Here is a 115,343-nt window from a genome sequence, read left to right on the forward strand (position 1 = left end):
GAGAGTTATCAACAGCCCGCTCCGCATCACCAGACCAGCAAAACCAAAACCAGAATCATTGGCCAATCGGTCAAAAAGCGTTGCCAAGAGCCAGGGAAACGCCGTCGCTCACGCTTACCTCTCCTTAGGAGCTTCGCAAAAAGGCCGCCCACCCGGCGGAAAACGCCCATCTTCACGGCAAACCGTGCTCATCGAGACTGCCGTCGTTTCACCGAAACGTGACGGTCGCCACCATCGGCGCGCATTGACGCCACAGGCGCTTGGCTTACCTTCGCGCCGAAACACGAATGCGGGGGAGTGCAGCATGATCGGATGGGTAAGACGATGGGCAGCGGCGGTCGTCGCCACACTTAGCCTTGCCTGCCCGGCGGCCGCTTTCGACATCGACAACTGGGCTTCGGTCGTTTCCGAGGCCAAGGGCGAGACGGTTTATTTCAACGCCTGGGGCGGTTCAGCCAATATCAATGCCTATATCGCCTGGGCGGGCGAACAGATGAAGGCGCGCTACGGCGTCAACGTCGTGCATGTAAAACTCGATGACACCGCCAAAGCGGTCGCAACCGTGCTTGCGGAGAAATCGGCGGGCAAGGATGCTGCCGGCACCGTCGATCTCATCTGGATCAATGGCGAGAACTTTGCCGCGATGAAGCGGCAGGGCCTGCTCTTCAGCCCCAGCTGGGCAACCCGGCTTCCGAACTGGGCCTATGTCGACCACGAGACGAAGCCGACAATCCTCACCGACTTCACCGTACCGACGGAAGGGCTCGAAAGCCCTTGGGGCGGCGCCAAACTGGTCTTTTTCTATGACAAGGCCCGCACGCCAACCGCGCAGCTGCCCACATCGGCAAAAGACCTGCTTGGCTGGGCAAAGGCCCATCCGGGACGCTTCTCCTATCCGCAGCCGCCGGATTTCGCCGGCTCCTCGTTCTTGAAGCAGGCGCTGATCGAGCTCATCGATAACAGGAGCAAGTTGCTGAAGCCCGTGGACGAGGCAACGTTTCAACAGGATGTGGCGCCGCTCTTTGCCTATCTCGACCAGCTGACGCCGTTGTTATGGCGCAAGGGAAAGGCCTATCCGCAGAACTACCCCGATATGAAGCAGAAGCTGGCCGACGGGGAACTCGACATCATCTTCGCCTTCAATCCCGCCGAAGCTTCGGCGGCTATCGCCAATGGCGAGCTGCCGGACACCGTCCGCTCCTTCGTCTTTTCCGGCGGAACGCTTGGCAACACCCATTTCGTTGCCATTCCCTATAACGCCAATGCTGGTGCGGGCGCGCTGCTGCTTGCGGATTTCCTGCTCTCTCCCGAGGCGCAGTTGCGCAAACAGGACGCCCAATACTGGGGTGACCCGACGGTGCTGGCGATGGTGAAACTACCGGATGCCGACCGTGCCGCCTTTGCAGCCCTCGATCTCGGGGTGGCGACATTGCCGCCCGATCAGCTCGGCCCGGCGCTTGCCGAACCGCATCCCGACTGGATGACGCGGATCGAAACCGAATGGATCCGCCGATATGGCGCCGCCAATTAACGGCGAGTGCCGGCGCCATCGACGGACATCCCTGTGAGGGACGCCCTGCAGCGGGGCATCGGCACAGGTGTGGCGGTCATGCTGTGCCTGCCGGTTTTGGCTGGTCTCGCCGGCACCCTGCTTCCGGCCTTCGGCTACCTGCCCGCACTCGGCGGTACGCAGCTCACGCTCGGGCATTTCGAGGCGCTGGTCGCCCAGCCGCATATCCTGCGCTCGGCTCTGATCAGTCTGGCGGCAGGGTTGATCAGCACGTTTGTCACCCTGATGGTGGTCTGCACCTTTGTCGCGGGTTTCGCCGGAACGCGACCCTTCGCCTTCATCCAGCATCTGCTTTCACCGCTGCTGGCCGTTCCGCACGCCGCATCGGCATTTGCGATCGCCTTCCTGATCGCGCCGTCCGGTTTTCTCATTCGGCTCGCCTCTCCCGAACTCACCGGCTTCGACCGACCGCCGGACTGGCTCGTGCCGAACGATCCGCTCGGGTTGTCGATGATATCCGGTCTTATTGCCAAGGAGATGCCCTTTCTGCTGCTGGTAATGCTGGCGGCACTGCCGCAGCTGCCCGTGGCGAATGCGCGACGTTTGATGTCAGCTCTCGGCTATGGCCGGGTATCGGGCTTTATCATCGCGCTCTGGCCGCTGCTTTATCGGCAGATCCGCCTGCCTGTCTTCGCGGTGCTGGTCTACTCGACCTCGGTGATCGACGTCGCGATGATCCTTGGGCCCCGATTGCCGCCGACATTGCCGGTACGTATCGCCCAATGGCTGGCCGACGACGACATCGGCGCCCGGTTCCTCGCTTCGGCCGGCGCCGTGCTGCAGCTAGCGCTCGGCCTGTTCGCGATCGTGGTCTGGATCGGCGTCGAACGGCTCGGTCGTCTTTGTCACCGGCGCCTGAGCGCTTCGGGAAAACGCCTGAGTGACGACCGACTTCTTCGCCGGACCGCAGCCGTGATCACGACCTTGTCCGCGGCGTTGATCTTTACCGGGCTCGGCCTGCTGGCGCTCTGGTCGATTGCAGGGCTGTGGCCATTCCCTGATAGTCTGCCGACAAGCCTCACCTTCAGAACATGGCAACGCGCCCTTGGAGGGTTCGCCGGACCTCTGGCCAACACTATCATCATCGCCCTGCTGTCATCGCTCCTCGCACTTGCGATCGCCATCGGCCTGCTATCGCGCAGTGCTCACGGCACCGCCGAGCGCTGGTTTCCCGTCTTCCTGCCATTGCTGGTCCCGGAGATCGCCTTCGTGTTTGGATTGCAGATCCTGGCAGCAATGGCGGGGTTTTCGCCGTCGATCGCCACCGTTGCCGCCGTGCATCTGGTCTTCGTTCTGCCCTATGTGCTTCTGTCACTAGCGCCGCCCTGGCGGGCGCTCGACCGGCGCTACGAACAGGTCGCATCGGGACTGGGTAAATCGCCACTCAAGATCCTCATGACCATTCGACTGCCCATGCTGCTTCGCGCCTGCCTGACGGCATTTGCCGTCGGCTTTGCGGTCTCCGTCAGCCTCTACCTGCCGACCGTGCTGATCGGCGCCGGACGGGTGACGACGATCACCACCGAGGCGGTGGCGCTTTCGTCGGGAGGAGATCGGCGCATCATCGGCGTTTATGCGCTGCTTCAGGCACTGTTGCCGTTTCTCGGTTTTCTCATTGCATCGCTCGTGCCGCAGTTGCTATTCCGCCACCGACGGGCAATGAGGATCTGAATGCGAACGCCAGGCAAGACGATGCCTCTGACTTTGTCCGATGTGACGATCCGGCTGGCCGACCGGCTGCTGCTTTCCGTTTCGGCGACGGTCATGCCCGGCGACGTCCTGACGATCATGGGTCCGTCGGGCTCCGGCAAGTCGACGCTGCTCGCCTATATCGGCGGATTTCTCGACCCTGCCTTTACCGCCAGCGGTGCAGTTCTGCTCGGGCAGGACGATCTGATCGCGCTGCGGCCGCAACAGCGCCACACCGGCATTCTCTTCCAGGATCCGCTGCTGTTCCCGCATCTTTCGGTCGGCGGCAACATCGTCTTTGCCATACCCGAGGCGTTCAAGGACCGAGACGTCAGGCGTCGGATGGCAGAAAACGCGCTCGATGAAGGCGGGCTTGGCGGGTTCTTCGACCGCGACCCGGAGACGCTTTCGGGCGGGCAGAAGGCGCGTGTCGCGCTCCAACGCGTGCTTCTCTCCGAGCCGCGCCTGCTGCTGCTCGACGAGCCTTTTTCCAAACTCGACATGGCCTTGCGCCAGCAAACGCGCGAGCTGGTCTTTGCCAAGGCGCGGTCCGCAGGCCTGCCGACAATCCTCGTGACCCATGACCGCGCGGACGCGGACGCCGCCGGCGGTGCGCTCATCCATATCGGAGCGGAGAGACAATCGTGACGCTTACCCTGCCCGCCTTGCCGGTTCGCGAGGTCCTGCCCGAGATCGCCGAAGCTCTCGACAAGGCCCGCTCCGTCGTGCTTTCGGCGCCACCCGGCGCCGGCAAGACGACGCTCGTGCCGCTGTTCCTGCTCGAGCAACCGTGGCTCGACGGCGGCAAGATCGTCCTGCTCGAACCCCGGCGGCTCGCCGCCCGGGCAGCGGCCGGGCGCATGGCGGAGCTACTCGGCGAGAAAGTGGGCGAAACCGTCGGCTATCGCATGCGACTCGACAACCGGATATCGGCCAAGACCCGGATCGAAGTAGTGACCGAAGGCGTTTTTGCCCGCATGATCCTCGACGATCCGGAGCTGGCGGGCGTCTCCGCGGTTCTCTTCGACGAATTTCACGAACGTTCACTCGATGCCGATTTCGGCCTGGCACTGGCGCTCGACGTCCAGTCTGCGCTGCGCGACGATCTCCGGATCATCGTCATGTCGGCAACACTCGACGTCGAGCGCGTTTCAAAACTGCTCGGTGACGCGACCGTCGTCGAAAGCCAGGGGCGTAGTTTCCCCATCGACATCCGCAACCAGGACCGCGGCGGCGAGAGCGTCGAGGACGCAGTCGTGCGCGCCATCGTCGAGGCGCATCGCAGCGAAGAAGGATCGATCCTCGCCTTTCTGCCGGGACAGGCCGAAATCACCCGGACGGCGGCACGGCTTGCCGACCGGTTTACAGCCGATACGACGGTCGTTCCGCTTTACGGAAACCTGACGCAGAAGGAGCAGGATGCGGCGATCCGGCCGGCGCCGAAAGGCACGCGCAAGATCGTTCTTGCCACCTCGATCGCCGAAACCTCGATCACCATCGACGGCGTGCGGATCGTCATCGACAGCGGCTTGCAGAGACTGCCGGTCTTCGAAGCGTCGACCGGCATCACCCGGCTTGAAACCGTGCGCGTCTCGCGTGCGTCGGCCGATCAGCGCGCCGGCCGAGCCGGGCGAACGGAGCCGGGCATTGCCATCCGCCTCTGGCATGCCGGCCAGACTGCAGCGCTTGCGGCCTTCACGCCGCCGCAGATCCTGGCCAGCGATCTTTCCGGACTGCTGCTCGACATGGCGCACTGGGGCGTCACCGATCCCGCAGCGCTTGCCTTCATCGACCCACCGCCGGAAACGACCCTGATGGAAGCGCGAAAGCTGCTGAGCGAGCTTGGCGCGCTCGATGGTTTCGGCGCGCTGACCCCAAGGGGACGCAAGATCCGTGATCTGGCCCTGCCGCCGCGCCTTGCGGCCATGGCGGTTTCGGCGGCCGAGGAGGGCCAGGGCGAGGCGGCCTGTCTGCTCGCGGTCATGCTGACGGAGCAAGGCCTTGGCGGCAACGCCATCGACCTGGAGGACCGACTGCGCCGCTTTCGCCAGGAGCGCGGCGAGCGCGCCGAAGCCTCGCGCAATCTTGCCCGCCGCATGGCGGCGGAACTCAAAGGGGCGCGAAAGTCGAGCGAACCGGTCCAGCCCGGCGCCTTGCTGATGCACGCCTTCCCGGACCGCATCGCGCTTCAGCGCGGTGGCCGTGGGCGGTTCGTGATGGCAAACGGCCGTGGGGCCGAGATCGCCGAGACCGAGCGCCTCGCTGCGGCAAACATGCTTGTGATCGCCGACCTCACGGGCCGCGCCGGCGGCCAGCGCGTGCTGGCGGCGGCCGAGCTTTCGCGCGCCGACGTCGACGCGCATATGCCCGAAGCGATCGTGCGGGAAGAGCAAAGCGTCTTCGACCGGGCGAGCCGCCAGGTGCGCGCGCGCCGCGTCACCCGGCTGGGTGCGATCATCTTCGAGGAGGCGCCGCTTCCAAGACCGACTGGCGAAAGCGCAGCACGCGCGCTTGCCGATGGCGTTCGCCAGCTTGGACTGGCGGTCCTGCCGTTTTCCAAGGAGGCGATGCAACTGCGCGATCGCATCGGTTTCCTGCATCGCTCGCTCGGCGAACCCTGGCCGGACGTTTCCGACGCAGCCCTGCTTGCGACGCTCGAGGACTGGTTCGTTCCGTTTCAACACGGCGTCACCGCTATCGCCGACATCAAGGCCGGCGCGCTTTCCGAAGGATTGCTGTCGCTGGTCCCGCACGACCGGCAGCGGGAGCTGGCAAAACTGGCACCGACGCATTTCGAGGCGCCGACGGGACAACGGCATCCGATCCACTATGACGGCGACGAACCGCTTCTCTCCATCCGGGTGCAGGAACTCTTCGGGCTCAAAAAACACCCTGCTATCGGCGATGGCCGGCTGCCGCTGCTGCTCGAACTGATTTCGCCCGGCCGGCAGCCGATCCAGACCACGCGTGACCTGCCGGGTTTCTGGGCCGGGTCGTGGCGGGATGTCCGGGCCGACATGCGCGGGCGTTATCCCAAGCACCCCTGGCCGGAGAACCCGGCGGAGGCCGCGCCGACGACACGGGCAAAACCGCGTGGTACATGAGGCAATACCCTTGACGGGGGCCATAGGAACAAGAGCAGGCATGACGGCAGTGGCACTGGAACACAATGATCCGACTTCGAACAGAAGCCTGCGCCTGCAGACGCTCATCCGCCTGCGCTGGCTTGCGGTCGGCGGCCAATCGATCGCCGTCATCATCACAACGCTGTGGCTGCAGTTTCCGCTGCCCTTGCTCTTGTGCCTGGTGCTGATTGCCACATTGGCGCTGGTCAACACCTACCTCACCCTGCGCTTCCCCCCGACGCACCGGTTGCGACCGCCGGCCGCGTTTGCCTTGCTCGGGCTCGATCTCGCGCAGCTGACCGGCCTGCTCTTCATCACCGGCGGGCTTGCCAATCCGTTTGCGCCGCTGCTTTGCGTTCCGGTCATCATTTCCTCGGCCTCGCAGCCGAAGCCGCACAGCATCGTTCTTGCCGGCCTTGCGGTCATCGGTGTGACCGTCCTTGCCTTTTCGCCGTTCCCGCTGCCCTGGTATCCCGGCACGCTTCTCTTGATGCCGCGGGTGCTGACGGCCGGCATCTGGTTCGCGATCGTGTCGATGACGGCCTTTGCCGCGTTCTATACCTACCGCGTCTCGCTCGAAGCGAGCGAACTGTCGGAGGCGTTGACGGCGACCGAGCTCGTGCTCCAGCGTGAAAAACACCTTTCGCAGCTCGACGGCCTGGCGGCGGCCGCTGCCCACGAGCTCGGCACGCCGCTTGCCACGATCAGTGTCGTTGCCAAGGAAATGGAGCGTGAGCTCGGTGACGACCCACGCTTCGGCGAGGACGTGCATCTGCTGCGCAGCCAGAGCGAGCGATGCCGCGACATTCTCAAGCGGCTGACGACGCTGTCCTCCGAAAGCGAAGAGCATATGCGGCTCTTGCCGCTATCCTCGCTGGTCGAGGAAGTGATGGCGCCGCACCGCGAGTTCGGCATTCACATCAATCTTGTCGAAAAGGGTGACAAGGCATCGGAGCCGGTCGGCAACCGCAATGCGGGCATTCTCTACGGGCTCGGCAATCTACTGGAAAATGCGGTCGACTATGCCAAGCAGGAGGTGACCGTGACGGTCGAGCACACCGCCGACCACGTCAAGGTGACGATTGCCGATGACGGCGATGGATTTGCCCCCGATATTCTGATGCGCATCGGCGAACCCTATGTCACGCGCAGGCAGAAGGATGACAGCGCCGGCGGCCTGGGGCTCGGCCTATTCATTGCCAAGACCCTGCTCGAGCGGTCCGGCGCGCGCCTACGCTTCGAGAACGGCGGCGCCGATCGCCCCGGCGCCAAGGTCAGCGTCGAATGGCCGCGTGCGCTGATGGACACGAAACTGGCGAAATGACGTTTGGCAGTTTATTGAACGGGATGACAGGAAACCTATAATCTCGGTGAAAACGTCCCGTTTTTCGCCCAAGGATTGCGAGAATGACCGAAAAATCGACAGCTTCGCCCAGCACGCACGCCCAGGACGCCGAACTGATCGGACCGGACAGAACGCTGCTGCTCGTCGACGATGACGCGCCGTTCCTTCGACGCCTCGCCCGCGCCATGGAAGCGCGCGGCTTTACCGTCGATATCGCCGAGTCCGTTGCCGAAGGCATCGCCAAGGCGAAGGGCAACCCGCCGAAATACGCCGTCATCGATCTGAGGCTCGGCGACGGCAGCGGCCTCGACGTAATCGAGGCGATCCGCAGCCGCCGTGACGACACCCGCATGATCATGCTTACCGGCTACGGCAATATTGCAACGGCCGTGAATGCGGTGAAGCTCGGCGCGGTCGACTACCTCGCCAAGCCTGCCGACGCCGACGACATCTTCGCAGCACTGGTGCAGCGCCAGGGCGAACGGGTCGAACCACCGGAAAACCCGATGTCGGCCGACCGGGTGCGGTGGGAGCATATCCAGCGCGTCTATGAGATGTGCGAGCGCAACGTGTCGGAGACGGCGCGTCGGCTCAACATGCATCGCCGAACGCTGCAGCGGATCCTGGCAAAACGCGCGCCGAAGTAGTCAACCCTCGGCTGACCCGTCGCGGGAGCCGGAAACGATATCGCGAATGGAGTTGCCGAGTTCGCCATTGCGCTCGGCAGCCCACTCCGCCAGCATCAGCCGTTGTGCGGCGGTGCGGGCAAAGAGCTGCAGCACGGACTTGCGGGTTGCCGGTGCAAGCCGGTGTTCCGGTGCCTCGCGAATGATGTGTCCGTCGTAGCCATCCGACAGCAGCAATCCACAATCATCCGGAAAGATATCGAGCGGGACGTCACCATGGGTGGCGAAGAACAGCCGGTCGCAGTGCTGCCGATAATCAGGCCATTTGCGATCGACGCGGAAATCCTCGATCGACGTCTTGATCTCGACGATCCAGATTTCGCCCTTCGCCGACAGCGAGATGAGATCGGCACGCCGGCCGCTGGCGAGCGTCAATTCCGGCAGCACCGCGTGGCGCAATTCCGTGAAAAGCCGCTGAACCCCGCGGCGCACCATGAGCGCGCGATTCGATTGTCGACCGTCCACGAGAGGGTTGTCGTCATGGATAGAGAGAATTGTCATTCGTCTAGACTCTCGTCTGCCACCGCTTTTGTTGCAAAAAAGCCAGCGTCACGGAATTTACACTTTCCCGCCGCCTTGTTGCCACGCAATCCCTTGCATAGCAGCAACTAATCGAAAATAACCGTTGTCACTGATGGTCGGGCCGACCCAGTTTTTCTTCGCTTCTTATTTTAAGAGACTCCTATGCGCTTCCGCAATGCCTTCCTCCTGTGCAGCCTGGCGGCGACACTCGCCGTAGCCGGCTGCTCGACAACTTCGACCAAGTCCGAGACGGCAAGCGGTGAGCCTGCTCCCGTTGCGGAACAGGTCGCTTCGAATCAGATCTTTTCGGGCAATTATGGCGCAGTTGAGGATCACGGTTACGCGCTCCCTGCAGTTCCGATCAACAAGGTCGATGGCCGCTTCCATCGCCAGATCGTCGATTATTCGACGAGCGAGCGTCCCGGCACCATCGTCGTCAACACCCCGAACCGGTTCCTCTACTACGTGCTGCCCGGCGGCAAGGCCGTTCGCTACGGAATCGGCGTCGGCAAGGCCGGCTTTGCATGGGAAGGCGAAGCCTATATCGCCTGGAAGCAGGAATGGCCGATGTGGCACCCGCCGAAGGAAATGGCGGAACGGAAGCCGGAAGTGGCCAAGTATGTCGAGGCAGGCATGGGCCCGGGCCTGAAGAACCCGCTCGGCGCTCGTGCACTCTATCTCTTCAACGACCAGGGCAAGGACACGCTGTTCCGCCTGCATGGCACGCCGGAATGGTCGTCGATCGGCACGGCCGCTTCGTCGGGCTGCATCCGTCTGATGAACCAGGACATCATCGATCTCTACTCCCGCGTTCGTCCGGGCAAGAACGCACGCGTGGTCGTTCAGCAGTAAAACGCGACCAGGATCATGCAATCAGAAAGCCGCCGGATTCCTCGGCGGCTTTTTTGTTGGCCGAACGTCCACGACGATATTTCCTCGACGTCGCTACGCAGAGTTGCCCCGCTTCCGGTGCTTCAAACCAGGGTGGCTGGCTTCCGGTTCCGTTGCGATTATTTGTTCAAAAAACGCGCAAGAAGGCCTGAAATTCAGCGCCTTATTAAGTAAGGATTATCTAATTAATTAAAAAGTGTGGCCGAGAGATACCTAACCAAGGGACCGCCATGCTGATCAAGACCAAGCTCCTGAGTGCGATTGCACTGTTGTCACTCATCGCGATCGGCATTGCCGTCTACAGCCAGCATGCGCTTGCCGAAAACAGCGCGACGATGGATGCGGTCTATGCCGACCGTATCGTTCCCTTGAAAAATCTGAAGGCAACATCGGACGCTTTTGCCGTCTCGATCGTCGATGCGGCGCACAAGGTGCGCAACGGAAACGAGACGATGGAGGCCGGTCTTGCCTCGGTCAACGACGCCCGGCAGGTGATAACCGCCAATTGGGACGCCTATGTCGCGACCTCTATGACACCGGAGGAGCAGAAGCTTGTCGAGAACGCCAAGCAGCAGATGGTGGTCGCGATGGACTCGATCGCAACGCTGACGAAAATCCTGTCTGAGCGTGATTCTGCGGCGCTCGACAGCTTCGTTCGCACCTCGCTTTACGAAACCATCGATCCCTTGACCGAGACCATCTCGGAAATTTCCGACCTTCAGGTGCACTTGTCGGACAAGGTCTTTCAGGAACAGCATCGCGAATTCGAAACGGTGCGAGCTGTCAGCATCGGCATCATCCTGCTCGTTCTCGCGCTGGCTGCTGGAACCTACCTGGTGGTTTCACGTGGCGTCATCGGTCCGCTCGCCAGGCAGATCGGGGCGATGCGCAAGCTGATCGACGGCCATCTCGAAGACGACGGATCGAATGTGACCGGCAAGGACGAAATCGCCGAGATGGCCCGCGCCATCCAGTCGTTCCGGGAAGCGGCCCGATCCAACCTTCGTCTGCAGGCCGAGGCCGAGGAAAGCCGCCGCAATGGCGAAGCGGAACGCACGCGGATGCAGGACGAGGCCGAAGAGGCCGCGCAGCAGAAATTGATCCAGGCGACGTCAGGCCTTGCGACCGGCTTGCAGCGGCTGGCCGACGGCGATCTCGCCGTGCGGCTGGAGGAACCCTTCTCCGCAGAGTTCGAGCAGTTGCGTCACGACCTCAACAAGGCCGCCGCGCAGCTCAACGATGCCATGCTCGCCGTCGCTGACAGCGCCGGCAATATCGGCATGGGCACCCGCGAAATCAGCCAGAGCGCCGACGACCTGTCGAAACGCACGGAGCAACAGGCGGCATCCCTGGAGGAAACGGCAGCGGCCCTCGACCAGATCACCGCCAATGTCAGCAATTCCTCGCGCCGGACGGAGGAAGCCCGCGACGTGGCAGGCGAAGCAAAGACCAGCGCGACGCAGTCGGCCGTCGTCGTGGCCAATGCCGTCGAGGCGATGCGGCGGATCGAAGAATCATCCAGTCAGATTTCCAGCATCATCGGTGTGATCGATGAGATCGCCTTTCAGACCAACCTTTTGGCGCTGAACGCCGGCGTCGAGGCAGCGCGGGCGGGCGACGCCGGCAAGGGATTTGCGGTCGTGGCGCAGGAAGTGCGCGAACTGGCGCAGCGTTCGGCAAAGGCAGCCAAGGAAATCAAGGAACTGATTCGCAGCTCCAGCTCCGAAGTCGAGAGCGGGGTGCGGCTGGTGCGCGACACCGGCGAGGCGCTCAAGACCATCGAGGCGCACGTCATCACCATCAACGAGCATATGGCTGCCATCGCCACCTCGGCCCGGGAACAGTCGGTAGGGCTGGCCGAGGTCAATACCGCCGTCAACCAGATGGATCAGGTGACGCAGCGCAACGCCGCCATGGTCGAGGAGGCGAATGCCGCGTCGGCGACGCTTGCCCAGGAAGGCACGAACCTTCGCGCCCTGATCGGAAGGTTCCAACTTTCCGGGGAAACCCGTGCCGCGGCCAAGCCAGAGGCGCGGCGGACGCCGCCCCGCGCCGTCACGCCCCAACAGCACGCGAACATCGGAAACCGACCGCCTGCGGTACGATCGGCTGGGTATGCGGTGCAGGGCAACGCGGCCTTGTCCACCGAAGGCTGGGCCGAGTTCTGATCTACAGCGTTTCCGCCCCAAACGGAGGCACGGAAACGCCCTATGTCTTTGGTTTTTCGCGTTTCCGGACGGAAAACCGCTTCGCAGTTTTCCTGGAAAGTCTCCGGCGTTGATGAAGCCCGGCGCCGCCTTGATCAGGCGGCCAGCCGGGCCTTCAACTCGCGGCGACGGCGATGCAGGACCGGTTCGGTATAACCGTTCGGCTGCTCGCGGCCCTTGAGCACCAGCTCGAGCGCTGCCTGGAAGGCAATCGAGCCGTCAAAATTGCCGGCCATCGCTGCATACTGTGCATCATCGGCGTTCTGGCCGTCGACGACGGCGGCCATGCGCTCCATCGTCTCGACCACCTGCGCCTCGGTGACGACGCCGTGATGCAACCAGTTCGCCATGTGCTGCGCCGAGATGCGCAGAGTGGCACGATCCTCCATCAGGCCGACATTGTTGATGTCGGGCACCTTGGAGCAACCGACGCCCTGATCGACCCAGCGCACGACGTAGCCGAGAATGCCCTGCGCGTTGTTATCGAGCTCGCGCTGGATTTCCTCTGGCGTCCAGTTCGGACGGGTCGCGACCGGAACCGACAGTATATCGCTGAGCTTGGCCCGTGCCCGGCTCTTCAAGCCGGCCTGAACGTCGGCGACATTGACCCGGTGATAATGCGTAGCGTGCAGGGTCGCAGCCGTCGGCGACGGCACCCAGGCGGTATTGGCACCCGCCTTCGGGTGGGCGACCTTCTGCTCCAGCATCGCCGCCATCAGGTCCGGCATGGCCCACATGCCCTTGCCGATCTGCGCATGGCCGGAAAGCCCGCATTCGAGACCGATGTCGACGTTCCAGTTTTCGTAAGCGCCGATCCAGGCGGCCTGTTTCATGTCGCCCTTGCGGATCATCGGACCGGCTTCCATCGAAGTGTGGATCTCGTCGCCGGTGCGATCGAGGAAACCGGTGTTGATGAAGACGACGCGTTCGCGCGCGGCGCGGATGCACTCCTTGAGATTGACCGTCGTGCGGCGCTCCTCGTCCATGATGCCCATCTTCATGGTGTTGGCGGGCATGCCGAGTGCCGCCTCGACGCGCGAGAAGATCTCGCAGGCGAAAGCGACTTCTTCCGGCCCATGCATCTTCGGCTTGACGACATAGATTGAGCCGTCGCGGGAGTTCATGCGGCGGCCGCCCTGGCCGATATCGTGCAGAGCGATCAGCGCGGTTGCCATCGCGTCCATGATGCCTTCCGGCACCTCGTTTCCGTCGCGATCAAGGATAGCCGGATTCGTCATCAGGTGACCGACGTTGCGCACCAGCATCAACGAGCGGCCTGGCAAGGTCAGCGTGCCCCCACTTGGCGCCGTGTAGACGCGATCGGCGTTGAGGCGGCGCATGAAGCTGCGGCCGCCCTTGGCGACTTCCTCCTCGAGATCGCCCTTCATCAGGCCGAGCCAGTTGCGGTATACGACGACCTTGTCTTCGGCATCGACCGCCGCAACCGAATCTTCGCAGTCCATGATGGTGGTGATCGCGGATTCGAGAATGACGTCGGAAATATGAGCCGGGTCATCCTTGCCGATCGGAGTCGTCGCATCGAGAACGACGACGGCATGCAGATTGTTGTGCCGGAGAACGATCTGCGACGGCGCTTCGTGCGAACCCGCAAAGCCGGCAAACTGCTCGGAGTTGCGAAGCGTCGTCTTCGCTCCGCCCGCAAGCGCAACCGAAAGGCTGCCGGAAGCAATCTTCAGCGACGCAACATCCGCCCAGCTGCCGCTTTCCAGCGGCGCGCTTGCATTGAGGAAGTCGCGCGCCCAGGCAATGACCTTGGTGCCGCGCTTGGGATTGTAGCCGCGTCCCTTTTCCGCACCGCCTTCGTCGGAAATGGCATCGGTGCCGTAGAGGGCGTCATAGAGCGAACCCCAGCGTGCGTTGGCGGCGTTGAGGGCATAGCGTGCATTCATGACGGGAACGACGAGCTGCGGACCGGCGATCGTAGCGATTTCAGGATCGACATTATCAGTCGAAACAGAAAACTCGGGGCCCTCAGGCAGGAGATAACCTATCTCCTTCAGAAAGCCCTGGTAGGCTTCGAGGTCGCTCGGCGCGCCATTTTCGCGATACCAGGCATCGATCCTGGCCTGCAGATCGTCGCGCTTGGCAAGCAAGGCGCGGTTCTTCGGCGCGAGGTTATGGACGATCTCCGACAGCGCGGAAAAAAACCGCTCGGCGTCGACGCCGGTGCCCGGCATCGCCTCGTCGACCAGAAAGCCATGCAGACCTGCATCGATCTTCAATCCGTATTTCTCAATGCGGTCCATCTTTTTACTCCTTGAAACAGGCCACTCGCGCGCGTGAAAGGCCGGCAGTTTCTCACCAATTCATTCCCTGTCAATTCAGCAAGGATGCGAAGAATTATTTCCAAAATCGAAAAGATCAGCCATGGGCAATGCGCGGCCTGCCGCTCGCCGACGCGATGAAACGTGCCTCGACCAGCTTGCGGCTTCCTTCGACCTCGGGAGCGTCGATTTCTTCTCGCAGCATCGAAGCCGGCTCGTCGGCACCGTTGGTGCGTGCCGCCTCAAGCGCCATCGTCTCGGCGCGACGGCGGGCCGCTGAAAAGGCCTGGTCCTGATCGAGAAAACGCTCGCTCACCCCTGCTCCGTTGACGATGAAAATGCCCTCTTCCGGCGTGGTGACGAACACGGTGACGGTTGCCCGCACCTGGCCGACAACCGCACCGACGGCATTTGCGACATCGGCCTCATCAGGGATGGATGGCTCGGTGCCAAGCATGTCGGCAATGGCGGGATAATAGACCGGGGCCGAAGCCCCCAAACCGACGAGCGGGCGATCGAGACCGATCGAAAACCGCACGATACCAGGCGCGCGGGTCAGAGCACGATCGACTGCCTGCGAGACCGCCGGGTCGATGGCCCCTGCCCCGTCTTCGCCGAGACAGGCCTGCAGGATGACTTCGCACGATTGGCGCGTGACGCGATCGACGATCATCTCGGCCATCGCCTCGGCAGATGCAGCAATCGGCTGGCCGGAGCCGTCGCGGATGCGCGCTGCCAGTTCGATGCCGAGACGGGCAGCCTCGACGCTCCATTGCGACTGCCTGCCGAGCACATGCATTGCATCGGAGGGCGTCAGGCCGCAGATATGCACCAGGCCGCGTGCCACCAGCCGGTCCAGCGTTGCCCGCTGCGGCGTCGAGGTCAGCAGGTTTTCAAGCGAGATCGGCACTGTGCCGATGCGCTCGTAGAGCGCCTGCTCCTGTGGCTGCAGACCGCTCGCCAGATGGTCGGGTAGACCGGTGCGAACAGCCAGGCGGCCGTTGTTGCGGCCGGCATGTTGCGCCCGCAGTTGTTTTTCCAAAACGGACAGCACCGCATCGCCATGCAGCGCCGCCGCGAGGCTGAGCGGCATCAACCGCCTCGGCCCAAGGTCGATCTTCGCCTTCAGCCCACGATCATTGATGCGGACCTCCGAATCGCCGCCAAGGCCATAGGTGCGCATCGCCACCGCCTCGACCATGGTGCGGAAACCGCCGACCACCGCACCTTCGCCATCGAGCCGCGGACGACCGCGGTCAAGTACCGCGACATCCGTCGTCGTGCCGCCGATATCCGAGACCACGGCATTGTCGAGGCCGGTCAGGTGCCGCGCACCGACAAGGCTGGCGGCAGGGCCGGAAAGGATCGTCTCGATCGGCCGAAGTCTTGCCTCCTCGGCCGAGATCAAGGCGCCATCGCCGCGCACAACCATCATGGGCACATCGATGCCGCGGGACTTCAAAAAGCCCTCGCACGAGCCGATCAGGCGATCGATCATCGAGACGAGCCGGGCGTTCAGCAGTGTCGTCAGCGCCCGGCGCGGGCCGCCGAGCTTGGACGAAAGCTCATGGCTGCAGGTAACCGGCAGATGCGAGACTTCGCGGATGCGGTCGCGCACCCGCTTCTCGTGATCCGGATTGCGGACGGCAAAATAGCCGGCGATCGCAAAGGAGGAAACCTGATTGGCCAAGGTCGGCAGGGCCTCATCGAGCGCGGTCATGTCGAGCGGCGTCTCGCCGCCGTGAACGTTGTGACCGCCCGGCAGGAAGATCACCGGATCGGAGCCGAGCGCATCCTGCAGCCCGTCACGCTTGAGATCGTCTGGCCCGAAGCCGATCATCACCAGGCCGGCACGGCCGCCCTGGCCCTCGACGAGCGCGTTGGTCGCAAGCGTGGTCGACAGGGATACGAGGCCGATGGCGGAAGCCGGGACGCCGGCCTTCTCCAAGACGGATTCCACCGCGCCGGAAATCCCGACGGCCAGATCGTGGCGGGTCGTCAGCGCCTTTGCCTTGGCGACGACACCCGCCGTTTCGCTGAAGAGAACGGCGTCGGTGTAGGTTCCGCCGGTATCGATGCCGAGAAGAAAATGGGACGTCAATTCAAGCCAGTCCAGTGTTTCGGCCCGGGGTAGCGCCGGGTTCAATGGGGATCGATCCGGTGATATGACATATTGGAAGAGAAGGCCATCGTGTCGCGGACATTCGCAGTCAGCAGAGCGACACGATACGAACGGGGGTGCGGCATGACGTTTTCCAGAGCTTCGGCAGTCGCCGGCATTCTTGCGGCAGGTCTGCTCTTCGCCCAGCCGGGCGGCGCGCAGGACGCCGTGGAGGAGGAATACAAGCCGCAACTGCCCGACGTCTCGATCTACAAGGCGATGCTCGACGCCAACAAGCAGACCGGGTGGATCCAGTTTCGCAACTACGACGACCGGCAGCTGATCTATTTTACCGCGCTGCAGACGATGCATTGCCGGCTATCGGAAATCCGCTACTCGATCAACTCGGACGCTCTCGACAAGCGCTTCCCCTTGGCAAAATGCAATCCGCAGATCCCCTTCAACCTGCCCGCCGACGAAACGGCCGAGTATGTCTACATCTCGCTGCCCGCAAACGAGGCCAAGACATTGACGATCCAGGCGGTGTGGGACGACGGTGCCGGCAGCGAGATCGTCGTCTACAAGCCCTGCGACAATGTCGGGGATGCGACCTGCGCCGCGATCAAGACCATCAAGAAGCCATCGAAGCTGTTGCCGCAGCCGATGCCGGCGGATTCGCCGGTGCGTGGCGTGCAATCGGCTATTCCCGGCAAGACCTTCAGCGAGCCGAAACCCGCATCGGCAAGCCGCCCCGCGGTTGAGTAGTCAGCCTCTGCACCGGCCAGGGCCGGGTCTCGTCGGTGACGTCGAAACGGAACCGATGCATCAGGACGGCAAGCGCAATGACCGCCTCCTGCAGCGCGAAGGTCGCGCCGATGCAGATGCGCGGTCCGGCGCCGAAAGGCAGATACTGAAAACGATGCAGCTTCTCGCGGTTTTCCGGCAGGAAACGCTCGGGCATGAAGGCGCGCGGCCGGTCCCAGTAGAGCACGTGACGGTGCAACGTCCACGGCATCACCAGAACCGCGATGCCCTTGGGTATCCTGACGCGCTCGCCGGACGGTGACGTCCATTCGTCCTCCTCGATGGCGGCGCGATTGATCGACGGCGCCGGCGGGTAGAGACGCATCGCCTCCTCGAAGGCCGCCAGCACATGCGGCATCAGGTTCAGCCATTCGACCGGTTCGGCACCGCTCTTGAGCACGGTGTCGATCTCCGCCTCCATCGTCTCGCGGAAAGCCGGCGTGTTGGCGACGCAATAGAGCGTCCAGGCCAACGCCCGGGCAGTGGTCTCATGCCCGGCGCCGATGAAGGTGAGGATATTGTCCTCGATCTCTTGCGTCGAAAGGCCGTTTGCGCCCTCCGTCTGCAGCAGCAATGTGAGGAAATCGTTGGGCGTGCCTGCTGGGTCCGTCGCCATGCGCTGGCGCCTCATCGCCATCGTTTCCGAGACGATCGACCGGAACCGGTTCATGACCTTCTTGCCGCCGATGCGGGTCAATCGCGGCAGCCATTCCGGCGCCAGCAGGATATCCATCGGATCGACGCGCCCCATGCGGTGCAGAAGCTCTTCTACACTCTGGACGAAGCCCTCCCTTTCGACGGCGACCTCACCGGAAAACAGCGTTTCCGCCAGGATATCGAAGGTCAGTTCGGTCATGTCGCTGGCGACATTGGTGGTGAACGGCTTCACCTTCGCGTGCGCGTAGCGTTCGACGAACTCTTCCGACCGGCGCAGCATCTGCCCGGCGAATCCCTTGGCGTGGCGCGGGGTAAAAACCGGCGCAATGGCCTTGCGCGACCGTTTCCAGATCTCGCCTTCGGCCGTCAGAAGACCGTCACGCAGGATCGGGCGGAGGATCAGCCGCCGAACCTTCGACATCTCATAGTTGCTGACGTTTTCGACGAGGATATAGCGGATGAGGCCGGGATCGTTGACGATCAGGGTGCGCTGCGTGATGAACTTGGTCTCGATCCACGGCAGCGTGTAGGACGGCTCGCCCCAGAGTTCGAGCGGATTGCGCAGAACAGTCTTGATGATCTTCAGGTAGGACGGCACGCCGACCCGAGGAATGGGAGCCGGTGGTTCGAAGGGCTCCGGACGCATGTCCATGGTGATAGGCCTTTCTCGATTGCGCCAGGATTTCAGGTTTTTACGGCGCAATCAAGGAAAGTGCTTCACATGAATCACAACAGGCCTTCGAGCTCCACGAGCTTGTCGTTCACCAGCCAGCCGTAATAGTTTTCTTCGGGCCACTGGGTCTCGCCGCCCTGGTTCCTGGCGGCAAGGGCTGCTGCGCGTTGGTCCGGATTGCCGACATTGTAAAGCGTGGCGGTGACGCCGGGATTGCCTGAAATATCGACGCCGGCGATCGACTTGTAGACGTCGATCGAGTGGCGGATCGAGGCGGCCATATAGGCGAGCGAGACATCAGGATCCATGATCGCCTCGTAGACCCCGGCGGCGTTGTTCTCGTCGAGCCGTTCGTAGCCCGACGTCTTCGAGACGATATCGGTCAGCATCAGGGCGGTCAGCGGATTGATCTGCCCGAGGCCAAAGGTCTGGCCGGCAAAGAACGGCTGGAAGAAAACGGCGCTGAAACGGTTGTTCGGGAAGGACTTGCCGCCGACGGACTTGCCGCGGAATTCGCTGTCCCAGACCCGCTCGCGGCAGCTCCACAGCGAATAGGAGCTCTTCTTTCCGGTGCAGTCGGCAAATTGCGGGCGGGCGACGAACTCAGCCACCGTCTCGCCGTCATAGCCGAACTGGAAGCTGTTGCCGGCATAGGCTGCAGCCTTGACGTAGTAGGACTGCAGCCGATCGTAGGCATCGACATTGTAGGTATGTTCGCCGACGATGGCGCCGATCATGTGGATCGGTGCGATGCCATAGGCGCGCGACGTCGACTTGATCTTGCTGATCAGCTGCCGGTCATTGGCGAGCAGATCCCGCACCTTCTCGAATTTGGCATCGAAGGACGTGCGGCCGGCCTTGGTGCGGCGAACGGATGCGCCCGGGATGCCGGGTTGTTCGACGTTCCGGTTGCCCGGCGGAACAACATTGGCCGCCATCGTCTGGCCTGCGGTCAGGCAAAACGTGGCAATAGCGAGCATGCAGGCGGTAAAACGCACGATCTCTTCTTCCTATGAACGGTGGAGACGCCCTATCCGGCGGTGCGGCTCCTACGACAGGATCGTGTCGGAAAGATGCCTCCGGCCACGATCGATTGCGGTTTCCGTGTTAGAAAAAATGAAGGCGCCTGTCGAGAGACAGGCGCCTTGCATCTTCACGGTTGCCTGACGGCAAAGGATTGCCGCCACCTCCGCGTTACAGGATGCAACGCGTGCGTCACAGGATGTAACGCGACAGGTCGGTGTTGGCGGCGAGATCGCCGACGTGCTTGCGCACATATTCGGCATCGATCGTGATAGCCTGGCCAGCGCTATCCGGCGCATTGAACGAGATTTCATCCAGCACGCGCTCCATCACCGTCTGCAGCCGGCGGGCGCCGATGTTCTCGACGCTCGAGTTGAGCTGGACTGCCACGTCGGCAAGCGCATCGATGGCATCGTCGGTGAAGTCGAGTTTCACTTCTTCCGTCTCAAGCAGAGCCTTGTACTGACGGATGAGGCTCGCCTCGGTCTCCGTCAGGATGCGGCGGAAGTCTTCCTTGGTCAGGGCACGCAGCTCGACGCGGATCGGCAGGCGGCCCTGCAGTTCGGGCAGAAGATCGGAAGGCTTCGACACATGGAAGGCGCCCGAGGCGATGAAGAGAATGTGATCGGTCTTTACCGGTCCATACTTGGTCGCAACCGTCGTGCCTTCCACCAGCGGCAGCAGATCGCGCTGAACGCCTTCGCGCGATACGCCGGCACCCATGCCGCCTTCACGCGATGCGATCTTGTCGATCTCGTCGAGGAAGACGATGCCGTCGTCCTCGACCGCCCTCATCGCCTCGCGCTGGATCTGCTCGTTGTCGAGCAGCTTGTCGGACTCGTCGTTGACGAGCACCTCATAGGAAGCCTTGACCGTCGTCTTGACCTTCTTGGTGCGTGCGCCCATCGCCTTGCCGAACATTTCCGACAGGTTGAGTACACCGATATTGGCGCCCGGCATGCCCGGAATTTCGAAGCCGCCCGGCGCGCCGGTCTCGGCGATATCGACCTCGATCTCCTTGTCGTCCAGTTCGTTGGCGCGCAGCTTCTTGCGGAAGGAATCGCGCGTTGCCGGCGAGGCCGTGGCGCCGACCAGCGCGTCAAGCACCCGCTCCTCGGCATTCTGGTGCGCCCTTGCCTTGACCTCCGCCCGGCGCTTTTCGCGCACGAGACCGATGCCGACCTCGACGAGGTCGCGGATGATCTGTTCGACATCGCGGCCGACATAGCCGACTTCGGTGAACTTGGTCGCCTCGACCTTGACGAAGGGTGCACCGGCAAGCTTTGCCAGACGGCGGGAGATTTCCGTCTTGCCGACACCGGTCGGCCCGATCATCAGAATATTCTTCGGCATGACCTCGTCACGCAACTCGTCGCCGAGCTGCTGGCGCCGCCAGCGGTTGCGCAGCGCAATCGCCACCGCGCGCTTGGCGTCGTTCTGGCCGATGATGAACCGGTCGAGTTCCGACACGATTTCCCTAGGTGAAAAAGTACTCATGTATTCCTCTCAAACTCGGTCCGCGTCAGCTCCATCAGGAGTGTGCGGCCGGACGCATCTATCCATTCGCCAAAGGGCACGAAGCCAGCTTTCGCATAGGCCCTCACGGCCCTTCTGTTGCCCGCATCGGGGTCGATCACGATCCGTGGTGCGCCGGCGGCAAAAAGCGTCTGCGCAAAGGCCCTCAAGGCCAGCGACGCCACGCCTTTTCCGGTCATCTCCGGCGGGCCGATGAAGATATCGACGCCGGGGACATCGCCGGGCAGATCCTTCGCCCACGGCTCTTCGTCATATTCGGACGGTGTCCAGGACTGGATGTAGCCGGCGGGCTCGCCGGCTACATGGAAGATGAAGCCATCCACTTCGCCCGTGGCGCAGCCGTCGCGGATCAACACGACTTCCTTGTCCGGATCACCCCACCATTGCCGCACATGCGGCTCGCTCAACCAGGCATGCAGCATCGGCAGGTGGTCATCGGCCACCCGTTCGAAGCTGACATGAACCTGGTCAGTTGCCATCCAGCGTCTCCACCACGATATTGTGGTTGGTATAGACGCAGATGTCGCCTGCGATCTCGAGCGCCCGGCGGGCGATTTCTTCGGCCGACTTGTCGCTGTCCATCAGGGCGCGGGCCGCGGCAAAGGCATAGTTGCCGCCCGAGCCGATGGCGATCGTTCCATGTTCCGGCTCCAGCACGTCGCCATTGCCGGTAATCGCCAGCGTGATCGACTTGTCGGCGACCAGCATCATCGCTTCGAGATTGCGCAAATACTTGTTGGTGCGCCAATCCTTGGCGAGTTCCACTGCCGCGCGCATCAACTGGTCGGGATATTGCTCCAGCTTGGCTTCGAGCCGCTCCAGAAGCGTGAAGGCATCGGCCGTCGCCCCGGCAAAGCCGGCGATAACGTCGCCCTTGGCGAGACGCCGTACCTTGCGGGCATTGCTCTTCATCACCGTCTGGCCAAGGCTGACCTGGCCGTCGCCGGCCATCACCACCTTGCCGTCCTTGCGCACCGTGATGATGGTGGTCGCATGCATCGTTCCGTAGGGATTGTGTTCACTCATTGAAGATACCTGTCGGCCCCAGAACCAGGGGCGTTGGGGGCTCGAACGAGCCTGGTTGCTTGGAGCCTATGTAAGTGCGCCTTACGCGATTGCAAATCCCGGTGAGCCACGCAGTTGACCGTAAATCGGGCGCCTGCCCGAATCGTTCGAATCTCAGCCGCGGTTCTGGATATTTTCCGCCTCCCCTGATAAGGAGCGGCTCCAGCGCATACAGGAGAGCCTGATGGCAGAAGCCACATCCAGCCGCACCGGCCAAGTTTCGCGAAAGACGAATGAAACGGCCGTGTCCGTATCCGTCAATATCGATGGAACCGGAACGTCGAAGATTGCGACCGGAGTCGGCTTCTTCGACCACATGCTGGACCAGCTTTCCCGACATTCGCTGATCGACATGGACATCAAGACCGATGGCGACCTCCATGTCGACGATCACCACACTGTCGAAGACACTGGCATTGCCATCGGCCAGGCCATTGCCAAGGCGCTTGGCGACCGGCGCGGCATTACCCGCTACGCCTCGCTCGACCTTGCCATGGACGAGACGATGACGCGCGCGGCGGTGGATGTGTCCGGCCGGCCGTTCCTTGTCTGGAACGTCGCCTTTACCTCACCGAAGATCGGCACGTTCGACACCGAACTGGTGCGCGAATTCTTCCAGGCGCTCGCCCAGAATGCCGGGATCACGCTGCATATCCAAAATATCTACGGCGCCAACAACCATCATATCGCCGAGACCTGCTTCAAGTCCGTCGCCCGCGTGCTTCGCACGGCAACCGAAATCGACCCGCGCCAGGCCGGACGCGTTCCCTCGACCAAGGGTACGCTTGCCTGAGCGGTCATTATCTGGCTGATGACCATGGCCTCTTACATGATCCTGACCCCGCCGGGCGCCCGCGCCGACGATGACCGAGCGCGTTTCGTCGCCGACGGCTTCTCGTGGGGCGCCTTTCTGTTTCCGGCGCTCTGGCTTTTCGCCAAGCGCATGTGGCTCTTCGGAATCGCAGTTGCTGTTCTGCAGATTTTGTTAATCTCTCTGTCGGTGATCGGTGGCGGCCTCCTGGCAGCGCTGCTGTTGCATCTGGCGCTCGGCCTCATGGTCTCGCTGGAAGGCCCTGTTTTCATCGCCCGCCGCCTGATCGCCCGCAACTGGACGGTGCGCTCGATCGTGCCGGCGCGCGATCTTGAGACCGCCGAGGAAATCTACTTCGCAAACGTGGCCCCGGCCGACCGAAAGGCAGCGGAGCGGCCATCTGTCGACTGGCCGAGACAGGCGCCGGCAAACACCGGCCCGGGTCTTGGGCTTTTTGAATCCTACGGAGAACGCTGATGCGCGTCGCCATTATCGACTATGGATCGGGCAATCTGCGCTCGGCAACGAAGGCTTTCGAACGGGCAGCGCGGGAAGCCGGCATCGACGCAGAGATCGACCTGACGGACAGGCCCGAGCGGGTGGCGACCGCCGACCGCATCGTCCTGCCGGGCGTGGGCGCCTATGCCGATTGCCGTCGCGGCCTTACGGCCGTCGACGGCATGGAGCAGGCACTGACCGAGGTCGTCGAAGAGGCCGGTCGCCCGTTTCTCGGCATCTGCGTCGGCATGCAGCTGATGTCGTCGCGCGGCCTGGAAAAGACCACGACCCACGGCTTCGGCTGGATCCCCGGCGACGTCGTAGAAATGAGGCCGGCGGATCCGTCGCTGAAAATCCCACAGATCGGCTGGAACACGCTGCGGCTTGCCCGCACGCACCCGCTGTTTGACGGCATCCGCACCGGCGACGACGGCCTGCACGCCTATTTCGTGCACTCCTACCATCTGGCCGCGGAAAATGCCGGCGATGTTGTGGCCGAGGCGGATTACGGCGGCGCCGTCACCGCCTTCGTCGCCAATGGCAACAAGGCCGGCTCGCAGTTCCATCCGGAAAAGAGCCAGGAGCTTGGCCTTGCCCTCATCTCGAATTTCCTGCGTTGGAAGCCCTGAAGGCTCCGGCGACCTCTGATCGGATAGATACATGATCCTTTTTCCCGCTATCGACCTGAAAGACGGGCAATGCGTGCGCCTGAAGCTCGGCGACATGGAGCAGGCAACGGTCTACAACCCGGATCCGGGCGCCCAGGCGCGCGCCTTCGAGGAGCAGGGTTTCGAGTGGTTGCATGTGGTCGACCTCAACGGTGCCTTTGCCGGCGAGACCGTTAATGGTGCTGCCGTCGACGCGATCCTCAAGTCGACCAAGAACCCGGTCCAACTCGGCGGCGGCATCCGTACGCTTGACCATATCGACAACTGGCTGTCGCGCGGGCTTGCCCGCGTCATCCTCGGCACCGTCGCGGTGCGCGACCCGGCACTGGTGATCGAAGCCTGCCGAAAATTCCCGGGCAAGGTCGCCGTCGGCATCGACGCTAAGGGCGGCAAGGTTGCGGTCGAGGGCTGGGCCGAGGCGTCGGAACTCGGCGTCATCGAGCTTGCGAAGAAATTCGAGGGTGCCGGCGTATCGGCGATCATCTACACCGACATCGATCGCGACGGCATTCTCACGGGCATCAACTGGCCTTCGACGCTGGAGCTTGCCGATGCGGTTTCGATCCCGGTGATCGCTTCGGGCGGTCTCGCTTCGATGGATGATATCCGGCGAATGATCGCCCCGGATGCGGCAAAACTTGAAGGCGCGATCTCCGGCCGTGCGCTCTATGATGGCCGCATCGACCCGCAGGAAGCCCTGGCGCTGATCCGCGCCACGAGAAAGGCATGAGCCGATGACCCTCAAAGCCCGCGTTATCCCCTGCCTCGACGTCAAGGACGGTCGGGTCGTCAAAGGGGTCAACTTCGTCGACCTGATCGATGCCGGCGACCCGGTGGAGGCAGCCCGCGCCTATGATGCGGCCGGAGCGGACGAGCTCTGCTTCCTCGACATCACCGCCTCGTCGGACAACCGCGAAACCATCTTCGATGTGGTGGCGCGCACGGCCGAGCAGTGTTTCATGCCACTGACCGTCGGCGGTGGCGTGCGTCAGGTGGCCGATATCCGCAAGCTGCTTTTGGCAGGCGCCGACAAGGTGTCGATCAACACGGCGGCGGTGAAGAACCCGGAGTTCGTCGCCGAAGCCGCCGACAAGTTCGGCAACCAGTGCATCGTCGTTGCGATCGACGCCAAGAAAGTCTCGAAGGACGGCGAAGAGAACCGGTGGGAAATCTTCACCCATGGCGGCCGCCAGACGACGGGCATCGATGCGGTGGACTTTGCCCGGCGCGTCGTCGATCTCGGTGCCGGCGAAATCCTTTTGACCTCGATGGATCGTGACGGAACGAAGAGCGGCTACGATATCGCGCTCACCCGGGCGGTTGCCGATGCGGTGCGTGCGCCGGTCATTGCGTCCGGAGGCGTCGGCACGCTCGACCATATGGTTGCCGGCATCCGCGACGGCCATGCGACGGCGGTTCTGGCCGCTTCGATCTTCCACTTCGGCACCTATAGCATTGGCGAAACCAAGCGCTATATGGCCGAACATGGCATCGCCATGCGTCTCGATTGAGTTTCAGGGTTTCGTTCATGAGTGATTTCTCCCTTTCCGACCTCGAGACCATCGTCGCCGCGCGCGCCAAAGCGTCACCGGACGAATCCTGGACGGCGAAACTGGTCGCAAGCGGCCAGCAGAAAGCGGCCAAGAAGCTGGGCGAGGAAGCGGTCGAAACCGTGATCGCAGCGATCCGCAACGACCGCCAGAATCTCGTCGATGAGAGCGCCGATCTGCTCTATCATCTCATGGTCGTATTGAAAATTGCAGACATTCCGTTGCAGGATGTGCTCGACGAACTTGCACGGCGGACAAGCCAATCCGGTCTGCAGGAAAAGGCTAATCGGCAGGATCCATGACCCTAGCTGCGCAAGACATCGAAACGGTCGATCTCCCGGACAATCTCCAGAACCGGGACTATTCGCCCTATCATCTGTTTTCTGCCGAAGAGTGGTCCCGCTTTCGCGCGGACACGCCCCTGACGTTGACGGCAGACGAAGTGCAGCGTCTGCGCTCGCTGAACGACCCGGTGGACCTCGGCGAGGTCAGGCAGATTTACCTGTCGCTGTCGCGGCTTCTGTCCGCGCATGTGGAATCGTCCCAGCTTTTGTTCGAGCAGCGCAAGCGCTTCCTCAGCATGTCCGGCGAGACGAAGACGCCCTTCGTCATCGGCATTGCCGGATCGGTCGCCGTCGGCAAGTCGACGGCCGCACGTATCCTTGCCCAGCTCCTGTCGCGCTGGCCGTCGAGCCCGAAGGTCGATCTGGTGACGACGGACGGCTTCCTCTATCCGAACGCCGTCCTGCAGCGCGAAAACATGATGGATCGCAAGGGCTTCCCGGAAAGCTACGACCTCGGCGCGCTGCTGCGGTTCCTCTCGGCGATCAAGGCCGGCCAGCCCAATGTCAAGGCACCGAGCTATTCGCACATGACCTATGACGTGCTGCCGGACCAGTACACGGTCATCGACCGGCCCGACATTCTGATCTTCGAAGGCATCAACGTCCTGCAATCGCGCAACCTGCCCGCCGACGGCAAGATCGTGCCGATGGTCTCGGACTTCTTCGACTTCTCGATCTACATCGACGCCGAGGAGAGCCTGATCCACAGCTGGTATGTCAGCCGCTTCATGCGCCTCAGGGAAACGGCCTTCAAGAATCCGGAATCCTACTTCCACCGCTATGCGACCATCAGCGAGGATGCGGCGCGCGCGATCGCCGAAGGACTTTGGCACAACATCAACCTGAAGAACCTGCACCAGAACATTCTGCCGACGCGGCCGCGCGCCGACCTCATCCTGCAGAAAGGCCCCAACCACCTCACCGAGAAGGTGGCGCTGCGCAAGCTTTGAGCGTGCAACATGCGTGCGACCCGAGAATACGCAGCGATGGCTTCGCGGAAAATGTGGGTGTGACGCGAAGGCTGCCGCTCTATTTTGACGCGACATGCCTTAGGAGTTCACCCGGCGCAGCGTCAGATTGAGTCGGCCACCGTTCTTGAGCAGCGTCGATGTGTTCGGATAGATCCGGTCGACGCCGTGGAAGGCCAGACGCCCCTCGCCGCCGAGCACGACGATATCGCCGCTTTCGAGCCTGAAGGATATGGTCTGGCTGCCGCGCTCTCTGCCGCCGACCCGAAACAGGCAGCTATCGCCAAGGGAAATCGAGACGACTGATGTTTCCAGATCGCGCTCGTCCCTGTCTTGGTGCAGACCCATGCGGGCCTCGTCGGAATAGAAATTCACCAGGCATGCTTCCGGCCGTTTGTCGCTGGCCGAAACCGCATTCCAGATTTCAAGGAGAACATCCGGCATCGGCGGCCACGGCCTGCCCGTCCCCGGATGCTGCGGCTGATAACGGTAGCCCTTCTCGCGGTCGGTCACCCAGCCGAGCGGGCCGCAATTGGTCATGCGCACCGACATCGGCTTACCGGTCTTCGGCATCGCCGGCACGAACAGCGGCGCTTCGTGCACCACGCCCCTGATCGCTTCAACGATCTGCTCCTGACGGGCCCGGTCGAGAAAGCCAGGGATGTGTTTTATTCCTTTCGGGAGAACCTGCATGAGGTTGCCCTCACTCCTCAAGCCCGAGCAGTTTTGCCGGGACGCCGTAGCGCTCAGACCAGCCGGCATAGGCGACATCCGTCGGACCAACGACGTGATCCACCAGATTCCATCGACCGCCCTGGAAGCTGACGAGCGCGAACACCGTCAAGCCATCCATCATGTCGGCCTCGTCGCGAAACCCGGTCTGCGCGAGATCGATGCTGCCGCCGCCCGGACGTTGCGGCTCGACCTGGACGAAGGCCCAGTTCGGCGCCGCTCGCATCGTCGTGACGACGAATTCAACCGAACCGCGCATCTCCGCCTCGACGGCAGGCCGCAAGGCATCAAGGATCGCTGCACGCTCCGAACTACCCTTAGCCGGCTCACGCAGCGATTGCGCGGTGCCGGCGGAGGCAAGTCCAAGACTTGCGACCACCAGGACGACGCTCGAAAATGCACGCATCGACAAGGCTGTCACGCGGCATCCAGATCCGGAATGCGCAGCACCTGACCGGGGTAAATTTTGTCGGGATGGGTCAGCATCGGTTTGTTTGCCTCGAAGATGACCGTGTGCTTGGCGCCCTTGCCCTTGCCGTACTGCGCCTCGGCGATCTTCCAGAGGTTGTCGCCCTTCTTGACGGTATAGAAGACGGGGGCCTTGGCGGGCGCGGGCGCTGCACCGGCATCCGCCACCTTCAGCTCAGACGCTTCGACCGAAGACACGCCGAGCGTGTTGCCGACGGCGACGACCGCCTTCTCGAACGCCGTCTGATCCTTGACGACACCCTTCAGCACCACCTTGTCGTTGACGACTTCGACCTGGACGTCCTTGGTGCCGAGATCGTGCGAAGCGAGTTCCTTCTGGACGCTGTCGGCATCAGGCGCATCGTCGTCACCGCCAATGCCCAACTTCTTGCCGGCGTTCTTGATAAAACTGAAAAGGCCCATGGATTTCTCCTTCTGCAAAAGTTCCTGCGCGATAAGAGAGGGCGCTTGGCGACAAAAGACAAGGGACAGCCGAAAAGAATCCGCAACCGCAAGTCACTCGCCAGTCGGGCGGCCGCGCAACTTCTTGGTCTCGCCGCGACCGGTTTTTTCCTTCAGTCGGCGCTCGATCGAGCCGCGTGTCGGCTTGGTCTTCCTGCGCGGTGGCGGCGGCGGCTCCGCGGCCTTCAGGATCATCTCCTTCAGCCGTTCACGGGCATCCTCGCGGTTGCGCTCCTGGCTGCGAAAGCGACTGGCCTCGATCATCAACACGCCGTCTTTCGAGGCGCGGCGACCGGCGAGCTTCAGGGTGTTGGCCTTGATGCGATCGGTGAGCGCGGGCGAGGCCTGGACATTGAAGAACAACTGAACGGCCGTCGACACCTTGTTGACGTTCTGTCCACCCGGCCCGCCAGCCAGCACGAATTGCTCGCTGAGTTCCCACCCGGCGATAACGATCTGTTCGTTGATGTATAAAGGGTCGCTGGCCATGATCGCTCCTGGCGCTTTCTACTGCATAATTCCTAAAACCGGAATCGATTTACGGAGAAAATTATGCAGCAGATCTCGAGCCTTACAGCGTCCTTTGCGCGTCACATTTGACGCGTGCGCTGCAGCGCACAGAGCGAACCGCTTGAAAACAAGCAACCACAAAAAGTGAAACCCGGCCATTGAGGCCGGGTTTCACGTGAATCATAGCCAGCAATGCTTATTCGGCGGCAATCTTCGTGCCGGGAGCTGCATCGCGGACGCTGCCATCGACATGGTCTTCGAACTTGGCGAAGTTGGCGACGAACATATCGACGAGGCGACGGGCCTGAGCGTCATAGGCGTTACCATCAGCCCAGGTCGAGCGCGGATCAAGAATGCCGTCGTCGACGCCCGGTACCGAAACCGGCACGGCGAAGCCGAAGTTCGCGTCAGTGCGCAGTTCGCTAGCGTTCAGCGAACCGTCGAGGGCTGCCGCGAGCAGGGCGCGGGTCACCTTGATCGGCATGCGGCTGCCGGCGCCATAGGCACCGCCGGTCCAGCCGGTGTTGACCAGCCAGCAGGTGACGCCGTTGTTGGCGATCAGATCCTTCAGCAGGTTGCCGTATTCCGACGGGTGACGCGGCATGAACGGCGCGCCGAAGCAGGTCGAGAACGTTGCTTCCGGCTCGGTGACGCCCTTCTCGGTGCCGGCGACCTTGGCGGTGTAGCCAGACAGGAAGTGATACATCGCCTGTTCCGGCGTCAGCTTGGCGATCGGCGGCATCACGCCGAAGGCATCGGCGGTCAGCATGATGATCGTGCGCGGCTGCGGCGCGGTACCGGTTTCGCTGGCATTCGGGATGAAATCGAGCGGATAGGCGCAGCGGGTGTTTTCGGTCAGCGAACCGTCGTCGAAATCGGGAACCCGGCGTTCGTCGAGAACGACGTTCTCCATGACGGTGCCGAAGCGGCGGGTCGTCGCGAAGATTTCCGGCTCGGCCGCTTCGGAGAGACGGATGGCCTTGGCATAGCAACCGCCTTCGAAATTGAAGACGCCCTGCTCTCCCCAGCCATGCTCATCGTCACCGATCAGCGTGCGGGTCGGATCGGCCGAAAGCGTGGTCTTGCCGGTGCCCGACAGGCCGAAGAAGATGGCGGTATCGCCTTCAGGGCCGACATTGGCCGAGCAGTGCATCGGCATGACGCCCTTCTTCGGCAGCAGGTAGTTCAGAACGGTAAATACCGACTTCTTCATCTCGCCGGCATAGGACGTACCGCCGATGAGAATGAGACCGTTGGTCAGATCGCAGGCAATGACCGTTTCCGTGCGGCAGCCGTGCCGCTCGGGATCAGCCTTGAAGCTCGGCAGGTCGATGATCGTCAGCTTCGGCAGGAAGGAAGCCAGCGCACCACGCTCCGGACGGATCAGCAGGTTGCGAATGAACAGCGAATGCCAGGCAAATTCCGTGACGACGCGGGTCGGCAGGGCATTGTCCTTGTCGGCGCCGCCAACGAGATCCTGGACATAGAGCGACATGCCCTTGGCATGATCAAGCATATCCTGGCGCAGCACGGCGAAATGCTCCGGCGACAGCGGCTTGTTGTTGTCCCACCAGATCTGATCGTCGGTGGACGCATCACGAACGACGAACTTGTCCTTCGGGGAGCGGCCGGTGTGCTGACCGGTGCGCGCAACGATCGCGCCGTGCGCCGTCAGCTGAGCCTCGCCGCGGCGAATGGCTTCTTCATAAAGCTCTGGGGCTTCGAGGTTGTAGCGGACCACATCGAGATCCGTAAAGCCGAGTTTTTCCAAGCCGTTCGCTGCATTGCGAGTGCCGAGTTGCTCCATGGTCAAGCTTCCTTCGTGTTTGGCCATTGGCGTTAAATCTGGCCGGAACATACTTGCATGCTCTCTCAAAAACAAGGCGACGTCAAAAAAAGAATAATGATTTCAGTATATTAATCGATTTAAAGAAAATTATCGTTTTTTTAATCGGTTGAATCCGAGTTCCCTGCGCCATATCTGCCTCTGGGCGACGGAGTGTACGCTTGAGCGCATTTTGGGCTTCGCCACAATTTGTTCCACCTTTATACTCAAGTAACGCACCCGTGACTCGCGGTTGCCGCAGATTCGGAGACGAAACCGGCGATCGGCCTCAAATGACGGAGTTGAACACGATGCAGACCATCGCGCTTGTCGATGATGACCGGAATATCCTGACGTCCGTATCCATCGCGCTTGAAGCTGAAGGCTACAAGGTCGAGACCTATACCGACGGCGCCTCGGCGCTCGAAGGCCTATTGGCCCGACCGCCGCAGCTTGCGATCTTCGACATCAAGATGCCGCGCATGGACGGCATGGAGCTGTTGCGGCGCCTGCGTCAGAAGTCGGATTTGCCGGTGATCTTCCTGACCTCCAAGGACGAGGAAATCGACGAGCTCTTCGGCCTGAAGATGGGTGCGGACGATTTCATCACCAAGCCGTTCTCCCAGCGCCTGCTGGTCGAGCGCGTCAAGGCGATCCTGCGCCGGGCGGCCAACCGCGAAGCGGCTGCAGCCGGCGGCACCGCCGGAACACCCAAGACTTCCGACACGCCCTCGCGCTCGCTCGAGCGTGGGCAGCTGGCCATGGACCAGGAGCGCCACACCTGCACCTGGAAGAACGAGCCGGTCACGCTTACGGTGACCGAGTTTCTCATTCTTCACTCCCTCGCCCAGCGCCCGGGCGTGGTGAAGAGCCGCGACGCGCTGATGGACGCCGCCTATGACGAGCAGGTCTATGTCGACGACCGCACCATCGACAGCCACATCAAACGGCTGCGCAAGAAGTTCAAGATGGTCGACAATGACTTCGACATGATCGAGACGCTTTACGGCGTCGGCTACCGCTTCCGCGAGATGGCCTGAAGCGACGCGGGGTCTCAGCACTTGCCATCGCGTCGTTTGTGGAGCATTCAGAACCGACGCGATGGCGGCAGGCTTTGACCCGCCTCTTGGCTTGGCCGGTGGCATCGGATCCACGAGACCGAAGACCAGAAAGAACATCCGCGGATCTGCGAAACCCGACATCCGGGTGACGCCTGGTCGCAATCAGAAGATACGGCGGGGATACTCCCGCTGCGGGAGCGGAAAGACTTGGTGGAAGTCTTGCAAGGCGATGTCGATGAACTTGACGGACGGACATCGGCGAAAGGCCGGCGCTGGGCCTATTCGTTCACGCTGATTCGCCGCCTGTTCGGCAACGCCGTCTTTTCGAGCCTGACGCGACGGATCGTCTTCTTCAATCTCGTTGCGCTCGTGGTTCTGGTCGGCGGGATCATGTATCTCAACCAGTTTCGCGAAGGGCTGATCGACGCCCGCGTCGAAAGCCTGCTGACCCAGGGCGAAATCATCGCCGGCGCCATTTCGGCTTCCGCCTCCGTCGACACCAATTCGATCACCATCGATCCTGAAAAACTGCTGGAGCTGCAGGCCGGCCAGAGCATCACGCCGCTGCCGAGCGACGAAGACCTCGATTTCCCCATCATCCAGGAACGGGTGGCTCCGGTGCTCAGGCGGCTGATCTCGCCGACCCGCACCCGCGCGCGCCTGTTCGACGCCGATGCGGATCTGCTGCTCGATTCGCGCCACCTTTATAGCGGCGGCCAGGTGCTGCGCTTCGACCTGCCGCCCGTCGATCCCGAAGCCACCGGTATCGAGGAAAAGTTCGGAAGCTGGATCAACCGCCTGCTGCAGTCGGGCGACCTGCCGCTCTACAAGGAGCCGCCGGGCGGCAACGGATCGATCTATCCGGAAGTGATGAACGCGCTGACCGGCGTGCGTGGTGCGGTGCGCCGCGTGACCGAAAAGGGCGAGCTCATCGTCTCGGTCGCCGTGCCAGTGCAGCGGTCCCGCGCCGTTCTCGGCGTGCTGCTCTTGTCCACCCAGGCCGGCGATATCGACAAGATCGTGCATGCCGAACGCCTCGCCATCATCCGCGTGTTCGGGGTAGCCGCCCTCGTCAACGTCATTCTGTCGCTGCTCTTGTCGTCGACGATCGCCAATCCGTTGCGGCGCCTTTCGGCCGCCGCCATCCGGGTGCGTCGCGGCGGTGCCAAGGAGCGCGAGGAAATTCCTGATTTCTCGTCGCGCCAGGACGAGATCGGCAATCTCTCCGTCGCGTTGCGCGAGATGACGACCGCACTCTACGACAGAATCGCGGCGATCGAGAATTTCGCCGCCGACGTCAGCCATGAGTTGAAGAATCCGCTGACGTCGCTGCGCAGCGCAGTCGAAACGCTTCCGCTCGCCCGCACCGACGAATCGAAGAAGCGGCTGATGGACGTCATCCAGCATGACGTTCGTCGCCTCGACCGCCTGATCAGCGATATCTCCGACGCCTCGCGTCTTGACGCCGAGCTTGCGCGTAGCGACGCCAAGGTGATCGACCTCGAAAAACTGCTGGGCGACCTCGTCGATATCTCGCGCCAGATCCGCAGCAAGAAGAAGCCGGTGCTGCTCGATTTCGTCATCGACCGCAAGGACAGCCCCAAGGCGCGCTTCGCCATCAACGGCTACGAACTGCGCATCGGCCAGATCATCACCAATCTGATCGAAAACGCCCGCTCCTTCGTACCCGAACAGGGCGGCCGCATCGTCGTGCGCCTGACGCGCTCCCGGTCGCGCTGCCTCGTCTATATCGAGGACAATGGTCCCGGCATCCAGGCAGAAGACATCGACCGGATCTTCGAACGCTTCTATACCGACAGGCCGGAAGGCGAAGACTTCGGCCAGAACTCCGGTCTTGGCCTGTCCATCTCCCGGCAGATTGCCGAAGCGCACGGCGGCACGCTGAAGGCCGAGAACATCATGGGTCCGGATCGGCGGATCGTCGGCGCCCGCTTCGTGCTTTCCCTGCCCGCCGAGCCGCACGCGTGACGCCGCGGCACAACATTCACGGCACGGCAATGGTTCTCGGCACGACCGGCTTTCTGGTAACCGGACCTTCCGGCATCGGCAAATCGCGGCTGGCGCTCGCCTGTATTTCGGCGGCACAGCAGATGGGACACTTTGCGGCACTGGTCGCCGACGATCGTGTCGACCTGTCAATGGAGCAGGGCCGAATAATCGCCCGTTGCCCCGCGTCGATCGAAGGCCTGATAGAGATCCGCGGCGCCGGCATTGCCAGGCTCGAGACGGTGCATGCAGCGGTAATGGATTGGGCAATCCTGCCCGTCAACGCGCCATTCGATCCGCGCATGCCGCCGGAAAACGAGGAACTTCCCCTACCCGGCGGTGGCAGCCTGCCAATTGTTCGCGTCCCCATTGAAAACGGCGTACACGTGCTTGCTGTTCTGCGTGTGCTGCTACCCGAAAAATTAGGATTTTAGCTATAGTTGCAGGCAACTGGGCTGGTTTTTCGGCATTTTTGGCTTGCACTTCGCCTTTTCCTTGCCAAGATGGCCGCCCCAACAGGTGGACGAAATTGCTGCATTGCGATATCTGACCATCAGTGAATTGCGCGTGCAGTCGGAGAAAAGATACCCATGATCGGACTTGTGCTTGTCACCCATGGCAAGCTGGCTGAGGAATTCCGGCACGCGCTCGAGCATGTTGTCGGTCCGCAAAAAGCTATCGAGACCGTTTGCATCGGCCCCGAGGACGACATGGATCAGCGTCGGCAGGATATCCTCGACGCCGTGACCAATGTCGACGAGGGCCACGGTGTCATCATTCTCACCGATATGTTCGGCGGCACGCCTTCCAATCTTGCCATCTCGGTCATGCGCAGCGGCACGGTCGAAGTCATCGCCGGCGTCAACCTGCCGATGCTGATCAAGCTGGCCGGCGTGCGTGGCGAAAGCGACATGGACAAGGCCCTGCTGGAGGCTTCCGAGGCGGGACGCAAATACATCAACGTCGCCAGCCGCGTCCTGAGTGGAAAATGATGGACCATCGCACCGACATGTTGCTGACGCGCGAGCTCCTCATCGTCAACAAACGCGGCCTCCACGCCCGCGCTTCGGCGAAGTTCGTACAAACGGTCGAGGCCTACGATGCCGAAATCACGGTGTCGAAGGACGGCAGCACCGTCGGGGGCACCTCGATCATGGGCCTGATGATGCTGGCCGCCAGCACCGGCTCAAGCGTTTGCGTCACCGCCAGCGGTGCGCAGGCCGAAGAAGCGCTGAATGCGCTCGACGCGCTTGTGCGCGACAAGTTCGGCGAAGAAATGTGACCGACAATATAAAGATATAAAGACTTCTTTATATCGAGGTTGCCCTGCCCCAGGATTCCTGATAGATCGATCGCACTCTCACCGCGATGACATGCGCGGGAGGCATAGTCGTGCCGCCGGATGGCCAGAGGGCCAGAGCGGCTTGAAGAGATCAGCCTGGAGAATTTCATGACCACCACTCAGGATTACATCGTCGCCGACATCGGTCTTGCCGATTTCGGACGCAAGGAAATCACGATCGCCGAAACCGAGATGCCGGGCCTGATCGCCTGCCGCGAAGAGTTCGGCGCCTCCAAGCCGCTGAAGGGCGCGCGGATCACCGGTTCGCTGCACATGACCATCCAGACGGCCGTGCTGATCGAGACGCTCGCGGCTCTCGGCGCTGACATCCGTTGGGCCTCGTGCAACATCTTCTCGACCCAGGACCACGCAGCCGCAGCAATTGCTGCCAGCGGCATCCCGGTCTTCGCCGTCAAGGGCGAAACGCTTGAAGAATACTGGACCTACACCGACAAGATCTTCCAGTGGACCGACGGCGGCGTCTCCAACATGATCCTGGACGACGGTGGCGACGCGACCATGTACATCCTGCTCGGCGCCCGCGCCGAAGCCGGCGAGGACGTTCTCTCCAACCCGGGTTCGGAAGAAGAAGAGATCCTGTTCGCGCAGATCAAGAAGCGCCTCCAGGCTTCGCCGGGCTGGTTCACCAAGCAGCGTGACGCCATCAAGGGCGTGACCGAGGAAACGACGACAGGCGTCAACCGTCTGTACCAGCTCCAGGCCAAGGGCCTGCTGCCCTTCCCGGCAATCAACGTCAACGATTCCGTCACCAAGTCGAAGTTCGACAACAAGTACGGCTGCAAGGAATCGCTGGTTGACGGCATCCGCCGCGGCACCGACGTGATGATGGCCGGCAAGGTTGCCGTTGTCTGCGGCTACGGCGACGTCGGCAAGGGCTCGGCTGCTTCGCTCAGCGGCGCTGGCGCCCGCGTAAAGGTCACGGAAGTCGACCCGATCTGCGCCCTGCAGGCAGCCATGGACGGTTTCGAAGTCGTCCAGCTCGAAGATGTTGTTTCGTCTGCCGACATCTTCATCACCACGACCGGCAACAAGGACGTCATCCGCATGGACCACATGCGCGAGATGAAGGACATGGCGATCGTCGGCAACATCGGCCACTTCGACAACGAAATTCAGGTCTCCGCGCTGCGTAACCTGAAGTGGACGAACATCAAGCCGCAGGTCGACATGATCGAGTTCCCGAAGGGCAACCGCATGATCCTTCTGTCGGAAGGTCGCCTGCTCAACCTCGGCAACGCCACCGGTCACCCGTCCTTCGTGATGTCCGCTTCGTTCTCCAACCAGGTGCTGGCTCAGATCGAGCTTTTCACCAAGGGTGAGAACTACAAGAACGAAGTCTACGTTCTGCCGAAGGCGCTCGACGAGAAGGTTGCCCGCCTGCACCTGAACAAGCTGGGCGCGAAGCTCTCCGAGCTGTCGCGCGAACAGGCCGACTATATCGGCGTCGGCCAGCAGGGTCCGTTCAAGCCGGAACACTACCGGTACTAATCGTTACCCGGGCAATCCACAACATGTTGTGGCCGCGTTCTTGACAAGAGAGCGCGGCCTCTTTTTTGGGCAGCTCCCTTCCCGGCGATTCGTCAACGAAGTATGCTCTAACCCATTGATTCGTGATGCCGGTGCGGACCTTCGGGCATTGCGAGTGGGATGTCTTGTCGGCAAGCGGCAAACAGACGGAGACAGACCGGGGATGCAATCAGAACTGACGCGAACCCTTCAACCGGGTATCGCCGGAACTGCGCATGGCACTACAGGGCCGGCAGCACCCTTCGGGCAGACGGGGACGGCAGCGCCATGACAACAGCACAACAAACCTCATCGGGCGGTCGCCGCAAAGGTCCGGTATATCTCCGCCGCCTGATGGCTTGCACGGCGCTTTTCGCTGCGACCGATGCGGTCGCCCAGGTCTCGGCGCAGAAGGCGAATATCTTCGGTTCGTCGGAGGTCATCACCTTCTCCGTCCTCATCGGCGTCATTTCCGCGGCGATGATCTCGGCAATCTGGCTGATCCGCCAGCGCGGCAATATCGAGGCTGAAAACCGCGAGCTGCGATCCGACCTTTCGGACGCCAATCAGCGCCTCTCGCGCTTCCAGGCGCTCATTGCCGACAAGAACCGCCGCATCGTCATCTGGGATGGGCTTGCCGAGCGGGCCGAGTTGCTCGGCCAGTTGCCGGCAGAAACCGGCGCGCCTGCAGACGATCGCGAGTTCCTGGCCTTTGGGCGCTGGATTAAGGCGAATTCCGCCAGCGAGCTCGAAAAGGCGATCGACGCCTTGCGCACGCAGGCACGCAGCTTCGATCTGGTGCTCGAAACGACGCGCAACGAAGTCCTGGAGGCACAAGGCCGCGTTTCCGGCGGACGCGCTTTTGTGCGCTTCATCGCGCTTAACAACATGCGGGCTGAACTGGCTGAACTGAAGCTCGAACGCGATCGCCTCAACAACTCGCTGACGTCCTTCCGCACCCTGCTCGACGCGATCGACCTGCCGGTCTGGCAGCGCGGCACCGATGGAGCGCTGAGCTGGGTCAACGAGGCCTATGCCGACGCCGTGGAAGCCCCCAACGTCGCTGCAGCCATCGCCGAGGGCCGTGAACTGCTGGCGACCGTGGCACGCGAAAAAATACGCGCCGTCTCGACCTTCGACACGCCATTCCGAGACAAGCTGTCGACCGTGGTCAAGGGCAACCGCACATTCTTCGACGTCGTCGACGCACGCAGCCCGGCCGGAACGACCGGCATTGCCATCGACGTCTCCGGCGTCGAGGCTGTGCGGGAAGAACTCAATCGCACGCTCAAGAGCCACGCGGAAACGCTTGACCATCTCGCAACGCCGGTCGCAATCTTCGACGGCAATCAGCGCCTGCAATTCTACAACCAGGCCTTCCAGCGCCTCTGGAACCTGGACATGGGCTTCCTCGAGCGCAAGCCGGACAATGGCGAAGTGCTCGACCGTCTGCGCTCGGGCGGACAGCTGCCCGAACAGCTCAACTGGAAACAGTGGAAGGCGAACGCGCTCTCCGTCTACCAGGCGCTCGATACGCAATCCGACCTCTGGCACCTGCCGAACGGCCAGACGCTACGGGTATTCGCAACGGCACGGCCGCAAGGCGGCGTCACGTGGGTATTCGAGAACCTAACCGAGAAGGTCGATCTGGAAACCCGCTACAACACGCTGGTCCAGGTCCAGGGCGAAACGATCGACCATCTGGCCGAAGGCGTTGCGGTGTTCGGTCCCGATGGCCGCATCCGGCTTTCCAACCCGGCCTTTCGCGCGACCTGGGGCATCAACGAGACCGAGGCGAAGCCAGGCACGCATATCCGCGCGATCGAGCAGGCCTGCCTCATGTCCTACGACCAGCCGGACGGCTGGAAGCGGTTCTCCCATATCATCACCAGTTTCGACGACGAACGGCCCTCGAGTCGAGGCATTCTTGAACTTCGAACCGGGCTGATCCTCGACTACGCCGTCATTCCGCTGCCAAACGCCCAGACGATGCTGACCTTCGTCAACATCACCGACAGCGTGCGGGTCGAACGGGCACTGACCGAGAAGAACGATGCGCTGCGCAAGGCGGATGCGCTGAAGAACGACTTCGTTCATCACGTGTCCTACGAGCTGCGCTCGCCGCTTACCAACATCATCGGTTTTGCCGATTTGCTGAAGACGCCTGCCTTTGGTGACCTCAACGATCGGCAGGCGGAATATGTCGATCACATCGCCACGTCCTCGTCGCTGCTTTTGACCATCGTCAACGACATTCTCGATCTTGCGACCGTCGACGCCGGCATCGTCGAGCTCGACATGTCGGAAATCAATCTTACCGACTTCCTCGACGACATCGCCCATCAGATGGCTGACCGACTGGTCGAGGGCGGCGTCACACTGCGCGTTGCGGCACCCGACAACCTCGGACGCATGGTCGCCGACCAGCAGCGGCTGAAGCAGATTTTCGTCAAGCTGCTCACCAACGCCGCCAACTTTGCTCCTGACGGTAGTGTCATCGAGCTTTCGTGCCGGCGCGACGGTGGAGACTTCGTCTTTTCCGTTTCGGACAGCGGACCGGGCATTCCCCAGGACGTGCTCGATACGGTGTTCAACCGCTTCGAAAGCCACGGTCAGCGCGGCGGCGCCGGCCTTGGCCTGTCGATCGTCGAGAGCTTCGTCAGCCTTCACCACGGCACCGTGTCGATCCGCAGCCGTGAGGGCGAAGGCACCGAGGTCAGCTGCCGTATCCCTTCGGCAGAGGTCCCGAAGATCGTCGCGGCGGAATAATGAAGCCGATCGAACGCTTCCTGAAGGACGAGGCAGCCACGATCCAGCTTGGCGAAGACCTGGCTCTGGCGCTGAAAGTCGGCGACTGCCTGGCTCTCTCGGGTGATCTTGGGGCCGGAAAGTCGACCTTGGCACGCGCCTTCCTGCGCGCCGTCGCCGATGACGACGGGCTGGAAGTCCCGAGCCCGACATTTACGCTGGTGCAGAGCTACGACCTGCGCATTCCCGTGGCGCATTTCGATCTCTATCGGCTGGCAGATGCCAGCGAACTCGATGAGCTGGGCTTCGACGAGGCGCTGTCTCTGGGCGTCTGCCTGGTCGAATGGCCGGAGAGGGCCGACGGGGCGTTGCCTTCCGACAGGATCGTGCTGCAGATCACCCATGAGGCGGCCGGACGAACCGCCAGCATCGCCGGCCCCGAAGATGCCCTGCAGCGCATTACCCGCTCGCTGGCGATCCGCGATTTCCTCGCAGGTAACGGATTTGCGGACGCGCGCCGACGTCACCTGAGCGGCGATGCCTCGGTGCGAGCATACGAACGGGTCGACGGCCGAGACGGCCTTCCGAGCCGGATCCTGATGGATGCCGCGCGGCATAAGCCCGGTCCGATCCTCCAGGATGGCAGGTACTACCAGCAACTCGCGCATATCGCCGAAGATGTGATCCCCTTCGTCGCCATCGACGAGCTCCTCAGAGAACGGGGCTTTGCAGCACCTGTGATCTACGCACGCGATCTCGACCAGGGAATTCTGCTGATCGAGGACCTCGGCTCCGAAGGAGTACTCGACGAGGCCGGGAAGCCGATCGAGGCACGCTACGTCGAAAGCGCGCGCTTGCTCGCCCGACTTCACGCCACCCCGGCAAGGCGTGACATCGCGCTCTCCGGCGGCGTAGAGCACCATATCCCTGATTTCGACCGGAGGGCGATGAAGATAGAGACCCGGCTGCTCACCGACTGGTACCTGCCGTGGAAACGCGGCGAGCCGGCGACGGAACAGGAAAAGCAGGAATACGCGGCGATCTGGGACGACCTCATCGACCTCATCGCGACGTCGGAGAAGAACCTGCTCCTGCGCGACTTTCACTCGCCGAACATCATCTGGCGTCCCGAGCACGAGGGTCTCCAGCGTGTCGGCCTGATCGACTTCCAGGATGCGATGATTGGCCCGACGGCCTATGACGTGGCGTCACTGGTGCAGGACGCTCGGGTGACGATCGAACCGGCACTGGCAAGCCGCATGATGGATGCCTATCTCGGCGACCGCCGCGCTGCCGGTTCGTTCGACGAGGCCCTGTTCCTTCGCGACTGGCATCTGATGTCGGCGCAGCGCAACTGCAAGCTCGTCGGCATCTGGGTGCGGCTGATGCAGCGCGACGGCAAACCCGGCTATATGAAGCATATGCCGCGCACTTTCGCCTATCTCGAAGTCGCTCTCATGCACGAAGCGCTGAAACCCTTGCGCGACTGGTGTATGAAGACGGGAATCATCGTGCCAGAATCAGCGAACTGACAGAGAAGCAATGTCGATCAGCAATGCGATGGTGCTCGCGGCGGGCCTCGGTACCCGTCTACGCCCGATCACCAACTCCATCCCGAAGCCACTGGTGAAGATCGCCGGCAAGCCGATGATCGACTATGTTCTGGATCTGCTGGTGAACGCCGGCGTCACCAGGGCAGCCGTCAACGTCCACCACTTCGCCGACCAGATGGAAGCACATCTGGCGCAGCGCCCGGCGCCCGAAATCGTGATTTCCGACGAACGCGATGCGCTGATGAATTCGGGCGGTGGCCTGGTCAAGGGGCTGAAGCTGCTTGCCGATGGCCCCGTTCTGGTGATGAACGCCGATCTCTTCTGGGTTGGCGAGGAAGCGGGCAAGCCCAGCAATCTCGAGCGGCTCGCCGGCTTCTTCGATCCGCAGCGCATGGACATGGCACTGCTTTGCGTGCGCGACGAGGATACGACCGGGCACAACGGCAAGAGGGACTTTTCGCTCGGCACCGACGGCCGTCTGGTCCGCTATGCCGAGGGCATGGACAATCCCGTGGTCTATGCCGGCGCGATCGCGCTCGACAAGAAACTGTTTGCCGACGCGCCGGATGATGCGTTCAACCTGAACATCTATTTCGATCGGGCGATCGCCGAAGGCCGATTGTTCGGCATCGTGCTCGACGGCCACTGGATGACTGTGGGCACGCCAGAGGCGATCGAAGACGCTGAAGCCGCGATCCGCCGCTACCAGCCGGAAGGATGAGCATGTCCTATCGCGGAACCAACGTCTTTACGATTCCGCCGGGCCTGCCCTTCCTGAAGACACTTGCGCGCAAACTCTGCGACGGGACGCTGACGCCGGATTTTCGCTACGATCCCGCGGATCCGCTGCCGCTTGCCGGCGTGACGATTTTCGTCCCGACGCGTCGGTCCGCCCGCGTGCTGCGCTCCGAATTCGTCGATCTGCTCGGCGGCCGTTCGGCAATCCTGCCGACGATCCGGGCACTCGGCGAAACCGATGACGACAGCGGCTTCTTCGATGCGGAAGTGCCGGCGATCTTGGACCTGGCGCCGCCCCTTCCCGGCACCGCCCGCCTGATCGAACTTGGCCGGCTTATCCTTGCCTGGCGAAACCGCCTGCCGAAGGTGGTGCTCGACATTCACGCGGAAAGCCCACTGATCGCCCCCGCAAGCCCGGCGGACGCCATCTGGCTGGCGCGCAATCTGGCCGAACTCATCGATGCGATGGAGACGGAAGAACTCGACTGGGAGCAGCTCGACAGTCTCGATGCCGGCGAACATGCGCTGTGGTGGCAGCTGACGCTCGAGTTCCTGAAAATCGCCCGCACCTATTGGCCGGAGCGGCTGGAAGAACTCAAACAATCCTCGCCGGCACGACATCGCAACGCCATCCTGCAGGCCGAGACCCAGCGCATTGCCGCGGGCGCGCTTCAAGGGCCGATCGTCATTGCCGGTTCGACCGGCTCCATCCCGGCGACGGCCGCCCTGATTGCCGCGGTTCAGAAGCTGTCCAACGGCACGATCGTGCTGCCGGGGCTCGACCAGACGATGACCGACGCCGAATGGGGCATGATCGTCGGCGAGACCGTCACCGGCGGCAGATCCGATCCGGCCAGCCGCAGCCACCCGCAATACGGCTTTCACCGCCTGCTGCAACGCATGCAGGTGGAACGCCGCGATATCCCGACCCTCGACCAGGCCGATGCAGGGCTCATCGATCGCAGCGAAATCCTGTCGCATGCGCTTTTGCCCGCCAAGGCGACGAATGGCTGGACTGAAACCCGCAACGAACTTAAGCCCGAAACATTGCAACGGGCCTTTGGCGACGTCGCCCTGATCGAAACCGCCAATGAGCGCGAGGAGGCGACGGCGATCGCGATCGCACTGCGGCTGGCGCTTGAGGGAAGCGACGACAGCCAGGCGGCCCTGATCACCCCCGACCGCAATCTTGCGCGCCGTGTCGGCGCGGAGCTGGCACGTTTCGATATCGAGGCCGACGATTCCGCCGGCACGCCGCTCGCCTCTACGCCTGCCGGCACGCTGATGCGGCTTCTGCTGGAGGCAAGTCTCAGGCCCGGCGATCCGGTACCGTTGGTCGCTTTGTTCAAGCATCCCCTAGCCCGCTTCGGCCTGCCGCAGGCGGAGATGCGCCGCAGCGCCGATGTGCTGGAGCGCTTGGCGCTGCGCAGCGGCACCGATATCGCCGACATTTCGCTTCTGGTGCCGCTGCTCGAACAGGCAGCCGGCCATCACAGGACGGACCGCCATCCCCCGGAATGGCGGATCGGCATTACCGAGGACGACATTCTCGCCGCGAGGGGCCTCGCAGCGCGGGTAAAGGTGGCAACGGACCCACTCGCCGGCGCGCTGGTGCGGCGCAGCCATGGCCGCCGCCCCTTCTCCGAGATATTTACCTTTGCCGAATGGGCGACACGAACCGGCCAGGCGCTGGAGGCCGTCTGCGGCGACGAGCGCGCCGACCTCAGCGGTCTATGGTCCGGCGAGGCAGGCGAAGCCTTGGCGACGCTGCTGCGCGGCATCATCGAGACCGAAGGCCAGATGGATGCCGACGGACCGCAATGGTGCGACATCATGGAGGCGCTTGCCGCCAGTGAGGCGGTCAAGCCGCGCTCGATGCGCCACCCCCGCGTCTTCATCTTCGGCGCGCTGGAATCGCGCCTGCAGAGCATGGATCTCGTGGTGCTTGGCGGCATGAACGAAGGCAACTGGCCGGGGCAAACCGCCAATGATCCCTTCCTTTCCCGAACGATGAAAACCGGGATCGGCCTCGAGCCGCCCGAACGCCGCATCGGCCAGCTCGCCCACGACTTCCAGATGGCGTGCGGCACCCGCAAGCTGATCTTCACCCGCTCGATGCGCCAGGGATCGGCGCCGACCGTCGCATCGCGATGGCTGCAGCGGCTGCTGGCGCTGGGCGGCAAGCGGCTGGCAGAGAACCTGCGATCGAACGGCAGCGACTATCTCCTGTGGGCGCGGATGCTCGACAAGGGTGGGTGTCAGGCCTTGGCCGAGCGCCCGGCACCCAAGCCGCCGGTCGACCTGCAGCCACGCAAATATTCGTTCAGCGAAGTCTCGCGGCTTCGCCGCGATCCCTATTCGATCTACGCGCGCCGGATCCTGCGTCTGCATCCGCTCGACCCGTTCAATCGCGATCCGGGCGCGTCAGAACGCGGCACGCTCTATCACCGCATCGTCGATCGTTTCGTGCGCGGCGGCTTCGACATCCTGTCCGCGGCTGCAGAAGAGGCGATGGGCCGCCTGCTCAATGAAGCCTTCGACGAAGAACGGCTGCCCGCCCATATCGACACCATATGGCGGCCACGCTTTGCAGCGGTCGGCAAGGCGTTCGTCGCCTGGGAACGGGAGCGTGCGCGGTTTATCCGCAAGCCGTTGACCGAAGTTGCGGCATCGATGGAGATCGGGGTGGTGGATATTCGCCTGACGGGGATCGCCGACCGGCTCGACACGATGACCGACGGGACGGTGGAAATCATCGATTACAAGACCGGCTCCAGCCCGTCGATCAAGGAAGCCCGCGTGCTGCTCGATCCGCAGCTGGCGCTGGAAGCGGCAGCGCTGAAAGCCGGTGCGTTCAAGGGCATGGGTCCCGGCCACCCGCAATCGCTGCTCTATGTCCGGTTGAAGCCCGGCTCCCGCTTCAAGGTCGAGACCGTCAACAACGAAAACAGCCGCGCCAAGGAAACGAAATCGGCCGATCAGCTGGCGGACGACGCCCTGACTGAGCTTAGAAAGCTGCTGACCGCCCTGATGTCGGGCAGACATGGCTTTGCCTCACGACTGATCGTGCAGAAGGAACGCGACTACGGCGGTGAATACGACCATCTGGCCCGGGTTGCGGAATGGTCGACAGCCGACAGCGAGGATGACAGCGATGAGGGATGAAAGCGCCGGCCCCGACGAAAGGACGCCCGAAGCCTGGCTCGACTGGACGTCGCGCCGGCAGTCGCTCGCCTCCGATCCCGCTCGCTCCGCCTGGGTTTCAGCCAATGCCGGGTCGGGCAAGACCCACGTTCTGACGCAGCGCGTCATCCGGCTGCTGCTTGCGGGCTGCAGGCCTTCGGCCATTCTGTGCCTGACCTATACCAAGGCGGCGGCTTCGGAAATGTCGAACCGCGTGTTCGAACGCCTTGCCGAATGGGTGACGCTCGACGACGAGGCGCTGGAAAAGCGGATCGAAACCATCGAGGGCGAGTTGCCCTCGCGGCTGAAGCTCCAGGAGGCGCGGCGGCTGTTTGCGCGCGCGCTCGAAACGCCGGGTGGCCTGAAGATCCAGACCATCCACGCCTTCTGCGAGGCGCTGTTGCACCAGTTTCCGCTCGAGGCAAACGTTGCCGGGCATTTCTCGGTTCTCGACGACCGGGCGGCGGCCGTGCTGCTGGCAGACGCGCGCCGTGCCCTCTTGACCGCGACAACGGCTGACGGCGATGCACCGCTTGCCGATGCCTTTGCCACCGTGCTCGAGCTTGCCGACGACACCGGGCTTGAAAAACTGCTGGGTGCGATCGTCTCCAACCGCACGGCGATACAGGCATTTCTCGACCATGCTGACCTCCATGGCGGCGTCGCCGTGCAACTGCACGCGGCACTCAGGCTTGAACCTGAAGACAGCGTCGAGCGCATCCTCGAAAGCGTCTGGCCGCTTCCCGGCCTTAACGGCCCGGCCCTCGAACGCTACCTTGGATTGGCTGCCAGCGCCGGCGGCGCCAAGGTGCTCGATTTCGCCGAGGGGCTTCGCGCAACGGCGAAGCTTGTCGATCCGATGGCCCGATACGAGGGGCTGCAGGAGCTGTTCTTTACCGGCACCGGCAAGCCGCGCGCCGAATCGGCCTTCGTAAACAAGGCCATGCTCCAGGCCGCGCCGGATCTGATTGAGCTGGTCGAAGCCGCCCGCGATCATGTCGTCGCCTGCGCCGACCGGCTGAGCATCATCCAGATGTACGAGGCGACACTCTCGGCGCTGACGCTCGCCGATCGGCTCAACAACGACTATGAAGCGCTGAAGCGCACCCGCAGCCAGCTCGACTTCGAGGACCTGATCAATCGCACCGCAAGCCTGTTTGCGCGCGGCGACGTCAGCGCCTGGGTTCACTACAAGCTGGACCAGGGCATCGACCATATCCTTGTCGACGAAGCCCAGGATACGAGCCCGACGCAATGGACGATCATCCAGGCGCTGGCGGCGGAATTCTTCTCGGGCGACAGTGCGCGCGGCAACGAGCGCACCATGTTTGCCGTCGGTGACGAGAAGCAATCGATCTACTCGTTCCAGGGCGCACGCCCCGAGCGTTTCTCGCGCGAAAGCATCGAGACCGAGCGGCGCGTGCGAGACGGCGGCAAGGCGTTCAGTCCGATCCGCCTGCAGCTCTCCTTCCGCTCCACCGTCGACGTGCTCTCCGCCGTCGATACCGTCTTTGCCAACCCGGCGCATGCGCGTGGGCTGAGCGCCCGGAACGAAGCGGTCGTGCACGCCTCGAACCGCATCGGCCATCCCGGCGCCGTCGACATCTGGGATGTGATCGCGGCCGAGCCGACGGCGACCGACGACGAATGGACGGCCCCCTTCGATGCCACGCCGGAAACGGCACCGGTCAACATTTTGGCACGGCGCATTGCCGCCGTACTCGATAGCTGGATCGGGCGCGAGACCATCATCGAAAAGGGCGTGCGCCGCGCCATGCGCCCGGGCGATGTCATCGTGCTCGTCCGGAAGCGCGACGCCTTTGTCAATGCGCTGACCCGCGCCCTGAAGCGGCGCAGCGACATCCCCGTCGCCGGTGCCGACCGGCTGGTTCTGACGAGCCATATCGCCATCCAGGACCTGCTGGCGCTCGGGCGCTTCATGCTGCTGCCGGAGGACGACCTGTCGCTCGCGGCGCTGTTAAAGAGCCCGCTGTTTAACCTCGACGAAGACATGCTTTTCGAACTCGCTGCCCGACGGGACGAAGGCGCTAGCCTCTGGCAGAGGCTGCAGGAATCCGGCGCCATCGAAGGCTCCCCACATGAGGGAACCGTCAAGGCGCTTCTTCGTTATGCCGCCCTTTCTCAACAATTGGCCCCGCATGATTTCTATGCCCGCGTGCTTGGCGTTCATGGTGGGCGCGCGGCGTTTCTCGCCCGGCTCGGCAGCGAAGTGAGCGACATTCTCGACGAGTTCCTGACCTTTGCGCTCGAACACGAAAGAAGCGGCCTGCCCGGCCTGCAGGCTTTCGTCTCGACGCTCGAAATCGAGGCGCCGACCGTCAAGCGCGAGCAGGACAAGGAGCGCGACGAAGTCCGGATCATGACGGTGCATGCGGCCAAGGGGCTGGAGGCGCCGGTGGTGTTTCTGGTCGACGGCGGCGGCAAGCCTTTCAACTCCCAGCACGTGCCCGATCTTCGCTTCCTCGAGATGCCACTCGCCGATGGCTCGAGCTACCCGCTGCCCGTCTGGCGGGCGCCCGGTTCGGCTTCGAATTCACTCATCGCCGCCGACAGCGACCGGCTGAAGACGCTGGCCGAGGAAGAATACCGCCGGCTGCTTTATGTGGGCATGACCCGGGCTGCCGACCGGCTGGTCGTCTGCGGGTATCGCGGGCAGCGGCCAAGTGCGGACACTTGGCACGCCATCGTGCAGGCGAGCCTTTCGCAGGACGAGAATGGTCGCTGCACCCCTGTCACCTTCAAGGCGGGTGACGAAGAATGGCCAGGGCACTCCTGGCGGGAAACGCATGTGCCGCGCGAAGTGCCGTCAGGTGACGAGCTATCGGACCTCATGGCCCCCGCGAAGACCGGCCTGCCGATTGCTCTTTCGACGCCGCTGCCGCCGCCACGGCGGTTGCCGCGGCCGCTGAGCCCATCGGGCGTCGGCATTGCGGTCGATGAGGACGACGGCGACATGATCGTCAGCTCGGCGCTGTTTTCCGTGAAAACGCCAGCAAATTTCTCGATGCTGCGCGGCGCCATCCTGCACCGGCTGCTGCAGGTGCTGCCGTCGATCGCCCCGTCCGAGCGCCTGGCGGCGGCCGACCGATATCTCGCCCGCTCGGTGCCGCGTTGGCCCGAAACGCAACGCAAGCGCCTGCGTGATGCCGTCCTGCAGGTCCTCGATCGTGGTGACCTGCGCGCGCTCTTTTCCGGCGCCAGCCGCGCAGAAGTCTCGGTCATGGGCACATTGAAGCTCGCAAACCGCGAATTTGCCGTTTCCGGCCGGATCGACCGGCTGTCGGTGGCGGATGGCGTCGTCACCATTGCCGACTTCAAGACCAATCGCAGCGTGCCCGCGTCAGCCGACAACGTCCCCGCCGCCTATAAAACCCAGCTTGCGATCTATCGCGAGCTGCTGCGGCCACTTTATCCCGCGCACCGCTTCCAGTGTGCGTTGATCTTCACCGAAGGCCCCGTCATCCACGTGCTCGAGGATGCGGCACTGGACAGGAGCCTTGAAGACCTCGCGACAAAGTGAGATACCCGATATTGAAAATCCAGTGGGACAGCCTCACATGAGACACAACATCTGGACACCGACATTTCGAACGCAAGGAGCAGCCGATGGCTACTGTAAAAGTCGATACATCCAATTTTCAGCAGGAAGTGCTGAACGCCGCCGAGCCGGTGGTTGTCGATTTCTGGGCTGAATGGTGCGGCCCGTGCAAGATGATCGCGCCGAGCCTTGAGGAAATCTCCAACGAGCTCGCCGGCAAGGTCAAGGTCGTGAAGCTGAACATCGACGAGAACCCGGAGCTGGCCGCGCAATACGGCGTGCGCTCGATCCCGACGCTTGCGATGTTCAAGGCCGGTGAAGTTGCCGACATCAAGGTTGGCGCTGCTCCGAAGACGGCCCTGACGTCCTGGATTTCGACTGCGGCCGCTTAAGGCCACCACATCGAAGTGACTTCAAAGCCCGGCTTGCCGGGCTTTTTTCTTGTCAAGAGCGTTTCCGATTTATGCGGAACCGCACAAACGCTCTATCTCTTTGTTTTTACGCATTTCCTGACGGAAAACCGCTTCGCACTTTTCCTGGAAATGCTCTAGAGGAAATTGCCCGGCTGCCAATTTTCGGGCGCCAGCGCAAATGGCGGCCTGTTGCGATCCTTGTCGCAGGCAACCGATCACTTCGGTGGCGTACCGTTATCGGCAAGCACGTCGCCGACGAGATAGAGCGAACCGCCGATCAGGATGCGTGGCGGCATCGGGTCTTCGTCGACGAGATTGGCGATGACGGTCAACGCTTCGGCCACCGATGACACGGCGGACGCCTCGAAGCCGACCGAGGCCGCGTCCTGCGCCAGGGCCACCGGATCCAGACCGGCATCGGAGCCACGAATCGGCACCGTGAAGACCTGTTCGGCCAGATCAAGGAAGGCGCGGAAGTAACCGAGCTGATCCTTGGTGCTGATCATGCCGATGATCAGGAACAGCGGGCGGGACTCCCGCTCCTCGAAATTCGCCATGGCTTCGGCGATCACCTGGCCGGCACCGGGATTGTGCCCGCCATCGACCCAGATTTCCGCATCCTGCGGGCCGTAGTGACCAAGCTTGCCACCGGCAAGACGCTGCAAGCGTCCGGGCCACTCGACGCCGGCGACACCGCGCTCGATGGCCGCATCCGGCACGTCGAAACCGGCGGCGCGGACGGCGCGGATGGCCGCGGCTGCATTGGCATACTGGTGACGGCCGGGCAGCTTCGGCAGGGGAAGGTCAGACAGACCCCGCTCGTCCTGATAGACAAGGCGGCCGAATTCCTCATGCGCCATGAAGTCCTGCCCGTAGACGGACATCGGGCAGCCGAGACGCTCGGCGGTCGAGGTCAGGACGTCGCGGACGCCTTCTTCTTCCTGCTGGCCGATGACGACGGAGCAGCCACGCTTCATGATGCCGGCTTTTTCCGCTGCGATCAGTTCGACCCGGTCGCCGAGATAGGCCTGGTGATCGAGCGAGATCGGCATGATCACGGAGACCGCAGGGCGGGTTATGACATTGGTCGCGTCGAAGCGGCCACCGAGACCGACCTCGATGATCGCGACATCTGCCGGGTGTTCGGCGAAAAGAACGAAGGTAACGGCGGTCAGGATTTCGAAGACGGTGATCTTCTCGCCGCCATTGGCTTCCGCGACGCGCCGAACCGCATCGGCAAGCACGGGATCGCTGACGAGCCTGCCCTTGCCACCCTTGACGCCAAGCCGATAGCGCTCGTGCCAGTTGACCAGATGCGGCGAGGTGTGGACGTGAACGCTCAAGCCCGCGGCTTCAAGCACCGCCCGCGAGAATGCGGTGACGGAGCCCTTGCCGTTAGTGCCGGCCACGTGAATGATCGGCGGCAGCCGATCCTGCGGATTGCCGAGCGCGGCCAGAAGCCGGGTTATCCTGTCCAACGACAGGTCGAAGCCTTTCGGATGCAAGGCAAGGAGTTTTTCGATCTCATAGCCTGCTTCGCTGGCTTCCACCGCTGTCATCTCGCCCTGCCCCGATAGGATCGTATGCTATGCGCTTGCCGCAACCGGCAAAGCCGCTGGTTCTGCACCGCCGCCGTTGAGTTTTACCGCATCGGCCGGCTTCTTCATCAGGATCTTCAGCACACGGGCCAGCGTCGAGGGAATGTCATGACGCTTGACCACCATGTCGACCATGCCGTGCTCCAGCAGGTATTCCGCGGTCTGGAAGCCTTCCGGCAGCTTTTCGCGCAGGGTCTGCTCGATCACGCGCTTGCCGGCAAAGCCGATTTCGGCGCCGGGTTCGGCCAGATGGACATCGCCAAGCATGGCGTAGGAGGCGGTTACACCACCGGTGGTCGGGTTCGTCAAAACGACGATATAGGGAAGGCCCGCTTCCTTGAGCATGTTGACCGCAACGGTCGTGCGCGGCAGCTGCATCAGCGACAGGATGCCTTCCTGCATGCGGGCGCCACCGGAGGCCGGGAAGATGACCAGCGGGCACTTCTCCGCAATCGCCTTCTCGAAGGCCTTCACGATCGCTTCGCCTGCGGCCATGCCGAGCGAACCGCCGATGAAGTTGAACTCATGCACGACGCCGACGAGCTTGACGCCCTGGACGCGGCCGACACCGGCCACGATCGTATCTTCCAGCTCGGTCTTGGCGCGACTGTCACGAAGGCGATCGGAGTATTTCTTGGAGTCGCGGAACTTCAACGGATCCTGCGCCACCTTGGGCTGCGGCAGGGCTTCATAGATGCCACCGTCGAACAGATCCTTCAGTCGCGCCTTGGCCGGCATCTTCATATGGAAGCCGGATTGCGGGATGACCCATTTGTTTTCCTCGAGATCGCGGTGATACACCATCTCGCCGGTTTCCGGGCACTTGATCCAGAGATTTTCCGGAACTTCCCTGCGGCCCAGCATCGAATTGATCTTCGGCCGAACGTAGTTTGTGATCCAGTTCACTTATAGACTCCTGAAGATTTTCTTCGGGTTGTGCGCGCTAATATAGGCAATTATTCGGCTGCTGCGAGCCGTGCGGACCGCACGCCAGCCGAAAGGCCCCTTACCAACGCTTCGACACCCGGTACCGTCGCGTCCGTTGCCCTGCCCTCTTCGGTCAGGCTCGACGCGATCTGATTGACGATCGCCGTACCGACGACGACGCCATCGGCGGAAGCACCAATGGCTCTTGCATGTTCCGCCGTCTTGACGCCGAAACCGACGCAAACGGGCAGTTTCGTATGGGCCTTGATGCGCTGAACGGCACCGGCAATCAACGACGGATCCGGCAGTGCCGAGCCGGTGATGCCGTTCATCGAGACGTAGTACACGAAGCCCGAGGTATTTTCGAGAACCTTCGGCAGACGACGGTCATCCGTCGTCGGCGTCGCCAGGCGAATGAAACTGATGCCCTTCTGCAAGGCGGGGATGCAGAGTTCATCGTCCATCTCCGGTGGCAGATCGACAACGATCAGGCCATCGATGCCTGCGTCCAAAGCATCCGTCAGGAAGCGATCGACGCCGTAGATGTAGATCGGATTGTAGTAGCCCATCAGCACGATCGGCGTGCGCTGGTCTTCCTCGCGGAAACGGCGAGCGATCTCCAGCGTCTTTGCCAGCGTCTGGCCGCCCTTCAGCGCGCGCTGGCCGGCAAGCTGGATCGCCGGTCCGTCGGCCATCGGGTCCGAAAACGGCATGCCGAGTTCAATGACGTCGGCACCGGCCTTCGGCAGCGCCTTCATGATGGAAAGGGACGTTTCGAAATCGGGGTCGCCACCCATGAAATAGGTGACAAGGACCGGACGTCCTTCCGACGCCACATCGGCGAACTTTCTGTCCATGCGTGCGGTCATGATCGTTATAGCCCCATACCCAGAATCTTGCCGACGGTGAAGATGTCCTTGTCGCCGCGACCGGAGAGATTCATCAGGATGATCTCGTCCTTGCCCATCTTCGGCGCACGCTTGATGACCTCGGCCAAGGCGTGCGAGGGCTCCAGCGCCGGGATGATGCCTTCAAGGCGGGTCAGCATCTGGAATGCCTCCAGCGCCTCGTGGTCCATGATCGGCACATATTCGACGCGGCCGACATCGTTGAGCCAGGAGTGTTCCGGGCCGATGCCGGGGTAGTCGAGGCCGGCCGAAATCGAGTGGCCTTCCTTGATCTGTCCGTCGCCGTCCTGCAGCAGATAGGTGCGGTTGCCGTGGAGCACGCCCGGCGAACCGGCCGTGATCGACGCGCAATGCTCGTCGCCGTCGAGCCCCTTGCCGCCAGCCTCGACGCCGACGATCTTCACGCCTTCGTCGTCAAGGAACGAGTGGAAGATGCCGATCGCATTGGAACCGCCGCCGACGGCAGCAATGACGAGATCGGGCAGCCGGCCTTCGGCCGCAAGCATCTGTTCCTTCGCCTCCTGGCCGATGACGGCCTGAAAGTCGCGGACCATTTCCGGATAGGGATGCGGACCGGCAGCCGTGCCGATCAGGTAATAGGTGTTGTCGACATTGGTAACCCAATCGCGCAGCGCCTCGTTCATCGCATCCTTGAGCGTGCCGTTGCCGGCGGTCACCGGCTTCACCTCGGCACCCAAAAGCTTCATGCGGAAGACGTTCGGCGCCTGACGCTCGACGTCGGTCGCGCCCATGTAGACGACGCAAGGCAGGCCGAAGCGGGCGGCGACGGTGGCCGAGGCCACGCCGTGCTGACCGGCGCCGGTTTCGGCGATGATGCGCGTCTTGCCCATGCGCTTGGCAAGCAGGATCTGGCCAATGCAATTGTTGATCTTGTGCGAACCGGTGTGGTTCAACTCTTCGCGCTTGAAGTAGATCTTGGCGCCGCCGAGTTCTGCGGTCAGCCGTTCGGCGAAATAGAGCGGGCTCGGGCGACCGATATAATGCGCGCCGAGATTGTCGAGTTCGGCCTTGAAGGCCGGATCGTTCTTTGCCTTGTCCCACTCGGCCTGCAGATCGAGGATCAACGGCATCAGGGTTTCAGCAACGAAGCGGCCACCGAAAATGCCGAAACGGCCGTCTTCGTCAGGGCCCGCCCGGAAGGAATTCAGTTTTGGCGCCTCGTTCACGTCTTGCTCCCTGACCGTGCCGTAACCGCCTCCGCCTGGCGAACGGCATCGAAAAACGATTCCATGAGCTTCAGATCCTTGACGCCCGGCGCGCTCTCGACGCCGGAGGAGGTATCGATGGCGCGGGCGCGCGTCTGCGCCAGGGCCTCACCGATGTTGTTCACGTTCAAACCACCGGAAAGCATGTAATCGACGCTGCCGTCAAGCGCATCGAGCAGCTTCCAGTCGAAGGAAACACCGTTGCCGCCGGGCAATTCCGATCCTGCTGGGGGCTTTGCATCGAAGAGAAAGCGGTCGGCGATCCCGATATAGGGCTCGACCTTTTTCAGATCGTCGGCGTCGCGGATCGACAGGGCCTTCATCACCGGAAGGCCGTAGACCGCCTTGACGGTGAGCACCCTGTCGGGCGTCTCGCTGCCATGCAGCTGCAGAATGTCCGGATTAAGCGCGGCGACGATTTCATCGAGATCGTCATTGTCGGCATTGACGGTCACGGCGACGATTTTCGCCTTGCCTCGGATTCTGTCCGCCAGGCGGCCAGCGTCATCGGGTTCCAGGTTGCGCGGGCTCTTGGCGAAAAAGATGAACCCCGTGTGCGTTGCGCCGAGCGCAACTGCGCGATCCACCGCTTCCGCGGTCTTCAGCCCGCATATCTTCACTTCGGTTTTCATGAGAAGCGACCTTGCATGAAATGTCGCTGGAGTCGAGCCAAAAACCACCCTGCACACCGTCGTCCAGAGGGTGCGGCATTGCGGTGTCGGCGTGCGCTCACCATATGCATTCTATCACAACGGAGAGACGAATGCGTCTGCTGCTTGCCCTCATTCTTCCCTGGCTTCAGTTCTTCACCATCGGCCGTCCCTTTGCAGGCATCATCTGCCTCATTCTGCAGATTACCCTGATCGGCTGGGTACCGGCAGCGATCTGGTCGGTCTATGCGCTTAGCCAGTACAAGACAGACGAGAAAATTCAGGCGGCACTCGCCGGCCCCAGCCGCGGCTAATTCCAAAGCAAATCAGTCGAAGTCGATGGCGTGCAGCATCGTGCCGTTGCGCCTTAGCCAGCGCTTGGCATCGTTGGTGTCGGGGCAAAGCTTTTCGCACAGCGCCCAGAATTGAGGGCCGTGGTTCATCTCCTGGAGATGCGCGACTTCGTGTGCTGCGAGATAGGCGATGACCTTCGGCGGCGCCATGACGATGCGCCATGAGAAGCTCAGGGCGCCATCGGCCGAACAGGAGCCCCAGCGGCTGCGCGTGTCCTTCAGGCTCAGCGATTTGGGCCGCCGGCCGATCCGGCCGGCATAGACCGCGACCAGGCGATCGAGATCGTGCCGCGCTTCCTTCTTGAGAAAGTCGACGATGCGGCGGCGCAGATGTTCCTCGCCGCCGCTGACACGCAATATCGCGTCTTCGCCGACGATGATTGCCTCGGTCAAACCTCTGATTTTTCCTGACCTTTCGATCCGATGCGCGATACCGCGGATCAGGATCGAGCCGCCCTCTTCCAGTTGGCTTTCGCCGGAAAACCGCGCCAGCTTTGTCATCAACCAGCCCTGATGGCGGTTGAGGAAGGCGTTTACCTCCCGATCGGCCAGCCCTTGCGGAACCGTCAGCTTCAGCGCCCGACCGCCGGGCTCGATGCGCAGCGTCATTCGTGTGGCGCGCGAATTCTGGCGGATGGTTAGCGGAAGCATCTTGCCCGCGACTTCGATTTCTCGGGTCGTGTCGACTGGAGCCGGGGGAATGCGCCGCCGCGTGAAAGAAGGGAACATGACGGCTTTCTATCCGATTCGCGGTCTTTTCGGCTAATGCATAATTCCCTAAGGCATCAACGATCCAGGGAATTGCCAGTGCCTGATGATCGAAGCGCCTGATGATCGATAAGGATCGGCCCGTTTTCTCATCGAGAGAGACACGTGGCCCGCATGGCTGATCGCGACATCCGGCGTTTCATGTGAAACACCGGATGTCTTTTTCGTCACTCAGTTTGCCTCGAACGGGGCTACCGGTCCGGAACCGCCGTTGCGGCGTTCGCGCATGAAGCGGTCGAACTCTTCCTGGTCCTTGGCGCGGCGAAGCTCGCGCACGTAGGAATCGAATTCCTCGCGCATTTCATCGAGCTTGCGACGCTCTTCATCGAGGCGGGTAAGCTCGGCTTGGCGCCAGTCATCGAAGGCGACGTTGCCGGTGCGATGATGCTGCGTCCAGTTGGCGCGATTGCCGCGCTTGAAGGCGGAGCACATGCCATCGACCGTGCTGTTGGCGTCCTTCTTGAACGTTTTCAGTTTCTCGCCGAAGAGGATGTAGGCGAGCATGGCCAGGCCGAGAGGCCAGAAGACCACGAAACCGAGCACCATCAATGCAATGGTCGCGGGCGTCCAATCCGGACGGATCAATGCAGATTGGTTCATCTTCAGGATTCCTCGCAATCACCCGGGCCACCCATTGCGGCCCGGTGAAAACGATGTGGGAAGGCGGGCTTTCGACTACAAGACGCCCTTCCCCGGAATCGGACAAACCCTTGACTCTAAGCGGGCAAAAGCCCGCATTTTACGGGGATCAGGCGGTTTTGCCGCCCTTGATCAGCTGCTTTACCGGCTTTGCGTGGCGTGCGTGCTCGCGCTGGAAGGCGACGATGCGCGGCGCGATCTCGCGACGGAAACGCGAACCGTTGAAGACGCCGTAGTGGCCGACGTCCGGCTGCATGTAGTGCATCCGCATGTGCTCGGGGATGTTGGTGCAGATCGTCTGCGCCGCCTTCGTCTGGCCGAGACCGGAAATGTCGTCATTCTCGCCTTCGACCGTCAGCAGGGCCACCTTCTTGATCGCCGTGGTATCAACCCGGCGACCGCGATGCATCATCTCGCCCTTGGGCAAGGCATGCTGCATGAAGACGACCTGAACGGTCTGCAGGTAAAACTCTGCCGTCAGATCCATCACCGCAAGATATTCATCGTAGAAATCCCGGTGCTTCTCGGCCGCATCGCCGTCGTTCTTCACCAGGTGGGCGAAGAATTCCTTATGGGCGATCAGATGCCGGTCGAGGTTCATCGACATGAAGCCGGAGAGTTGCAGGAAGCCGGGATAGACCATGCGCATGAAGCCCGGCTGCGGCCACGGCACCGGCATGATCACGTTGTCGCGGAACCACTCGATCGGCCGTTCCTTGGCCAGCAGATTGACGGCTGTCGGGTTGATGCGCGTATCGATCGGCCCACCCATCAGCGTCATCGACGCCGGCGACAGCGGATCATCAGCCGCTTCCATCAGGGCGACGGCGGCAAGCACCGGAACGGCGGGCTGACAGACGCCGATGACATGGGTGTCGGGTCCGAGGAAGTGCAGCATCTGGATGACGTAGTCGATGTAGTCGTCGAGATCGAAGGTGCCCTCGCTCAAGGGAACCATGCGCGCGTCTATCCAGTCGGTGATGTAGATGTCGGAATGGGGAAGCAGGGCCTCAACGGTTCCACGCAAGAGCGTGGCATAATGGCCCGACATCGGCGCGACGATCAGCACCTTCGGATCGGCAGCCCGCCCCTTGGGAAGCGCGCGCTCGAAATGGATCAGATTGCAGAACGGCTCGCGCCAGACGATGCGCTCGTGAACGCCAACGGGCTCGCCGTCGATCAGCGTTTCGGGAAGGCCGAATTCCGGCTTGCCGTAGCGGCGCGTCGACCGCTCGAAGACCTCGAGGCCAGCCGCCGTCGCGCGGCCGAAATAGGTGTGCGAGATCGGGTTCATCGGATTGCTGAAAGCAAGCCGCATGGCATCCGCCGCCGTTCGCCACGGCGCCATCATGGCATGATTCAATTCATAGAGCTGGTAGAACATAGGAAGCGTACCCCTTGGTTCAATCAACGACAACGCCGCTCCCAGTCGGACGCAAGCTTGCGATTGTTTGTCTTGGTGTCCGCAATCCCTGCCAGACTACCATGTTTCTTGTGCACTGCAACAAGTATACCCGTTTCGGTTCTAGACAAGCGACTTCTGCGAGAATGCGCCCGGATTACTGACAATTAACAAACGGACTTGCTCGGAGCTGGCCGAAAAGTCGCGTTTTCGTCAAAAATCGCGGATTTCGGCGAAGGCGTCTTACTTTCTCCGGCCGGCTTTCGATATCTGGCCGCCGATCCGCTTTCTCGCATCGCAGCAGAACGGGTCGTCACGCCGCCGCTATCCGGACGATCGCCTTGACCAGGCCCGACTTCTCATGCGCCCAGCGCGGCAGATCGTGGACCACCGCGTCCATCGTCGTTCGGTGGGTGATCAACCGCTCCACCGGCACCAGCCCCTCGCGTATCGAATTTACGACATGGTCGAAATCCTTGCGCGTGGCGTTACGGCTGCCGATCAACGTCATTTCCCGCTTGTGAAATTCCGGATCGGAGAAACGGATGCTGTCCTTGACGACGCTGACGAACACCAGTGTTCCCCCATGAGCCACATGGCCGAAGGAAGCCTCCATCGAACCGCCATGGCCGGTGGCATCGAAGACGACATCGAAACCATCGCCCCCGGTCGCCTCGGCGACGCGCCGAACGCACGCTTCGTCGGCAACGATGCCGGAACCGAAACCGAGCCGGTCGGTCGCAAACGCCAGCCGTTCGATGCTGGTATCCATCAGCGTCACCGCATGGCCGGCGATGCGCGAGAAGATGGCGGTTCCAAGCCCGATCGGCCCGGCGCCAATCACCAGAGCACGAACGCCGGCAGGGGCCGCAGCCCGGCGCACGGCATGGGCGCCGATAGCGAGGAATTCCACCGTCGCTGCCGCCTCTGGCGACAGATCGATCGCCGGATAAAGATTGCCCTCGGGAACGAGGATTTCCTCGCAGAAGGCTCCGTCGGTATGGACGCCGAGCACCTTGATCGCCGTGCAGCAGTTCGGCTTCCCCCGGCGGCAGGCGACACAGTCGCCGCAGGAAAGGTAGGGGTTGACCACCACAGGCGTTCCCGGCGCGATCGTCGTCGCCGGTCCGTTGGCAATTACCGTCGCGGAGATCTCATGCCCCATCACTCGCGGATATTCCAGGAACGGGTGCTTGCCGGCGAAGATGTGGTAGTCGGTGCCGCAGATGCCGACATGGCTGACGGCAACCCGCACCCACCCGGCCGATGGGGCGGGCGCGGGCGCGCGTTCAACAATCTCCAGGCGGCCGGGTTCCGGGCAGAGGACGGCTTTCATGTCATTTTCCGCATGTTGTCAGGGCCGGCGCCTAGCGCGCGCCGCGCCGCCTGAGCTGATCAAAATAGACGATCACGATGATGAGCACGCCGGTGATAATGCGCTGCCAGAACGAATTGACGTTGAGCAGGTTGGCGCCATTGTTGATCGTGGCGAGAATGAAGGCGCCAAGCAGCGGGCCGTGCACGGAGCCGACCGCGCCGAAGAGGCTGGTGCCGCCGATGACCGACGAGGCGATCGCCTGCAGCTCCCAGCCTTCGGCTTGCGTGGCGTTGCCGATGCCGATGCGGGAGGCGAGCAGCAGGCCGACAAAGGCCGCGCAGGTCGAGGACAGGATATAGGCAAGATAGATTGTGCGATGCACGTTGACGCCGGAAAGGCGGGCCGCCTCACTGTTGGAGCCGACGGCGAAGAGATAGCGGCCAAAGCGGCTCAAGTGCAGGAAGACATAGGCCGGGATCGCCACCACGATCACCATCCAGAACAGGCTGGGTACCCCGAGGAAGTTGGCGCGGGAGAAATTGGTGAAGGCCTCGTTGGTGATCGAGATCGTCGAGCCATTGGTGATCAACAGTCCGATGCCGCGCAGCGAGGTCAGGGTTGCAAGCGTGATGATGAACGGCGGCAGACCCATGCGGACAATACCGAAGGCGTGGAAGGCGCCGATCAGCACGCCGAAGGCGAGCGTCAGGATGATCGCAATCCAGAGCGGCACGCCGGCGGCAAGCAGCCAGGCGACGATCACGCTGGTGAAGCCGACAACGGCACCCACGGAAAGATCGATGCCCGCAGTGATGATGACGAAGGTCTGGCCGACCGCAAGGATCGCCGTCATGGCGCCCTGGCGCAACAGGTTGCTGATGTTGTTCGGCGTCCAGAAACTGTTGGTGGCAAGCCCCAAGAGCAGCCAGAGGAAAAGCAGGAGCCCGAGAAGCGTGAGCCCGAACAGGATGCTCACGCCTTTCCGCGGCGCGGGGCCGGCTCCGCTGTCGACCGTATCAGCACTCATCGTCGTCCTCCTGCTTCTTCTTGATTGTCATTGTCGCGATCAGACACCGATCGCCTGTGTCAGCACTTCCTCGTGGCTTGCCGCGTGATAGTCGTGGCTGGCGACCAGCCGTCCCCGGCGAAACACGTGCAGGCGATCGGACAGTTCGTAGACTTCAGGCAGGTAGGAGGAGATCAGGATGATCCCCGCTCCGTTTTCCAGAAGCCGGGCGAACAACCGGTAGATTTCCGCCTTGGTGCCGACGTCGACGCCGACCGTCGGCTCATCGAAGATGAAAAGCTTGGCGCCGTGGCTCAGCCACTTGCCGATGACGATCTTCTGCTGGTTGCCGCCGGACATCGCCGAGACAAGCACGCGGCGCGATGGCGTCTTGATCTTCAAATCCCTGATCTGCCGATCCGCATTCTCGATTTCCTTCTGACGGTTGATCGTCAGCCCGCGCGTCAGCCGACTGAAGATCGGCAGGTTGATGTTGAGGCCGATCGGCAGATTGAGGCAGAGGCCCTGATCGCGCCGGCTTTCCGGTGCCAACGCAATGCCGAGGTCTATCGCGATCCGCTCGTTGGCGATATTGACCTTGCGCCCCTGCCAGTAGACCTCGCCCGCAGTCGATGCATGGCGACCATAGAGGCCGAGCGCAAACTCGCTGCGTCCGGCACCGATCAGACCGTAGAGGCCGACGATCTCGCCGGCGCGAACGGTCAGCGACACATCCGCGAAACCGGGGCCGCTCAAGCCCCGGGTCTCGACGATCACTTCGCCGGCCGGAAAGTGTTCCTTGTGGTAGATCTGCTCGATGGTGCGATTGATCATCAGGGTGATCAGTTCGGCGTCGTTGGTCTCGCCGATCTTTCGCGTGCCGACGTGGGTGCCGTCGCGCAGCACCGACACACGATCGGCCAGCTCGAAGACTTCCTCCATGCGGTGGCTGATATAGACGATCGTCACACCTTCGCCCTGTAGCCGGCGAATGAGTCGGAACAGTTGCGCGGATTCCTGACGGGTCAGATAGGCGGTCGGCTCGTCGAAGATCAGAAACTGGGTGCCGCGCATGGCGGCGCGAGCGGTCGCGACCAACTGCTGCTGGCCGATCGTCAGGCTGCCGAGCGGCGCCGCGGCCGGCAGGTTGAAACCGAGATCGTCAAGGACGCTCTGGGCCGCCTCGGTCATGGCGCGCTTGCGCATCAGGCCGGCGCTGTTGATCTCGTCGCCGAGGAACATGTTGGCGGCGACGCTCAAGTGCGGGCATAGCACCACCTCCTGATGCACGGCGTTGATTCCGCGCGCAATCGCTTCTTGAGGATTGTCGAGCTGGACCGGCTTGCCGCACCAATAGACTTCGCCAGACGTGCGCCGGATGACGCCGGTCAAAAGCTTGATCAGTGTCGATTTTCCGGCACCGTTTTCACCAACGATGGCGTGAACTTCTCCTGATAGAAAGGTGATGGAGGCGGGCTTCAACGCTTCGACGGCGCCATATTTCTTCTGAAGCGCGCGCATTTCCAGGATCGGTTCGCCCCTCGGCACTGGGTGGCGGGCAGCCGTCCTCAAACCGTCGCTCTTGTTATCGCTGACCTCATCGAGACCTGGCATCTGCGCACTCCTCCCAATCGCACAGACTGCCAGCGGCCGGTCCTCGTATCCGGCCGCTGGCAACCGTATTCTCGGCGGCAGGCAATGCTCGCGCCTGCCGCCGATTGCCGTCAATTGACCTTCGGGTTCAGCAGTGCGTCGATCTTCGGTTCAGCCATGTTGGCCTTGGTCACCAGATTGGCGCCGGTATCGACATTGGCTTCGACCTTCTCCTTCTTCGAGACCGCAAGCGCCGTCTTCACGCCATCATAACCCATGCGGTAGGGATCCTGAACGACCAGGCCGGCCAGCACGCCTTCCTTGAGGAAGCCGACAGTCTTCTCGTCGCTATCGAAGCCGATCACCTTGATCTTGTCGCCGAGCTTGTTTTCGGCAATCGCCTGGCCGACACCCTGTGCCATGATCAGGTTGGAGGCAAAGACGCCGACGAGATTCGGGTTGGCGGTGATCAGGTCGGTCATCATGTTGAGACCGGTGGTTGCCTGGCCATCGGCATATTTGTCGGCCACGACCTTGAAGCCCGGATATTTCGTCTTGATCTGGTCGAGGAAGCCTTCGCGGCGCTGATCGAGCGAACCGACGCCGGGCAGGCTGGTGATGATGGCGATATCGCCTTCTTCCTTGCCCGACATTTCCTTGATCGCTGCAGCCAGACCATCGGCCGCGATCCTGCCACCCTGAACGTTGTCGGTCGTCAGGAACGAGGAGAACGCCTTGGAATCGGCGCCGGAGTCGATGCCGATGATCGGAACCGCCTTGGCAGCTTCGTCGATCGGCTTGCCCAGCGCCTTGAACTCGGTTGGTGAGATCACCACGGCAGCCGGAGAACCGGCAACGGCGTTTTCGAGGATGCTGATCTGACCGTTGATATCGGATTCGGACTGGGCGCCGAGCTCGGGAACGTTGACGCCGAGATCCTTGCCGGCCGCGCGCGCACCGGCCAGCACGATCTGCCAGTAGAAGGACGTGGTATCCTTGACGATGATCGGGATCGTGACATCCTGCGCGAAGGACGCGACGGGTGCCATCGCGGCGATCATCGTCGCGCCGGCCAGGGCAGTGAAGGCACGGCGGGAAAGAATGTGCTTGGCTATGCTCATTGGGGTTCTCCTCTCAGTGCACCTCGTTCCACCTTATGGAGATCGATTCGCCAGGTGCTTGCATATCGATCTTTTATCGATAAAAAACATATTGAAACGCTAATACAACGCTGTCCGCTTTGCAAGCAGTCGTTGCTGCGATTTACGTGACTGCACTGTCTCCTCCCAGATTACGTTTCGTTATGTGAAATTCGGGTTGTGCCTGCAAGGACCCGCGGGCTCGGCACCCTCAAGCATCAGGCCCGGACTGCCTCCAATCCAAGCTCCGGCGCCACAAGCGTGTAGGGCTCGAAAGCCGAGAAATCGTCCTTTGACATACGATGCCGCAGCGCATCGATGTTGCGCCTCAAGCTTTCCGGTTTCGCTGTCCCAAGCAGGACCGAGGCAACCACCGGATTGTCGAGCGGGAACTGCATGGCGGCAGCGGCCAACGGCACACCACGCTCCCGGGCAATGCGTTCCATCGCGCCGACCTTTTCGCGCACCTCGGCATTTGCTCGCATATAGTCGAAATGCGCGCCATCGACCGGGCCAGTCGCCAGGATGCCCGAGTTGAACACACCGCCGACGATCAGCGACGTCTTCTTTGTCTCGCAGAGCGGCAGGAGTTCGGCGACTGCGGAACGATCAAGCAGCGTATAGCGCCCCGCAAGCAGGATGCAGTCGATGTCGGCACGGCGCATCACCTCCAGGCAAACCGGAACCTCGTTGACGCCAAGCCCATAGGCCGCGATCACGCCACCAGCCTTTAGTTCCTCCAGCGCCTTAAGGCCGGAATCCAGCAATTGCCTGAGATAGACGGCGTTGCGGGCGACACCGTGCGTGTAGACGCCGATATCATGGACATAGAGGATATCGATGCGATTGAGGCCGAGGCGCGCATAGCTGAATTCCACCGAACGCATGATGGCATCGTAGCTGTAGTCGTAACGCACGTCGAAGTTCAGCGCCTTGACGTAGGAATAGTCCGGCACGGCGCCTTCAGGCACGGGATGCAGCAGCCGTCCGACCTTGGTGGACAGCACATAGTCACCGCGCGGCTTGTCGCGCAGGAAATCGCCGACCCGCCGCTCTGCAAGACCGAGCCCGTAATAGGGTGCGACGTCGAAATAGCGCAAACCAGAGCCCCAAGCGGCGTCCAGCGTTTCGATCGCCGCTTCGCGCGTGCATTCGCGGTAGAGCCCCCCAAGTCCGGCGGCGCCGAAGCTGTATTCGGTCACCGGCAGGTCGGTTCGACCGATCTTTCTCGTCTGCATTCCCTGTCTCCTCCCTCCTAGGATGCGCAAGCTCACATCATCAGAGTGTTGCCCCGAGATGCCAGGGCACGAATTCGTTGTCGCCGTAGCCGAAGAGTTCGCTCTTGGTCTTCTTTCCCGAAGCGGTATCGATGATGAGATCGAAGATCTCGCGACCGAGGTCGGCGATCGTCGCCTCGCCGGATGCGATCACGCCGCAATCGATGTCCATGTCTTCTTCCATCGCGCGGAACAGCGCGGTGTTGCTGGTCAGCTTGATCGACGGTGCCGGCCGACAGCCGAAACAACTGCCGCGGCCGGTGGTAAAGGCGATGACATTGGCTCCGCCGGCCACCTGGCCGGTCGCCGACACCGGATCGTAGCCGGGCGTATCCATGAAGACGAGCCCGTGTTCAGTGACGCGTTCGGCATAGCCGTAAACCGCATTGAGCGGTGAGCGCCCGCCCTTGGCGACCGCACCCAGCGACTTCTCCAGAATGGTTGTGAGGCCACCGCGTTTGTTGCCCGGCGAAGGATTGTTGTCGAGCGATGCACCATGCAGCGCGACGTAGTTTTCCCACCAGACAATCAGCCCGTCGAGCTTTGCGGCGACCGCCGCGCTGGCGGCACGGCTGCGCAACAGATGTTCGGCGCCGTAGATTTCTGACGTTTCGGAAAGGATGGCGGTACCACCGGCAGCCGCCAGGATATCCACCGCCGCTCCCAGCGCCGGGTTAGCGGTGATGCCAGACAGCCCGTCCGAGCCGCCGCATTGCAGACCGACGATGATTTCGCTGACCGGAATGGCGACGCGACGTTGCCTGCCGACTTCCTCGGCAATTTCATCGAGGATGCCGAGTGCACGCTCGACCGAGCGTCGGGATCCGCCGGCCTCCTGGATGTTGAAGTGGCGCTTTTCCTGCCCGGCTCCGCTCTGCCCGTAAAGCGTCAACTGGTTGACCTCGCAGCCGAGCCCGACCATCAGCACCCCGCCGAAATTGGCGTGGCGCGCGTAGCCCGCCAAGGTCCTGTGCAGGTTCATCATGCCGTCGCCGGTCGAAGACATGCCGCAACCCTGGTCATGCACGATCGGCACGAATCCGTCGATGCCATCATATTTCGGCAAGATGCGTCTGTTGGCCTCCTCGGCGATTGCCCGGCAGACGGTGGTGGAACAGTTCACGCTGGCAATGATGCCGATATAGTTGCGCGTCGCCGCCCGTCCGTCTTTGCGCCGATAGCCCATGAAGGTGCGCGCCCTGTCGGCGGCGCTCGCCTCTTCCGGCGCGCCTTGTGGACTGATGGCCAAGCGATCCTGATCGAAGGAGAGGTTGTGGGAATGGACATGCTCGCCGGCTTCTATATCGCTGGTCGCGCGTCCGATCGCCTGGGCATATTTGACCACGGGGTCGCCCGCACGAATCCGCCGTATGGCGACCTTGTGCCCCAGATCGATCTTCGTGGCGGTGCGAACTCCGCCCGGCAGGGCCTCGCCGGCAGCGATTGCCAACGTCGCCACGGCCACATTGTCCTCAGGAGCCAGAAGGATTGAAGACGGCACAGACACTCTGAATTTCTCCGTGAAAACTGCTGCGATTTTGAGAAGGGTCTATTTGTCTTTTATCCACAATAGACAGATCGCCGTCAATGGGTATTATGAAACGAGACAGCGCCGCCCGCCCGCAGGCACAGCAGCAACAGGGGAGAAACGTCATGATTTTGGTGCGAGAGCCAAAGACAAGCGCGCGCCGGCAGGTTAGATCGGCGGCCGACGAAAGCTGATCTTCCGATCAGCGGCTCATCGCTCGCGCAACCCCAACCGTCCGGATCCTGGCAATGGCAAAACAGAACACCGTCTTCAAGGATGCCTATAACCGCTGCCTGAAAGTGCTGGCGGAGACATCTTCCCTGCCCTCCGAGCCGGAACTCGGTCAGGTGCTCGGCGTGAGCCGGACGACGGTGCGTGCCATTCTCCGCCGCTTCGAAGAGGCGAAGCTGATCACCTGGGACAAGCGCAAGAAGATCGTGCTGCGCCAGCCGCAACCGGACGACTATTTCCCGACGGAGGAAACGGATTCGCTGGCCGAGATCATCGAGCGCAGCTTCATGCGCCGGATTCTGGCCGGCGGCGCCGAGCCTGGCATGCAGATCAACGAACTGGAGCTGGCACGCGAGATCGGCGCCGGTACCACGAGCGTGCGGGAGTTCCTGATCCGCTTCAGCCGGTTCGGGCTGATCGAGAAGCGACCGAACAGCCACTGGATCCTCAAAGGTTTCACCCGCGAGTTTGCGCTGGAACTGACCGAGGTCCGCGAGATGTTCGAGCTTCGCTCGGCTGCAAGTTTCGTTGCGCTGCCGGACAGCCATCCGGCCTGGCAGGAGCTGAACAGGATCGAGGCGCTGCACCACGAAATCCTGGCCGACATCGACAACCGCTACAAGGAATTCTCCGAACTCGACGAGCGCTTCCACCTCCTGGTGCACAAGTCGTCGAGCAATCGTTTCATCGTCGATTTCTACGACATCATCTCGATCGTGTTCCACTATCACTACCAATGGAACAAGACCAACGCGCGGCAGCGAAATGCGCGCGCGCTTGAAGAGCACCTTGCTTACATCGAAGCGCTCAGGTCTCACGATCCAAAACGTGCCGAGGAAGCCTGCCGGCGACACCTGCGCTCGGCACGCGAGACCCTGCTGCAATCCATTCCATAGCCAGCTACCGGAGCACCGGCATGAAGACCCCATTTGTGCAGTTTGGAACGAGCCGCTTTCTTCAGGCGCATGCCGATCTCTTCATCAGCGAGGCGCTGGAAAGGCAGGAAGCACCGGGGCGGATCACGGTGGTACAGACGACCGGCTCAGCGGAACGGTCGGGACGCCTGGTGGCACTGACGCAACCCGATGGTTATCCCGTGATGATCCGTGGCCTTGCCGACGGCAAGCCGGTGGACAAGATCGAGCGGGTCAAGAGCGTCGTCCGGGCCGTGTCAACAAACGACAACTGGGATGCTGTTTGCCATATCGTGGCGGACGAGGCCGAATTCCTGATCTCGAACACCGGTGATACCGGCTACGACGTTTCCGGCGACGACCTGTCGACATACGTGCCGCTGTCTTTTCCCGGCAAACTTCTCCTGCTTTTGAAAGCCCGCTTCGATGCCGGCGGCAAACCGCTGACCATCCTTCCGTGCGAACTGGTGTCGCGCAATGGCGACGTGCTGAAAGCCATCGTGCTGGAGCTCGCGCGCGAGCGCCTCGGCGACCCGCAATTCGTGTTCTGGCTGGCGAACGCGATAATCTGGGCCAACACGCTGGTGGACCGGATCGTCTCGGAACCGATCGAGCCCGCCGGCGCCGTGGCCGAACCCTACGCTTTATGGGCGATCGAGAAACAGCGGGGGTTGAGAGCGCCTTGCGCGCACGAATGCGTGATACTGGTCGACGACCTGACGCACTACGAAAAATTGAAGCTTCATATCCTCAACCTCGGCCACACGGTGCTCGCGGATATCTGGCTGAGGCAGGGCCGCGATCCCGACGAAACAGTCCGGCAGATCCTTGCCGATGCGGACGTCGCCAGGCGGCTCGAGGATATCTACGCACAAGAAGTCGTTCCTGCCTTTGCCGCCAAGGGCCTCGGGCGACAGGCGAGTGCCTATGTCGCAACGACGCTCGACCGCTTCCGAAATCCGTTCCTTGACCATCGCATGGGCGATATCGCCAACCATCACACTGAAAAGATCGTGCGACGGATTGCCGAGCTCCGGCGCTGGAGCCCTGAAGTTGCCATGCCGATGCTCAGCGCGATCTGCGATCAGTAGCCGGCTTCCAGCTTGTCGGGTTTATGCCCCTGCTCGTCGGTAAATTCCTGGCGCAGCGCCTGTGTCGCCCGAACCAGGGATGTGACATCGGTGCCGATCGCCATGAAATCGGCCCCGAGATCGCGATACTCGCGTGCCTGCGCGAGATCGAGCGTCATGATTCCGCGCGCTTTTCCGGCCTTGTCGATGCGCGCGAAGGCATCGACAATCGCCGCCCGTACATCCGGGTGTCCTGGGCTGCCGAGATAGCCCATATCCGCGGCGAGATCCGACGGTCCGATGAACAGGCCGTCGACGCCTTCAAGAGCGGCAATCTCATCGATCGCCGCCAGGCCGGCGCGGCTCTCGATCTGCAAGAGAAGGCAGATCTGGTCATTTGCGGTGTGGAGATAGTCGGCTATCCGGCCGAATTGCGATGCACGCGCCAGTGCCGCGCCGACACCGCGAATGCCATGCGGCGGATAGCGGGTTGCTCGAACAAGTTCCCTGGCCTGCTCGGCGCTTTCGACCATCGGGATCAGCAGCGTCTGGACGCCGACATCGAGGATCTGCTTGATCAGCGCGGTATCGCCGACAGGAAGGCGAACGATCGGGTGGCTGGCGGATGCCGTCACTGCCCGGAACTGCGCCGACAACAGCGGCAGGTCGTTGGGCGCATGCTCGCCGTCGATCAACAGCCAGTCATAACCGCTGTTGGAGACGACTTCGGCCGCATAGGGGCTCGCCAGCGCGACCCAAAGCCCGAGTTGAAAGCGCTGCTCGCGAAGGGCGGCCTTGAAGGGGTTGGTTGGTGCCGGCATCGCGTCATCTCCTCTTTTCACGACGTCAACTTCTGTACCGGCAAACGAAAAAACCGGCCAGAGCTTTCCGGCCGGTTTCGCGATCAGATTGTATCGGACTGCAAATGCGTCAGGCGATGCCGCCGAGGCAGACATATTTGATCTCGGTAAACTCCTCGATCCCGTACTTCGAACCTTCGCGGCCGAGGCCCGAGAGCTTGACGCCGCCGAACGGTGCTTCCGCCGTGGAGATCAGCCCGGTGTTGACGCCGACCATGCCGTATTCCAGCGCCTCGGCCACGCGGAACACCCGCGCCAGATCCTTGGCATAGAAATAGGAGGCCAGCCCGAACTCGGTGTCATTGGCCTGTTCGACGACATCGGCCTCATCCTTGAAGCGGAACAGCGGCGCGACCGGGCCGAAGGTTTCCTCGCGGGCGACTGCCATCGCCTGGGTGACATCGGCCAGAACCGTTGCTTCGAAGAAGGTGCCGCCGAGCGCATGGCGCTTGCCGCCCTGGATGACGCGCGCGCCCTTGGCGGTGGCATCGGCGATATGCTCTTCCACCTTCTCCAGTGCCGCCTTGTCGATCAGCGGGCCGAGGATGACGCCCTGGTCGAGACCATTGCCGATCTTGAGCTTGGCAACGGCCGCCGCCAGCTTGTCGGAGAAGGCATCATAGACCTTGTCCTGCACGTAGATACGGTTAGCGCAGACGCAGGTCTGGCCGTTGTTGCGGAACTTGGCGATCAATGCGCCTTCCACGGCCGCATCGAGATCGGCGTCGTCGAAGACGATGAACGGCGCATTGCCGCCGAGTTCCAGCCCGAGCTTCTTGATCGTGCCGGCGCTCTGGCGATAGAGCTCGGCGCCGACCTCGGTCGAGCCGGTAAAGGTCAGCTTGCGCACCACCGGATTGGCGGTCATTTCGGCACCGATTTCGCGGGCCGAGCCGGTCACGACGCTGAAGAGCCCCTTGGGCAGGCCGGCGCGCTCGGCAAGAACGGCGATGGCAAGGGCCGAGAACGGCGTCTGCGACGCCGGCTTCAACACCATGGCGCAACCGGCGGCAAAGGCCGGGCCGGCCTTGCGGGTGATCATCGCGTTGGGGAAGTTCCAGGGCGTGATCGCAGCGACGACGCCGATCGGCTGCTTCATCACCATGATGCGCTTGTCCGGCTGATGGCCTGGGATCAGGTCGCCGTAGATGCGACGGCCCTCTTCGGCAAACCATTCGACGAAGCTGGCGCCATAGACGATTTCGCCGGTCGCCTCTGCCAGCGGCTTGCCCTGTTCGAGCGTGAGGATGCGGCCGAGATCGTCCTTGTTCTCGATCATCAGCTCAAACCAGCGGCGAAGCACACCGGCGCGATCCTTGGCGGTGCGGGCAGCCCAACCCTTCTGCGCCAGACGCGCCGCTTCGATTGCCGCCTTGGTTTCCTTGCCTCCAAGCTTCGGTACGCGGCCGACGAGTTCGCCCGTTGCCGGGTTCACCACATCGATCGCATTGGCGGCATCCGCTTCGATCCATTCGCCGCCAATCAAGGCAGCCTGGCGAAACAGTGACGGGTCCTTAAAAGTCATCGCGCGTCCTCTCTCAGAAAAATCTACAGAACTTATACAACTTTTTTATCGATCTCGACAATCACCCGAAACGCCGTTTCTGCATATTCCGTTTTAGCACCGGATCGGGCCGACAAAAGGACCGACGATCCGCGCGCAAAGCCGGTTTCATCGCTCCTCGATCCCATGTAGCGTCCGCAGCGAATCTCGCCCTACGTCTCGCTAACGACGGCAATCGTCATCGACGGCGGCGCGCTCCTCCCACGGGATTCCCGATACGATAAAAGAGGTATGTTCATGACGGAAAGCAATCACAGAACCGCCGACCACCCGATCGACACCATGTTCCTGAAACGCTGGTCGCCACGTGCGTTCACCCAGGAGGAGATCAGCGAAGAAGAACTGCTCTCACTGCTCGAAGCCGCCCGCTGGGCACCCTCGGCGAGCAACAGCCAACCCTGGCGGTTCGTCTATGCCCGCCGCGGCACCGAGCATTTCGCGCGCCTGCTGGATATTCTCAACGAGAGCAATCAGCGCTGGGCGAAGCATGCCGCAGCCCTGGTGATCGTTATCTCCAAGACGCACACGCAGGCAGCCACCGGCGAGATGCGGGCCGCCTACACCCATGCCTTCGACACCGGCGCCGCCTGGTTCAGCCTTGCGCTCCAGACAACCGCTGCCGGCTGGCACGCGCATGCAATGGCGGGCATTGATCGCGACAAGGCGATGACGAGCCTTGGCGTGCCCGCGCACTACCGGGTCGAGGCGGCGGTAGCAATCGGCCGGCTTGCCGACCCCTCGACGCTTCCGGACGATCTGCGTGAGCGGGAAAAGCCGAGCCAACGCAAGCCGCTTGCCGAACTGGCCTTCGAAGGCCGGTTCAAGGGGGAATAGAGCCTTTCCAAGAAAGGTGCGGAACGGTCTTCCGCCAGGAAGTGCGCAAAAACAAAGAGATAGAGCGTTTCTGCGTCTCAGTTTAAGCCGGAGACACTCCAGACAAAAAAGATCCCGGTGCCTTGCGGCACCGGGATCATTAGAAGTGCGGCTGATCGTATTGCGATCAGATATCGAGGTTGGCGACGCTCAGCGCGTTTTCCTGGATGAAGTCGCGGCGCGGCTCGACCTCGTCGCCCATCAGGCGCGAGAACAGGCCATCCGCGTCCGTCGCGTCGTTCACCCGAACCTGCAGCAGCGAACGCACGTTCGGATCGAGCGTCGTCTCCCAGAGCTGCTCGGCATTCATCTCGCCAAGACCCTTGTAACGCTGCATCGACAGACCCTTGCGGCCTGCTGCGAAGATTGCATCCAGAAGCGCGCGCGGGCCGCTGATATCTTGCCCACCATCGCGGCGGCGAAGCACCGGAGGCGCGGAATAGATCTCCTTGAGCTTCGATGTCAGCTGGTCGATGTGGCGGGCGTCGGACGAGCCGATCAGCGCCATATCGAGGATGGCGACTTCCTTGACGCCACGAACCATGCGTTCAAGCTTGAGACCGCCTTCGGCGGTGACCGCTCCGGTCCAGCCGCGTTCAGTCTCTTCGGCGATCACATCAAGCCTGCGCGCCACTTCGATCGCGACCTGCTCGTATTGTTCGCGCTGGCCGTTGAGTTCGACATTCAAGGCGCCGGCAATGGCTGCCTGTTCGACAATCGAACGATTGTAGCGCGAGTGAAGACCATCCATCAGGTTACGCACGCGCAACGCATCGTTGATGACTTCGCGCAGGTCCTGACCGGCGCGAACCTCACCGGAAGCAAGCTCCAGCGTAGCTTCCTCGAGGCCCATCGAGATCAGGTAATCTTCCAGCGCCTGCTCGTTTTTCAGGTACTGGGCGGACTTGCCGCGCGTCACCTTATAAAGCGGTGGCTGGGCAATATAGAGGTGGCCGCGCTCGATCAGCTCCGGCATCTGCCGGAAGAAGAAGGTGAGCAGCAGGGTGCGGATGTGGGCGCCGTCGACGTCGGCGTCCGTCATGATGATGATCTTGTGGTAGCGCAGCTTGTCGGCGTTGAACTCGTCTTTACCGATCGATGTGCCGAGCGCGGTGATCAGCGTGCCGATTTCCTGGCTCGAAAGCATCTTGTCGAAACGCGCGCGTTCGACGTTCAGGATCTTGCCACGCAGCGGCAGGATCGCCTGGTTTTCGCGCGAGCGTCCCTGCTTGGCCGAACCGCCTGCCGAATCACCCTCCACCAGGAAGACTTCGGATTTTGCCGGATCGCGTTCGGAGCAGTCCGCCAACTTGCCCGGCAGCGAGGAGATGTCGAGCGCGCCCTTGCGGCGCGTCAGTTCGCGTGCCTTGCGCGCCGCCTCGCGTGCGGCGGCCGCTTCGACGACCTTGCCGACAAGGATCTTGGCGTCGGAGGGATGCTCCTCCAGCCAGGTGCTCAAGGCTTCGTTGACGAGGCTTTCGACCACCGGACGAACTTCCGAGGAAACCAGCTTGTCCTTGGTCTGCGATGAGAACTTCGGATCCGGCACCTTGACCGAGAGAACGGCGGTCAGGCCTTCGCGGCAGTCGTCGCCGGTCAGCGTGACCTTTTCCTTCTTGGTGATACCAGAGCTTTCGCCATAGGAGGTGATCTGCCGGGTCAGCGCACCGCGGAAACCGGCCATGTGCGTGCCGCCGTCGCGTTGCGGAATGTTGTTGGTGAAGCAGAGCACGTTCTCGTGGTAGCTGTCGTTCCACCACATCGCGACTTCGACGGTGATACCGTCCTTTTCGCCGCGGATCGAAACCGGCTTCTGCACGAGCGGCTTCTTGGCCCGGTCGAGATAGGCAACGAAGGCTTCAAGGCCGCCGTCATACATCATCTCGTCCTGGCGCACGTCCGAATGGCGCTTGTCGGTCAGGACGATGCGCACGCCGGAATTCAGGAAGGCGAGTTCGCGCAGGCGATGCTCGAGCGTGCCGTAGTCGAAGTCCGTCTTGGTAAAGGTGTCTGTGCTCGGCAGGAACGTCACTTCGGTGCCGGTATCGGTGCCGGCGTCGCCGATCACCTTCAGCGGGCTGTCAGCCACGCCGTGGGTGAAGCTCATCTCATGGATCTTGCCCGCACGGCGGATCTTCAACCGCAGCATGACGGACAGCGCGTTGACCACCGAAACGCCAACGCCGTGCAGACCGCCGGAAACCTTGTAGGAATTCTGGTCGAACTTACCGCCGGCGTGGAGTTGCGTCATGATGACCTCGGCCGCCGAGACGCCCTCTTCCTTGTGGATGTCGGTCGGGATGCCGCGGCCGTTGTCGGTTACCGTCACCGAGCCGTCGGCATTGAGCGTCACCGTGACGATATCGGCGTGGCCTGCGAGAGCCTCGTCGATGGCGTTGTCGACCACCTCGTACACCATGTGATGCAGACCGGAGCCGTCGTCGGTGTCGCCGATATACATGCCCGGCCGCTTGCGTACGGCATCCAGGCCCTTCAACACCTTGATGGAGTCGGCACCATATTCGGCGGCGGCGCCGGTATCGGTTTCAGGAATATCGGTCATTCGGCTTCGGGTCTTTCCAGGTTCTTCGGACGGGGTGATTCGTTGCGAATCACGTCTCGGACGCCTCGCGGACTATAGAAAATTTGTCCACGGTTCCAAATCCCGGACCGCGCGCAGCGGCCGGAAAACAGCTGTTCATCCCCTGTCATTAGCAGGAAATGTGGCTTTTTCCAAAACATCTTCCAGGGCGCGGATCGTGTCGATGGACAAATAGCGGATTTGCCCTCTCAAGCGGTTGGCGAAGGCCGTGTATTCCGGCGCCAGCCCGGACGTATCCAGCACCACTTTCGGCGCGGAGACCTGGGCGATCTGGAACAATTCCTCGGCATCGTCCCAGATGACATTGAAATAGCCGGCGACCCTTTGCAGAAAATCGAAGCTCGGCGCGCCGCGCTTTCCATGTTCGAGCGCTGAGAGATAGGCGGCAGAGACGCCGATCGCCGCGGCCATCTGCTTCTGCGACACCCCCTTCTTGCGCCGCAACGCGCGCACCGCCACGCCAAAGGGGGTCACGTCGTGCTTCCCTTGCTGCGCGCCAGGCGGACATACAGCGCACCATCGCCGCCATGATTGCGGGCCGCGGGCTCGTAGCTCGAGATCAATGGCCGGAACTCCGGCAGCGAGAACCAGAGCGGCACGGCACGCTTCAAGGCGCCGTCGCTGCCGATCGACGTTCCCTTGCCGGTGATGACAAGAACGTGGCGCAGCCCGCGCTCATGCGCTCTCAAAAGAAAATGCAGGAGGAAGCCATGGGCCTCGCTCTGGATCATGCCGTGGAGATCGATCCGCGCTTCAAGCGCGAGGTGCCCCTTCGACAGCTTGCGCTTGACCGGCTTTTCAAGCGGATAGTGGTGTCTGCCGTTCGCGGTCTTGCTGAGGGCAATTCCCTGCTGGTCGTCGGCACCACTCGGCGAGGCCGTGGCCTGCGTCTTCTGCGGCTCGTCCTTGGGCTCGGCCGGAACATCCTCGCCGAGGAATTCCCGGAGATCGTCGAGACGGCCAGGCATGGGCCTGGTCGTGCGTGCCACCTTTCCCCAGAGGATCCGCTCTTCGGCCGAAAGCTTCTTGCCCCTAGCCATTGCCGTATCTTGCCGCGGCCGCACGAGGGATGAAGATGTAGAAATCGGCTTCGTTGCGAACCGCACCCGCAAGCTCGCCCGCCCTGTCACCGGATCCGGTGAAGATGTCGCCGCGGGCCGGGCCGACGATCGCCGATCCGGTGTCAAGCGCCAGCATCAGCCGCCGAAACGGCCGCCCGGCATCGAGACGCGTCAGGCTGTCGCTTGAGATGAAAAACGGCACGCCGAAGGTATGGATCAGCCGATCGACGGCAAGCGATCGTCCCGGCTCCAGCGAAACCTTGGCGGCAGCGACCGGCCCCAGCCGCTCGTCTTCGACGTCCGCCTCGCGGAAAAAGATGAAGGAACGATTGTGCCAAAGTACCTCGTCGATCTTATCCGGATTGGCGGCGAGCCAACCCCGGATGCTCATCATCGACACGGTGGCGGCATCGATCTCGCCGCGATCGATCAGCAGCTTTCCGATCGGGGAAAAATAATGACCGGTCTTGGCGGCATAGGTGATGCGCCGGCGCGAACCGTCGGGATAGACGAGCCGGGCAGCACCCTGGACGTGGACGAAGAACACATCGACCTTGGATCTGGCATAGGCAATCTCCAGACCGCGCCCCGCCAGAAAGCCCTCATCGATCGCGCGACGGTCGGGATATTCGCCAACCACGCCGTCATGCAGCCGGCCGAAGGCGAAATAGGGATCCATATCGGCCGGCCGGTTGGTGTCGTCGACGTCGACGAGATCGATTGGGCGCCGATAGATCGGATAGCGGAAGACTTCGTCGGGTGTCGCTCGCACGTCGATCTCGGGCTCGTAGAACGCCGTCACGAAACCGGTCTTGGCGTTTTCCGGCCTGATCCTGAAGGCGACGAACTGTTGCTCGAAGAATGCGCGGGCTGCAGCCGCGTCGGCAACATCTGCGCTTGCAGCCGAAAACGCGGGCACCAAATCATCGACAGAAATGCCCAGCGAACCGGTGCGGTAAGGCTTTGCCGTCGAGACATGGTGGTGACAGCGGCGCAGCGCGTCGATCACCGCCGTTGGATCGTCGTCCTGCCACCCCGGTAGATCGGAGAAGGTGACAGGCTCAAGTCGAAGCGTCATGGTCGCCCCTTCCGATCAGTTTTCGGATTCGGTAGCGATCAGCTTCCAATTCGGATCACGTGAACGAATGTCGCGCGAGAAAGTCCAGAGATCGTTGACTTCGGCCACCGACTCCGCGTCTCCATCGATGATGGCGCCCTGCTTGTCGTAGGTCGCCGAGATCAACTGGCTGACGATCCGGACCGTGATGTTTTCTTCGCTGTCCTTGACCTCGGCGTGGATGATGTCGGCCTTCTCGATGCCGACGAAGGTAGATTTCACCACCTCGCCCTTGCGCTCGCGCTCGGCAATCGCGGCGTCGAAGCCTTCATAGACCTCGCGCGACAACAGGTTCTTCAGCGTCTTTCGGTCGCCGTCGGCAAAAGCCATAACGATCATCTCGTAGGCCATCTTCGCCCCGTTGACGAACTCCTTCGGGTCGAAGCCGGTGTCGGCGTCGGTCAACGAACGGAGCTGATCGTTGAGCGGCGTCCCCGCCTTGGCAAAGGCGTCAATCGCGGCATAGCGGGCCGAATCGTCCTCGACATTGTCGCGGCGCGGCAGCTGGACGACCTTGCCATTGTCGGCCTTTTCAGGCCCCTGACTCATGTCTCTCGGAGAATAGGGATCAAACGGTGGCCGCTCGCTGCCGGTCCGGCGACCGAGAACGCTGCGCAACTGCAGGAAAATGACCACTGCGGCGATCAAGAAAAAAAACGTGATGAAGTCGAAAGAGCCCATTTCCACCTGAAACCGCTGTTAGAATTTCTCGTAGCTATTCCATATAGTCCGCAAGGATAGATCATTCAAACAGCGTTGTCGCACCCTTAGATCGGAGGTGACGATGCGAAGACCCTTTCAGGCACCGCTAATGCGCTCAATGTTAATTCCCCTGGTCGTTCTTGGACTGCCCCTTGCCGAGATTGCCGGCTTCGTCATCGTCGGCCGCGAAATCGGCCTGGCGATGACGCTGCTGCTCGTTCTGTCGAGCGCAATCGCCGGGGTCGTCCTCCTTCGCTTCCAGGGTTTCGCCATGATCAGGCGCATGCAGGAAGCAACGCGCACTGGCAGCGATCCCGGCCGCGAGGTCCTCGGCGGTGCCTTGATGTTCGTCGCAGCCCTGTTGTTGATCGTGCCCGGCTTCATCAGCGACATCTTCGGTCTGTTTTTATTTGTGCCGCCTGTCCGGCAGGCCGTGGCCGGCTATCTGAGGTCAAAAATGACGATTGTAACCGCTGCCTCGAGCCAGTCCTGGCGCGGACCGAGCCATTCACCGGAAGAGCGCGCCCAACCGCGCGTCATCGACCTTGGCGAAGGCGAGTTCTCAAGGACCGATGATGACGAACCAAACCCGTCCGAAGAGCGCCGGCGGCAATAGCAAAGGCCTGTGGCGCAGGGTTGTAAGCCCTATGACGAAATGCTAGATGGCCTCACCGAATTGAAGTCGAGGAAACCCTTATGACGACTGATACCGCATCCAACGGCAACGGCAGCGCGCAGCAGAGCCCGTCGCTCAACATCCTCGCCCAGTATGTCAAGGATCTCTCGTTCGAGAACCCGGGCGCACCGCGTTCGCTGCAGGCCCGTGACAATGCGCCGTCGATCAACATCAACGTCAACGTCAACGCCAATCCGCTTGCCGAGAACGATTTCGATGTCGTTCTCTCGCTGAACGCGGAAGCCAAGGACGGTGAGCGCGTTCTGTTCAACGTCGAACTTTCCTACGGCGGCGTTTTCCGTGTTGCCGGCTTCCCGCAGGAACACATGCTGCCGCTGCTGTTCATCGAATGCCCGCGCCTGCTGTTCCCGTTCGCGCGCCAGATCGTTGCCGACGCGACCCGCAACGGCGGCTTCCCGCCGCTGATGATCGACCCGATCGATTTCGCTCAGATGTTCGCCCAGCGCATGGCCGAAGAAAAGGTCCGTTCTCAGGTGTCGAACACCAACGAGACCGCCAACTGATCTTGTTCGGTCTGGATCGCAATTATTAGTAAAAAGCCCGGTCGAGCCGGGCTTTTTTCATTCCTGCAGATCGTATTTGGCCCAGATTGCCTTGGGCCCCAGCTTCGCAACCAGCGCGGCATGAGCCTCCTCATCCGCTTCGGACAATCGGTTCGGCAAAGGCCTTGGGCGCTGCGCAATGACGATCGGCGCATCGTCGTGTGCGACGGTTTGTCCCGCGACCTTGTTGCTCGACACCAGACCCAAGGCGGCCTGACGACCGCCGAGCATCTCGATATAGACTTCTGCAAGAAGCTCGGAGTCGAGAAGCGCGCCGTGCTTGGCGCGATGAGAATTGTCGATGCCGTAACGACGGCAAAGCGCATCGAGCGAGTTCGGGCCCATCGGGTGCTTCCGGCGAGCAAGCGCTAGCGTATCCGTCACCCGTTCGCCGGCAATGACCGGCAACCCGATGCGACCGAATTCGGCATTAATGAAGCCCATGTCGAAGGTGGCATTGTGCGCCACCCAGCGGGCATCGCCGAAGAAGTCGAGGATCTGCTGGGCAACATCGGCAAAAGGCGGCTTGTCCTTCAGGAAATCATCGGTGATGCCGTGAATGGCAAGCGCATCCGGATGAACCTTGCGATTGCCGGGATTGACGAAGATATGCAGCGTACGGCCGGTCGGAAACTGGTTTTCCAGCTCGACGCCACCGATTTCGATCACCCTGTCCTCGCGATTGTCGAGGCCGGTCGTTTCCGTATCGAAAATGATCTCACGCATCGGGCGCTCCATTCGTGGTGAGGTCATCGACGATCGCCCTCACCTGTTGGCGTGTGTTGTCGAAGCTGTCGCTGGTATCGATGATATAGTCGGCGCGTTCACGCTTCTGACTGTCCGGCACCTGACGCGCCAGGATCATAGCAAATTTCTCTTCAGTCATGCCGGGGCGTTTCATCGCTCGCTCTCTTTGAATCTCGGGCGCGCAGCTAACCACGACCACTTTATCGACCCGCGCCTCGGCGCCCGTCTCGAACAACAACGGAATATCGAGCACGACGAAGGGCACCTCAGCCGCAGCATTCCTGTCGAGGAACTCGCGTTCTTTCTGGCGAACGAGCGGATGCACGATGTTTTCGAGTTCGCGTAGCCTTTCCGGTGTTGCCAACAACTGGCGGGACAGTTCGGCGCGATCGATCGCCCCGTCCCTGACTGTTCCCGGAAAGGCGGCTTCGACCAGTGCGACGGCTTCGCCGCGATAAAGCGCGTGCACCACTTCATCGGCGTCGTTGACCGGCACCCCGAACTCGCGGAACATCTGCGCCGTTGTCGACTTGCCCATTGCCATCGATCCGGTCAATCCGACAATCATCATGCGTGCGTCCCCATATCATCGATGACGAGTTGCCGGAGGTTAGCGTCGACCACGGGCCGGCGGCCGAACCAGAGCTCGAAACCAGGCGCAGCCTGGTGCAGCAGCATGCCAAGTCCATCGACGATGGCGTAGCCCTGCTCCTCCGCCTGGCGAAGCAAAGGCGTCTTCAACGGGACATAGACGATATCGGTGACCACCGCACCCCTGGCCATGACGGTGAAATCGATCTGCGGTGCATCCTGTCCATCCATGCCGAGAGACGTGGTGTTGATGAAGAGGCCAGCGCCGGTCATCACCTCGTTCAATGCCTCCATCGGATGCGCATGCACGGCCGACCCGAAACGGTCGGACAACTCCTGAGCCCTCGCCACCGTGCGATTGACGACATGGATGGTGCTAATGCCCCGGTCGCGCACGGCCTGGATGACGGCGCGGCTGGCGCCACCGGCACCGAGCACAACCGCGGTCGAACATTGGTCCCAGCCGGCCGCCCGTTCGTCAAGATTGGCAACGAACCCTTGGCCATCGGTGTTGGTGGCATGGACTTCGCCGGCCTCGAGCCAAAGCGTATTGGCGGCGCCGAGTTCCAGACAGAGATCGTCAGGGCGATCTGCCAACCGATGGGCGACTTCCTTGTGCGGGATGGTGACGTTGCCGCCGCAAAAACCTGATGTGCCTTGCTTCAGCTCTGCGATGAAGGCCGAGAAATCGGCTGGCTTCACCTCGTGCGCGCGGTAGCTGCCGTCTATCCCGAGCTGTTTCAGCCAATAGCCGTGGATCAATGGCGACCTGGAATGCTTGATCGGATAACCGGTGACGAAGGCGTGGTTAACAAATGTTTCACGTGAATCACGCATCGATCGTTCCCAATTCCCGAAGTTTTGCGAGCAGCGGCAGCATCGGAAGACCGAGGATGGTGAAATAGTCACCATCGATCTTGTCGAACAGCTGGATGCCCTCACCCTCCAGCTGGTAGGCGCCGACACTGGACAGGGCCTTGCTGCCGACACGCTGCAGATGGCGATCGACGAATTCCGGCGTCAGTGTGCGCACTGACATATTTGCGGACGAGACATGGCGCCAAAGGATCTCATCGCCGCGCAAGAGGACAATCGCGCTGTTCAGGCGATGGGTCTTGCCGGAGAGCGACAACAGATGCTGTCCGGCTTCGACCATGTCCTTCGGTTTGTGATAGACACGCTGGCCGAGCGACATGGTCTGGTCGGAACCGATCACCAATGCCTCGGGAAAATGCCGGGCGACATCCCTCGCCTTGGCTTCGGCCAGCCTCATCGCGACATCTTCAGGAACTGCACCTTCTTCCTCAAGTGGTTTTTCAAGCGCCCGCTCGTCGATCTCGGCGGCGCGTGCGGTAAACACCAAGCCGGCATTTTCCAGAAGCGCGCGACGGAACGGGCTTGCTGAAGCCAGAACGAGTGAAGGTGTCATCATCGAAGTTCCCGAATTGTTCGGATTCGCTCTATCGCAGCCGCGGACGCAGGGCAACAATTGCGGCGGCGGTTTCCTCGATCGAGCGGCGGGTGACGTCGATGAGCGGCCAGTTGTTGCGCGCGCAAAGCGCGCGGGCATATTTCAGCTCCTCGGCGATCGCTGCCCTATCGGTATATTGATCGCCGTGAAAGCCTTGCGTGGTGCCAAGCACCCGATGCTGACGAACTTGGGAAATGCGGTCGGCGGTCGCAATCAGGCCGACGACCAGTGGCTTGGTTGCCGCCATCAGCCGATCGGGAAGCGGCACGCCCGGGACGATCGGAATATTGGCCGTCTTTATGCCGCGGTTGGCGAGGTAGATGGATGTCGGCGTCTTCGATGTTCGGCTGATGCCGATTAACACCACATCGGCATCATCGAAATCGGCCGGCAGCTGACCATCATCATGGTCCATGGTGAAATTCAACGCATCGATCCGCGCGAAGTAATCGGCATCCATCACGTGCTGCGCGCCGGAACGGCGTCGCGACGGCGAGCCGAGATAGGACTGAAACAGTTCGATGATCGGATCGAGCACGGAGACGCACGGCACGCCCATCTCGCGACAGCGCTGATCAATGATATCAGCCAGCTCGCGATCGACGATCGTATAAAGCACGATGCCGGGGGCGCCATCGATCGCATCGAGAACCTGCAGCAACTGCCGGCGATTCCTGATCAGCGGATAGACATGCTCGAGCGCATGCGACGCCTGGAATTGCGCCGCTGCCGCCCGCCCCGCAGCGATCAAGGTCTCCCCCGTCGAATCGGAGATCAGATGCAGGTGGAAGTAGTTTTTCTTGTTCTCCACGCAATTCTCCGGGTGCTGTTGATAAACCGGGATAAAAGAGGCTACCGGCGCCGCGACGGCCGAGGCAAGGGGAAAACTGCCGACTTATTCACAATTGGTGCGACGCCGAAGAAAGCTTCGCGGGGGATGTGGACAAGACTCACAGCAATGACAAAGTGTCACGCGTTTCGACTCATTGTCCACAGCAAATCGCTTTCTCTCAAAGACGGCAATCCTCTGATTCAAATCGGATTTTTGCACTTATCCACGAAATGCATTCATGACCGCTGCTCTGCTTCCCACTCGGATTAATCCGATCGGGTGGCCGTGGATGAACTGTGGCCATCTTTTAATCCTTGATACCCACCGACTCTAAGAAATAGAAAGAGTCTAAATATCTTTGTTTATATATTAGGAGAGACCATCCGTGGCCGAGACACGAAGGAAAGTTCTGGAGGTTTTGGAGGGGAAGACGGTCAGTCCTCCTCCCGTCTGGCTCATGCGCCAGGCCGGCCGGTACCTTCCCGAATATCGAGCAACGCGTGCCGTCGCCGGAAGTTTCCTCGATCTCTGTTACACGCCTGATCTCGCTGTCGAAGTGACGCTTCAACCGATCCGTCGTTATGCTTTTGACGCAGCCATTCTTTTTTCCGACATCCTCGTCATCCCGGACGCGCTGAAGCGCAACGTTCGCTTTGAGGAAGGCCATGGTCCGAGAATGGATCCGATCGACGTTGATGGCATCGATGCTCTGAAGGCTGACGGTATCTCCAATCACCTGAAACCGGTCTTCGAAACGGTATCGCGTTTGCGTGGGGAACTTCCGGCGGAGACGACGCTGCTCGGATTTTGCGGTGCGCCCTGGACCGTTGCGACCTACATGATCGCTGGTCAGGGAACACCGGATCAGGCCCCTGCCCGGCTGTTCGCTTACCAGAACCCGGAAGCCTTCGAACGGCTTTTGACGTTCCTGGCCGATGTGTCGGCGGACTATCTGGTCGAGCAGATCGATGCCGGCGCCGATGCGGTACAGATTTTCGACTCCTGGGCTGGCGTTCTGGGCGAAGAGGAATTCGAACGATTTGCCGTCAAGCCGGTCGCGCGAATCATCGCTTCGGTGCGGACGCGACGTCCGCAGGCCAAGATCATTGCCTTTGCCAAGGGCGCAGGGCTTCTCCTGAAGCATTATCGCCAGAAGACGGGTGCCGATGCCATCGGGCTCGATTGGACCGTCCCACTGTCCTTTGCTGTCGATTTGCAGAAGGACGGACCGGTGCAGGGTAACCTTGATCCGATGCGGGTCGTTTCCGGCGGTGCCGCCCTCGAGCAGGGCATAGATCGTATTCTCGATGCGCTCGGCAACGGACCGCTCATTTTCAACCTCGGTCACGGGATTACGCCGCAGGCCGATCCGGAGAACGTCTCGGCGCTGGTGTCGCGCGTTCGCGGAGCACGCTGATGGATGAACGCCAGAGGGATCGCGGTCCAGGCAACAGGGCGCGGGTCAGAGCAATGATTGCGCTTGGCGGTTTTGCCGCGTCGCTCATCGGGCTTTTCGTCTGGCAGCCCGACAGCCTCTATCTCTGGATCAAGGCGCTACACGTGATTGCGGTGATGTCGTGGATGGCAGCGCTGCTCTACATGCCGCGCCTGTTCATCTACCACACCGACGCAGCACCCGGTTCCGAACAGTCCGAAACCTTCAAAATGATGGAACAGCGGTTGCTGACGGTCATCATGAACCCGGCGATGATGATCTCCTGGGTGCTCGGGCTTTACCTCGCCTGGAGCGTCTACGACTTCCAGGGCGGCTGGCTTCACGCCAAGCTGCTATTCGTGGTGATGCTGACCGTCGTGCACATGCGCTTCAGCCGGGCGGTTCGGGCGTTCCAGCGGGACGAAAATCGCCGCACGGCACGCTACTGGCGGTTGATGAACGAAGCCCCGACGCTGCTGATGATCCTGATCGTCATCATGGTCGTGGTGAAGCCGTTTTGAATTTTAACGATTGCTAATTGTAATAGTTCTCGCTAATTTTCGTCAGCCCCTTGCGGCGTTTCACGTGAATCGCTATTTTCTCCCATCTCCTCTTCATGGCTTGTGACAAAGACCAGAGCCTGCCCCTCCTGCCGCAGCTCCCTTCAGAAAACACGCCGTCTTTCCATTCCCAGACGAAACATGGATCCTTCATGGCTGAAATGAAGCTACAAGAACTTAAGAACAAGACGCCGACCGATCTTCTGGCCTTTGCCGAAGAGCTCGAGGTGGAAAATGCGAGCACCATGCGCAAGCAGGAGCTGATGTTCGCAATCCTCAAGATGCTCGCCTCCCAGGATATCGAAATCATCGGTGAAGGCGTCGTCGAGGTTCTGCAGGACGGATTCGGCTTTCTGCGCTCTGCCAATGCCAACTACCTTCCCGGCCCGGACGATATCTACATCTCCCCCTCCCAGATCCGCCGCTTCTCGCTGAAGACCGGCGACACGGTCGAGGGACCGATCCGCGGACCGAAGGAAGGCGAACGCTACTTCGCGCTGCTGAAAGTCAACACCATCAATTTCGACGATCCCGAAAAGATCCGTCACAAGGTTCACTTCGACAACCTGACGCCGCTCTATCCAAACGAGCGCTTCAAGATGGAACTCGATATCCCGACGTCGAAGGACCTTTCTGCTCGGGTGATCGACCTGGTCGCGCCGCTCGGCAAGGGCCAGCGCGGTCTGATCGTCGCTCCGCCGCGCACCGGTAAGACCGTTCTCCTGCAGAACATCGCCCACTCGATCACCGCAAACCATCCGGAATGTTACCTGATCGTTCTGTTGATCGACGAACGGCCGGAAGAAGTCACCGACATGCAGCGCTCCGTGAAGGGCGAAGTGGTTTCCTCTACCTTTGACGAGCCGGCGACGCGCCACGTGCAAGTCGCCGAAATGGTGATCGAAAAGGCAAAGCGCCTGGTCGAGCACGGCCGCGACGTCGTGATCCTGCTCGATTCCATCACCCGCCTCGGTCGCGCCTATAACACCGTTGTTCCTTCATCCGGCAAGGTTCTGACCGGTGGTGTCGACGCCAACGCCCTGCAGCGCCCGAAGCGCTTCTTTGGTGCCGCCCGCAACATCGAAGAAGGTGGTTCGCTGACCATCATCGCCACGGCGCTGATCGATACCGGCAGCCGCATGGACGAAGTCATCTTCGAAGAGTTCAAGGGTACCGGCAACTCGGAAATCGTGCTCGACCGCAAGGTCGCCGACAAGCGCATCTTCCCGGCGATGGACATTCTCAAGTCCGGCACGCGTAAGGAAGACCTGCTGGTTCCACGCCAGGATCTGCAGAAGATCTTCGTTCTTCGCCGGATTCTGGCCCCGATGGGTACCACCGACGCGATCGAGTTCCTCATCGACAAGCTGAAGCAGACAAAGAACAACGGCGACTTCTTCGACTCGATGAACACCTGATACGGCCGAACGCCGATATCGTGATTGAGACCGGGCAGGTGATCTTGCCCGGTCTCTTTATTTCCAGCGATCACGTTGATTAGCCGGATTCAACGATGGACCGGCTTCCTCGGCGAGCCTTTCGATTCGCTATCGCAATGATCTTGGATCCCCTCATCCGGTGTCGCCTTCTGTCAGTTCAGTGATTCACGTGAAACACATTCGGGCGATCCCGCGGCTAAGGCTTGATCTTCTCCCGACTATTCGGCATAAGCTCGCAACCGCTCGACACCTCTGTGAACGCCGGGAACGCCGACTAACGCGTTTCATTCAGCTATCAATATGAGGCCGCCTCACCCGCCGGAACTTGTTTCCGGCGCAGGCGTGCGTAGAGCAGGAACTCTCTTTGGATCTCAGGTGACACGATGCCATCGGTGGATACGATATACGCGCTTTCCAGCGGGGCGTTGCCAGCCGGCGTAGCGGTGATCAGGATAAGCGGACCAGAAACAAACGCTGTCCTGAAGTCATTGTGTGGTGCCGTCCCTGAGCCGCGTTTGGCGTCACTGAAATCGATTCGCTCTCGCAACGGTTTCATGATCGATAGCGGCCTGATCATCTACTTCCGCGGCCCGGCCTCGTTTACAGGGGAAGACTGTGCCGAGTTGCACGTGCATGGCAGCCGTGCCGTTGTTCAAATGCTGCTGCATGAGTTGTCTGGCTTTGCGGGGCTGCGCCACGCTGAGGCCGGCGAGTTTTCACGGCGAGCCTTCCATAACGGCAAGATGGATCTTGTCGAGATTGAGGGCTTGTCGGATCTGATCGCTGCGGAGACCGAGATGCAGCGTCGTCTGGCGCTGGAGCATTCCGCCGGCGGCCAGTCTAAGGTCTATGACGATTGGGCCAAGCGTCTGACCCATGCGCGCGCGATGATCGAGGCGGAGCTCGATTTCGCCGATGAGGAGGACGTGCCGGGCTCGGTCAGTGACCGGATCTGGAAAGATATGGAATTGCTGCGTCGCGAGATCGACGCGCACATTGCCCAGGCGCCGATTGGCGAAATCATCCGGGATGGCCTGAAGATCGTCATTGCCGGCGAACCCAACGCCGGCAAGTCCAGCCTGCTCAATGCCTTGGCAAAACGTGATATCGCGATCGTGACAGAGATAGCCGGAACGACGCGCGATGTGCTTTCCGTCGACCTTTCATTAGCCGGATTCTCCGTCAAGTTGTTCGATACTGCCGGGCTGCGCGAGACCGACGAGACGGTGGAGCGTGAAGGTATTCGCCGCGCTCGCGATGTAATTGCAAACGCCGACCTTGTGCTGCTTCTTTCCGAAAACACAGAAGGTTTTAACACCCTTGACGACCTCGCTCTTACGGCTGTGCCGGTCTTGCGGGTCGCAACCAAGATCGACCGAGCCGGCAGCGATACCATTCCGGGCGCCGAGGTTTCGATTTCGACCACAACGGGTGCGGGGATGGACCAGCTCTTGAACGTCATATCGGGCTATCTACCTGATTTGTCTGGGGTTACCGCCCTCTCTATCCCCTCCAGACGCAGGCATGTTGACGCCTTGCGCCAAGCCAGCATTGCGCTTGCGGAAAGTTTGCGCCTGAACCAAGACGGCCTGGATATACGCGCTGAGCTGCTTCGTGTCGCAGGGGATGCAATCGGACGCATCACCGGGCGTGTGGATGTTGAAAACCTGTTGGATGTGATATTTTCCGAATTCTGTATCGGTAAATGATGTTCGACTAAAACAATACAACGCTAGCGAGTCATGCGAAGTGTTTCACGTGAAACGATTCGAATCCGGAACGCGTTTGATCGGAGATGATAAAAATGGTCCATTTTGACGTTATCGTCATTGGTGGAGGTCATGCCGGCTGCGAGGCTGCGGCGGCGGCCGCGCGCCTCGGTGCACGCACCGCTCTGATTACCCATAAGGCGTCGACCATTGGCGTGATGTCGTGCAACCCGGCGATTGGGGGTCTAGGCAAAGGCCACCTCGTGCGTGAGATCGATGCGCTTGATGGCTTGATGGGTCGCATCGCCGATGCGGCTGGAATTCAGTTTCGCCTGCTCAATCGGCGCAAGGGGCCGGCTGTTCGTGGCCCACGTACCCAAGCCGACCGGCGACTCTATCGCGAAGCCATGCAGCGAGAGATTGACGCCATTGAAAACCTGACCGTGATCGAAGGTGATGCTTTCGACCTTCTTGAACAGGACAGCAAGATTGCCGGCGTGGTGATGAAGGATGGCAGATCCTTTGCTGCGGCGGCGGTGGTGCTGACGACCGGGACCTTTCTAAAGGGACTGATCCATATCGGCGACCAGAAGATACCGGCGGGTCGTATTGGCGAAGAGCCGTCGCTTGGCCTCTCCGCCACCTTGGCGCGCTACGGCCTTCGTTTGGGACGGTTGAAGACGGGGACGCCAGCACGCCTGGACGGCAAGACTATTGATTGGGATCGCGTCGGACGCCAGGGGCCTGACGAAGATCCGGTGCCCTTCTCCTTCATGACCGATCGGATCGTCAACCGACAGATCGACTGCGGTGTGACCCGAACCACCGAAGCCACGCATAAGATCATTGCCGACAATATCGGCAAGTCGGCGATGTATTCCGGTCAGATCGAAGGTGTCGGTCCGCGCTACTGCCCCTCGATCGAGGATAAGATCGTTCGCTTTGGCGAACGGGACGGTCACCAGATCTTCCTTGAACCGGAAGGCCTGGACGATGATACCGTCTATCCCAACGGCATTTCGACATCCTTGCCGGCAGACGTTCAAGACGCGTTTATTCGCACAATCCCCGGCCTTGAGAGTGTCGTGATCCTCCAGCCGGGTTACGCGATCGAATACGATCACGTCGATCCGCGTGAGCTTGATGCGACGCTGGCGGTGCGCAAGATGCCGGGCTTGTTCCTCGCCGGCCAGATCAATGGCACCACGGGCTATGAAGAGGCCGGGGCACAAGGCCTGGTCGCCGGCTTGAATGCTGCCAAGGCAGCGACGGGGCGCGAAGCCGTCATCTTCAGCCGCACCGATTCCTATATCGGCGTGATGGTCGACGACCTGACCTCTCGGGGTATTACCGAACCCTATCGCATGTTCACGTCACGCGCCGAATACCGATTGTCCCTGCGTGCCGACAATGCAGACGTGCGCCTGACACCGAAGGCAATCGAAATCGGTTGCGTGTCTGAAGCGCGGCAGGCGCGCTTTGTCGAATGGAAGGCGCAGTTTGACAGCGGTCGGGCATTGCTCAAGCAATTGTCGGTGACGCCGGCAGAAGGCAACCGTCATGGACTCAAACTGAACCAGGATGGCCAGCGGCGAACGGCGTTCGAAATCCTATCCTATCCTGACCAGAGTGTTGGTGCCTTGCTGATCCTGTGGCCCGAGTTGAAAGACATTCCGTCCGCGGTGGTGGAGGCACTCGAAATCGATGCTGCCTATGCCGTCTATATGGACCGCCAGGCATCGGACATTGCTGGCATCCGCCGCGAAGAGGATTTAGCGATTCCAAGCGATTTTGACTTTTCGGCATTAGCTGGTCTATCGAATGAGCTGAAGCAGAAGTTGACGCTGCAGGCGCCGCGGAATCTGGCCCAGGCGCTGAAGGTCGATGGGATGACCCCGGCCGCCGCCTCGTTGATCTTGGCTTGGTTGAAACGAATGAGTCGTTCCGCGGAACGGGAAGAAAAGGTAAGTGCGCAATGAAAACGAGTCCCTTCGCTGGCTTGAACGGACTGCGTGTTTCACGTGAAACGAAGGAACGACTAGAGCACTTCGCAGCGCTGTTTCAGAAATGGGCGAAGTTCATCAATCTGATTGCTCCGTCGACGCTCGACGACCTGTGGCGGCGGCATATCGTCGATAGTCTACAATTGGCGCAACTTGCGCCGGGTCCGAAGACCTGGGTCGATCTCGGTAGCGGTGGTGGATTTCCCGGAGTGATTACCGCCATCTACCTCCAGGAATTTTCCGACGGCTGGGTACATTTGATCGAGAGCAACAACAAGAAAGCCGCTTTCCTGCGCGTGGCGTTGACGGAGACCGGTGCGCGCGGATCCGTTCATCCGATTCGAATCGAAGATGCCAGCTCTGTCGCACCAAAATGCGATGCGATTTCCGCCCGTGCGCTGGCGGATCTGAGCCTACTGCTCGATTATTCATCGCCTTGGCTGACGGCCGAAGGTGGCAAAACGGTCGCCTACTTCCACAAAGGGCGGGATTACCAGCGTGAGATCGACAAAGCCGTTGGCCGCTATGCGTTTGATCTGGTAAAACACCCAAGCATCGTTGAGCCAGATTCTGTTGTGCTCGAGATCGCAAATCTTTCGCGAAGAACTCAGTGATTGGCGAGCAGAAACATGTTTGGCGCAAAAAATCGGATCATCACGATAGCGAACCAGAAGGGGGGCGTCGGCAAAACGACGACGGCGATCAATCTGGCAACGGCATTGGCCGCCATCGGCGAAAAGGTTCTGATCGTTGATCTGGACCCGCAGGGCAATGCCAGCACCGGCCTCGGCATTCAGCGCCGCGATCGCCATCTCTCCTCCTATGAATTGATGGTTGGATCGCACTCGATTGGTGAGATCGTCCAGCAGACAGTTGTGCCGAATCTGGCTATCGTGCCCTCGACGATGGATCTGCTCGGCGTCGAAATGGAAATCTCCAGGGAGGTCGATCGCGCCTTTCGTCTTCGCAAGGCCTTGGAGAGCCCCGAGGCATTGGAGTATTCATACGTTCTCGTCGACTGCCCGCCATCGTTCAATCTGCTGACGATGAACGCTATGGCTGCCGCACATTCGGTACTGGTGCCGCTTCAGTGCGAATTCTTCGCGCTGGAGGGTTTGAGCCAGTTGCTGGAGACGGTTGACCAAGTGCGCCAAACGGTCAACCCGAACCTGGACATCCAGGGTATCGTGTTGACGATGTTCGATTCTCGCAACAATCTGGCACAGCAGGTGGTGAGCGATGTCCGCACCCATCTTGGGGATAAGGTCTACCACACGCTCATTCCGCGGAATGTGCGTGTATCGGAAGCACCGTCCTATGGTAAGCCGGCCATCCTTTACGATCTGAAATGCGCAGGCAGCCAAGCCTACCTTCAACTCGCATCGGAAGTAATCCAGCGCGAGCGGCAGCGCAAAGCCGCATAATTGTTTCGGTACCGGAATTTAAATCGGGTGACACTATGAACGACGACAGCTCGAAGAGAAGGCTTGGCCGGGGACTGGCTGCATTGATCGGCGAGATGGATCAGCCGATACAGGCCGGCGCCTCCCCTGCTCCGGTTAACCCCGATCGGAAAGTGCCGATCGAGTTCGTATCGCGCAACCCGCGAAACCCGCGTCGACAGTTCGACGAAGGTGAACTGCAGGACCTCGCCAGTTCCATTCGGCAGCACGGCATCGTCCAGCCGGTCGTCGCTCGCACGATCGGCACTGACCGTTACGAGATCATCGCCGGGGAACGCCGCTGGCGTGCAGCGCAGCTCGCCGGCTTTACCGAAATTCCGGTTATCATCCGCGACGTTGACGATCGCACGGCGCTCGAAATCGCGATCGTCGAGAACGTGCAGCGGTCCGACCTTAACCCGCTCGACGAAGCGCTTGGCTACGAGCAGCTGATTGCCGAACACGGCTACACCCAGAACGATCTCGGCGAGATCATCGGCAAGAGCCGCAGCCATGTCGCCAACAGCCTGCGGCTTTTGAAGCTGCCCGAGCCGGTGCGGGACATGTTGTCAGAAGGAAGCCTGTCGGCAGGCCATGCGCGCGCGCTGATCCCGACGTCGGATCCGGCAACGCTCGCCCGCAACATCGTCGCAAAGGGTCTCTCCGTTCGCGACGCTGAGCGGCTGGCGCAGAACGATATTCGCGCCCAGAACGATCCCCACTACGCCAAGGCCGCACGTCGTGACGAGAAGGACGCCGATACGTTGGCGCTGGAGCGGACACTGTCCGACAGTCTCGGGCTTGAAGTCACCGTCAGTCACAAGGCTTCAGGCGGGCACCTCAGGATTTCCTACAAGACGCTTGATCAGCTTGAAGAGATCTGCCGCCTGCTCGAGCGCCGCTAGAGTGTTTTCGATTTAAACCGAACTACAGAAACGCTCTATCTCTTTGTTTTTACGCATTTCCTGACGGAAAACCGCTTCGCACCTTTCCTGGAAAGGCTTTAAGCGCGCTTCCAATTGCCCGATAGGCTGATTTGAGCCTGCTTTTGCGGGCTCTCAGCGTCTGGCTGACTGCACGGCAATCGCCAACAGGTTCTGCAGCACCATGCTCTCCTCGAGGCTCTGGCGCGTGCGGCTCTGATAGATCGTATTTTGAAGCCGTGTCAGTTCGCGGCGGATCGCCGGCGAAGACCAATGTCTGAGGGCTGCTTCGATGATGGGCTTGCGACGAAAATGCAGGTGCCGGCCCATGGTGGCGATAACCTGGCCGGCCTGCTGGCGGCTGGCATCCATTTCGGCGCGCATCAGATCGAGCTGCTGAAACTGCCTGAGGCACCCCTGCAAAACGAGGAAGGCGGGCGTTTTTGACGTGGTTATCTTCTGCATCGCATGCAATAGACCGTCAAGGTCACCCTTCAGGACCGCATCGACAGCATCATCAACGGAAATGGCGCTGGCATCGCCGACAATGTCGGTCACATCCGATTCGTCGACGGTGCTCTTGCCACGGCAATAGAGTGCAAGCTTGCGTACTTCGTTGCGCGATGCCAGGCGGTCGCCGCCAAGCGCTTCTATCAGCCGTTCACGTGCCGCCGGAGTAATGCCGAGTTTTTCTTCGCCCAATTCCTTGTCGATCAACGCCTGCAGGCTGCGGGCGTCGTCGCTGTAGCAGGCGATAGTCGCGATCGAACGTGCCGTCTCGGCCACCTTGCGCAGCGCCGATCCCTTCTTGAGATCACCCGCTTCGACGACAACATAGCTACCGGTCGGCGGTTCGCCGGCCAAAATCTGCAGACCATCGACCAACGCCTTCTCGTTGGCGGCTCCGCGGACCCAGATGAGCCTTTCGCCACCGAAGAGGCCGATCGAATTGACCTCGTCGAGCAACCGGCCGGGGCTCTGTTGCAGATCCCCGGCATCGAGCTTGGTGATGGAAAATGGGTCGTCGAGCGCAACGCCGCTGCGCGACGCGATCGCCTCTGCCCGCTCCGAAACCAGCCCGCGGTCTGGTCCGTAGAGGACAAAGAGGCGATAAAGTGCCGCTGACTTCTGTAGGAAAGAGTCGAATTCGTGCGACTTGACTTCGCTCATTCCGTCACCGCCTAGAGCGTTTCCAGTTTAGACTGACTCCCAGAAACGCTCTATCCCTTTGTTTCAACGCAATTCCTGCCGGAAAACCGCTTCGCACTTTTCCTGGAAATGCTCTATCGGCTGAGGGCCGCGGCGATATCGGCCCGGATCAGCTCTGCCAGTTCCCTTGCAGCGCGGTTCTCGCCATCGCGGACGGCGCGGACCTTGGCAAACTCCTGGACGGGAAAGTCGACAAGCGCGACGGCCGTGCGGTTGCCTGACTTGATGGTTTCGCCCGTGCCGGCCCTGGACAGGTTATAGTCCGCTTTCACGACGATACGCCCTGCGGCTGCCCGGTCCCGTGCCTGATCAAAGAGCGTGCCCATGACGCGGGTCGTGACGTTCAGCGCCAGATGATATTGCGGGTTCGCCGGTTCTCCCTGGCCGCCGGCGGCCAGGAAGATCAATGCGTTGCGCACCTCCTGCTCAACACGGTCATCCGCATCGGAGATTTCGATCGACGCAAGCGCTGCCGATGTGCCGACCGCATCGGAATAAAGTGGCCTGACCTGGCAGCCGGCGAGCGCGGTCAACATAAGAACACCAGCCAGCATCGGGAGCGACCGGATGCTGGAGCCAGCTCTATCAGACAACGACATTGACGATCCTCTGAGGCACGACGATGATTTTCTTGGGGCTGCTGCCGTTGAGAACGGACTTGACGGCATCGAGAGCGAGAACGGCATTCTCGATCGCAGTCTGATCTGCATCGCGCGCGATTGTCAAATCCGCGCGCTTCTTGCCGTTGATCTGGACCGGCAGCGTGACTTCATTCTCAACGACGAGCGCCGCATCAAACTTCGGCCAGCCGCTTTCGGCGATCAGGCCCTTGCCGCCGATCGCCTGCCAGCATTCCTCGGCCAGGTGCGGCATCATTGGGGCGATCAGGTTGACCAGGATCGATGTTGCATCCTTTGCAGCCGCTGCCAGCGCCGCATCGGCCTTGCCGGCAGCAACCTGGGTCAAGGGGGCCGCAATCACGTTCACGAGCTCATAGATACGTGCCACGGCCTTGTTGAAGGCCAGCTTGTCGTAATCGGCTTCAACCGCGCGCAGCGTCCTGTGGGCCGCCTGTGAGAGAACGAGTCCGCTGCCTTCATGGGCTGGCGCCGCCTCGACTGTGCGAAGTGTTTCCGCCGCCTCGCCGATCAGGCGCCAGACGCGCTGAACGAAGCGATGGGCGCCTTCGACGCCAGACTCTGACCAGATGACGTCACGGTCGGGCGGCGAGTCGGACAGAACGAAGAAGCGTGCGGTATCGGCGCCGTAGGAGGCGATGATATCGTCAGGATCAACGACGTTCTTCTTCGACTTCGACATCTTCTCGATCGAGCCGATGGTGATGTCTTCGCCGGTCTCGAGCAGAACGGCGCGGCGCTGTCCGTCGACCTCGTCGATGCGGATTTCCGCCGGCGTGATCCATTCGCGCTGGGCGCCTTCGCCGCGGCTGTAGGTCTCGTGCACCACCATGCCCTGGGTGAACAGGCCCTTGAACGGTTCGTCCAGGGCAACATGGCCGGTCGCCTTCATCGCGCGTGTGAAGAAGCGCGAATAGAGCAGATGTAGGATCGCGTGTTCGATACCGCCGATATACTGGTCGACGGGCAGCCAGTGGTTGGCCGTCTTCGGATCGGTCGGGTCGTCCTCCCAAGGAGCCGTGAAGCGCGTGAAGTACCAGGACGAATCGACGAAGGTGTCCATCGTGTCGGTCTCGCGACGGGCGTCCTTGCCGCAATGCGGGCAGGCCACGTGCCGCCAGGTCGGATGGCGGTCGAGCGGGTTGCCCGGCTTGTCGAAGGTGACGTCCGGCGGCAGGATGACGGGCAGGTCGGCCTTGGGAACGGGAATGACGCCGCAGTCATCGCAATGGATGACCGGGATCGGGCAGCCCCAATAGCGCTGGCGGGAAATACCCCAGTCGCGCAGGCGGAAATTGACCTTGCGTTCGGCGCGCGGCGCGCCGGCCAACACGCACTTTTCCAGCTTCGATGCCACGGTTTCGAACGCGTCTTCCGTCGACAGGCCGTCGAGAAAACGCGAATTGATCATCACGCCGTCGCCGATATAGGCCTCGTCACCGATCGCGAAGCTTTCGGCATCGGCATCCCTCGGCATGACGACCGGAACGACTGGAAGCCCATACTTGCGGGCGAAGTCGAGGTCGCGCTGGTCGCCGGACGGGCAGCCGAAGATCGCGCCCGTGCCGTAGTCCATGAGGACGAAGTTGGCGACGTAGACCGGCAGCTCCCAGCTTTCGTCGAGTGGATGCCTGGCGCGGATGCCGGTGTCCATGCCCTTCTTTTCAGCGGTCTCGAGCGCTGCAAGTGAGGTCCCGGCGCGCCGGCACTCCTCGCAGAAGGCCTCGATTGCCGGATCCTTTGCCGCTGCCTGCCTGGCAAGCGGGTGATCGGCGGAAATCGCCAGGAAGGAGGCGCCGAACAGCGTGTCCGGACGGGTAGTGTAAACGGTCAGTTCCGTGGTGTCGGCGGCGGCGGTGCCTTCGACGATCTGCCAGCGAATGGACAGGCCCTCGGAGCGGCCGATCCAGTTCTTCTGCATCAGGCGTACTTTTTCCGGCCACTGGTCCAGCGTGTCCAGAGCGTCCAGCAGTTCCTGGCTGAAGTCGGTGATGCGGAAGAACCACTGCGTCAGCTCGCGCTGCTCGACGAGCGCGCCGGAACGCCAACCGCGGCCGTCAATGACCTGCTCGTTGGCGAGAACGGTATTGTCGACCGGGTCCCAGTTGACCTTGGACTGCTTGCGGTAAACCAGGCCCTTCTCGAGAAAATCGATAAACAGGTGCTGTTGGCGCTGGTAGTATTCAGGGTCGCAGGTCGCGAATTCGCGGTTCCAGTCAAGCGACAGTCCCATGACCTTCAGCTGCGCCTTCATCGAGGCGATGTTCTGATAGGTCCAGCTGGCCGGATGCACGCCGCGCTCCATGGCGGCGTTTTCCGCCGGCATGCCGAAGGCATCCCAACCCATGGGGTGAAGCACGTTGAAGCCCCGGGCGCGCTTGTAGCGGGCGACGACGTCGCCCATCGTGTAGTTGCGCACGTGGCCCATGTGGATGCGCCCGGACGGATAGGGGAACATCTCGAGCACGTAATATTTTTCGCGCGGATCATCGTTCTCGGTCTTGAAGACCTCGCCGTTTTCCCATTCCTGCTGCCAACGCGGCTCGGCATCACGCGGATTATATCGTTCGGTAGACATGTCTTTTAGGTGTTCCGGAAGTTCTGCGGGGCAAGGGAGCGCCCTCATGATAGTTGGGGTGACCTTCATCATGAAACCGCTTGGTGGTCAAGTTTTCGAAGGGTTTGGCGCGACACTTTGGCGGATTTGGGCCGGCTCGAGCGGCGATGGCCTTGGCAAGGCGCGCAAGTTTGCCTAATCCGCTAGTTATCGCCCGGAAGGTCGTTATGTCGGAGAATATATCCATGGAAGTTCAAGAGCGGTTACAGGATGTCGTGAGCCGGATTCACACGGCGGAAAGGGCGGCAAAGCGCCCAAAGAATGCCGTCAGCCTCGTTGCCGTTTCCAAGACATTCGACGCTGACGCGATCCGTCCGGTGATCGAGGCCGGCCAACGCGTGTTCGGCGAAAACCGCGTGCAGGAAGCACAGGGCAAATGGCCGCTGCTGAAGGGCGAAAGCCCCGATCTGGCGCTGCATCTGATCGGGCCGCTGCAGTCCAACAAGGCGGCAGAAGCCGTTGCCCTGTTTGATGTCATCGAGACCGTCGATCGCGAGAAAATTGCCCGGGCGATCTCGGCGGAAATGAAGCGCCAGGACAGGACGCTTCGTCTCTATGTCCAGGTCAACACCGGTCTGGAACCGCAGAAGGCCGGAATTGCGCCTGCAGAAACCATCGCGTTCGTGACCTTCTGCCGCGAGGAACTGGATATGGTTATCGAGGGTCTGATGTGCATTCCGCCTGTCGACGAGAACCCCGGTCCGCATTTTGCGCTGTTGGCGAAACTAGCCGGCGCGTGCATGCTCGACAGGCTGTCGATGGGCATGTCCGGAGATTTCGAAACGGCGGTCCAGTTCGGCGCGACCAGCGTGCGCGTCGGTTCGGCAATTTTCGGATCACGCTGACGGCCAAAACGTCGCATTACGCTTTCGTCGGGGTTCACCTTCGTTCTCATTAGCCTATCCTTGTGCACGAGGAGGCCGGGCATCGCCCGGCATGCATTGGGAGGAGAACGGATATGGCGAGCCGCTATTCCGAAGTGTACGGCGCGTGGAAGACGGATCCGGAGGGGTTCTGGTCTGAGGCGGCAGAGGCGATCGACTGGTTCGAGAGGCCGGAGCGCGCCTTCGAGGCTGAAGGGGGCATTTATGGCCACTGGTTTCCCGGCGGGCTGACCAACAGCTGCTACAATTGCCTGGACCGGCATGTCGAAGCCGGTCGTGGCGAGCAGATCGCCTTCATCTACGACAGCCCGGTCACGTCTAGCATCGAGCGCATCTCCTATGGAGCGTTGCTCGACGACGTCAAGGCGCTGGCCGCCGTCTACCGCAAGCTCGGCGTCGACAAAGGCGATCGCATCATCATCTATATGCCGATGATCCCGCAGGCGGCGGTGGCGATGCTTGCCGCCGCGCGCATCGGCGCGGTGCATTCGGTGGTGTTTGGCGGCTTCGCCGCCAACGAACTCGCCGTTCGCATCGACGATTGCCGGGCCAAGCTCATCGTGTCGGCCAGCTGCGGCATCGAGCCCGGTCGCACGGTCGCCTACAAGCCGCTGCTCGATGCGGCGCTGACGATCGCCGAACACAAACCGGCGCATTGCCTTGTCTATCAGCGCGAGATGCTGCAGGCGGATATGACGCCGGTGCGCGATATCGACTATGCCACAGCGCTTGCGGCGGCAAAGGATGCGGGCGACGAGGCCGGTTGCACGCCGGTGGCGTCCACCGATCCGCTTTACGTGCTCTATACCTCCGGCACCACAGGCCAGCCGAAGGGCGTGGTGCGCGACAATGGCGGCCACATGGTTGCGCTCAAATGGTCGATGCAGAATTTCTTCGGCGTTCAGCCCGGTGAGGTCTTCTGGGCGGCGTCCGACATCGGCTGGGTCGTCGGGCATTCGTTCATCGTCTATGGGCCGCTTCTCAACGGCAACACCTCGATCCTGTTCGAAGGCAAGCCCGTCGGCACGCCGGATCCCGGAACCTACTGGCGGATTATCGCGGAACACGGCGTGGCCGTCATGTTCACCGCTCCGACGGCGCTGCGCGCCATTCGCAAGGAGGATCCGGATGCGTCGCTGGTGACGAACCATGATCTTTCTCGGTTTCGTGCGTTGTTTCTGGCCGGTGAACGGGCCGACCCCGACACGATCTGCTGGGCGGAAAGGGCGCTCGGTGTGCCGATCATCGACCATTGGTGGCAGACGGAAACGGGCTGGCCTGTTGCCGGCAATCCGCTCGGACTCGGACTCCTGCCTGTCAAATACGGATCACCGGCTGTTCCGTTACCCGGCTACGATGTCCAGATCCTCGACGACGCCGGTCATCCGGTCGAAGCGGGCACGCTGGGCAACGTCGTGGTCAAACTGCCTTTGCCTCCAGGGTGTCTGCCGACACTCTGGAATGCCGACCATCGGTTTCGCGCGGCCTATCTCGAGGAGTTTCCCGGCTACTACAAGACGGCCGATGCCGGCTACCTCGACGATGACGGCTATGTCTTCATCATGGCGCGCACCGACGACATCATCAATGTCGCCGGTCACCGGTTGTCGACGGGCGCCATGGAGGAAGTGTGCGCCAGCCATCCGGATGTGGCGGAATGTGCCGTCATCGGCATCGCCGACGCGCTGAAGGGTCAGATCCCCGCCGGCTTTCTGGTCATCAACTCGAATGTTTCCCGTGAAACATCCGAGATCGAACGGGAGGTCATCAGCCTCGTGCGTGATCGCATCGGGCCGGTGGCCGCCTTCCGCGTGGCGATGTGCGTCAAGCGGCTGCCGAAAACCCGATCCGGCAAGATCCTGCGCGCGACGATCCAGAAGATCGCCGATCGCCAACCGTGGAAAATGCCGGCGACAATCGACGACCCAGCGATCCTCGATGAGATTGCCGCGGTGCTTCATTCCAAGGGTATCGGCATCTGATCGTGCATTCTACAGCGCCGCGCGTCTTATTAGACGCGCAAAGGTCGCTGTAGCACTTTGAATGGCTGCATGTTTTTATCCTTAAATCGAATAGGATTTAAGGAAACATGCAGGAGCATGCCTCAGATTCGAACGACGGAACTGAACCACGTGCTGAAGGCCGCCACCGGTTTGCTGCGCAGGTTCTTGGTGATGAGGTAGTAACTCTCGTCTTCAAGTGTGGCGATCGGCGAGAGGACGATGAGATCGCCGTGCTCGATCTCGCGGCGAAAGACTTCGACCGGGCAGAGCGCCACGCCATGGCCGGCGATCACGGCCGTCGCCAGCAGGTTGAAATCCTGGAAAACCGGACCGCGGCGCGGCGGTCGAGCCATGGGCAGGCCGGCTGTCGCAAACCATTCTTGCCACCGCGCGATCGTCTCGTCGTGAAGCAGGTCGGCGGTGGTGATTGCCTCTGGTGTGTAGAGCGCGCCTTTGCGCTCGATGTAACGAGGGCTGGCGACCGGGCGGTTCGCACGCGAAAACAGCCGGTCGCATTGCGTCCCGACGGATAGGTCCGCACCGAGCGTGATGAGCACGTCGCAACCCGTCTCCCGCAGCCTCTGCTCGGCCATCGCGTAGATTACCTTTACATCGACGTCCGGGTGCCGTTCGAGGAAATCGCTGAGCGCCGGTATCAGCCAGCGCGTGGCGATCGATGGGATGCAAGCGACGGTGATCGATGATTTGGCGTTGGCGCGCAGCATTTCTGTTTCGATCGCGATGCGCGCAAAACACGATGTCAAGGCGTCGGCCAACCGCTCGGCGTCAGGAAGGAGACCGACGCCGCGCTTTTCCCGCCGGAACAACGGCCGGCCGAACCATTCCTCGAGCAGCCTTATCTGATGGCTAACTGCAGCGTGTGTGACATGCAGCTCGTCCGCGGCACGTGAAAAGCTGGCGAGCCGGGCGGCGGCCTCGAATGCGCGAAGCATGCCGAGTGGCGGAAGCATCTGCAAATTCTCCTCAACCACCTCTTGAGAAATCGTTGTTTTTCTATCGAAAAGTCCCGTGGGATAAGGATTTTAACATCACGAGAACGCATTCCGGTCTTCGTCATGTAAGAATTTCTCATAGGAGGATATAGCACATGTTCGTGCGCAGCCTGCAGGATATCGAGGCCACCGATCATTTCGTCGAATGGGGGAGCGGCACCAGCCACCGACTGCTGACGGAAAAAGATGGCATGGGTTTTACCGTTTGCCACACCGTCGTTCGCGCCAATACGGTCTCATTGCTGGAGTACCGCAACCATCTTGAGGCTTGCTACTGCATCGCCGGCCAGGGCGAGGTGGAGGATATGCAGGGCAATGTCTTTCCGATTCGTCAGGGCGACATCTACGTGCTCGATCAGCACGACAAACATTTCCTGCGGGGAGGAAAAAATGAGGATCTCATCCTCGTCAGTGTCTTCAATCCACCGCTCAAGGGGACCGAGCGCCACAATCTGAAGGACCAGTCCGGTTCGGCCTACTGAATCTGGCAAACAAAAAAGCCCGGATCGAGCGATCCGGGCTTTCGTCAGGTCATGACAAGTCGATCAATATTGATCGTCTTCGTCCTCGTCCTTGCGATCCGACTTCAGCGACTTGAGCTTGGCGAAGACGGCATCCGCATCGATTTCCTTCTCTTCTTCGCGCTCGTAGCTGAAGTTGAGCTTTTCTGTTTCCTGGGCTGCTTCGAGCGTCGCGCCGAGCTCGGCGGCTGTCGGCAGCGGACGGCCCTTGGCGGCGCGTTCGACTTCAAGGTCGAGATCGATCTGCGAGCACAGGCCAAGCGTTACCGGATCCATCGGCGTCAGGTTCGTCGAGTTCCAGTGGGTGCGCTCGCGAATCTGCTCGATCGTCGACTTCGTGGTGCCGACGAGGCGGGAAATCTGCGCGTCCTTCAGCTCGGGATGGTTGCGAACCAGCCAGAGAATGGCATTCGGGCGATCCTGGCGCTTGGAGACCGGCGTGTAGCGCGGGCCCTTGCGCTTGGAGTCGGGAACACGGACTTTCGGCTCCGAAAGCTTGAGCTTGTGGTTCGGATTTGCCTCGGCGCGGGCGATCTCGTCGCGCGACAGCTGTCCGGTTGCGATTGGATCTAGACCCTTGATGCCCTGTGCCGATTCACCGTCTGCGATCGCCTTCACTTCGAGCGGATGCAGCTTGCAAAACGTTGCAATCTGTTCGAACGACAATGCCGTATTGTCGACGAGCCAGACGGCTGTTGCCTTGGGCATAAGCAGTTGCTGAGCCATGGATATAGTCCTTTTGTCCGCCGCGCCGGTGTCGCGGGCCGTGGAGTCTACCACTGATTTCCGGGAATTGAGCGCCTCTATAGCGTCGTTGTCTCAAAATTGCAATTCTCCAGTTCCAAATGTCCTTTTGTCTAATTGCGGCGCGGCTTTGACCTGCTATGACTCGTCGCCGAGGCGGGGTCCCCGGGAGGGACCTCAGACAGGAATGCGCAGGGAGGAACGAATGTCCGCCAAGATCTATCCGGTGTTGAAGTCTGCCAAGAGCCGGACGCTGCTCGATAACGCGACCTATCTGAAGTGGTATGAGGAAAGTGTCGAGGACCCGGCCAAGTTCTGGGGCAAACACGGCAAACGGATCGACTGGTTCAAGCCCTATACCAAGGTCAAGAACACCTCTTTCAAGGGCAAGGTCTCGATCAAGTGGTACGAGGACGGCCTCACCAACGTCTCCTACAATTGCATCGACCGCCACCTGAAGACGCACGGCGAAAAGACGGCGATCATCTGGGAAGGCGACAACCCCTATATCGACAAGAAGATCACCTACAACCAGCTCTACGAGCAGGTTTGTCGGCTTGCCAACGTCCTGAAGAAGCATGGCGTCAAGAAGGGCGACCGCGTCACCATCTACATGCCGATGATCCCGGAAGCATCCTACGCGATGCTTGCCTGCGCGCGCATCGGCGCCATTCATTCGGTCGTGTTCGGCGGCTTCTCGCCGGACGCGCTCGCCGGCCGCATCGTCGACTGCGAATCCACCTTCGTCATCACCTGTGACGAGGGCGTGCGCGGTGGCAAGCCGGTGCCGCTGAAGGAAAATACCGACACCGCGATCGACATCGCCGCCAAGCAGCACGTGATCGTCAACAAGGTGCTGGTCGTGCGCCGCACCGGCGGCAAGATCGGCTGGGCGCCGGGCCGCGACCTCTGGTACCACCAGGAAACTGCGACCGTGAAGCCGCATTGCGAGCCGGCGAAGATGAAGGCGGAAGACCCGTTGTTCATCCTCTACACCTCGGGCTCGACCGGCAAGCCGAAGGGCGTGCTGCACACCACCGGCGGCTACCTCGTCTATGCCTCGATGACCCATGAATACGTGTTCGACTATCGCGACGGCGATATCTATTGGTGCACGGCGGATGTCGGCTGGGTGACCGGCCATTCCTACATCGTCTACGGACCGCTCGCCAACGCGGCGACCACCGTGATGTTCGAGGGCGTTCCGAACTTCCCCGACGCAGGCCGCTTCTGGGAAGTCATCGACAAGCACAAGGTCAACGTCTTCTACACCGCGCCGACGGCAATCCGCTCGCTGATGGGCGCCGGCGACGATTTCGTCAAGCGCGCCTCGCGCTCGTCGCTGCGCCTGCTCGGTTCGGTCGGCGAACCGATCAACCCGGAAGCCTGGGAATGGTACTACAACGTCGTTGGCGATCAGAAATCGCCGATCGTCGACACCTGGTGGCAGACGGAAACCGGCGGCATCCTGATCACGCCGCTGCCGGGCGCGACCGATCTCAAGCCCGGATCGGCGACGCGGCCCTTCTTCGGCGTCCAGCCGCAGCTGGTCGACAACGAAGGCAACGTGCTCGAAGGACCTGCCGACGGCAACCTCTGCATCACCGACAGCTGGCCCGGCCAGATGCGCACGATCTATGGCGATCATGCACGCTTCGGCCAGACCTACTTCGCCACCTACAAGGGCAAGTATTTTACGGGTGACGGCTGCCGTCGCGACGAGGATGGCTACTATTGGATCACCGGCCGCGTCGACGACGTGCTCAACGTCTCCGGACACCGGCTGGGCACGGCCGAAGTCGAATCGGCGCTTGTCTCGCACCATCTGGTGTCCGAGGCAGCCGTCGTCGGCTATCCGCACCCGATCAAGGGACAGGGCATCTACTGCTACGTCTCGCTGATGGCGGGTGAGGTCGGCAATGACGATCTGCGTCAGGCGCTGGTAAAGCACGTCCGCTCGGAAATCGGCCCGATCGCGACGCCAGACAAGATCCAGTTTGCCCCCGGCCTGCCGAAGACCCGCTCGGGCAAGATCATGCGCCGCATCCTGCGCAAGATCGCGGAAGACGATTTCGGTGCGCTTGGTGACACCTCAACGCTTGCCGATCCGGCTGTTGTGGAAGACCTGATCGCCAACCGGCAGAACAAGGCTTAACAGCAACGCACGGTAAAAAGGGCGGCTTCGAGCCGCCCTTTTTTGTATGATGTTTCGTACCGAGGCGGTGGACTGAATAGACGACTGGGTCATCGACGGGCGTTTGTGAGCCGGATTCCGATTGACGGTAAGCGGAGTTCCCGGGCGGCAGCAGGAGATCGATATGACCCACGGTTGTTTTCGGACGATCCCAAAGAAGGAAATGTTCCTTCGCTTCAAACCCGTCTGAGAGCATTCTCAGAAATCGATCGCCCTACCCTTGATTTCCCAGTCGCCGAAGCGTGCCGGGTCGGCGCCGCCGCGGCCGCCGATTTCTGTCGGCATAACCTTCTCCGCTTCAGCCTGCCGACGCTCCTCCGCTTCCTTCAGCGCGCGCATGGCCGCGGCAGGCAGCGGCTTTTTCGGGCGGTCGGGGGCATTGTCGTTGTCGTTCTGCATCTCGCCAGTATCCGGATTCGTGCATCTGTATTGAAGAACGGGGCATTTGCACCCATCATATAAGGCGCCGTTGTCCGAACGGAAACCCTGATTCACGTGAAACGTCGACGACCCGGAGCCTCTTCATGAACCTCGTTCGCACCGCCATGCTGCTTGCAGTGATGACCGCCCTGTTCATGGCGGTTGGCTTCGCCATTGGTGGACGTGGCGGCATGATGATTGCGTTCGTCATCGCCGCCGGTATGAATTTCTTCTCGTACTGGTATTCCGACCGCATGGTGCTGCGCATGTACCGTGCGCAGGAGGTCGATGAACGCAGCGCCCCGGAATATTACGGCATCGTGCGCGATCTCGCTGAGAATGCCGGCCTGCCGATGCCGCGGGTCTATGTCATCGACAACCCGCAGCCGAACGCCTTTGCAACCGGACGCAACCCGCAGAACGCCGCCGTTGCCGCCTCGACCGGACTGCTCAACGCGCTCTCCTACGACGAGGTCGCCGGCGTCATGGCGCATGAACTGGCGCACGTCCAGAACCGCGATACCCTGACAATGACGCTGACAGCCACGCTTGCCGGCGCCATTTCGATGCTGGGCAACTTCGCCTTCCTGTTTGGCGGCAATCGCGAAAACAACAACAACAACAACCCGCTCGGTTTTGTCGGGGTGCTGATTGCAATGATCGTCGCGCCGATGGCGGCCATGCTGGTGCAGATGGCGATCAGCCGTACCCGGGAATATTCCGCCGATCGCCGTGGCGCCGAAATCTGTGGCAAGCCCCTGGCTCTCGCCTCGGCGCTGCAGAAGATCGCTGGTGCTGCCCATCGGATTCACAATGACGATGCCGAGCGCAACCCGGCAACCGCGCATATGTTCATCATCAATCCGCTCTCAGGCGAGCGCATGGACAACCTGTATTCGACCCATCCGAACACTGAAAACCGGATTGCGGCCCTGCAACAGATGGCGCAGGAGATGTCCATGGGGTCGACGCCGCCGGTTCGGGCTGATAATCCGGTGCGCAAATCGCGCTCTGTTCCCTCTACCGGTTGGGGTCGCGGTGGTTCCGAACCGCCGAAAGGTCCCTGGTCCTGATGTCTGCCGAAAACAACAACGATTCACGTCCGAAACAAAACCGCTCGCGCAAGGAGCCGGCAAAGTCGAAGAGGCCTGCGCAAGAGCAGCGCGGTCCGGAGAAGCCCGGACTGCGCACGCGACAGGCAGCGGCCAAGATTCTCGGGGCGGTCGTCGATCGCAAGACCTCGCTCGATGGCATGCTCGATCATGAGCACGGAAATCCGGCCTACCGCGAACTGAGCGAGGCCGACCGGGCGCTGGTGCGCGCCATTCTCAATTCGGCATTGCGTCATCTGCCGCGCATCCAGGCGGCAATCGGCTCGATGCTGCAGACGCCGCTTCCGGAAGGCGCGCGCGCTCTCGACCATGTGCTCGCAGTGGCTGCCGCGCAGATCCTCTATCTCGACGTTCCTGATCATTCCGCCGTCGATCTTGCCGTCGAGCAGGCGCAGGCCGATCCGCGAAACCGCCGGTTTGCCAATCTGGTCAATGCCATCCTTCGCCGCCTGTCGCGCGAGAAGGACACGATCCTGGAAAATCTGCGAACCGTTCCTGCGATGCCGGACTGGTTCTTCGACAGGCTGGTCGAGCGTTATGGACGCGAACAGGCCGATCTCATCGCCGAAGCGCAACTGACCCCAGCGGCGATCGATCTGACTGTCAAGTCGGATCCGGATGCCTGGGCCGAGCGGCTCGGCGGTACGGTGCTGCCGACAGGCTCAGTCCGCCTTGCAGAATTCTCGGGCTCTATCCCCTCCTTAGCCGGATTCTCCGATGGCGAGTGGTGGGTTCAGGATGCGGCCGCATCCATCCCTGCCCGTCTTTTCGGGTCGATTGCCGGGAAGACCGTCGTCGATCTCTGCGCGGCACCCGGTGGTAAGACGGCGCAGCTTATCCTCGCCGGTGCCGAGGTGACGGCGCTTGATCAGTCGTCGAGCCGGCTGAGGCGTCTGAAGGGCAATCTCGAGCGATTGGGCCTGGAAGCGCAGATGAAAGAGACCAACATGGCCGACTTTCGGCCGGACGAACTTTTCGATGCCGCCTTGCTCGATGCCCCCTGTTCGTCGACCGGAACGACCCGCCGTCACCCGGATGTGCTTTGGACCAAGGGTCCGGAGGACATCGAGAAGCTTGCGCTGCTTCAGGAGCGCCTGCTGCGCCACGCGCTGACGGTGGTCAAGCCGGGCGGCATCGTCGTGTTCTCCAATTGCTCGCTTGACCCACGCGAAGGCGAGGAAGTGGTCGACCGGGTGGTCGCAGCCGGCGATGATTATGAGCGGGTGCCGGTTCTGGCTGAGAATTGGCAGGGCCTTGAAGATGCGATCACCCCGCTCGGCGAAGTGCGCACCACGCCATCGATGTTCCCGCTCGATCCACCCTTTGCCGGTGGACTCGACGGATTCTACGCCGCCGTGATTCGCCGCAAATAAGTCTGGAAAAGTCGATTCGTTCTTCGGAAAGGCTCGGCCACGGGCTGTTTTGGCGCGTCATTTGACGCTTTAAGGCCATGAGCCTATCAAAGACGATAAAATTGATAAAAGTTTAATGATCTTTCCGGCACCATCCAGAGTTCACGCGGAGCGCCGCGCGTCCTTTCGGACAGAGAAGAACGCTCTGACATTTTGAAACGGCGCATCGTGCGTACCGGAGATCGAATAGGGATTTTCGGGCAACCCTGCGCGAGTGATACTGGCGCGAAGCCGATGCAGCCGTTCGTTCGTCTCGAACGGCTTGCTTCAGGATTAAGGAAATCGACGGGCGTTGATGGTGTTTTCCGGCAGGCGAAGGCTTTCTTATCTGTATGCGCGCGAAGGTTGGCGCCGCGTGTCGCGGCGACTTTCGGTCGGCCGCGTCTCGTCGCTGCGCTTTACCGGATCGACGCCCGGCCGCCTGATCGTTGCGCCGACGGACCTCAGAGCCGTCGATCCCTTCGTTGCCGAGGAGATCCTCGAGGGTCGCTTTCCGCTGGCTGGGCGGGTGCTCGACACCGAGGGCGAATCGCCCTTCGAGATCGACCTGCCGTCGCTGGAATTTGCCACCCGCCTGCATTCGTTCGGCTGGCTCAGGCATCTGCGGGCGATCCGCGAGGATGCCGGCTTCGTGCGCCTGCGGCAGATCGTTGACGACTGGATTGCCACCCACGGCCGCAATTTCGGAGGCATTGCCTGGGATGCCGACGTCATCGCCCAGCGCATCATCGCATGGCTCTCGCATTCGCCGGTGGTCCTGCGCAATGCCGAGCACGGCTTTTATCGCCGCTTCCTGAAAAGCCTGGCCTTCCAGGTTCGTTATCTCCGTCACATTGCCGAAACGGTCAGGGATGGCGAGGCTCGCCTGCGTGTGCGGATGGCGCTTGCCATGGCATCGGTTTCGATGCCGTCGACGCCGTCGGCGATCCGCAAGGCGTCGCGCCATCTCGATTTCGAGCTTGATCGGCAGATTCTCGCCGACGGCAGCCACTTTTCGCGCAGCCCGCGGGCCGGGCTTGAGTTGCTGCTCGACCTGCTGCCGCTGCGCCAGACCTATGTCAATCTGGGGCATGACGTGCCGTCGCGCCTGATCCCTTGCATCGATCGTATGTATCCGGCACTGCGCTTCTTCCGCCACCAGGGCGGCGAACTGGCGCTTTTCAACGGCGCGACCTCGGTGCTGGCGCATGAGCTTGCCTCGGTGCTGCGCTATGATGAAACCGCCGGCGAGCCATTCCGCTCGCTGCCTCTCGCGCATTACGAGCGCCTGTCGATCGAAAACACCGTGGTCATCGTCGATACCGGCCGGCCGCTTTCAGTCGACCTGTCGCGTAGCGCCCATGCCGGCTGCCTCTCGTTCGAAATGTCCTCGGGCAAGACGCGTTTCGTGATCAATTCGGGCGCGCCGAAATTTGCCGGCGAACGATTCCGCCAGATGGCACGGATGACCGCCGCCCACTCCACCGTGACCGTCAACGACACGTCCTCCTCACGCTTCTCGCAGTCACGGTTTCTGGGCCCGATCATCACCAGCGGCGTCTCGCGCGTCGTCGTCGAGCGCAAGGACGAACCGGGCCGCCAGGAATCCGTCATGGCAAACCATGACGGTTATCTCTCGTCCTTTGGGCTCCTGCACGAGCGCGACATCGGCGTGCTGAACGGCGGCCGGATGATCCGTGGGCGTGACCGGCTTTCGCGCGCCGACGGCAGCGATCCTGATGAAACGAACCTGGCCGTGGCAGTCGCCCGCTTCCATATCCACCCGGCCGTCACTATTCGCCAGAACAACGGCCGCGAGATCTATCTGACCGCGCCCGATGGTGAAATCTGGCTGTTTGCCTGCCAGGACGGCGAGCTGGCGGTCGAGGAAGACATCTTCTTTGCCGATCCCTCGGGCATTCGCGCCTCGTCGCAGCTGACGGTGACCTTCGCCGTTGCCAGGCAGCCGGAGATCCAATGGACCTTCTCGCGCACGAACTGAGGCCAACTGCGCCCCTTATTTTAGGATGTTGGCCTGCCGAGGTTTCTTCGGCCGGCAAGCTATGCTAACGGGCAGCCATCCCAATCGCCGGAGCATCCTCCCGGGCGTCCGGCGCCGCCAAAGGAGCATGGTTGATGGCTGTCGCCTCCAAGAAAATTCCCGCCCCGAACGAGGTTCCAGTCCGGACCGCTCTTCTTTCCGTGTCCGACAAGACCGGTGTCGTCGAGCTTGCCCGTGCGCTGCATGAAAAAGGCGTACGTCTGGTTTCGACCGGCGGCACCCACAAGGCACTGTCGCAGGCGGGGTTGCCAGTCAGCGACGTCGCCGAACTCACCGGCTTTCCCGAGGTTATGGATGGCCGGGTCAAAACCCTTCACCCGGGCGTGCATGGCGGCCTGCTGGCAATCCGCGACGATGCCGAGCATCAGGCGGCGATGTCGGCACATGGCATCACCGCGATCGATCTGGCGGTGATCAATCTCTATCCCTTCGAGGAGGTTCGCGCGCAGGGCGGCGATTATCCGACGACGGTCGAGAACATCGATATCGGCGGCCCGGCGATGATCCGCGCATCCGCCAAGAACCACGCCTATGTCACAATTGTCACCGATCCGGCCGACTATCCGGTCCTGCTCGAAGAACTTGCAGCAGGCGCGACGACCTATGCCTTCCGCCAGAAGATGGCGGCCAAGGCCTATGCCCGCACGGCCGCCTATGACGCAGCCATTTCCAACTGGTTTGCCGAGGCGCTCGACACGCCGATGCCGCGCCACCGCGTTCTCGGCGGCGTCTTGAAGGAGGAGATGCGCTACGGTGAGAATCCGCACCAGAAGGCGGGCTTCTACGTCACCGGCGAGAACCGTCCGGGCGTTGCCACAGCTAAGCTGCTGCAGGGCAAGCAGCTTTCCTACAACAACATCAACGACACCGATGCCGCCTTCGAACTCGTCGCCGAGTTCCTGCCGGAAAAAGCCCCGGCCGTGGCGATCATCAAGCATGCCAATCCTTGCGGCGTGGCCACGGCCCCGACGCTGGTCGAAGCTTATCGACGCGCGCTTGCCTGCGATTCCACCTCAGCTTTTGGCGGCATCATCGCGCTCAACCAGATGCTCGATGCGGAAACGGCCGAAGCGATCGTCAAGCTCTTTACCGAAGTGATCATCGCGCCTGAGGTCAGCGATGAGGCCAAGGCCGTCATCGCCCGCAAGCCGAACCTGCGGCTCTTGACCACGGGCGCCCTGCCGGATCCGCGCATCCCCGGCCTTTCCGCCAAGACCGTATCCGGCGGCCTTCTCGTCCAGACCCGCGACAACGGCATGGTCGAAGACCTGGAGCTGAAGGTGGTGACCAAGCGTGCACCGACGGCGCAGGAACTGGAAGACATGAAGTTTGCCTTCAAGGTGGCAAAACACGTCAAGTCGAACGCCGTCGTCTATGCCAAGGATGGCCAGACCGCAGGCATCGGCGCCGGGCAGATGAGCCGGGTCGATTCGGCCCGCATCGCCGCGATCAAGGCCGAAGAAGCCGCCAAGGCGCTCGGCCTCGCAACGCCGTTGACGCGCGGCTCGGCCGTCGCCTCCGAGGCTTTCCTGCCGTTTGCCGATGGCTTGCTGTCGGCGATCGCTGCCGGTGCCACGGCGGTGATCCAGCCCGGTGGTTCGATGCGCGACGAGGAAGTGATTGCCGCGGCCGACGAGCATGGCGTTGCGATGGTCTTCACCGGTATGCGCCACTTCCGCCACTAAACCGGATCGGTTGCATTTTCAGTTGCTACTGCATGTTTCCATAAATCCTATTCGATTTAAGGATAAAAACATGCAGCAATTCAAAGTGCTACAGCGACCTTTGCGCGTTAATAAGACGCACGGCGCTGTAGTAAAGTCCGAGTTTTATTCCTCAGAGCCGTCGCGTCCCCAGGACGCGGCGGCTTTCGTATGTCCGGCATTCGCCGGATAAGGCGTGCGCAGCAGGATCAGAAAACCGAGGACGAGGAAGACGACGAGCGCCATCATGCCGATGCGGGCGGAGCCGGTCATGAGCGTGATCGTGGCGACCGACGCGGGCGCAAGAAACGACGTCGCACGGCCGGAAAGTGCATAGAGACCAAAGTAGCGCCCTGCTTCGTCCAGGCTGACGCTGCGCGCCAGATAGGAGCGCGACGACGCCTGAACCGGCCCGAAGGCGATACCGACGAGCAGGCCGTAGACGATATAGGCCTTCTCGGCTGCAGTGCCGAAGATGCCGCCCGAATCGTCCGTCGGCAGGGGAAGCAGACCGAAGAAGGTGAAGCCCGGTCCTGTCGAGACGATGCCAAGCGTGGCAATGATCAGGCAGACCAGGCTGGCGATCACGATGGTCTTTGAACCGAGCCGGGCATCGAGCTTGCTTGCATAGAGGCAGCCACCGATGGCAACGACGTTGAGGATGATGCCATAGATGCCGAGTTCCATGGTTTGCCAGGCGAACATGGCGGCGGCGAAGGTGCCGCCCAGTGCCAGCAGGCCATTGACCCCATCCTGAAAGATCATGCGGGCGATGAGGAAGCGCAGGATGCCGCGCCTTTGCCTGAGTTCGCCGAGTGTGCCTTTCAGTTCGCGCAGTCCCGTTCGGGTCGCCCCTGCAAGCGACATGGTCGCCTTGGTCGCATCCGGCGTGAACAGGAACATCGGAATGATGAACACGAGGTACCAGAGCGCCGATATCGGCCCGGTGATGCGCGCGTCCTCGCCCTTTGCCGGATCGAGCCCAAACAGCGGATCGATGCCGAGAGCGGTCTTGCCGGTTTCCGGATTTCCGGCAAGAAGCGCCACGACAGCGATGAGCACGATCATCCCGCCGAGATAGCCGAGGCCCCAGGCGATGTTGGAAATGCGGCCGATGTCCTTCTCGTCCACAAGTCGCGTCATCATCGAATCATTGAACACGATCGAGAATTCGGCAGCGACGGTGGCCAGCACCATGAAGATGACGGCGTAGATGATCGGTGAGCCGGGGGCGGCAAACCAGAGCATCGCCAGCGATACGATCTTGATGATGGCGAAAAAGCCGATCCACGGCTTGCGCGGTCCGGTGGCGTCGGCGATCGAGCCGAGAACCGGGGAGAGAATGGCGATGATGATGCCGGAAATGGTGAGCGTATAGCCCCACATCGCCTGGCCGATAGCATGATCCTCAGTCAGCCGGGAAACGAAGTAGGGGCCGAAGATGAAGGTGGTGATCACCGTGAAGAACGGTTGGGCCGCCCAGTCGAACAGCATCCATCCGGCAATGCCGAGACGGGTCGTTCCCGGCTTGTCTGCAGCCCTGTCCGCCGAAATCGCCAATTACCCCTCCCGGAAATGACTGCGCCGTGCGTTCTAATGAACGCGCGGCGCAGAAAGATCGTCATATCTCGCTCATCGAGACCGGGTTGACGGAGCATCCCCGGCCCGATCTTGCGCTACTGCATGTTTCCTTAAATCCTATTCGATTTAAGGATTAAACCATGCAGCAATTCAAACTGCTACAGCGACCTTTGCGCGTCTAATAAGACGCCCGGCGCTGTAGTCCGGGGCGGACTGTGTCATTTCACCCTGCCGCGTGCAAGGTCGTTGAGCAGACCCGCGGCAACCGTGATCTTGGCAAGCGTGGTCTCGCCCTTCTCAGTCAGGAGCGTCAGCTGGCCGCCCGCGCGTGAAACGCGTTCGCGGTCGTTTTCCTGCCAGGCCTGGACGGGATTGCGCTCGCTCTTCTGCTCGCGCAGCGCCGCTGCGGTGATGTCGCGTCTGGCGCCGGCAATGTCCGAGATCGCGCGCGACAGCGCCATTGCCTCGAACTGCTCGGTTGCCGGTACGCGGTCGGCTGCCGCCAGCAGGCGGTTGATCCGCAGCGTTTCGGTGACGGCAAAATAACCCTGTGCCGTGCGGCTCAGCGTCTCGCCGGTTTCAGCTGATATCTGCATGATTTCGGGCACGAGGGTCATCAGCGCCAGTTCCAGGATCTCATCCGCCAGTTTCTCCGGCACGCCGCCCTCGACGAAGGCTGCGGTCTTTACCCGAGCTTCGTCGGCGGTTTCGCCTGAAATCGCGGTGCGCATGGTGCTGCGCAGCTTCTGCAGCCCGTCGCGCAGGCGCGTCACGGCTTCCGAAACCGAACCCGTTGCCGCATGGGTGCGCAGGGCCCGCTCCGTCACGAGCGTGAAGATGCGCCCGACTTCCTGGTAGAGCGCATTCTGGAGGGCGCCGCTGATGCGATTGTCCAGGGCATCGATCTCGTCATAGATCCGCGGCAGGTCGAAGCCATCGAGTGCCAAAACAGCCGCCTTGACGACGTCTGCCGAGAGGAAGCCGGTGGCATCCGTCAAGGTCGAGACGAAAGCGGGGCCGCCGCGATTGATGGTTTCGTTGGCCAGCACCGTCGCGATGATCTCGCGGCGCAGCCGGTGGCCGTGGATGTCGCCGGCATAAGTCTTGCGCATCTTGCCGGGGAAGTAGCGTTCCAGGGTCGCCGTGAAATACGGGTCGTCGGGAAGCTCGCTGGCGATCAGCTCGTCGAACAGCACCAGCTTCGAGTAGGACAGGAGGACGCCGATCTCCGCGCGTGTCAGCGGCTTGCCGGCCTGATAGCGCTCGGTCATGACCTGGTCGGTCGGCAGCGTCTCAACCTTGCGGTTGAGGTGGCCGTCGGCTTCGAGTCGCGTCATCAGGCGGCCGAGCGTCGTGCGGTTTCCGGTACCCTGCAGTTCGGTGAGCGAGATTGCCAGCGACTGCTCGTAGTTGTTGCGCAGTACGAGATGGCCGACTTCCTCGGTCATCGACGCCAGCAGCGTGTTGCGCTTCGGCCGGGTCAGGCGACCGTCGCGCATCGCCGAGGCCAGCGCGATCTTGATGTTGACCTCGACGTCGGACGAGTTGACGCCCGCCGAGTTGTCGATGGCGTCGGAGTTGCAGCGACCGCCATTGAGGCCGAAGCCGATACGGCCCTTCTGGGTCACGCCGAGGTTTGCGCCCTCGCCGATGACACGGGCGCGGACCTCTTCGGCGACCACACGGATCGCGTCGTTGGCGCGGTCGCCAACCTCGGCATCCGTCTCGTTGCTGCCGCGCACATAGGTGCCGATGCCGCCGAACCAGAGAAGATCGACCTGGCTCTTCAGGATCGCGTTCATGATCTCGAACGGCGTGGCCTTCTGCTTGTCGATGCAGATCGCCGCCATGGCTTCCGGTGTCAGCGTCACCGACTTTTCGGCGCGGGAAATGATCATCCCGCCTTCGGAGAGCGTCTTGCGATCATAGTCCTGCCAGCTCGAACGTGGCAGGGCGAACATGCGCTTGCGTTCGGCGAAGGAAACATCCGTATCCGGATTCGGATCGATGAAGATGTCGCGATGGTCGAAGGCCGCGAGCAGACGGATCTTTTCCGAAAGCAGCATGCCGTTGCCGAAGACGTCGCCCGACATGTCGCCGACGCCGGCGACGGTGAAGGGAGTGGTCTGGATGTCGATGTCCATCTCGCGGAAGTGCCGCTTGGCGGTCTCCCAGGCGCCACGGGCGGTGATGCCCATCTTCTTGTGGTCGTAGCCGGCCGATCCGCCTGAGGCGAACGCGTCATCGAGCCAGAAGCCTGCTTCCTGGGCCAGGCCGTTGGCCGTGTCCGAGAAGGTCGCCGTGCCCTTGTCGGCGGCAACGACGAAGTAGGGATCGTCACCGTCGCGGCGCAGCGTGTCGGCCGGCGGCACGACATCCTGGCCGACAATGTTGTCGGTGACCGACAGCATCGTGCGGATGAAGGTCTTGTAGGCTTCGGTTCCGGCCTTGAACACCTCGTCGCGGTTGCCGCCAACCGGCAGCTGCTTCGGGTAGAAGCCACCCTTGGCGCCAACGGGCACGATGACGGCGTTCTTGACCTGCTGTGCCTTCACCAGGCCCAGTACTTCGGTGCGGTAGTCCTGTGCGCGGTCGGACCAGCGAAGACCGCCACGGGCGACCTTGCCGAAACGCAGATGCACGCCTTCGACTTCGGTGCCGTAGACGAAGATTTCGCGGAACGGACGCGGCTCGGGCAAGCCTTCGAGCTGCTTGGGATCGAGCTTGACGGCAAGGACCGCACGCGGCTTTCCGTCGGCATCCTTCTGGAAGTAATTGGTGCGGAGCGTCGCCTCGATGGCGTTGACGTAGCGGCGCAGGATCCGGTCCTCGTCGAGGCTCGGTACCGCCGACAGTGCGGTCTCGATCGATGCGATCAGGGCGTTGCACTTCTTGGCACGCGGCTTCTCCTCGATCGCCGGGTCCATGCGGGTGACGAACAGCTTGAAGATATCGGCGGCAATCGCCGGATATTTGTTCAGCGTGTCGGCGATATAGCCCTGCGAATAGGTGATGCCGGCCTGGCGGAGGTAGCGGGCATAGGCACGCAGCACCGTCACTTCGCGGGCGTTCAAGCCGGCGAGCAGGATCAGCCTGTTGAAGTTATCATCCTCGATCGTGCCGTTCCAGGCGGCGAGGAAGGCTTCCTCGAGCGCCGCACCCGACTTGTCGAGATTGAGCGCATGGCCGTCGCGATGGATCAACTCCATGTCGTGCAGCACGACGCGATGCTGGTCCTCGCCATGCTTGCCGACGTTGAGGTCGTAGGTCTGCTCGCTGATGACCCGGAAGCCGAGATTTTCGAGCAGCGGCACGCGGCGCGAAAGCGATACGGGTTCGCCGGCGTGGAAGATCTTCAGCTCGGCCGTATCAGGACGATTGACCGGGCGGTTGTAGTGGTAGAACGAGATCCGGATCGGATCTTCCGCCTTGCAGGCGGCGATATCGGCGAGATCGGCATAGGCTTCGGCCGGTGCAAAGGCCGCCTGGTAGGCTTCGCCAACGCTGAGCTCGATGCCATCCTTGCGGGCAAGCAGGTCGAAGCGATCGATCCAGCGCGTGACGATGCCTCGCACGGCCTCCTCGAGCTTGGCCTGGGGGATGCGCGGCGTCTTGCCGCTGGTCCGGCCGATGATGAAGTGCACGCGCGCCAGACCGCCCTCGGGGAAGGCCGGGTAGTAGGCCGAAACACGACCGTCATAAGCCGTCTTCAGATAGTCCCCGATCTTCTCGCGAACGTCGGAATCATATTGCTCGCGCGGTACGAAGACGATGACCGAAACGAAGCGGTCGAAATGGTCGATGCGTGGCAGAACGCGGATGCGCGGACGGTCGCCGAGCTCGTTGATCTGTTCGCAGAAGGCGGCGAGCAGGCCGACGTCGATCTGGAAGAGATCGTCGCGCGGGTAGGATTCGAGCGTGTTGTCCAGCATCTTGCCGGAATGGCTCTGCGGATCGTAGCCGAAATGATCGACGATCTTCTCGATCTTGTGGCGCAGCAGCGGGATTTCCGCGGCCTGACGGGTATAGGCCGAGGAGGTGAACAGGCCGACGATGCGCAGCTCGCCGGCGACATTGCCGTCGGCATCGAAACGCTTGACGCCGATGTAGTCCATATAGGCGCGGCGGTGCACGACCGACTTCACATTGGCCTTGGTGACGATCAGGAAATCCGGGCTTTCGAGGAAGGCCAGAATCTCCGGCGTGGTCAGAACTGCGTCCTTGCCCTGGCGCAGCACGCGCACATCGGGATTGGAAAGGATGCCGAGGCCCCTGCCCTTGCCGCGCTCGACCGTCGCCTTCCCGCCCTTGCCCGAATAGGTGTATTCGCGCATGCCGAGGAAGGTGAAGTTGTTGTCCCTGAGCCAGCGAAGGAAGGCCAGCGCTTC

General features: G+C 61.8%; 97 protein-coding genes (1 of these 97 running past the window's edge). 50 read left to right on the top strand and 47 right to left on the bottom strand.

Annotated elements, in window-relative coordinates; genetic code table 11:
• Positions 1–304 precede the first annotated feature (304 nt).
• The 6 genes from ASD52_RS24945 to ASD52_RS24970 all read left to right on the top strand — a co-directional run bounded on the left by ASD52_RS24945 (position 305) and on the right by ASD52_RS24970 (position 8,376).
• On the top strand, positions 305–1,531 hold the full coding sequence (locus ASD52_RS24945) for an ABC transporter substrate-binding protein (protein ID WP_057206504.1): 1,227 nt from the start codon (positions 305–307) through the stop codon (positions 1,529–1,531).
• Positions 1,532–1,609: 78 nt separating this feature from the next.
• Positions 1,610–3,241 carry an ABC transporter permease gene (locus tag ASD52_RS24950; protein ID WP_051509141.1) on the top strand — a complete coding sequence of 544 codons (1,632 nt, stop codon included), beginning with the start codon at positions 1,610–1,612 and terminating at the stop codon, positions 3,239–3,241.
• Positions 3,242–3,907 carry an ATP-binding cassette domain-containing protein gene (locus ASD52_RS24955; RefSeq protein ID WP_025425372.1) on the top strand — a complete coding sequence of 222 codons (666 nt, stop codon included), beginning with the start codon at positions 3,242–3,244 and terminating at the stop codon, positions 3,905–3,907.
• Positions 3,904–6,363, top strand: coding sequence for an ATP-dependent helicase HrpB (hrpB, locus tag ASD52_RS24960; protein ID WP_057206502.1), 2,460 nt, complete (start codon positions 3,904–3,906; stop codon positions 6,361–6,363). The genes ASD52_RS24955 and hrpB overlap by 4 nt, the downstream gene beginning before the upstream one ends.
• Positions 6,364–6,403: 40 nt before the next feature.
• Entirely contained in the window at positions 6,404–7,708 is a 1,305-nt protein-coding gene (locus ASD52_RS24965; protein ID WP_025425370.1) for an ActS/PrrB/RegB family redox-sensitive histidine kinase, read from the top strand.
• Between the two features lie 83 nt (positions 7,709–7,791).
• Complete coding sequence (locus ASD52_RS24970; protein ID WP_025425369.1) at positions 7,792–8,376, top strand: ActR/PrrA/RegA family redox response regulator transcription factor; 585 nt, start codon at positions 7,792–7,794, stop codon at positions 8,374–8,376.
• Here ASD52_RS24970 and ASD52_RS24975 read toward each other — a convergent pair whose 3' ends face one another.
• Positions 8,377–8,916 carry an MmcB family DNA repair protein gene (locus ASD52_RS24975; protein ID WP_025425368.1) on the bottom strand — a complete coding sequence of 180 codons (540 nt, stop codon included), beginning with the start codon at positions 8,914–8,916 and terminating at the stop codon, positions 8,377–8,379.
• A 183-nt stretch (positions 8,917–9,099) separates the two neighbouring features.
• Here ASD52_RS24975 and ASD52_RS24980 point away from each other — a divergent pair, with 183 nt between their 5' ends.
• Both ASD52_RS24980 and ASD52_RS24985 read left to right on the top strand, forming a co-directional pair.
• Positions 9,100–9,789 carry a L,D-transpeptidase gene (locus ASD52_RS24980; RefSeq protein WP_057206500.1) on the top strand — a complete coding sequence of 230 codons (690 nt, stop codon included), beginning with the start codon at positions 9,100–9,102 and terminating at the stop codon, positions 9,787–9,789.
• A 269-nt stretch (positions 9,790–10,058) separates the two neighbouring features.
• On the top strand, positions 10,059–11,996 hold the full coding sequence (locus tag ASD52_RS24985) for a methyl-accepting chemotaxis protein (RefSeq protein WP_057206497.1): 1,938 nt from the start codon (positions 10,059–10,061) through the stop codon (positions 11,994–11,996).
• A 134-nt stretch (positions 11,997–12,130) separates the two neighbouring features.
• Here the strand turns inward: ASD52_RS24985 and ASD52_RS24990 are convergent, their stop codons facing one another.
• Together ASD52_RS24990 and ASD52_RS24995 are read right to left on the bottom strand one after the other, a co-directional pair.
• Positions 12,131–14,302: a malate synthase G gene (locus ASD52_RS24990; RefSeq protein WP_057225742.1), complete on the bottom strand. Its 2,172-nt coding sequence runs from the start codon at positions 14,300–14,302 to the stop codon at positions 12,131–12,133.
• A gap of 115 nt (positions 14,303–14,417) precedes the next feature.
• Positions 14,418–16,421 carry a hydantoinase/oxoprolinase family protein gene (locus ASD52_RS24995; protein ID WP_057206506.1) on the bottom strand — a complete coding sequence of 668 codons (2,004 nt, stop codon included), beginning with the start codon at positions 16,419–16,421 and terminating at the stop codon, positions 14,418–14,420.
• Between the two features lie 144 nt (positions 16,422–16,565).
• Between ASD52_RS24995 and ASD52_RS25000 the strand changes: the two genes are divergently transcribed.
• Positions 16,566–17,186 (top strand): hypothetical protein, encoded by a 621-nt coding sequence (locus ASD52_RS25000; RefSeq protein WP_025425364.1) that lies wholly within the window; start codon positions 16,566–16,568, stop codon positions 17,184–17,186.
• Here the strand turns inward: ASD52_RS25000 and ASD52_RS25005 are convergent.
• The 5 genes from ASD52_RS25005 to hslV all read right to left on the bottom strand — a co-directional run bounded on the left by ASD52_RS25005 (position 17,140) and on the right by hslV (position 22,140).
• Positions 17,140–18,534, bottom strand: a complete 1,395-nt coding sequence (locus ASD52_RS25005; protein WP_025425363.1) for a cytochrome P450 — start codon at positions 18,532–18,534, stop codon at positions 17,140–17,142. The two genes, ASD52_RS25000 and ASD52_RS25005, sit on opposite strands and share 47 nt — an antisense overlap.
• A 74-nt stretch (positions 18,535–18,608) precedes the next feature.
• The gene (locus tag ASD52_RS25010) at positions 18,609–19,535 is read right to left on the bottom strand and encodes a DUF1402 family protein (RefSeq protein ID WP_057225751.1); all 927 of its coding nucleotides are present in this window, start codon (positions 19,533–19,535) and stop codon (positions 18,609–18,611) included.
• 235 nt (positions 19,536–19,770) lie between these two features.
• A complete protein-coding gene (gene hslU, locus ASD52_RS25015; RefSeq protein WP_025425361.1) occupies positions 19,771–21,075 on the bottom strand; it encodes an ATP-dependent protease ATPase subunit HslU in 1,305 nt (434 codons plus the stop codon).
• Positions 21,072–21,593 carry a GNAT family N-acetyltransferase gene (locus tag ASD52_RS25020; protein WP_025425360.1) on the bottom strand — a complete coding sequence of 174 codons (522 nt, stop codon included), beginning with the start codon at positions 21,591–21,593 and terminating at the stop codon, positions 21,072–21,074. The genes hslU and ASD52_RS25020 overlap by 4 nt, the downstream gene beginning before the upstream one ends.
• Positions 21,583–22,140: an ATP-dependent protease subunit HslV gene (gene hslV, locus ASD52_RS25025; RefSeq protein WP_025425359.1), complete on the bottom strand. Its 558-nt coding sequence runs from the start codon at positions 22,138–22,140 to the stop codon at positions 21,583–21,585. Before hslV ends, ASD52_RS25020 begins: the two co-directional genes overlap by 11 nt.
• A gap of 223 nt (positions 22,141–22,363) precedes the next feature.
• Between hslV and hisB the strand changes: the two genes are divergently transcribed.
• From hisB to coaA, 7 genes are read left to right on the top strand one after another with little or no spacing between them, the layout of a single operon-like run.
• Positions 22,364–22,972, top strand: a complete 609-nt coding sequence (gene hisB, locus ASD52_RS25030; protein WP_025425358.1) for an imidazoleglycerol-phosphate dehydratase HisB — start codon at positions 22,364–22,366, stop codon at positions 22,970–22,972.
• 24 nt (positions 22,973–22,996) lie between these two features.
• The gene (locus ASD52_RS25035; protein WP_025425357.1) at positions 22,997–23,467 is read left to right on the top strand and encodes a DUF2628 domain-containing protein; all 471 of its coding nucleotides are present in this window, start codon (positions 22,997–22,999) and stop codon (positions 23,465–23,467) included.
• Positions 23,467–24,117: an imidazole glycerol phosphate synthase subunit HisH gene (gene hisH / locus ASD52_RS25040; protein WP_057225756.1), complete on the top strand. Its 651-nt coding sequence runs from the start codon at positions 23,467–23,469 to the stop codon at positions 24,115–24,117. Before ASD52_RS25035 ends, hisH begins: the two co-directional genes overlap by 1 nt.
• 31 nt (positions 24,118–24,148) lie before the next feature.
• The gene (gene hisA / locus ASD52_RS25045; protein WP_025425355.1) at positions 24,149–24,886 is read left to right on the top strand and encodes a 1-(5-phosphoribosyl)-5-[(5-phosphoribosylamino)methylideneamino]imidazole-4-carboxamide isomerase; all 738 of its coding nucleotides are present in this window, start codon (positions 24,149–24,151) and stop codon (positions 24,884–24,886) included.
• A gap of 4 nt (positions 24,887–24,890) precedes the next feature.
• The gene (hisF, locus tag ASD52_RS25050) at positions 24,891–25,667 is read left to right on the top strand and encodes an imidazole glycerol phosphate synthase subunit HisF (protein WP_025425354.1); all 777 of its coding nucleotides are present in this window, start codon (positions 24,891–24,893) and stop codon (positions 25,665–25,667) included.
• Positions 25,668–25,684: 17 nt separating this feature from the next.
• Positions 25,685–26,008, top strand: coding sequence for a phosphoribosyl-ATP diphosphatase (locus ASD52_RS25055; RefSeq protein WP_025425353.1), 324 nt, complete (start codon positions 25,685–25,687; stop codon positions 26,006–26,008).
• Complete coding sequence (gene coaA / locus ASD52_RS25060) at positions 26,005–27,000, top strand: type I pantothenate kinase (RefSeq protein ID WP_025425352.1); 996 nt, start codon at positions 26,005–26,007, stop codon at positions 26,998–27,000. Before ASD52_RS25055 ends, coaA begins: the two co-directional genes overlap by 4 nt.
• 99 nt (positions 27,001–27,099) lie before the next feature.
• On the opposite strand, the gene ASD52_RS25065 is transcribed toward coaA, so the two are convergent.
• From ASD52_RS25065 to ASD52_RS25085, 5 genes are all read right to left on the bottom strand, one after another.
• A complete protein-coding gene (locus ASD52_RS25065; protein ID WP_057225766.1) occupies positions 27,100–27,711 on the bottom strand; it encodes an alpha-ketoglutarate-dependent dioxygenase AlkB in 612 nt (203 codons plus the stop codon).
• Positions 27,712–27,721: 10 nt separating this feature from the next.
• On the bottom strand, positions 27,722–28,171 hold the full coding sequence (locus ASD52_RS25070) for a hypothetical protein (RefSeq protein ID WP_025425350.1): 450 nt from the start codon (positions 28,169–28,171) through the stop codon (positions 27,722–27,724).
• Entirely contained in the window at positions 28,168–28,641 is a 474-nt protein-coding gene (gene lysM, locus ASD52_RS25075; protein ID WP_025425349.1) for a peptidoglycan-binding protein LysM, read from the bottom strand. Before lysM ends, ASD52_RS25070 begins: the two co-directional genes overlap by 4 nt.
• Positions 28,642–28,734: 93 nt before the next feature.
• The gene (gene arfB, locus ASD52_RS25080; protein WP_025425348.1) at positions 28,735–29,169 is read right to left on the bottom strand and encodes an alternative ribosome rescue aminoacyl-tRNA hydrolase ArfB; all 435 of its coding nucleotides are present in this window, start codon (positions 29,167–29,169) and stop codon (positions 28,735–28,737) included.
• Between the two features lie 217 nt (positions 29,170–29,386).
• Entirely contained in the window at positions 29,387–30,997 is a 1,611-nt protein-coding gene (locus tag ASD52_RS25085; protein ID WP_025425347.1) for a phosphoenolpyruvate carboxykinase, read from the bottom strand.
• 329 nt (positions 30,998–31,326) lie between these two features.
• Here ASD52_RS25085 and chvI point away from each other — a divergent pair, with 329 nt between their 5' ends.
• The 12 genes from chvI (at position 31,327) to trxA (ending at position 49,125) form a co-directional block, all read left to right on the top strand.
• The gene (gene chvI / locus ASD52_RS25090; protein ID WP_025425346.1) at positions 31,327–32,055 is read left to right on the top strand and encodes a two-component system response regulator ChvI; all 729 of its coding nucleotides are present in this window, start codon (positions 31,327–31,329) and stop codon (positions 32,053–32,055) included.
• 228 nt (positions 32,056–32,283) lie between these two features.
• Entirely contained in the window at positions 32,284–34,065 is a 1,782-nt protein-coding gene (locus tag ASD52_RS25095; RefSeq protein ID WP_025425345.1) for a sensor histidine kinase, read from the top strand.
• A 29-nt stretch (positions 34,066–34,094) separates the two neighbouring features.
• Positions 34,095–34,517: a serine kinase gene (locus ASD52_RS25100; RefSeq protein ID WP_051509138.1), complete on the top strand. Its 423-nt coding sequence runs from the start codon at positions 34,095–34,097 to the stop codon at positions 34,515–34,517.
• Between the two features lie 156 nt (positions 34,518–34,673).
• Positions 34,674–35,075 (top strand): PTS sugar transporter subunit IIA, encoded by a 402-nt coding sequence (locus tag ASD52_RS25105; RefSeq protein WP_025425343.1) that lies wholly within the window; start codon positions 34,674–34,676, stop codon positions 35,073–35,075.
• Entirely contained in the window at positions 35,072–35,365 is a 294-nt protein-coding gene (locus ASD52_RS25110) for an HPr family phosphocarrier protein (RefSeq protein ID WP_025425342.1), read from the top strand. The genes ASD52_RS25105 and ASD52_RS25110 overlap by 4 nt, the downstream gene beginning before the upstream one ends.
• Positions 35,366–35,533: 168 nt before the next feature.
• On the top strand, positions 35,534–36,934 hold the full coding sequence (gene ahcY / locus ASD52_RS25115) for an adenosylhomocysteinase (protein WP_025425341.1): 1,401 nt from the start codon (positions 35,534–35,536) through the stop codon (positions 36,932–36,934).
• A 306-nt stretch (positions 36,935–37,240) separates the two neighbouring features.
• A complete protein-coding gene (locus tag ASD52_RS25120) occupies positions 37,241–39,721 on the top strand; it encodes a PAS domain-containing sensor histidine kinase (protein WP_057206490.1) in 2,481 nt (826 codons plus the stop codon).
• Complete coding sequence (gene tsaE / locus ASD52_RS25125; RefSeq protein WP_025425339.1) at positions 39,721–41,232, top strand: tRNA (adenosine(37)-N6)-threonylcarbamoyltransferase complex ATPase subunit type 1 TsaE; 1,512 nt, start codon at positions 39,721–39,723, stop codon at positions 41,230–41,232. Before ASD52_RS25120 ends, tsaE begins: the two co-directional genes overlap by 1 nt.
• A gap of 10 nt (positions 41,233–41,242) precedes the next feature.
• Positions 41,243–41,974: a nucleotidyltransferase family protein gene (locus ASD52_RS25130; RefSeq protein ID WP_025425338.1), complete on the top strand. Its 732-nt coding sequence runs from the start codon at positions 41,243–41,245 to the stop codon at positions 41,972–41,974.
• Between the two features lie 2 nt (positions 41,975–41,976).
• Positions 41,977–45,156, top strand: a complete 3,180-nt coding sequence (gene addB, locus ASD52_RS25135; RefSeq protein WP_057225769.1) for a double-strand break repair protein AddB — start codon at positions 41,977–41,979, stop codon at positions 45,154–45,156.
• Positions 45,146–48,715, top strand: coding sequence for a double-strand break repair helicase AddA (gene addA, locus ASD52_RS25140; RefSeq protein ID WP_057206487.1), 3,570 nt, complete (start codon positions 45,146–45,148; stop codon positions 48,713–48,715). Before addB ends, addA begins: the two co-directional genes overlap by 11 nt.
• A gap of 86 nt (positions 48,716–48,801) precedes the next feature.
• Positions 48,802–49,125 (top strand): thioredoxin, encoded by a 324-nt coding sequence (gene trxA / locus ASD52_RS25145; protein ID WP_025425335.1) that lies wholly within the window; start codon positions 48,802–48,804, stop codon positions 49,123–49,125.
• Positions 49,126–49,361: 236 nt separating this feature from the next.
• Here trxA and ASD52_RS25150 read toward each other — a convergent pair whose 3' ends face one another.
• From ASD52_RS25150 to ASD52_RS25170, 5 genes are read right to left on the bottom strand one after another with little or no spacing between them, the layout of a single operon-like run.
• The gene (locus ASD52_RS25150; RefSeq protein WP_025425334.1) at positions 49,362–50,705 is read right to left on the bottom strand and encodes a folylpolyglutamate synthase/dihydrofolate synthase family protein; all 1,344 of its coding nucleotides are present in this window, start codon (positions 50,703–50,705) and stop codon (positions 49,362–49,364) included.
• Between the two features lie 27 nt (positions 50,706–50,732).
• Positions 50,733–51,650 (bottom strand): acetyl-CoA carboxylase, carboxyltransferase subunit beta, encoded by a 918-nt coding sequence (accD, locus tag ASD52_RS25155; RefSeq protein WP_025425333.1) that lies wholly within the window; start codon positions 51,648–51,650, stop codon positions 50,733–50,735.
• Between the two features lie 50 nt (positions 51,651–51,700).
• Entirely contained in the window at positions 51,701–52,540 is an 840-nt protein-coding gene (gene trpA / locus ASD52_RS25160) for a tryptophan synthase subunit alpha (protein WP_025425332.1), read from the bottom strand.
• Positions 52,541–52,545: 5 nt separating this feature from the next.
• Positions 52,546–53,766: a tryptophan synthase subunit beta gene (gene trpB / locus ASD52_RS25165; RefSeq protein ID WP_025425331.1), complete on the bottom strand. Its 1,221-nt coding sequence runs from the start codon at positions 53,764–53,766 to the stop codon at positions 52,546–52,548.
• Complete coding sequence (locus tag ASD52_RS25170; protein ID WP_025425330.1) at positions 53,763–54,437, bottom strand: phosphoribosylanthranilate isomerase; 675 nt, start codon at positions 54,435–54,437, stop codon at positions 53,763–53,765. The genes trpB and ASD52_RS25170 overlap by 4 nt, the downstream gene beginning before the upstream one ends.
• A gap of 131 nt (positions 54,438–54,568) precedes the next feature.
• Here ASD52_RS25170 and ASD52_RS25175 point away from each other — a divergent pair, with 131 nt between their 5' ends.
• Complete coding sequence (locus ASD52_RS25175; protein ID WP_025425329.1) at positions 54,569–54,769, top strand: YqaE/Pmp3 family membrane protein; 201 nt, start codon at positions 54,569–54,571, stop codon at positions 54,767–54,769.
• Between the two features lie 12 nt (positions 54,770–54,781).
• Here ASD52_RS25175 and ASD52_RS25180 read toward each other — a convergent pair whose 3' ends face one another.
• The 9 genes from ASD52_RS25180 to ASD52_RS25220 form a co-directional block, all read right to left on the bottom strand.
• Positions 54,782–55,537 carry a SprT family zinc-dependent metalloprotease gene (locus tag ASD52_RS25180; RefSeq protein WP_025425328.1) on the bottom strand — a complete coding sequence of 252 codons (756 nt, stop codon included), beginning with the start codon at positions 55,535–55,537 and terminating at the stop codon, positions 54,782–54,784.
• A gap of 210 nt (positions 55,538–55,747) precedes the next feature.
• The gene (locus tag ASD52_RS25185) at positions 55,748–56,176 is read right to left on the bottom strand and encodes a DUF2852 domain-containing protein (RefSeq protein WP_025425327.1); all 429 of its coding nucleotides are present in this window, start codon (positions 56,174–56,176) and stop codon (positions 55,748–55,750) included.
• Between the two features lie 148 nt (positions 56,177–56,324).
• Positions 56,325–57,599: a polyhydroxyalkanoate depolymerase gene (gene phaZ, locus ASD52_RS25190; protein WP_025425326.1), complete on the bottom strand. Its 1,275-nt coding sequence runs from the start codon at positions 57,597–57,599 to the stop codon at positions 56,325–56,327.
• A 331-nt stretch (positions 57,600–57,930) separates the two neighbouring features.
• A complete protein-coding gene (locus ASD52_RS25195; protein WP_057206483.1) occupies positions 57,931–58,953 on the bottom strand; it encodes a zinc-binding alcohol dehydrogenase family protein in 1,023 nt (340 codons plus the stop codon).
• A gap of 31 nt (positions 58,954–58,984) precedes the next feature.
• Positions 58,985–59,962, bottom strand: a complete 978-nt coding sequence (locus ASD52_RS25200) for an ABC transporter permease (protein ID WP_057206480.1) — start codon at positions 59,960–59,962, stop codon at positions 58,985–58,987.
• Between the two features lie 39 nt (positions 59,963–60,001).
• On the bottom strand, positions 60,002–61,555 hold the full coding sequence (locus ASD52_RS25205) for a sugar ABC transporter ATP-binding protein (protein WP_057225771.1): 1,554 nt from the start codon (positions 61,553–61,555) through the stop codon (positions 60,002–60,004).
• 110 nt (positions 61,556–61,665) lie between these two features.
• Positions 61,666–62,655, bottom strand: a complete 990-nt coding sequence (locus ASD52_RS25210) for an ABC transporter substrate-binding protein (RefSeq protein WP_025425322.1) — start codon at positions 62,653–62,655, stop codon at positions 61,666–61,668.
• Positions 62,656–62,891: 236 nt separating this feature from the next.
• The gene (locus ASD52_RS25215) at positions 62,892–63,911 is read right to left on the bottom strand and encodes an aldo/keto reductase (protein ID WP_025425321.1); all 1,020 of its coding nucleotides are present in this window, start codon (positions 63,909–63,911) and stop codon (positions 62,892–62,894) included.
• A 40-nt stretch (positions 63,912–63,951) separates the two neighbouring features.
• Entirely contained in the window at positions 63,952–65,457 is a 1,506-nt protein-coding gene (locus tag ASD52_RS25220) for an altronate dehydratase family protein (protein WP_057206477.1), read from the bottom strand.
• A gap of 269 nt (positions 65,458–65,726) precedes the next feature.
• Here ASD52_RS25220 and ASD52_RS25225 point away from each other — a divergent pair, with 269 nt between their 5' ends.
• Complete coding sequence (locus ASD52_RS25225) at positions 65,727–66,605, top strand: GntR family transcriptional regulator (RefSeq protein ID WP_025425319.1); 879 nt, start codon at positions 65,727–65,729, stop codon at positions 66,603–66,605.
• A 20-nt stretch (positions 66,606–66,625) separates the two neighbouring features.
• Positions 66,626–67,714: a D-mannonate oxidoreductase gene (locus tag ASD52_RS25230; protein ID WP_025425318.1), complete on the top strand. Its 1,089-nt coding sequence runs from the start codon at positions 66,626–66,628 to the stop codon at positions 67,712–67,714.
• Here ASD52_RS25230 and hpaI read toward each other — a convergent pair.
• Both hpaI and gabD read right to left on the bottom strand, forming a co-directional pair.
• Complete coding sequence (gene hpaI / locus ASD52_RS25235) at positions 67,708–68,514, bottom strand: 4-hydroxy-2-oxoheptanedioate aldolase (protein WP_057226312.1); 807 nt, start codon at positions 68,512–68,514, stop codon at positions 67,708–67,710. The two genes, ASD52_RS25230 and hpaI, sit on opposite strands and share 7 nt — an antisense overlap.
• A gap of 109 nt (positions 68,515–68,623) precedes the next feature.
• A complete protein-coding gene (gabD, locus tag ASD52_RS25240) occupies positions 68,624–70,078 on the bottom strand; it encodes an NADP-dependent succinate-semialdehyde dehydrogenase (protein WP_025425316.1) in 1,455 nt (484 codons plus the stop codon).
• 276 nt (positions 70,079–70,354) lie between these two features.
• Here gabD and ASD52_RS25245 point away from each other — a divergent pair, with 276 nt between their 5' ends.
• Positions 70,355–70,951: a nitroreductase family protein gene (locus tag ASD52_RS25245; RefSeq protein ID WP_025425315.1), complete on the top strand. Its 597-nt coding sequence runs from the start codon at positions 70,355–70,357 to the stop codon at positions 70,949–70,951.
• 166 nt (positions 70,952–71,117) lie between these two features.
• Here ASD52_RS25245 and gyrB read toward each other — a convergent pair whose 3' ends face one another.
• The 5 genes from gyrB to ASD52_RS25270 form a co-directional block, all read right to left on the bottom strand.
• Complete coding sequence (gene gyrB / locus ASD52_RS25250) at positions 71,118–73,553, bottom strand: DNA topoisomerase (ATP-hydrolyzing) subunit B (protein WP_057206475.1); 2,436 nt, start codon at positions 73,551–73,553, stop codon at positions 71,118–71,120.
• A 135-nt stretch (positions 73,554–73,688) separates the two neighbouring features.
• Positions 73,689–74,066 (bottom strand): helix-turn-helix transcriptional regulator, encoded by a 378-nt coding sequence (locus tag ASD52_RS25255; RefSeq protein WP_025425313.1) that lies wholly within the window; start codon positions 74,064–74,066, stop codon positions 73,689–73,691.
• Positions 74,063–74,632, bottom strand: a complete 570-nt coding sequence (locus ASD52_RS25260; RefSeq protein ID WP_025425312.1) for a Smr/MutS family protein — start codon at positions 74,630–74,632, stop codon at positions 74,063–74,065. The genes ASD52_RS25255 and ASD52_RS25260 overlap by 4 nt, the downstream gene beginning before the upstream one ends.
• The gene (locus tag ASD52_RS25265; RefSeq protein WP_025425311.1) at positions 74,625–75,731 is read right to left on the bottom strand and encodes a murein transglycosylase A; all 1,107 of its coding nucleotides are present in this window, start codon (positions 75,729–75,731) and stop codon (positions 74,625–74,627) included. Before ASD52_RS25265 ends, ASD52_RS25260 begins: the two co-directional genes overlap by 8 nt.
• A 15-nt stretch (positions 75,732–75,746) precedes the next feature.
• Positions 75,747–76,451: a Tim44/TimA family putative adaptor protein gene (locus ASD52_RS25270; RefSeq protein ID WP_025425310.1), complete on the bottom strand. Its 705-nt coding sequence runs from the start codon at positions 76,449–76,451 to the stop codon at positions 75,747–75,749.
• 130 nt (positions 76,452–76,581) lie between these two features.
• Here ASD52_RS25270 and ASD52_RS25275 point away from each other — a divergent pair, with 130 nt between their 5' ends.
• A complete protein-coding gene (locus tag ASD52_RS25275; protein WP_025425309.1) occupies positions 76,582–77,088 on the top strand; it encodes an FxsA family protein in 507 nt (168 codons plus the stop codon).
• 80 nt (positions 77,089–77,168) lie between these two features.
• Positions 77,169–77,672, top strand: coding sequence for a protein-export chaperone SecB (gene secB, locus ASD52_RS25280; RefSeq protein WP_025425308.1), 504 nt, complete (start codon positions 77,169–77,171; stop codon positions 77,670–77,672).
• Between the two features lie 57 nt (positions 77,673–77,729).
• On the opposite strand, the gene dnaQ is transcribed toward secB, so the two are convergent.
• From dnaQ to ASD52_RS25305, 5 genes are read right to left on the bottom strand one after another with little or no spacing between them, the layout of a single operon-like run.
• Entirely contained in the window at positions 77,730–78,437 is a 708-nt protein-coding gene (gene dnaQ, locus ASD52_RS25285) for a DNA polymerase III subunit epsilon (protein ID WP_025425307.1), read from the bottom strand.
• Positions 78,430–79,029, bottom strand: coding sequence for a dephospho-CoA kinase (gene coaE / locus ASD52_RS25290; RefSeq protein ID WP_025425306.1), 600 nt, complete (start codon positions 79,027–79,029; stop codon positions 78,430–78,432). Before coaE ends, dnaQ begins: the two co-directional genes overlap by 8 nt.
• Positions 79,026–79,886: a shikimate dehydrogenase gene (locus tag ASD52_RS25295; protein WP_025425305.1), complete on the bottom strand. Its 861-nt coding sequence runs from the start codon at positions 79,884–79,886 to the stop codon at positions 79,026–79,028. The genes coaE and ASD52_RS25295 overlap by 4 nt, the downstream gene beginning before the upstream one ends.
• Positions 79,879–80,478: a Maf-like protein gene (locus ASD52_RS25300; RefSeq protein ID WP_025425304.1), complete on the bottom strand. Its 600-nt coding sequence runs from the start codon at positions 80,476–80,478 to the stop codon at positions 79,879–79,881. Before ASD52_RS25300 ends, ASD52_RS25295 begins: the two co-directional genes overlap by 8 nt.
• A 31-nt stretch (positions 80,479–80,509) precedes the next feature.
• A complete protein-coding gene (locus ASD52_RS25305) occupies positions 80,510–81,331 on the bottom strand; it encodes a pyruvate, water dikinase regulatory protein (protein WP_025425303.1) in 822 nt (273 codons plus the stop codon).
• Positions 81,332–81,737: 406 nt separating this feature from the next.
• On the opposite strand from ASD52_RS25305, the gene hemE reads away from it, so the two are divergent.
• From hemE to ASD52_RS25345, 8 genes are all read left to right on the top strand, one after another.
• A complete protein-coding gene (gene hemE, locus ASD52_RS25310; protein ID WP_025425302.1) occupies positions 81,738–82,769 on the top strand; it encodes a uroporphyrinogen decarboxylase in 1,032 nt (343 codons plus the stop codon).
• Positions 82,766–83,308, top strand: a complete 543-nt coding sequence (gene hemJ, locus ASD52_RS25315) for a protoporphyrinogen oxidase HemJ (RefSeq protein WP_107028047.1) — start codon at positions 82,766–82,768, stop codon at positions 83,306–83,308. The genes hemE and hemJ overlap by 4 nt, the downstream gene beginning before the upstream one ends.
• A 191-nt stretch (positions 83,309–83,499) precedes the next feature.
• A complete protein-coding gene (gene rho, locus ASD52_RS25320) occupies positions 83,500–84,765 on the top strand; it encodes a transcription termination factor Rho (protein WP_025425300.1) in 1,266 nt (421 codons plus the stop codon).
• A 404-nt stretch (positions 84,766–85,169) separates the two neighbouring features.
• Entirely contained in the window at positions 85,170–86,495 is a 1,326-nt protein-coding gene (gene mnmE, locus ASD52_RS25325) for a tRNA uridine-5-carboxymethylaminomethyl(34) synthesis GTPase MnmE (protein WP_025425299.1), read from the top strand.
• A gap of 95 nt (positions 86,496–86,590) precedes the next feature.
• Positions 86,591–88,474 carry a tRNA uridine-5-carboxymethylaminomethyl(34) synthesis enzyme MnmG gene (mnmG, locus tag ASD52_RS25330; protein ID WP_057225774.1) on the top strand — a complete coding sequence of 628 codons (1,884 nt, stop codon included), beginning with the start codon at positions 86,591–86,593 and terminating at the stop codon, positions 88,472–88,474.
• Complete coding sequence (rsmG, locus tag ASD52_RS25335; RefSeq protein ID WP_025425297.1) at positions 88,471–89,112, top strand: 16S rRNA (guanine(527)-N(7))-methyltransferase RsmG; 642 nt, start codon at positions 88,471–88,473, stop codon at positions 89,110–89,112. Before mnmG ends, rsmG begins: the two co-directional genes overlap by 4 nt.
• Positions 89,113–89,127: 15 nt before the next feature.
• The gene (locus tag ASD52_RS25340) at positions 89,128–89,922 is read left to right on the top strand and encodes a ParA family protein (RefSeq protein ID WP_025425296.1); all 795 of its coding nucleotides are present in this window, start codon (positions 89,128–89,130) and stop codon (positions 89,920–89,922) included.
• A 35-nt stretch (positions 89,923–89,957) separates the two neighbouring features.
• Entirely contained in the window at positions 89,958–90,845 is an 888-nt protein-coding gene (locus tag ASD52_RS25345) for a ParB/RepB/Spo0J family partition protein (protein WP_025425295.1), read from the top strand.
• A gap of 153 nt (positions 90,846–90,998) precedes the next feature.
• Here ASD52_RS25345 and holA read toward each other — a convergent pair whose 3' ends face one another.
• The 3 genes from holA to leuS all read right to left on the bottom strand — a co-directional run bounded on the left by holA (position 90,999) and on the right by leuS (position 95,288).
• The gene (gene holA / locus ASD52_RS25350) at positions 90,999–92,033 is read right to left on the bottom strand and encodes a DNA polymerase III subunit delta (RefSeq protein ID WP_057225776.1); all 1,035 of its coding nucleotides are present in this window, start codon (positions 92,031–92,033) and stop codon (positions 90,999–91,001) included.
• A 113-nt stretch (positions 92,034–92,146) separates the two neighbouring features.
• Positions 92,147–92,671 (bottom strand): LPS assembly lipoprotein LptE, encoded by a 525-nt coding sequence (gene lptE, locus ASD52_RS25355; RefSeq protein ID WP_025425293.1) that lies wholly within the window; start codon positions 92,669–92,671, stop codon positions 92,147–92,149.
• Entirely contained in the window at positions 92,658–95,288 is a 2,631-nt protein-coding gene (leuS, locus tag ASD52_RS25360) for a leucine--tRNA ligase (RefSeq protein WP_057206468.1), read from the bottom strand. Before leuS ends, lptE begins: the two co-directional genes overlap by 14 nt.
• Before the next feature lie 224 nt (positions 95,289–95,512).
• On the opposite strand from leuS, the gene ASD52_RS25365 reads away from it, so the two are divergent.
• Positions 95,513–96,172 carry a YggS family pyridoxal phosphate-dependent enzyme gene (locus ASD52_RS25365; protein ID WP_025425291.1) on the top strand — a complete coding sequence of 220 codons (660 nt, stop codon included), beginning with the start codon at positions 95,513–95,515 and terminating at the stop codon, positions 96,170–96,172.
• Positions 96,173–96,285: 113 nt separating this feature from the next.
• Positions 96,286–98,193 carry an AMP-binding protein gene (locus ASD52_RS25370; protein ID WP_025425290.1) on the top strand — a complete coding sequence of 636 codons (1,908 nt, stop codon included), beginning with the start codon at positions 96,286–96,288 and terminating at the stop codon, positions 98,191–98,193.
• Positions 98,194–98,315: 122 nt separating this feature from the next.
• Here the strand turns inward: ASD52_RS25370 and ASD52_RS25375 are convergent, their stop codons facing one another.
• Positions 98,316–99,185 carry a LysR substrate-binding domain-containing protein gene (locus ASD52_RS25375; RefSeq protein WP_057225778.1) on the bottom strand — a complete coding sequence of 290 codons (870 nt, stop codon included), beginning with the start codon at positions 99,183–99,185 and terminating at the stop codon, positions 98,316–98,318.
• A 137-nt stretch (positions 99,186–99,322) separates the two neighbouring features.
• Here ASD52_RS25375 and ASD52_RS25380 point away from each other — a divergent pair, with 137 nt between their 5' ends.
• Positions 99,323–99,709 carry an ectoine synthase gene (locus ASD52_RS25380; RefSeq protein ID WP_025425288.1) on the top strand — a complete coding sequence of 129 codons (387 nt, stop codon included), beginning with the start codon at positions 99,323–99,325 and terminating at the stop codon, positions 99,707–99,709.
• Positions 99,710–99,772: 63 nt separating this feature from the next.
• Here ASD52_RS25380 and ASD52_RS25385 read toward each other — a convergent pair whose 3' ends face one another.
• On the bottom strand, positions 99,773–100,474 hold the full coding sequence (locus ASD52_RS25385) for a DUF1013 domain-containing protein (protein ID WP_025425287.1): 702 nt from the start codon (positions 100,472–100,474) through the stop codon (positions 99,773–99,775).
• Between the two features lie 223 nt (positions 100,475–100,697).
• Between ASD52_RS25385 and acs the strand changes: the two genes are divergently transcribed.
• Positions 100,698–102,647: an acetate--CoA ligase gene (gene acs, locus ASD52_RS25390; protein WP_025425286.1), complete on the top strand. Its 1,950-nt coding sequence runs from the start codon at positions 100,698–100,700 to the stop codon at positions 102,645–102,647.
• A gap of 237 nt (positions 102,648–102,884) precedes the next feature.
• Here the strand turns inward: acs and ASD52_RS25395 are convergent, their stop codons facing one another.
• Positions 102,885–103,085 (bottom strand): DUF1674 domain-containing protein, encoded by a 201-nt coding sequence (locus ASD52_RS25395; RefSeq protein WP_038575773.1) that lies wholly within the window; start codon positions 103,083–103,085, stop codon positions 102,885–102,887.
• Between the two features lie 125 nt (positions 103,086–103,210).
• Here ASD52_RS25395 and htpX point away from each other — a divergent pair, with 125 nt between their 5' ends.
• The 4 genes from htpX to purH all read left to right on the top strand — a co-directional run bounded on the left by htpX (position 103,211) and on the right by purH (position 109,356).
• Complete coding sequence (gene htpX, locus ASD52_RS25400; protein WP_057225780.1) at positions 103,211–104,179, top strand: zinc metalloprotease HtpX; 969 nt, start codon at positions 103,211–103,213, stop codon at positions 104,177–104,179.
• Positions 104,179–105,591, top strand: coding sequence for an RsmB/NOP family class I SAM-dependent RNA methyltransferase (locus ASD52_RS25405; RefSeq protein ID WP_025425284.1), 1,413 nt, complete (start codon positions 104,179–104,181; stop codon positions 105,589–105,591). Before htpX ends, ASD52_RS25405 begins: the two co-directional genes overlap by 1 nt.
• Before the next feature lie 334 nt (positions 105,592–105,925).
• Entirely contained in the window at positions 105,926–107,611 is a 1,686-nt protein-coding gene (locus ASD52_RS25410) for a heparinase II/III family protein (protein WP_025425283.1), read from the top strand.
• Between the two features lie 134 nt (positions 107,612–107,745).
• Positions 107,746–109,356, top strand: coding sequence for a bifunctional phosphoribosylaminoimidazolecarboxamide formyltransferase/IMP cyclohydrolase (gene purH, locus ASD52_RS25415; protein ID WP_025425282.1), 1,611 nt, complete (start codon positions 107,746–107,748; stop codon positions 109,354–109,356).
• Between the two features lie 144 nt (positions 109,357–109,500).
• Here the strand turns inward: purH and ASD52_RS25420 are convergent, their stop codons facing one another.
• Together ASD52_RS25420 and ASD52_RS25425 are read right to left on the bottom strand one after the other, a co-directional pair.
• The gene (locus tag ASD52_RS25420) at positions 109,501–110,934 is read right to left on the bottom strand and encodes an MFS transporter (RefSeq protein WP_025425281.1); all 1,434 of its coding nucleotides are present in this window, start codon (positions 110,932–110,934) and stop codon (positions 109,501–109,503) included.
• A gap of 239 nt (positions 110,935–111,173) precedes the next feature.
• Positions 111,174–115,343, bottom strand: partial view of an NAD-glutamate dehydrogenase gene (locus tag ASD52_RS25425; protein ID WP_025425280.1) — the 3' portion only. It continues 624 nt past the right edge of the window; only the last 4,170 of its 4,794 coding nucleotides appear in the window; its start codon lies off the right edge, out of view; the stop codon is at positions 111,174–111,176.

Source organism: Ensifer sp. Root142, from assembly GCF_001426785.1.
Taxonomy (GTDB): Bacteria; Pseudomonadota; Alphaproteobacteria; order Rhizobiales; family Rhizobiaceae; genus Ensifer; species Ensifer canadensis.

Excerpts from the sequence above, each read along its gene's own strand:
- ASD52_RS24945 (WP_057206504.1), top strand. The coding sequence starts at position 305 with ATGATCGGATGGGTAAGACGATGGGCAGCGGCGGTCGTCGCCACACTT.
- ASD52_RS24950 (WP_051509141.1), top strand. The coding sequence starts at position 1,610 with ATGCTGTGCCTGCCGGTTTTGGCTGGTCTCGCCGGCACCCTGCTTCCG.
- ASD52_RS24955 (WP_025425372.1), top strand. The coding sequence starts at position 3,242 with ATGCGAACGCCAGGCAAGACGATGCCTCTGACTTTGTCCGATGTGACG.
- ASD52_RS24965 (WP_025425370.1), top strand. The coding sequence starts at position 6,404 with ATGACGGCAGTGGCACTGGAACACAATGATCCGACTTCGAACAGAAGC.
- ASD52_RS24970 (WP_025425369.1), top strand. The coding sequence starts at position 7,792 with ATGACCGAAAAATCGACAGCTTCGCCCAGCACGCACGCCCAGGACGCC.
- ASD52_RS24975 (WP_025425368.1), bottom strand. The coding sequence starts at position 8,916 with ATGACAATTCTCTCTATCCATGACGACAACCCTCTCGTGGACGGTCGA.
- ASD52_RS24980 (WP_057206500.1), top strand. The coding sequence starts at position 9,100 with ATGCGCTTCCGCAATGCCTTCCTCCTGTGCAGCCTGGCGGCGACACTC.
- ASD52_RS24985 (WP_057206497.1), top strand. The coding sequence starts at position 10,059 with ATGCTGATCAAGACCAAGCTCCTGAGTGCGATTGCACTGTTGTCACTC.
- ASD52_RS24990 (WP_057225742.1), bottom strand. The coding sequence starts at position 14,302 with ATGGACCGCATTGAGAAATACGGATTGAAGATCGATGCAGGTCTGCAT.
- ASD52_RS25000 (WP_025425364.1), top strand. The coding sequence starts at position 16,566 with ATGACGTTTTCCAGAGCTTCGGCAGTCGCCGGCATTCTTGCGGCAGGT.
- ASD52_RS25005 (WP_025425363.1), bottom strand. The coding sequence starts at position 18,534 with ATGGACATGCGTCCGGAGCCCTTCGAACCACCGGCTCCCATTCCTCGG.
- ASD52_RS25010 (WP_057225751.1), bottom strand. The coding sequence starts at position 19,535 with ATGCTCGCTATTGCCACGTTTTGCCTGACCGCAGGCCAGACGATGGCG.
- hslU (WP_025425361.1), bottom strand. The coding sequence starts at position 21,075 with ATGAGTACTTTTTCACCTAGGGAAATCGTGTCGGAACTCGACCGGTTC.
- ASD52_RS25020 (WP_025425360.1), bottom strand. The coding sequence starts at position 21,593 with ATGGCAACTGACCAGGTTCATGTCAGCTTCGAACGGGTGGCCGATGAC.
- hslV (WP_025425359.1), bottom strand. The coding sequence starts at position 22,140 with ATGAGTGAACACAATCCCTACGGAACGATGCATGCGACCACCATCATC.
- hisB (WP_025425358.1), top strand. The coding sequence starts at position 22,364 with ATGGCAGAAGCCACATCCAGCCGCACCGGCCAAGTTTCGCGAAAGACG.
- ASD52_RS25035 (WP_025425357.1), top strand. The coding sequence starts at position 22,997 with ATGGCCTCTTACATGATCCTGACCCCGCCGGGCGCCCGCGCCGACGAT.
- hisH (WP_057225756.1), top strand. The coding sequence starts at position 23,467 with ATGCGCGTCGCCATTATCGACTATGGATCGGGCAATCTGCGCTCGGCA.
- hisA (WP_025425355.1), top strand. The coding sequence starts at position 24,149 with ATGATCCTTTTTCCCGCTATCGACCTGAAAGACGGGCAATGCGTGCGC.
- hisF (WP_025425354.1), top strand. The coding sequence starts at position 24,891 with ATGACCCTCAAAGCCCGCGTTATCCCCTGCCTCGACGTCAAGGACGGT.
- ASD52_RS25055 (WP_025425353.1), top strand. The coding sequence starts at position 25,685 with ATGAGTGATTTCTCCCTTTCCGACCTCGAGACCATCGTCGCCGCGCGC.
- coaA (WP_025425352.1), top strand. The coding sequence starts at position 26,005 with ATGACCCTAGCTGCGCAAGACATCGAAACGGTCGATCTCCCGGACAAT.
- ASD52_RS25065 (WP_057225766.1), bottom strand. The coding sequence starts at position 27,711 with ATGCAGGTTCTCCCGAAAGGAATAAAACACATCCCTGGCTTTCTCGAC.
- lysM (WP_025425349.1), bottom strand. The coding sequence starts at position 28,641 with ATGGGCCTTTTCAGTTTTATCAAGAACGCCGGCAAGAAGTTGGGCATT.
- arfB (WP_025425348.1), bottom strand. The coding sequence starts at position 29,169 with ATGGCCAGCGACCCTTTATACATCAACGAACAGATCGTTATCGCCGGG.
- ASD52_RS25085 (WP_025425347.1), bottom strand. The coding sequence starts at position 30,997 with ATGGAGCAACTCGGCACTCGCAATGCAGCGAACGGCTTGGAAAAACTC.
- chvI (WP_025425346.1), top strand. The coding sequence starts at position 31,327 with ATGCAGACCATCGCGCTTGTCGATGATGACCGGAATATCCTGACGTCC.
- ASD52_RS25100 (WP_051509138.1), top strand. The coding sequence starts at position 34,095 with ATGGTTCTCGGCACGACCGGCTTTCTGGTAACCGGACCTTCCGGCATC.
- ASD52_RS25105 (WP_025425343.1), top strand. The coding sequence starts at position 34,674 with ATGATCGGACTTGTGCTTGTCACCCATGGCAAGCTGGCTGAGGAATTC.
- ASD52_RS25110 (WP_025425342.1), top strand. The coding sequence starts at position 35,072 with ATGATGGACCATCGCACCGACATGTTGCTGACGCGCGAGCTCCTCATC.
- ahcY (WP_025425341.1), top strand. The coding sequence starts at position 35,534 with ATGACCACCACTCAGGATTACATCGTCGCCGACATCGGTCTTGCCGAT.
- ASD52_RS25120 (WP_057206490.1), top strand. The coding sequence starts at position 37,241 with ATGACAACAGCACAACAAACCTCATCGGGCGGTCGCCGCAAAGGTCCG.
- tsaE (WP_025425339.1), top strand. The coding sequence starts at position 39,721 with ATGAAGCCGATCGAACGCTTCCTGAAGGACGAGGCAGCCACGATCCAG.
- ASD52_RS25130 (WP_025425338.1), top strand. The coding sequence starts at position 41,243 with ATGTCGATCAGCAATGCGATGGTGCTCGCGGCGGGCCTCGGTACCCGT.
- addB (WP_057225769.1), top strand. The coding sequence starts at position 41,977 with ATGTCCTATCGCGGAACCAACGTCTTTACGATTCCGCCGGGCCTGCCC.
- addA (WP_057206487.1), top strand. The coding sequence starts at position 45,146 with ATGAGGGATGAAAGCGCCGGCCCCGACGAAAGGACGCCCGAAGCCTGG.
- trxA (WP_025425335.1), top strand. The coding sequence starts at position 48,802 with ATGGCTACTGTAAAAGTCGATACATCCAATTTTCAGCAGGAAGTGCTG.
- ASD52_RS25150 (WP_025425334.1), bottom strand. The coding sequence starts at position 50,705 with ATGACAGCGGTGGAAGCCAGCGAAGCAGGCTATGAGATCGAAAAACTC.
- trpA (WP_025425332.1), bottom strand. The coding sequence starts at position 52,540 with ATGACCGCACGCATGGACAGAAAGTTCGCCGATGTGGCGTCGGAAGGA.
- ASD52_RS25170 (WP_025425330.1), bottom strand. The coding sequence starts at position 54,437 with ATGAAAACCGAAGTGAAGATATGCGGGCTGAAGACCGCGGAAGCGGTG.
- ASD52_RS25175 (WP_025425329.1), top strand. The coding sequence starts at position 54,569 with ATGCGTCTGCTGCTTGCCCTCATTCTTCCCTGGCTTCAGTTCTTCACC.
- ASD52_RS25180 (WP_025425328.1), bottom strand. The coding sequence starts at position 55,537 with ATGTTCCCTTCTTTCACGCGGCGGCGCATTCCCCCGGCTCCAGTCGAC.
- ASD52_RS25185 (WP_025425327.1), bottom strand. The coding sequence starts at position 56,176 with ATGAACCAATCTGCATTGATCCGTCCGGATTGGACGCCCGCGACCATT.
- phaZ (WP_025425326.1), bottom strand. The coding sequence starts at position 57,599 with ATGTTCTACCAGCTCTATGAATTGAATCATGCCATGATGGCGCCGTGG.
- ASD52_RS25195 (WP_057206483.1), bottom strand. The coding sequence starts at position 58,953 with ATGAAAGCCGTCCTCTGCCCGGAACCCGGCCGCCTGGAGATTGTTGAA.
- ASD52_RS25200 (WP_057206480.1), bottom strand. The coding sequence starts at position 59,962 with ATGAGTGCTGATACGGTCGACAGCGGAGCCGGCCCCGCGCCGCGGAAA.
- ASD52_RS25205 (WP_057225771.1), bottom strand. The coding sequence starts at position 61,555 with ATGCCAGGTCTCGATGAGGTCAGCGATAACAAGAGCGACGGTTTGAGG.
- ASD52_RS25210 (WP_025425322.1), bottom strand. The coding sequence starts at position 62,655 with ATGAGCATAGCCAAGCACATTCTTTCCCGCCGTGCCTTCACTGCCCTG.
- ASD52_RS25215 (WP_025425321.1), bottom strand. The coding sequence starts at position 63,911 with ATGCAGACGAGAAAGATCGGTCGAACCGACCTGCCGGTGACCGAATAC.
- ASD52_RS25225 (WP_025425319.1), top strand. The coding sequence starts at position 65,727 with ATGGCAAAACAGAACACCGTCTTCAAGGATGCCTATAACCGCTGCCTG.
- ASD52_RS25230 (WP_025425318.1), top strand. The coding sequence starts at position 66,626 with ATGAAGACCCCATTTGTGCAGTTTGGAACGAGCCGCTTTCTTCAGGCG.
- hpaI (WP_057226312.1), bottom strand. The coding sequence starts at position 68,514 with ATGCCGGCACCAACCAACCCCTTCAAGGCCGCCCTTCGCGAGCAGCGC.
- gabD (WP_025425316.1), bottom strand. The coding sequence starts at position 70,078 with ATGACTTTTAAGGACCCGTCACTGTTTCGCCAGGCTGCCTTGATTGGC.
- ASD52_RS25245 (WP_025425315.1), top strand. The coding sequence starts at position 70,355 with ATGACGGAAAGCAATCACAGAACCGCCGACCACCCGATCGACACCATG.
- gyrB (WP_057206475.1), bottom strand. The coding sequence starts at position 73,553 with ATGACCGATATTCCTGAAACCGATACCGGCGCCGCCGCCGAATATGGT.
- ASD52_RS25260 (WP_025425312.1), bottom strand. The coding sequence starts at position 74,632 with ATGGCTAGGGGCAAGAAGCTTTCGGCCGAAGAGCGGATCCTCTGGGGA.
- ASD52_RS25265 (WP_025425311.1), bottom strand. The coding sequence starts at position 75,731 with ATGACGCTTCGACTTGAGCCTGTCACCTTCTCCGATCTACCGGGGTGG.
- ASD52_RS25270 (WP_025425310.1), bottom strand. The coding sequence starts at position 76,451 with ATGGGCTCTTTCGACTTCATCACGTTTTTTTTCTTGATCGCCGCAGTG.
- ASD52_RS25275 (WP_025425309.1), top strand. The coding sequence starts at position 76,582 with ATGCGCTCAATGTTAATTCCCCTGGTCGTTCTTGGACTGCCCCTTGCC.
- secB (WP_025425308.1), top strand. The coding sequence starts at position 77,169 with ATGACGACTGATACCGCATCCAACGGCAACGGCAGCGCGCAGCAGAGC.
- dnaQ (WP_025425307.1), bottom strand. The coding sequence starts at position 78,437 with ATGCGTGAGATCATTTTCGATACGGAAACGACCGGCCTCGACAATCGC.
- coaE (WP_025425306.1), bottom strand. The coding sequence starts at position 79,029 with ATGATGATTGTCGGATTGACCGGATCGATGGCAATGGGCAAGTCGACA.
- ASD52_RS25295 (WP_025425305.1), bottom strand. The coding sequence starts at position 79,886 with ATGCGTGATTCACGTGAAACATTTGTTAACCACGCCTTCGTCACCGGT.
- ASD52_RS25300 (WP_025425304.1), bottom strand. The coding sequence starts at position 80,478 with ATGACACCTTCACTCGTTCTGGCTTCAGCAAGCCCGTTCCGTCGCGCG.
- rho (WP_025425300.1), top strand. The coding sequence starts at position 83,500 with ATGGCTGAAATGAAGCTACAAGAACTTAAGAACAAGACGCCGACCGAT.
- mnmE (WP_025425299.1), top strand. The coding sequence starts at position 85,170 with ATGCCATCGGTGGATACGATATACGCGCTTTCCAGCGGGGCGTTGCCA.
- mnmG (WP_057225774.1), top strand. The coding sequence starts at position 86,591 with ATGGTCCATTTTGACGTTATCGTCATTGGTGGAGGTCATGCCGGCTGC.
- rsmG (WP_025425297.1), top strand. The coding sequence starts at position 88,471 with ATGAAAACGAGTCCCTTCGCTGGCTTGAACGGACTGCGTGTTTCACGT.
- ASD52_RS25340 (WP_025425296.1), top strand. The coding sequence starts at position 89,128 with ATGTTTGGCGCAAAAAATCGGATCATCACGATAGCGAACCAGAAGGGG.
- ASD52_RS25345 (WP_025425295.1), top strand. The coding sequence starts at position 89,958 with ATGAACGACGACAGCTCGAAGAGAAGGCTTGGCCGGGGACTGGCTGCA.
- holA (WP_057225776.1), bottom strand. The coding sequence starts at position 92,033 with ATGAGCGAAGTCAAGTCGCACGAATTCGACTCTTTCCTACAGAAGTCA.
- lptE (WP_025425293.1), bottom strand. The coding sequence starts at position 92,671 with ATGTCGTTGTCTGATAGAGCTGGCTCCAGCATCCGGTCGCTCCCGATG.
- leuS (WP_057206468.1), bottom strand. The coding sequence starts at position 95,288 with ATGTCTACCGAACGATATAATCCGCGTGATGCCGAGCCGCGTTGGCAG.
- ASD52_RS25365 (WP_025425291.1), top strand. The coding sequence starts at position 95,513 with ATGGAAGTTCAAGAGCGGTTACAGGATGTCGTGAGCCGGATTCACACG.
- ASD52_RS25370 (WP_025425290.1), top strand. The coding sequence starts at position 96,286 with ATGGCGAGCCGCTATTCCGAAGTGTACGGCGCGTGGAAGACGGATCCG.
- ASD52_RS25375 (WP_057225778.1), bottom strand. The coding sequence starts at position 99,185 with ATGCTTCCGCCACTCGGCATGCTTCGCGCATTCGAGGCCGCCGCCCGG.
- ASD52_RS25380 (WP_025425288.1), top strand. The coding sequence starts at position 99,323 with ATGTTCGTGCGCAGCCTGCAGGATATCGAGGCCACCGATCATTTCGTC.
- ASD52_RS25385 (WP_025425287.1), bottom strand. The coding sequence starts at position 100,474 with ATGGCTCAGCAACTGCTTATGCCCAAGGCAACAGCCGTCTGGCTCGTC.
- acs (WP_025425286.1), top strand. The coding sequence starts at position 100,698 with ATGTCCGCCAAGATCTATCCGGTGTTGAAGTCTGCCAAGAGCCGGACG.
- ASD52_RS25395 (WP_038575773.1), bottom strand. The coding sequence starts at position 103,085 with ATGCAGAACGACAACGACAATGCCCCCGACCGCCCGAAAAAGCCGCTG.
- htpX (WP_057225780.1), top strand. The coding sequence starts at position 103,211 with ATGAACCTCGTTCGCACCGCCATGCTGCTTGCAGTGATGACCGCCCTG.
- ASD52_RS25405 (WP_025425284.1), top strand. The coding sequence starts at position 104,179 with ATGTCTGCCGAAAACAACAACGATTCACGTCCGAAACAAAACCGCTCG.
- ASD52_RS25410 (WP_025425283.1), top strand. The coding sequence starts at position 105,926 with ATGGTGTTTTCCGGCAGGCGAAGGCTTTCTTATCTGTATGCGCGCGAA.
- purH (WP_025425282.1), top strand. The coding sequence starts at position 107,746 with ATGGCTGTCGCCTCCAAGAAAATTCCCGCCCCGAACGAGGTTCCAGTC.